This window comes from Micromonospora sp. WMMD956, from assembly GCF_029626125.1.
GTDB classification, from domain to species: Bacteria; Actinomycetota; Actinomycetes; order Mycobacteriales; family Micromonosporaceae; genus Micromonospora; species Micromonospora carbonacea.
This window is the reverse complement of sequence record NZ_JARUBI010000005.1, coordinates 5394109-5509451: the sequence shown is the minus strand read 5'-3', so window position 1 is coordinate 5509451 and position 115343 is coordinate 5394109. Positions and strand designations below refer to the sequence as shown.

Genomic DNA, 115343 nt, shown 5'->3' with positions numbered 1-115343 from the left:
GCGCCGGATCCCACCCCGTTCGACCGCGCGGTCGAACCCCACCCGTTCCAGTGCCGCGTCCACGATCTTGAGGACCGCTTTGGCGATGAGCCACCCCACCACGAGGATCACGATGAACGCGATCGCCCTCGGGACGAAGAGCAGCACCGACCTCCACATATCGGTCAGGGCCGTACCGATGTCTACCTGCCCGACCGCGAGGGTTTTCTGCATGGTGTCCCTCCTGTCGCATGGACTTCGGCGCGCGCATACCCGCCTCGGTGCGCCGCACGCCGCGCGACACGTACCGAATTTCCCGACATCGCCCCCCAGAGCGGGCCTGACCTGCGCTGACGGGCAGCGGCCGACCCGCCCCGCGCGGACGCCCGACGCCGGTCGGCCCCACGATCGGGCCGTCGGCGGGCGGGTCCGGCTAGGCTGCGGACATGCCAGGCACGGTCGGGCGAGTCCCCACGCCAGCTACGCCCGCCGCGGAGGCGTCCGCCCCCGACGCCGCGGGCGTCGTTCCCGGCCGGTCGCGGGCCGCCACGACGCTCGGCCCGCCCCAGCACTGGGACCCGGCGGTACGCGGCGCGGCCGAGCTGATCCTCGCCTCGCCGGTGCCGATGGCGCTGGCCCTCGGCGACGACCTCCTGCTGTTCTACAACGACGCGTACGCGACGCTCATCGGCGACCGCCACCCCGGCGCGGCGGGCCGGCCGGCCGGCGAGGTGTTCGCCGACGTGTGGGGCGAGCCGGGCGTCGGCGATGCGTTCGAACGCGCCTACCGGCAGGGCGAGTCGTCGCTGGAGCGGGAGGCGGTGCTCCCGTACGACCGGCAGCAGCCCGACGCCCGGGGCCAGGCGGTGTTCACGCGCGGCCACTCCCCGGTGCGCGACAGCGCGGGGCGGGTCGTCGGGGTGCTGACCGTGACCGCCGAGACCAGCCAGGCCACCGAGCAGTTGCAGAGCCTCAGCGACGTGGCCGCCGCGCTCGCCGGCACGCTCACCCTGGACGACGTGGCCCGGGTCGCCCTGCGCTACCTGCTCACCGCGTTCGACACCGACCGGGTCACCTTCGGCGTCGACGACGGGGCGGGGTGGCGCACGGTGCGGCGGGTCCGCGGCGAGCTGCTGGACGAGGCCGACGAGCGGCTGCCCCCGCTGTGGCGGCGCTCGCCCGCCGACTCCACCGGGCCGTTGATCGTCGCCGCGCGCAGCGGGGTCGCCCAGTTCGTCTCCGACGGGCAGCCGCTGCGGGACATCGCGGTGGACCGGCACGACCAGAAGGTGCGGGCGCTGGCCGCCCAGCCGCTGCGCACGTCGGCGCTGCGGGGCGGGCTGACCGTCGGCTACCACGCGGCGCGCGCCTGGTCGGCCGCCGAACGGGCCCTGCTGGCCGCCTCGGCCGAGCTGATCGGCCAGGCCGCCGAGCGCGCCCGCCGGTTCGAGACCCAGCACGGCACCGCCCAGCTGCTGCAACGCAGCATGCTGCCGGAGCACCTGCCGGCCCTGCCCCGGCTGCGGATCGCCGCCCGCTACGACGCCGGTGTCGACGGCAACGCCGCCGGTGGCGACTTCTACGACGCGTTCCTGCTGCCCAGCGGCGAGCTGGGGGTCGTCCTCGGCGACGTGGCGGGCCACGACGTGCAGGCGGCGGCCCGGATGGGTCAGGTCCGGGCGGCGCTGCGCGCGCTGGCCCTGACCGATCCCCGACCCGACGCCGTGCTCGCCGGGCTGGACCGCCTGGTGAGCAGCCTCGGTGCCGAGACCGGCAGCCAGGAGCTGTTCGTGACCGTGGTGTTCGGGGTGGTCGACGCGCAGCGGGAGCGGCTCACCCTGGCCAGCGCCGGGCACCCCGCGCCGCTGGTGCGCCGGGGCGCGCCCGGCGGGGAGCCCGTGGCCGAATACCTGGACGTGCCGCCCGGCGCACCGCTCGGGCTGGGCTGCGCCCCGCGCACCACCACCGTCCGCTTCGCCCCCGGCGACACCCTGCTGCTGTTCAGCGACGGCGTGGTGGAGCGGCGGCGGCAGAGCCTCGTCGCCGGGCTGGACAGCCTGGCCGCCGCCGTGGCGGAGGCGGCCAGCGGCGATCCCCGGGCGCTGTGCGCGGTGGCGACGGCGGCCGTCGCCGGTGCCACGGAGGACGACGTGGCGGTGCTGGCGGTGGAGCACGCGCTGATCCCCAGCCGCTCGGCGGGCATGGAGGTGCCGGCGGAGCCGACCGCGCCGAGCCGGGTGCGGCACTGGATGACCGCCCAGCTCACCGACTGGCAGGTGCCGGAGGCCGTGGTCGGCGCAGCGGTGCTGTGCACCAGCGAGCTGACCACCAACGCGCTGCTGCACGCGGGCACCGCCGCCCGCGTCGAGATCGACCTCAGCCCGGAGCGGCTGCTGGTGTCGGTGGCCGACTCGGGCACCCGGGGCACCGTGACGCGGGCCCACACCGACACGTTGAGCAGCCGGGGCCGGGGGCTCGGCCTGATCGAGCAGCTCAGCGACGCCTGGGGCACCGACCCGACGGTCCGGGGCTCGACGGTCTGGTTCGAGATCCTCATCCCGGCCGGGTGACGCGCCGCCCCGGCCGGATAGGGCGGCCGTGCCGCGACGCATCGATTCCGGCGAGCACGCTTACGGCGGCCGTGCACGGGGCAAGGTCCGTCACCACTCGCCCGCATCTCGCGGGCGGGCGGAAGGGTGGTGCCGTGGAGCCGGTAGACGTCTCGTTCGCGGTGGTGGGGCTGGGCGCCCTGCTCGCCGGGATCCTCCCCCGGGTGCTGGAGCGCCGGCCCCTGTCGATGCCGATCGCGTTCCTCGGCCTCGGCATGCTGATCTTCATCCTGCCGACCGGGCTGCCCGACCCGGACCCGCTGGAGCACTCCGAGATCGCCACCCACCTCACCGAGATCGGCGTGATCGTGGCGCTGATGGGCGCCGGGCTGAAGATCGACCGCCCGCTGAGCTGGGCCAGGTGGTCGTCCACCTGGCGGCTGTTGGCGATCGCGATGCCGCTGTCCATCGCGGCGGTGACGCTGCTGGGCTGGTGGTGGGCGGGGCTGGTGCCGGCCGCCGCGCTGCTGCTCGGCGCGGCGCTCGCCCCGACCGACCCGGTGCTCGCCTCCGACGTGCAGGTCGGCGAGCCGACCGACGTGGAGGACTCCGAGGACGAGGTGCGGTTCGCGCTGACCAGCGAGGCCGGTCTCAACGACGGCCTGGCCTTCCCCTTCGTGTACGCGGCCGTCGCGATCGCCACCGCCGGGCTCGCCCCGCGCGAGTGGTTCGTCGACTGGTTCACCGTCGACGTGCTCTACAAGCTGGCCGTCGGCGTCGGCGGGGGCCTGGCGGTCGGCTGGCTGCTCGGCAAGCTGTTCTTCCGGGCCCCGAGTCAGTTGCGGCTGGCCCGCCACGCCGAGGGGTTCCTGGCGCTGGCCGCGACGTTCCTGGCGTACGGGCTGGTGGAGGTCGTGGGCGGTTACGGCTTCCTGGCCGTGTTCGTGGCGGCCCGGGCGATCCGGGCGGCCGAGCGCACCCACGAGTTCCACTCGGTGCTGCACGACTTCGCCGAGCAGGTCGAGCGGCTGCTGACCGTCCTGTTGCTGCTGTTGTTCGGCGGCGCGGTGGTCGGCGGGCTGCTCGCCCCGCTGACCTGGCCGGCGGCGCTGGTCGGGCTGGCGCTGGTCTTCGTGGTCCGACCGCTGGTCGGCTGGCTGTCGTTGCGCGGCGCGCCGGGCCGGCCGGCGGAGCACTGGGTGATCGCCCTGTTCGGCATCCGGGGCGTCGGCTCGTTCTACTACCTGGCGTACGCGACGACGAAGGCCGACTTCCCGCAGGCGGAGCTGCTGTGGGCGACGGTCGGCCTGGTGGTGATCGTGTCGGTGGTGGTGCACGGGGTGGCCGCCACCCCGGTGATGCAGCTGCTCGACCGCGAGGGCGAACGCACCGGCTCCCCCGCCTCCCGCGATCTTGCACTTACGGCCCGGGAACAACGGACATAAGCCCCGTTCCAGGGGCCGCAACTGCAAGATCGCCGAGGGCGGGGGGTTGCGGGGTCAGGCCGTTAGGCGGGTTGCCAGGGCTCGGCCTAGGTCTCGGCCGGAGCGCCAGGCGCTCTGGATCCGGGGCTCGCCGAAGGCGTCGCCGGCCAGGCCGATGCCGTCGGCGTCTAGGTGGTACGTGCCGTCGCCGGCCCGGTCGACGGGCTTCGCGTACGTCCAGCGGTGCACGTGCACGTGCTCGGCTCTGTCGGGCAGGCCGAGCAGGTCGCGGACGGCCTCCTCGATGGCCCGCGCCGCCCCGGTGGGCTGGGCGAGGTGCCCGGCGGCGAACCCGGGCGTGGTGTGCGCGACGAGCACCGGGGCCCCGTCGCCGCGCCGGTCGCCGTCGTCGCAGACGAGGTTGAGCAGCGGGTGGTCGTTGACGAACGCGCCCCGGAAGTCCGGCCAGCACCGGGCCGGGAAGCGCAGCACCCCGCTGAGCGTCGGCGACCACCGCTGCGCCTGCACGGCGGCGGTGGCCGCCCCCAGCGCCGGGTCGAGCAGCAGCGCCGCCTGGGGGCCGGGCATGGCCAGCGCCACGGCGGCGCAGGGCTCCCCGTCGACCGTCGGCCCCGGCCCGACGCCGAGCACCAGCCGGTCGACGACGACGGGCAGGTCGGCGGCCAGGTGCTCGACCAGGGAGCGCAGCCCGCGCGGGGCGGCCCAGCGCATCGGGCCGGGCACCTCCCGCCGGCCGTCGGCCGAGTAGGCCACGAACGTGCCGGTCCATTCCCGGGCCAGCCCGGCGGCCGCCCAGCCGCGTACCACCTCGGCGAAGCCGGGATCGCTCACGGTGAAGTACGCCGCGCCGAGGTCCGCCGGCCGCCCGTCGAACCGCTTGCTGGCCATCCGGCCGCCCGGCACGCGGCCGCGCTCGCGGACCTGGACGGGGATCCCCGCCCGGTGCAGCTCGGCGGCGCAGGCCACCCCGGCGATGCCCGCCCCGACCACCACGACCCGCGTCCGGTCCGCTCCCATCCGATGATCGTAGGGGGTGGGGCCCCTCGGCGGGTCTGGCAAGCTCGTGGGGTGACCGACGACCTGGATCGGGCGCTCGCCGGGGTCGGGCCCCGGCTGCGGGCGCTGCGCCGGCAGCGCGGGACGACGCTGGCCGAGCTGTCCGCGGCGACCGGCATCTCGGTGAGCACCCTGTCCCGGCTGGAGTCCGGCGCCCGCCGGCCGGCCCTGGAGCAGTTGCTCCCCCTGGCGCGGGCGCACGGGGTGACCCTCGACGACCTGGTGGACGCCCCGCCGACCGGGGACCCGCGCATCCACCTGCGCCCCGTGACCCGGCACGGCATGATCATGCTGCCGCTGACCCGCCGGGCGGGCGGCATCCAGGCGTACAAGCTGGTGATCCCGGCGGGCAGCGTCCGCCGGGAGCCGGACCCGCAGACCCACGAGGGCTACGAGTGGCTGTACGTGCTCAACGGCCGGCTGCGGATGGTGCTCGGCGAGCGGGACCTGGTGCTCTCCCCCGGCGAGGCGGCCGAGTTCGACACCCGCCTGCCGCACTGGTTCGGGGCCGCCGACGCCGGGCCGGTGGAGTTCCTCAGCCTGTTCGGCAGCCAGGGCGAGCGGGCCCACCTGCGCGCCCGCCCGAAGGCGTGACCCCGAAACCGATCGAACAACGTCACAGGGTCTTCACATGCCGGCAATGGACGCGTACCTTGTCGAGAAAGCGTGGGAGCGCTTCCACGCATATTCATCGATCCGTGGAGGACGACGCCCATGAGAAGCAGACCGGCGCTCGCGGCCGTGGCCGCCGGCGCGACCGCACTCACCGCCGCCACCGTCGCCGTCGGCCTGCTCGGGGCCACCCCGGCCGCCGCCGCCGACTCCGCGTTCTACGTCGACCCGCAGGCCAGCGCCGCCCGCTGGGTCGCCGCCAACCCCGGCGACTCGCGCGCCGCCGTGATCCGGGACCGCATCGCCAGCGTGCCGCAGGGCCGCTGGTTCACCACCACCAACACCTCGACCGTACGCTCCGAGGTGGACCAGTACGTCGGGGCGGCCGCCGCGGCCGGGAAGATCCCGATCATGGTGGTCTACAACATCCCCAACCGCGACTGCAGCGGGGCCAGCACCGGCGGCGCGCCCAGCCACTCGGCCTACCGGCAGTGGGTCGACCAGGTCGCCGCCGGCCTGGCGGGGCGGCCCGCCACGATCGTGCTGGAGCCCGACGTCCTGCCGATCATGACGAACTGCCAGAACTCCAGCCAGCAGGCCGAGACGCGGGCGTCGATGGCGTACGCCGGCAAGAAGCTCAAGTCGGGCTCGTCCCAGGCCAAGGTCTACTTCGACGCGGGCAACTCGGCGTGGCTGGCCCCCGGCGAGATCGCGTCCCGGCTCAACGGGGCAGACATCGCCAACAGCGCCGACGGCATCTCGCTGAACGTGTCGAACTACCGCACCACGGCCGAGTCCGTGTCGTACGCCAAGCAGGTCATCGCCGCCACCGGCGTGTCCCGGCTGAAGGCCGTCATCGACACCAGCCGCAACGGCAACGGCCCGCTCGGCTCCGAGTGGTGCGACCCGCCGGGGCGGGCGATCGGCACGCCGAGCACCACCGCCACCGGCGACTCGGCGATCGCCGCGTTCCTGTGGGTGAAGCTGCCCGGCGAGGCGGACGGCTGCATCGCCGCCGCCGGCCAGTTCGTCCCGCAGCGGGCCTACGACCTGGCGATCGCCGCCGGCCCGCTGCCGACGACCACCCCGCCGACCACCGCCCCGCCCACGACCGCCCCGCCGACCACCGCGCCCCCGACCACCGCGCCCCCGACGACGAACCCACCGGCCGGCGGGTGCACGGTCACCTTCACCCCGAACACGTGGACCGGCGGGTTCACCGCCGAGCTGCGGATCACCAACGGCGGAAGCGCGCTCAACGCCTGGTCGCTCAGCTTCGGCTTCCCGGCCAGCGCCGGGGTGCGGCTGTCCAGCGGCTGGAACGGCGAGTGGAGCCAGAGCGGCGACACGCTGCTCGTCCGCAACGTGGCCTGGAACGGCAACCTGCCGGCCAACGGCACGGTGAGCGTCGGGTTCCAGGGCACCTTCTCCGGGTCCTCGCTGCCCGCCCCCAGCGGCTTCGCCCTCAACGGCTCCCGCTGCAACTGAGGAACAAGGAAGGGCCCCCTGTTAACGCCTCCGGTATAGCAGGGTCCCCTTCTCACCACCACCGGGCCCCGGCCGCCGCGCGAGAAACGCGGGGGCCGGGGCCCGGACCCGTCGGGCGGGCGGCGACGCCGCTCAGGCGCCCTGGCCCTGGTTCTGCATCAGCCCGCCGTCCATGAAGTACGTCGACCCGGTCACGTAGTCGGCGTCGTCGCTGGCCAGGAAGACGGCCAGCCGGCCGATCTCCTCGGGCTCGGCGGCCCGCTTCCACGGGATCGACTGCACCTGCTCCTCCAGGTAGGCCGGGTCGTCGATGGCCTTCTGGTTGAACGGGGTGAGCACCATCCCGGGCCCGATGTTGTTGACGTTGAGGTGCATCGGGGCGACCTCCAGCGCGAGGCTCTTGGCGAACTCCAGCAGCGCCCCCTTGCTGGTGTCGTAGTCCGAGCCGCCGGCGCGGGCCACCTCCTGGTGGATGGACGTGATGTTGATGATCTTTCCGTGGCCACCCTGGTCGCGGCGGTGCTGGACGAACCGCCGGGAGCAGAAGAACGCCCCGTAGACGTTGGTCCGGATCGCCCGGTCCCACGTCTCGGTGTCCAGGTCCGCCACGGGGATGCCGGAGGCGTCGACCCCGGCGTCGTTGATCAGCACGTCGAGGCTGCCGAACTCGGCGATGGCCGCGTCGAACATCGCCTCGACGTCCTGCTCGTCGGTGATGTCGCAGCGCATCACCACCGCCCGCCGGCCGGCCCGCTCCACCCGGTCCCGGGTGTGCTCGGCCCCCTGCCGGTCGTGCAGGTAGTGCACCACCACGTCGGCGCCCTCGCGGGCGAACTCGATGGCGCTGGCCTGCCCGATCCCCGAGTCCGAGCCGGTGATCAGGGCCGTCCTCCCGTCGAGCCGTCCGGTCATCAGCGTGCTCCCTCCGGTCGTGCCGTGCCCGTCGGCACGGTCTGGCGCGGGCGGTCCGCACCCGTTGCGCGTCGCCGCTCGTCGGCGTCGGCGTTGGCGTTGGCGTCGATGTCGGCGTCGGCGTTGGCGTTGGCGTCGATGTCGGTGTCGGTGTCGGCATCGGCGTCGGCGTCGGCGGGTCTCCGGGCGGCCGTCGCCTCCGTCAGCTGCCCGGCGGCGTTGATCAGCCCGATGTGCGAGAACGCCTGCGGGAAGTTGCCGAGCTGCTCCCCGGTGGCCTGGTCGATCTGCTCGGCGAACAGGCCCAGGTCGTTGACCCGGCCGGCGAGGGACTCGAACAGGCGCTCGGCCCGGTCCACCTCCCCGGCCATGGCCAGGCAGCCCACCAGCCAGAACGAGCAGATGACGAAGCCCGCCGGGTCGCCGTCCCAGCGGCGCAGGAGGCCGTCGTGGGACAGCCGCGCCTCGACGACGTCGATGGTGGCGCGCATCCGGGGGTCGTCGGCGGGCAGGAACCCCACCAGCGGCATGAGCAGCACCGAGGCGTCCAGGTCCGCCGATTCGAAAGCCCCGGTGTACGCGCCGACGCGCTCGTTCCAGCCCCGTCGCAGCACCGCCGCGCGGACGGCGTCCCGGGCGTCCGCCCAGCGGGCCACGTCGGCGGCGTCGCCGAGGCGGGACCCGAAGCGCACCGCCCGGTCCAGGGCGGCCCAGCACTGCACCTTCGACGACACGTAGTGCCGCTCGGCGTCCCGGGCCTCCCACATCCCGGAGTCGGGCAGGTGCCAGTCGGCGACGGCCCGGTCGGCCAGGCCACGCAGGAGCTGGCGCACCTCCGGGTCCATCGGGTCGAGGTAGTGGCGCATCAGCCACGCCGCGTCGATGATCTCCCCGAGCACGTCGGTCTGCCGCTGCCGCCACGCGTCGTTGCCGACGAAGACGGGCCGGCTCTCGGCGTACCCGGCGAGGTGGTCGAGCCGGTGCTCGGTGAGGTCCCGCTCTCCCTCGACGCCGTACATGATGGGCACCGGCTGGTTGCCGATGCGGCCCATCGCCCGCGCCACCCAGGCGAACTGCCGGTTGGCCTCGTCGGGGCAGGCCGCCAGCCACAGCGCCCGCAGGGTCAGGCTGAAGTCCCGCACCCAGACGAAGCGGTAGTCGTAGTTGCGGTCCCCGCCCAGCGCCTCCGGCAGCGAGGTGGTCGCCGCCGCGACGATCGCGCCGCTGGGCTGGTACGTCATGCCCTGCACCACCAGCGCGCTGCGCCGCACCAGCTCCGGCCAGCGGCCCTGGTAGGGGTGCAGCCCCGCCCAGGAACGCCAGCCGGCCGCCGTCTCGGCCACCGTCGCCGCCGCGTCCGGCGTCGCCGGCTCCCCGCCGTCGTACGCCGGGGCGTACCCCAGGGTGAAGCCGTAGGCCTCGCCGGCCCGGACGGTGAACGTGGCGGTGGCCTCGCTCTCGCCGCAGGTCAGCGGCACGTCGCCGCGCAGCCGCAGCCGGGCCGCCCCGGCCGTCGCGTCGAGCCCTCCGGGGTGCGCGACCAGATACGCGGCGACCCGCCCGTACTCGAAGCGGGGCCGGTAGGTCAGCCGCACCGGCACCGCACCGGAGACGCCCTCCACCAGCCGGGCGAGCACCCGGGGCGAGCGCCGGCCGATAGCGTGCCCGCGCGCGCCGGGCTCCAGCGCGAGCGCGTCCGTCACCGCCACCGACCCGTCGGCGGTGGTGAAGACGGTACGCAGCACGAGCGTGTCGTCCAGGTAGGAGCGTTCGCTGGTGAACCCGGCCTCGGGGCGGATCGACCAGTGGCCCGCGTCGTCGCCGAGCAGGCGGCCGAAGACCGACGGGGCGTCGAACCGCGCCGGGCACCACCAGTTGACCGAGCCGGCCCGGTCGACCAGGGCCGCGCTGCGGCCGTCGGCCAGGAAGCCGTGTTCGCTGATCCGTCCGCTGTCCACGCCGGTGCCTACCCGGCCGGGCCGAGCAGCATTCGCCACCGGCGGCCCCGGCCTGGCCGGCGCATTCGCCACCGGCGGCGACGTTACCGCCCGCCGGCCGGGGGAAGGCGGGTGGTCGACGAAGGAGGACACCATGACCAGACCCACGACCTCGACTGCGGCCTGGCAACCCGGAATGCCGGGCGCGAACAACCTCCCGTACGGCCCGGCGGGCCGACCCGCCGCACCCGGTGGCGACGGCCACGGCCCGCAGCTGGGGCCGCCCACGGTGACGATCGGGTCGTACCCGGACTATCCGTCCGCACAGCGGGTGGTGGACTACCTGGCCGACAACCGGTTCCCGGTGGAGCACACCGCGATCGTGGGGACGAACCTGACCCTCGTCGAGACGGTGCTCGGCCGGCTGACCACGGGCCGCGCGGCCCTGATCGGCGCGGGCACGGGCGCCTGGTTCGGCCTGTTCATCGGGCTGCTGTTCGGCATCTTCACCGCCGGTAGCTGGATCGCGGTGGTCCTGGTCGGGCTGGTGATCGGCGCGATCTGGGGGGCCGTGTTCGGCGCGGTGGCGCACGCGATGAGCGGGGGCCAGCGGGACTTCACCTCGGCGAGCGCGCTGCGCGCCGCCCAGTATGCGGTCACCGTCGACGCCGGCGTGGCCGACCAGGCCCGGCAACTGCTGGGCCGGATGCACATGACGCCGACGGGCGCGACCGCCCGTTGAGCGGCGACCCGACTGCCCACCGGCGGCCCCGGGGACTCCCCGGGGCCGCCCGGCGTGCCGGGAGCGGGCCGGCGTGCAGGGAGCGGGCCGCCGTGCCGGGAGCGGGCCGGGGGCCAGCGGCCCCGCCCGGCGAGCCGACGCCCGCCAGGCCGGTGTCCGGGGCGGGGCCGGCATCCGGCAGGCCGCCCCGACCATGATCGACTCCATGTCGGCGACATGGCGGTATCCGAGCGGCCCGGATACCGCCATGTCGCCGACATGACGCGCCCGCCCGAGGCGGGCAGAGGCCGGGGCGGGCAGAGGCCGGGGCGGGCCGGGTCAGCCGGCGCGCCTCGCCCGCTCGACGGAACCCGTCCGCTCGACGAAGCCGCGCCACGCGGCGGGCGCGAAGGTGAGCGTCGCGCCGGCCCGGTCCTTGCTGTCCCGCACCAGCACCACGCCGGGCAGGTTGTCGGCGACCTCGACGCAGTTTCCGCCGTTGCCGCTGCTGCGGGTGCTCGTGCGCCACCGCGCGCCGGTCAGGTCCATGCTTTCGCCATCTCCCCGAGTAGGTCAGCCGATTGCCAGTGGGAGAGCGCCTCGCCGCGCACGTTCTCCCAAACGGTCAGCAGGGCCGCGACGTCCTCCGGGTCGGTGACGAGCTGCCCGTCGAGCTGGGTGTCCACATAGCCCGCCGTCCGCAGCTCCGGCCCCACCGCGAGCACGAACGGACCGTTGAGCCCAGCGTACGCGCCGACCGTCGCCGGCACGACGTGCACGCGGACGTGCGGGGCCGCGCAGGCCGCCACCAGGGCCTCCAGTTGCCCGCGCATCGTCTCCGGGCCGCCGACGGGGCGGCGCAGCGCCCCCTCGTCGATGACCGCCGTGAGGCGGGGCGGGTCGTCGCGGCGCAGGATCTCCTGGCGGGCCAGCCGGTTGGCGAGGTGCTGCTCGACGTCACCCGGGGCGATCAGGCCCGCGCCGCCGAGCACCGCGCGGGCGTAGGCCTCCGTCTGGAGCAGGCCCGGCACCACCATCGACTCGTACGACCGCAGCGACACCGCCTCCCGCTCCAGCTCCTGCCACGGCCGGAACCACGCCATCGGGTAGCGACGTCTCGACGTGTCCGGCCAGATGTCCCGAATGGGCTGGCCGAGCGCCTCGGCCGCCGCCAGCCGGTGCCGCGCGTGGGGTATCCGGTCCTCGTTCAGCCACCGGGCGACGGTCTTGCGGTCGACGCCCAGCCGGGCGGCGAGCGACTCGATCGAGTGCCCGCTGTCGCGCAGGGCGAGGCGCAACGCATCGTTCATGGTCTCCCCCGTGGTCGTGTGGGATGTCTGGGCACCATAGCCAGCACGGGCTGTTCCTGTCCGCTTACACACGGCAAGTTGGGGTGTCGAAGGGCGCGGATCGACGGGACCGGGAGACGCCATGACACACCACACAGGACGCGAGCCGGGCCCGGTCGCGCCAGCCCGGCTCGACGCAGAGAGATCAGCCCGGCTCGACGCAGAGAGACCAGCCCGGCTCGACGCGAAAGAACCAGCCCGGCTCGACGCGGGAGAGGTCGTGTCCGCGGCACGCCCCGCCGACGTGCCGGTCGACCTGGAGCTGCACTGCGCGGGGCGGCCCGACTGGCGGTGCGCGCACGACGGCGAGCCGTTCCCCTGCCCGACCTGGCGGGGCCTGCCCCTGGACGACAGCCTGCGCGCCGTCCTGCTGGCGGCGTTCACGCTGTTCCTGCGCCCGGCGATCCGCGACCTGCGGGGCCAGCCCGACGGCCCGACCCCGCCGGAGATCGTGCGGCGCTTCCTGTGGTTCCTGCCGGTCACCGACGAGGAGGCGCGCGCCGTCGCGCTGCGCTACCGCTGATGGCGCGCCCGCGCCCCCACCTGCCGGTGCGCCCCGTCTGGCTGTGCGGGCGCTGCGGCGCGCCGTGGCCCTGCGGCGCGGCCCGGCTGTCGCTGCTGTCCGAATACCGGGGCGACCGCACCTCGCTGCTGGTCTACCTCGCGGTGCTGCGGGAGGAGGCGAGGGAACACCTGACCGCCCTGCACCCGGCCACCCCGCCCGGCGACCTGACCGACCGCTTCCTCACCTGGGCCCGCGCCCGCCGCTAACCCCGGCCCCGACCTCAGCCTCGGCCTCGGCCAGCCGGGCCACCTGACCACGACCGGCTCCGCCCACGCCGCCCCATGATCGACTCCATGTCGGCGACATGGCGGCATCCGGACCCCCGGGACACCCCCACCTGCCCGACATGATCAACCCACCCCCGACGGACTGGCCCTCGCGGGCCAGCCAGGGCGGGCCAGCCCGGGTGGGCCGGTCAGGGGTCGGTGGCCAGGCGGGCGTGCAGGTGCTCGTCGTGGCGGCGGCCGTCGCCGTAGCGGTGCGACTCGCGCAGGGTGCCCTCGAAGGGGTAGCCCGCCCGCTCGGCGACCCGGCAGGAGGCCGGGTTGGCCACGGCGTGGAACAGCTCGACGCGGTGCAGGCCGAGCATGGCGAAGCCCCAGGCGGTGAGCCGCCGGACGGCGGCGGTGGCCACGCCCCGCCCCCGGGCGGCGGGGGCGGTCCAGTAGCCGATGTTGGCATGGCCGCCCCCGATGCCGCTCAGCGACACCGAGCCGAGCAGTTCGGTGTCGCCGGGGTCGGCGACGGCGAGGGAGGCGTGGTCCCCGGCGGACCAGTCGGCGCGGCGGCGCACCCACTCGCGGGCCCGCGCCTCGTCCAGGTCGCCCTGCGGGTTCCAGGTCGCCACGGCCGGGTCGCGCAGGGCGGCCAGCACGGCGGGGGCGTCGGCCGCGCGCCAGGGGCGCAGCAGCACCCCGGGGGCGGCCAGGCGTACGTCGTCCATGCCCAGCAGTCTGTCAGCCGCCGCCGACGGCCCGCCCGGCGTTTCTCGTTCAAATCCGAAGCGAGGCACCGCGATGGCGGAAAGTAGCGCAGCTCACAGCCGGTTCGGAGCACTTGTCAAAATTTGAAAGAGTGCTACTGTTGCGGGCATGACGGAGAGCCTGGACAGCGCGCGGATGGCCTGCTGGCGGGCCTACATCGAGTCGAGCCAGCGGCTGTTCACCCAGCTTGAGGACGACCTGCGGGCCGACAGCGAGCTGAGCTTCGCCGACTACCACGTGCTGGTGCTGCTCTCCGAGGCGCCGGGGCAGCGGCTGCGCATGGGCGAGCTGGCCGGTCGACTGGTCTTCTCGCCCAGCCGGCTGACGTACCAGATCACCACCATGCAGAAGCGCGGCCTGGTGGCCCGGCAGTCGTGCGCCGAGGACGGGCGCGGCAGCGAGGCGGTGCTCACCGCCGCCGGGCTGCTGGCGCTGCGCGAGGCCGCGCCGCACCACCTGCGCTCCGTGCGCGCCCACCTGATGGACGACCTCGACGACGCCGAGGTCGCCTGCCTGACCCGGGTCTTCGAACGCCTCGGCCGGCGGCTGCGCCGCGACCGCGACGCCTCGTCCACCCCCAGCGAGTAAAGGAGTTCGAGATGCCCGCCATCACCGTCGACGACGTTCTCGTCCTGCCCCGCCTGCCCCGGCTCGACGAGTCCACCCGCTACCGCCCGGTCCGCAAGCTCACCACCGCGCCCAGCGGCTACGAGGGCGAGGGCTTCCCGGTCCGCCGGGCCTTCGCCGGGGTGCCGATGCACGAGCTGGACCCGTTCATCCACCTCGACCAGATGGGCGAGGTCGACTACGCCCCGGGCGAGCCGAAGGGCACCCCGTGGCACCCGCACCGCGGCTTCGAGACGGTGACCTACATGATCGACGGGATCATGGACCACCAGGACACGCTGGGCGGCGGCGGCACGATCACCGACGGCGACACCCAGTGGATGACGGCCGGCAGCGGCCTGCTGCACATCGAGGCCCCGCCGGAGCACCTGGTGGTCAGCGGCGGCCTGTTCCACGGCCTCCAGCTCTGGGTCAACCTGCCGAGGGCGGCGAAGATGAAGCCGCCGCGCTACCAGGACATCCGCGGCAAGGAGTCGGCGCTGCTCACCACGCCGGACGGCGGGGCGCTGATCCGGGTCATCGCCGGTGAGGTCGCCGGGCACCGGGGGCCGGGCTCGACGCACACCCCGATCACCATCGCCCACGTGACGGTGCAGCCCGGGGCCGAGCTGAGCCTGCCCTGGCGGGCCGACTTCAACGCCCTGGTCTACGTGCTCGCCGGGCGCGGCACGGTCGGCACCGAGCGCCGGCCGTTCCACACCGGGCAGCTCGCCGTCCACGGTCCGGGCGACGCGCTGCGGGTCACCGCCGACGCGACGCAGGACTCGAACGCCCCCGCCCTGGAGCTCTACATCATGGGCGGGCAGCCCATCCGGGAGCCCGTGGCGCATTACGGGCCGTTCGTGATGAACACCCGGGACGAGCTGATCCAGGCGTTCGAGGACTTCCAGGCCGGGCGGCTCGGGGTGGTCCCGGCCGAGCGGCTGCCGCACCCGGGCGGGCAGGGCGAGCGCCCCTGACGCGGGCCGTGCCGGGCGTCACCGGGGTTCGTCCCCGGTGACGCCCTTCGGCGTACCCGAAAACGGCTGCCGGTCAGGAGACCGCGAAGATCCCCGCCACCCCCAGCAGCACCATCACCAACACGGCGACGAGCGCCCCCCGCTCGCCCTCCACCGGCTGCTCGGGCTGCTCGGTCATGACATCGGTCGGCTCGGCGGGCATCGTGCGGCCTCCTCGGTGTGCGCTTCGCTCTCTCGGATGTGGCGCTGATCTCTCGGATGTGGCGCTCCGCGCGGATCGTCGGCCAGGTCACCGGGGGTGCCCGTCGGCGTGCGGACCCGGCGCGGGGGTCCTACGGTGAGGACGTTGTCGACCTCGGGAGCTGGAGCGTGCCGATGCGGGACTGGTTCCTCACCGCGGCCGAACGCGCCAACCCGGTCTCCCGGATACCCGTCTGGACGACCGGAAACCTCGCCGAGCCGCTGATTCACGGCTCGGCCTACTTTGACCGGCTGGTCAGCGAGGTGGAGGCGCTGCGGGCCGGCGACCATCTCTTCTTCACGGACTGGCGGGGCGACCCCGACGAGCTGATGCGCACGGGCGGCCCGACCGTCGCCCAGCTGTTCAGCCAGGCCGCGCAGCGCGGGGTGGTGGTCAAGGGCCTGCTGTGGCGCTCGCACCTCGACGCCCTGTCGTTCAGCGAGGCGGAGAACCGCAGCCTCAGCGAGGCGATCTGCGCGGCCGGCGGCGAGGTGCTGCTCGACCAGCGGGTCCGCCGGGGCGGCTCGCACCACCAGAAGCTCGTCGTGCTGCGCCACCCCGGCGCGCCGGAGCGCGACGTCGCCTTCGCCGGTGGGATCGACCTGTGCCACAGCCGCCGCGACGACGCCGACCACCACGGCGACCGGCAGGCCGTGCTGATGTCGCCCCGCTACGGCGACCACCCACCCTGGCACGACGTGCAGCTCGCGCTGCGCGGGCCGGTGGTCGGCGCGCTGGACACCACGTTCCGCGAGCGGTGGACCGACCCGATGCCGCTGGACTCGGAGAACCCGCTGGCCTACCTGCGGGACCGGCTGCGCGGGTCGGACCTGCGCCCGGACCCGCTGCCCGACCAGCCGGCCGACCCGCCGCCGTGCGGCCCGCACCGGATCCAGGTGCTGCGCACCTATCCGGCGGTACGCCCGCGCTACTCCTTCGCCCCCGACGGCGAGCGGACGGTGGCGCGCGGCTACACCAAGGCGGTACGCCGGGCCCGCCGCCTGATCTACCTGGAGGACCAGTACCTCTGGTCGACGGAGGTGGCCGACCTGTTCGCCCGGGCGCTGCGGGACAACCCGGAGCTGCACCTGGTGGCCGTGGTCCCCCGGCACCCCGACGTCGACGGCCGGTTCGCGCTGCCGCCGAACCTGGTGGGGCGGGAGCAGGCGCTGGCGTTGTGCGGGAAGGCCGCGCCCGACCGGGTGCACGTCTTCGACGTGGAGAACCACGCGGGCGACCCGGTCTACGTGCACGCCAAGGTGTGCGTGGTCGACGACGTGTGGGCCAGCGTCGGCAGCGACAACTTCAACCGCCGTTCCTGGACCCACGACAGCGAGCTGTCCTGCGCCGTGCTCGACGAGACCCGGGACGGGCGCGCCCCGGTGGACCCGGCCGGGTTGGGCGACGGGGCCCGCCGCTTCGCCCGGGACCTGCGGCTGCGGCTGTGGCGCGAGCACCTGGACCGCGACCCGGGCGGCGGCGAGGACGACGACCTGCTCGACCCGGCCTCGGCGGTGCGGGCGATCACCTCGGCGGCCGACGCGGTGCAGCGCTGGCACGACTCGGGGCGGGTGGGCCCGCGCCCGCCGGGCCGGCTGCGCCCGCACCGCCCCGAGCGGCTGCCGTGGTTCACCCGGGCCTGGGCGCTGCCCGCGTACCGGCTGATCTACGACCCGGACGGCAGGCCGCTGCGGGCGCGTCGCTCCGGCACCTGGTGAGCGGGCACGAGCTGGCCCGTCCCGCCCGGGTACGCGAAGGAGGCGCGCGGGGAGTAGAAGCCCTCGGTGATGGTCAGCGGGTTGGCGGGGCGCAGCGCGTGGACGGGGTGGCCGGGGTCGAGGAAGTCGACGGACTCCACCTCGAACGGCGTGACCGGTTCGGCCACGTACGGGTGGACGGCGCCGGCCAGCTCCCCGCCCCGGGCGGTGACGTAGCGGTGGTGGCCGCTGCGGACGACGTGGCCGGTGTGGCCGACGTGGACCCGGGTGCGGATCAGCGGGACGCCGTCGACCTCGGTCTGGGCCACCAGCGTGTCGCCGCGCCGTTCCAGCCAGGTGTGCCCGGCCCCGACGGGTGCGCCGCGCGCGGCGGCGTAGCCGCGCATCCGGGGGCTGGAGCACAGGTAGTGGGTCCACCAGCCGCCCGGGGCGGCCAGGCCGGCGACGCAGACGCCGAGGTAGGTCAGCGAGTAGGCGCCGAGGCCGGAGGTCTGGGTCTCGTCGTCGACAACGTACTGGTTCATGAAGACCTGGGGGTGCGCGTCGGCGCGCAGGCCGTCCGGCAGCAGGGCCACGGCCGCCTCCGGGGCCGCCGGCAGCCAGCAGAGGTAGACCATGCGGCTGTGCACGACGAGATGCGGGTCGGCGGGGTCGAGCACGGTGCCTCCGGGCGGGGGAAGGTTCCCCGCGACGCTACGGGCCGTCCCGCGCGCGGGACAACGACGGAAAGCCGACAGTGCGGACCCGTAACCGACCGGGAACCGGTAATCACGATCACAGATTCGTACGTCGCTGCCCCTTTTGGGGGGTTCGTTCCCGAACACACCTTAAGTACATCGTACTTTCGGCTAGATTTCTGGGAGCCGATCAGGCTAAGGTGAGTCCCGAACGGCCCATCTGAAGCTAAACCGAAGCGTCACGTCTTTTATCCGCGGACGAGGTGCAGGGAGGACCACCATGACCGCGCCAACGACCAGCGAGCAGACGACCACAGCGCCGGAGACCACGGCCAAGCTCGACCCGCGAGCGCTCACCGACAGCGCCGCCGACCTGCTCAACGCGATGGCGGCACTGCCCGCCAACCACCCGTCGCGCGCCGCGATGCGGGACCGGGCGATCGAGGCCTGGCTGCCCCTGGCCAACCACCTCGCCCACCGCTACAGCGGGCGGGGCGAGCCGACCGACGACCTCGCGCAGACCGCCGCCGTCGGCCTGATCAAGGCCATCGACAAGTTCGACCCGGCGCGCGGCGTCGACTTCGCCGGCTACGCCATCCCGACCATCATCGGCGAGCTCAAGCGGCACTTCCGCGACCGCACCTGGGACATCCGCGTCCCGCGCCGCCTCCAGGAGCTGCGCCTGGCGATCTCCGACGCCAACAGCTCGCTGCTCCAGACGCTGGGCCGCTCCCCCACGGTCGCCGACATCGCCGCCCACCTCAAGCTCACCGAGGAAGAGGTCCTGGAGGGCCTGGAGGGCGCCCGCGCCTACAACGCGGTGTCGCTGTCCACCCCGACCGGCGACGGCGACCGGGCCACCGAGCTGGGCGACATGCTCGGCGGCGAGGACAACGAGTTCGAGCTGGCCGAGCTGCGGGTCGCCCTCGGCCCGGCGCTCGCCACGCTCGACGAGCGCGAGCAGAAGATCCTCACGCTGCGCTTCTACGGCAACCTGACCCAGTCGCAGATCGCCGACCAGATCGGCGTCTCGCAGATGCACGTGTCCCGGCTGCTGGCCCGGGCGCTGACCAAGCTGCGGGGCCAGCTCGACGGCACCTACTAGGCCCGCCCGCACGGAAGACGAGGGGGCCCGGCGCGCGCGTGCGCCGGGCCCCCTCGCGTGTCGGCTCCGTCAGCCGGTCGTCGCCGGCTCCCGCCACATCGGGAAGAACGGGGTGCCGTCCGGCAGCCGGAAGACCTCCCGCGGCCGGTAGCCGTGCCGGGCGTACAGGTCCCGGCCCCGCTCGCTGCTCGCCTCCAGATAGCCGGGCACCCCGTTGGCGTCCAGCCAGGCATGGTGGTGGCGCAGCAGCGCCGACCCGATCCCCCGCCCCTGCCGGCCGGGCGCGACCGCGAGGAACGCCAGATGGTGGTGCCGGTCGTGCGGGTGGGTCGCGGCGAACAGGTCGTCGAGGTGGCGGAACCGCTCGACCCACTCGCCGCACGCGGCGGCCAGCCGGGCGTCGTAGTCCGCCGGCGGACCGACGTCGTCGCCGGTCTGCGGGAACCAGACCGCCACCCCCGCCCGGTCGGCTGTGGCGTGCACCTGGCCGTGCGCCATGGCGTGCGAGACCAGGATCTCGAAGTTGTCGGCCAGCACGGGCCGGCGTCGGGCGGCGTCCGGCACGAGCCAGTGGGTCGCCGGGAGCACCAGGAACGCCTCGGCGATCCGCTCGGCCACCAGCCGGGTCTCGGCCGGGCCGAGCCGCTCGACGGGTACGTCGCTCACCTGTGCGCCCCCGCGCCCGCGCGGGCCGGCTCGCCGTCGTAGCCCGGGGCGGCCACCAGGGTGGCGCTCTCCGCGCCCAGCCCGATCCGGGCGTAGACGTCGGGCCGGCTGTTGCGCAGCACCAGCGCCCAGAGCACACCGACCAGCGCGGCCACCGGGTACGCGGCCGGGACGGCCCAGCGCAGCGCGGAGTCGGGGGCGACGCCGAGCAGGATGGCGAAGTTGTCCACCGCCACCGTGATGATGGCGACCAGCGCCACGGCGGCCAGCCCCGGGGCGATCAGCCGCCGCCACAGGTTCTCCTGGGCCCGGGTGCGGGCGAAGTAGGCCATCACCGCGATCGACGTGGTGGCGATCAGCAGCAGCACGCCGAACCCGCCGCCGGAGCCGGCGTAGTAGAAGAGCTGGAGCACCGGGTCCCAGCCGTTGACCGCGTAGAGCACGATCACCAGCAGGCCGAGGACGCTCTGCGCGAGCGAGGCCACCCGGGGCGAGCCGGTGCGCGGCGAGGTCTGCCCGAACGCCGCCGGCAGCACCCGCTCCCGGCCGAGCGCGAACGCGTACCGGGCGGTGGTGTTGTGGAAGGAGATCATCGCGGCCAGCACCGAGGTCATGAACAGCGCCTGGCCGATGGTGACGGCGGTGTCGCCGAGGTGGGCCGCCGCCAGGTTGAAGATCAGCTCGACGCTCTGCTCGCCGGCCTGCCGCGAGATCCGGTCCGGGCCGACGGCGACGGTCATCGCCCACGACGACAGGGCGTAGAGCCCGGCGATGATCGCCACCGACAGGTAGGTGGCCAGCGGGACCGTGCGCTTCGGGTCCCGGCTCTCCTCGCTGAACACCACCGAGGACTCGAACCCGACGAAGCCGGTCATGGCCAGCACCAGCAGCGCGCCGGCCCCCGGGACGAGCAGGCTGTCGGGGGACAGCGCGGCGAGGCTCACCGAGCCGCCGGCCGGGTGGCCGAGCTGCCCGAGGTCGAACACGAGGATCACCGCGATCTCGGCGACCAGCAGCACCGCCAGGACCATGCCGTTGACGTCGACCCGCAGCAGGCCGAGCACGGCGACCAGGGCCCACGCGACCAGGGCCACCACCCACCAGGCCGGCGACGCGCCGAACAGCCGCTCCAGCACCGGCGTCGCCGCCGCGCCGACCGCGCCGTACAGGCCGACCTGGAGCGCGTTGTACGCCAGCAGGGCGACCCACGCCGCGCCGACGCCGGCCGGGCGGCCCAGCCCCCGCGAGACGTACGCGTAGAACGCGCCCGCGTTCTCCACCCGGCGGGCCATCGCCACGTATCCGACGGAGAAGAGGGCGAGCACCGCGCCGACCACCAGGAAGGCCAGCGGCATCCCGGTGACGCCGGTGACGGCGTAGCCGGTGGTGACCACGCCGGCCACCACGGTCAGCGGCGCGGCCGCCGACAGCACGAAGAAGATCACCGACGGGACGCCGAGGCGGCCACGGGCCAGGGCGTCGGAGACGTTGCTCGGTCGTTCGAATGTAGTCGTGGGGGGCATCGACTGCTCCGGTTCGAGGAGGGGGGTGAGGGGCCGGCGGCCGTCAGGGCATGCCGCGCAGCACGGCCGCGCCGACGGCGGCCTCGGTGTGCGCGACCAGCTCCTTCAGGGGCGGGGGCAACGCCGGGATGAGAACACTGAGCCGGTGGTGGGCACGGGGGCCGGCGCTCCACAGCACCTCGCGGGTGAGGCCGGCGGCGGAGACCAGGCCGAGCAGCAGGGCGTCCGGCACGGTCGGGGGCTCCGGCCGGTCGAGCAGGGCCCGCAGCCGGGTGGCCGGCCAGGCCACCGCGTTGAGGTCGATCGGGACGTAGCTGACGGTGGTGCGCAGCAGGCGGCGGTTCTCCTGCCGGCGCAGCACGCCGCTGCGGGCCAGCCGCTCCGCCACCGAGGTCGCCGCGCTCTGGCCGAGGAAGCTCAGCCAGGTGCGCACCGACTGGTGCTGGGACTCGCCGACCAACTGGTCCAGGACGGTGTGGGCCAGGGCGTCGGCGGGCGGGCGGCGGTCGACCACGGTCACGTTCCCGGCGGCGACGGTGAGCTGTCCGAACAGGACCAACTCGCCGAGCAGGGCCGCCGCCAGGCCGATGCCCGCCGCGCTGGGGTGCAGCTTGGGCTTGCCCCGGCTGTCGTTGTGGGCGATCAGATAGAACTCGTCGGCGGTGAGCACACGAGCCTCCCGAAACGGATTGTCCACAACTGATCGACGCCGGGTGAAAGGATGCACGTCAGCGGGTTGCAACGCAACTCCCACTTTCGACAGTTGCACTCCGTGTCCGAACGACCTGGGGATCTTGGCGTGACAGACTCGGAGGGTGACCGCCAGCCCGACCGTCCGCCGCCGTCGTATCGCCCGCGAGCTGCGCCACCTGCGTGAGCGCTCCGGGATGACCCTCGACGTCGCCGCCCGTCAACTCGACATGTCCAAGAGCAACCTCTCCCGCATCGAGAACGCCCAGATCGGCATCAAGCCCCGCGACGTCCGGGCCGCCCTGGCCCTCTACCAGGTCACCGGGGCCGACGCCGAGGCGCTGATCGAGATCGCCCGGGGCGCGCAGCAGCGCGGCTGGTGGCAGAACTACAGCGACGTGCTCCCCGAGTGGTTCGAGTTCTACGTCGGGCTGGAGGCCGAGGCGGCGTCGCTGCGCACGTACGAGGCCGAGGCCGTGCCCGGCCTGCTCCAGACCGAGGCGTACGCCCGCGCGATCTACCGGCTCACCGCCGGGGAGGAGCGCATCGAGCGCAAGGTCGCCGCCCGGCTGCGCCGGCAGGACGTGCTGCACCGGGAGAACCCCGTCGAGCTGTCGGTGGTGCTCAACGAGGCGGTGCTGCTGCGGCCGGTCGGCGAGCCGGCCGCGATGGCCGAGCAGCTGACCCACATCCACCACGTCGCACAACTACCGAACGTCACGGTGCAGGTACTTCCGTTCGCGGCCGGCGGGCACCCGGCGATGACCACCCCGTACGTCATCCTGGGCTTTTCCGACGACGCCGACGCATCCGTGGTTTACCTGGATAACCTCACGATGGGACTGGCTCTGGAGGAAGCCGATCATGTGCGCGGGTATAGCCTGTTGCACGAGAAGCTGTGCCGGATGGCGCTCAGTCCGGCGGATTCGTTGACCCGCCTGGAGGAGGCTTCTCGTAACTTTGCGTGACCGCATCGCGGCGCGCCAGCAGAAGACGAGGTATCGGGGATGACCGCGCTCGACCTGTCCCGGGCGGCCTGGCGGACCAGCAGCCGCAGCAGTGGCAACGGCAACTGCGTCGAGGTGGCCACAGCCGACGGTCGGGTCGCGGTCCGCGACTCCAAGGACCGGGAGGGCCCCGCGCTGGTGTTCGCCCCGGCGGCGTGGGGCGCGTTCGTCGGCGGCCTCGACGCCGTACGCCCCCGCTGACGCCCGGCGGGCCGGTGCGACAGTAGGACGGTGCTCGCCGACGTAACCCTCGACCTGCCGGTCCGACCCGCGCTGCCGGCGCTGCTCGACGCGCTGCGCGCGGCCGGCGGCGCGGTCCTGGTCGCGCCGCCCGGCACCGGGAAGACCACCCTGGCCCCGCTGGCCGTGGCCGGGGCGGTCGCCGGCCGGGTGGTGATCGCCCAGCCGCGCCGGGTGGCCGCCCGCGCGGCGGCGCACCGGATGGCCGCCCTGCTCGGCGAGCGGGTCGGCGACCGGGTCGGTTACGCGGTGCGCGGCGAGCGCCGGGTCAGCGCCGCCACCCGGGTCGAGGTGGTCACCACCGGCCTGCTGGTGCGCCGGCTGCACCGCGACCCGGAGCTGCCCGGCGTCGGCGCGGTGCTGCTCGACGAGTGCCACGAGCGGCAGCTCGACGCCGACCTGGCGCTGGCGTTCACCGCGCAGGCGCGCGAGGCGCTGCGCCCGGACCTGTGGCTGGTCGCCATGTCGGCGACCCCGGACGCGGACCGGTTCGCCGCGCTGCTCGGCGCGGCAGGCGCGCCGGCGGAGGTGGTGCGGGCGGAGGCGGCCCTGCACCCGGTGACCCGGGTCTGGGCCCCGCCGCCCCGCCCGGCCGCCGTGACCGCCTCCGGCCGCGTCGACCCGGCGCTGCTGGACCACGTGGCGGCCACCGTGCGCCGGGCGCTCGCCGAACGCGACGGCGACGTGCTGGTCTTCCTGCCGGGGGTCGGCGAGATCGCCGCCGTGACCGGGCGGCTGGCCGCCCTGCGGGGCACCGTCGACCTGCTGCCGCTGCACGGGCGGCTGCGGGCCGCCGAACAGGACGCCGCGCTGCGCCCCGCCGGCCGGCGGCGGGTGGTGCTGGCCACCGCCGTGGCGGAGAGCAGCCTGACCGTGCCCGGGGTGCGGGTCGTGGTCGACGCCGGGCTGGCCCGGGTGCCCCGGGTGGACCTGTCCCGGGGGCTGGGGGCGCTGGTCACCGTGCCGGTGTCCCGGGCGGCGGCGACGCAGCGGGCCGGGCGGGCCGGGCGGGAGGCGCCCGGACACGTGTACCGCTGCTGGTCGGCGGCGACCCACGACCGGCTCGCCGCCCAGCCCGAGCCGGAGATCGCCACCGCCGACCTCACCGGCTTCGCCCTGGAGCTGGCCGCCTGGGGCGACCCGGACGGCACCGGGCTGGCCCTGCCCGACCCGCCGCCGGCCGCCGCCATGACGGTCGCCCGGGACACCCTGACCACCCTCGGCGCGCTGGACGCGGCCGGCCGGATCACCGACCGGGGGCGCGTCATCGCCGCGGCCGGGGCGCACCCCCGGCTGGCCCGGGCGCTGCTGGACGGCGCGCCCGTGGTCGGCGCGGAACGGGCCGCCGAGGTCGTGGCGCTGCTCGCCGACGACACCGTGGCCGGGCCGGGCGACGACCTGGCCGCCGCGTGGCGGCGGCTGCGGGTCGGCGCGGATCCGGCGGCCACCGCCCGCTGGCGCGCCGAGACCCGCCGGCTGCGCGCCGCCCTGCCCGACGGGGCGACCACCCCGACGCCCCCGCTGCCCGACGAGCTGGCCGCCGGGCTGCTGGTCGGGTTGGCGTACCCGGAGCGGTTGGCCCGCCTCCGGCGGGCCGGCGGGTCGACGTACCTGATGGCCGGCGGGACCGCGGCGGAGCTGGCCCCGGGGTCGGCGCTGGCCGGCACGACGTGGCTGGCCGTCGCGGTGGCCGACCGGACCCCCGGCACGCCGACCGCCCGGGTGCGGCTGGCCGCCGGCCTGGACGAGGCGACGGCGCGGGAGGCCGGCGGGCCGCTGCTGCGCTCCGGGCGGGAGGTCGTCTGGTCCGGCGGGGACGTGGTGGCCCGGGACGTGGTCCGCCTCGGCGCGATCGAGCTGGTCGCCCGGCCGCTGGCCCACCCCGCGCCGGCGCTGGTGGCCGCCGCGCTGCGCGACGGGCTGCGCCGCGACGGCCTGGCGCTGCTGACCTGGTCGCCGGCCGCGCGGGCGCTGCGCGAGCGGATGGCGTTCTGCCGGCAGGCGCTCGGGCCGGACTGGCCGGACGTGACCGACGACGCGCTGCTGGCCGGCGTCGACGACTGGCTGGGCCCCGAGCTGGCGGCCGCCCGCCGCCGCGCCGACCTGGCCCGGGTGGACGTCGTCGCCGCGCTGCGCCGGCTGCTGCCCTGGTCGCTGGCGGCCCGGCTGGACGAGCTGGCCCCCGAGCGGATCGCCGTGCCCAGCGGCTCCCGGGTCCGGGTGGACTACGCCGACCCGGCCGCCCCGGTGCTCGCGGTGAAGCTCCAGGAGACGTTCGGCTGGGCCGACGCGCCCCGGGTCGCCGCCGGCCGGGTGCCGGTGCTGCTGCACCTGCTCTCCCCGGCCGGGCGGCCGGTGGCGGTCACCGCCGACCTCGCGTCGTTCTGGCGCACGGGCTATCCGCAGGTCCGCGCGGAGCTGCGCGGGCGCTACCCCCGCCACCCCTGGCCGGAGGACCCGACGACGGCCGAGCCGACCCGCCGGGCGGCCCCCCGCCGCCGCTGACCCCGGGCTGCCACCCGGGCGGCGGGCGGTCAGTCCTCGGCGACCACGTCGGCGATGACGACGGTGACGTTGTCGGGGCCGCCGGCGCGCAGCGCCAGGTCGATCAGCCGCCGGGCGCACTCGTCCCGGTCCGGGTGCCCGGCCAGCACCTCGGCGAGGGTGTCGAGACGCACCACGTTGGACAGGCCGTCGCTGCACAGCAGCCAGCGGTCGCCGGCCCGGGGCACCATGGTCGCGTACGCCGGGGAGACCTCCCCGCCCTGCAACGCCTGGGTGACCACGGCCCGGCGGGGGTGGCTCGCGGCCTGGTCGGGGGTGATCAGGCCCTGGTCGACGAGCATCTGCACGAAGGTGTCGTCGCGGGTGATCTGCTTGAGCACCCCCTCCCGGTAGAGGTAGGCGCGGGAGTCGCCGACGTGGGCCAGGGCGAGGCAGCTGCCGGTGCGGGCGAAGAGCAGGGCTGTCAGGGTGGTGCCCATGCCCTGCCGCTCGGGGTCCTCGCGCACGGCCTCGGCGATCCGCGCGGTGGCCTGCTCGATGCCGCTCTGTAGGGCGGCGACCAGGGCGTCCTCGGGTGTGGCCAGGTCCAGGGGTCCGACCGCGTCGATCGCGATGCGGCTGGCCAGGTCTCCGGCGGCCATCCCGCCCATGCCGTCGGCGACGGCGACGAGCCAGGTGCCGGAGTGCAGGGCGTCCTGGTTGCCGCTGCGGATCAGCCCGCGGTCGCTCGCCCCGACGGAACGCAGCTTCAGGGTCATGGCACGCAGCCTGCCAGTTGGAGGGCGCAGTTGTCTCTAGGAGATCGCGACGACGCCGCGTGGCGCGGCGAATCTCACGCGGCGGGACGGGTCGACCAATCTTATTCAGCCACCTCAATTGACACGGTCGACACCCGCTGGAAATATCAGGCGGATAGTGGGAGCGCTCCCAGCATCTGCGCAGCCCCGTCCCCCGGAAGGATCCCCCGTGACGCCATCCCGACGACGTCGACGCCACCTCGCGGCACTCGCCGCGGCGACCGCCCTGGCTCTCACCGGCACCACCGCCGGTGTGGCCCACGCCGAGGTCCCCCCGGACGCCCCCGAGCAGCTGAAGAACGGCGACTTCAGCGAGGGCGTCTCCCCCTGGTTCTCCTACGGCACCGGCCCGCTCGGGGTGACCGACGGCCGGCTCTGCGCCACCGTCGACGGCGGACTGGCCAACCCCTGGGACGCCGGCATCGGCCAGGACGCCGTGCCGCTGACCGCCGGCTCCGAGTACGAGCTCTCCTTCGACATCACCGCCACCCCCGGGGCGAACGTCAAGGCCGTGCTCCAGCTCGGGGCGGCCCCCTACACGCAGTACGCCAGCGTGGACGCCGCCGCCACCGGCACCAGCGCCCACTTCGCCAAGACGTTCACCGCGAGCGAGGACAACCCGAGCGCGCAGATCATCTTCCAGGTCGGCGGGGCCGCCGCCGAGCAGACCATCTGCCTCGACAACGTCTCGCTGCGCGGCGGCGAGCCGCCGGTGCCCTACGAGCCGGACACCGGGCCCCGGGTGCGGGTCAACCAGGTCGGCTACCTGCCCGGCGGCCCGAAGAACGCCACCGTGGTCACCGAGGCCACCACCCCGTTCGCCTGGCAGCTGCGCTCCGCCGCCGGCGCGGTGGTCGCCAGCGGGCAGAGCAGGCCGCGCGGGGTCGACGAGGCGTCCGGGCAGAACGTGCAGACCATCGACTTCTCGTCGTACCGCACCCCGGGCACCGGCTACACGCTCGTCGCCGACGGCGAGACCAGCCACCCGTTCGACATCTCCGGCACGCTCTACGACAAGCTGCGCAGCGACGCCCTCCAGTTCTTCTACATCCAGCGCAGCGGCATCGCCATCGACGGCGACCTGGTCGGCGACGAGTACGCCCGCGCCGCCGGCCACATCGGCGTCGCCCCCAACCAGGGCGACACCAGCGTGCCCTGCCAGCCGGGGGTCTGCGACTACTCCCTCGACGTGCGCGGCGGCTGGTACGACGCGGGCGACCACGGCAAGTACGTGGTCAACGGCGGCATCGCCACCTACCAGCTGCTGAACGCCTTCGAGCGGACCAAGACGGCGGCCACCGCCGACGCCGGCGCGGGGCTGGGCGACAGCACCCTGCGCGTGCCCGAGCGCGGCAACGCCGTGCCGGACATCCTCGACGAGGCCCGCTGGGAGCTGGAGTTCCTGCTGCGCATGCAGGTGCCGGCCGGCAAGCCGCTGGCCGGGATGGCCCACCACAAGATCCACGACAAGAACTGGACGGGCCTGCCGCTCGACCCGGCCGCCGACCCGCAGCCGCGCGAGCTGCACCCGCCGTCCACGGCCGCCACGCTCAACCTGGCCGCCGTCGCCGCCCAGTGCGCCCGCCTGTTCGCCCCGTACGACGCGGCGTTCGCCACCCGCTGCGGCACCGCCGCGAAGACCGCGTACGCGGCCGCCAAGGCGCACCCAGCGATCTACGCCAGCCCCACCGACGGCACCGGCGGCGGGGCGTACGACGACACCGACGTCAGCGACGAGTTCTACTGGGCCGCCGCCGAGCTGTTCCTGACCACCGGCGAGGCCGCGTACCTGACCGACCTGACCGCGTCGAAGCACCACACCGGCGCGGTCTTCGGCGACCAGGGCTTCGGCTGGCAGGGCGTCGCCGCGCTGGGCCGCCTCGACCTGGCCACCGTCCCCAGCGGCCTGCCGGCCGCCGAGCGCACCCGGGTCCGCGCCTCGGTGACCGCCGCCGCCGACCGCTACCTGGAGATCGCCGCCGGCCAGGCGTACGGTCTGCCGATGCCCGGCGACGCCAACAGCTACTTCTGGGGCGCCAACGGCAACATCACCAACAACGCGGTCGTGCTCGGCACCGCCTTCGACCTGACCCGCGACGCGAAGTACCGCGACGGGGCCGTGCAGGCGGCGGACTACCTGCTGGGCCGCAACGCGCTCAACATCTCGTACGTCACCGGGTGGGGCGAGCACACCGCGCGCAACCAGCACAGCCGGATGTACGCCAACCAGTTCGACCCGACCTCGCCCAACCCGCCCGCCGGCTCCCTCGCCGGTGGCGCGAACGCCGGCCTCCAGGACCCGTTCTCGTCGAACCTGCTCGCCGGCTGCAAGCCGATGTTCTGCTACGTCGACGACATCAACTCGTACTCGACGAACGAGATCGCGATCAACTGGAACTCGGCGCTGAGCTGGCTGGCCTCGTTCCTCGCCGACCAGGACGACGCGGCGGCCGTGCCGACGTCCACCTGCTCGGTGTCGTACGACAACTACGGCACCTGGCACGGCGGCACCGGGTTCACCGCCCAGGTGACCATCCGCAACACCGGCACCGCCGTCGTCAACGGCTGGACCGCGAAGTTCGCCTTCACCGGCGACCAGAAGGTGCGGGAGGCGTGGATGGCGAAGGTGACCCAGTCCGGGGCCACGGTGACGGCGAAGAACGAGTCGTACAACGCCCGGATCGACCCGGGCGGCGCGACGACCTTCGGCTTCAACGCCACCACGGGCGGCGGCGCGAACCCCGCGCCGGGCCTGGTCACGGTCAACGGCGCGCCCTGCACCCTGTCCTGACCCGACCTGCCGGAAAAGGGTGGCCTCCCGTTCTGGGGGGCCACCCTTTCGGCGTCCCTACCGGCGGCGATGCCCTCGGATCAGGGGGCCTCGTGCGCCCCGGCGGTGAGCCCGCCCGGGGCGGCCTCGCCGCCGACCCAGACGTACGTCTTCCCGGTCACCGTCGCGGCGGCGAGGCCGCCGGCGAAGAGCTGGTTGACCCGGGACGCCTCGGCGGCGCTGGGGGTCGCGTTGGTGCAGGACACCGGCGCGCTGCTGCCGGACATCAGGTCGGAGCAGAGGCCGGTGCGCTTGTCGGGCAGGCCGAGGATGTGGCCGATCTCGTGGGTGGCGATGCGGGTGCGGTGGTAGCCCTCGTTGACCGCCTCCCAGCCCATCCACACCCGGCCGTTGCCCAGCGAGGTGGTCTGCGCCCGGGGCCAGCCGTTGTCGACGTAGATGGTGATGTTGCCGGGGGTGGCGGGCAGCAGCCGGACGGTGCTGACGTTGCTGTTCCAGATCTGGGCGGCCTGGTCGAAGTTGGTGCGGAACTCGCCGGCCCGGCTCGCGTCGTAGTAGACGGTGCGGACGGCGGACGCGCTGGTGCCGGTGGCGGCCAGCACCCCGGCGGCGGCCAGGACGGTCGCGGCCAGGGCGCCGGCCGTACGCAGCAGGTGTCGTCGGATCACGCGCACTCCTCGGAGTTCCGGCGGCAGCGCCGCCACTCATCGATGTGCGCCGATCTTAGGTCGATCCGCCGCCGGTCGCCCGCATAGCGGTTGCGTCATACGAGCCGCGTCGACCGGGCCCCGCGCGCCCGTCGGGGCGACGGCTCAGCCGATCTCCTCGTCGACGAAGCACCAGCGCCACGCCTCCCCCGGCTGGATGGAGCGCATCACCGGGTGCCCGCTTTCCGCGAAGTGCTTCGTCGCGTGCTGGTACGGCGACGAGTCGCAGCAGCCCACGTGCCCACAGGCCAGGCAGGACCGCAGGTGCACCCAGTCGTCGTTGCCGACGGCCACGCAGTCCGGGCACTCCGTCGTGACGCGCGGCTCGGCCGTGCCCGCCTCCGTCAGGTGCTCGCAGCTCATGACTCCTCCTCCCGCCGCAGCAGCGACTCCTCCAGGTCCAGGTCGCGGTACGCCCGCACCAGCACCTCCTCCGGTATCCGGCCGGAGTCGCGGGCGGCCCGGAACACCTCGCGCTCCGCGTCGATCATCTCCTGCCGCAGCCGACCGTACGCCTGCGACGGGGTTTCCCGCTCGGTGCCGCCCAGCCGTTCCCACGCCACGTTGGTGCGCTCCTGCGACACCCGGCGCAGCCGCTCCACGACCGCCGTCGGCGCCGACTCGGCCAACTCGTCGAGCCGCTCCCGGGCGGCCCGGCTGGCCTGCTGCTGGACGCCCGCCGCCGAGAGCGCGTCCTGCACCGGGTCGTCCGGCGGCAGCTTCAGCCGGCGCGCCACCGCCGGCAGCGTCGCGCCCTGCCCGACCAGCGTCGCCACGATCACCGCGAAGGCCAGCCAGATGAACAGCTGCCGGGGATAGGGGCGGTCCTGCGCGAGGGTGAGCGGCAGGGCCAGCGCGGCGGCCAGGGTGACCACGCCGCGCATCCCGGCCCAGCCGATGACCACCGGGAACTTCGCCAACGGGGCCGGGTCCCGCTGCCGCACCCGGGGCACCAGGCGGGCCAGGTAGGTGGCCGGGAAGAGCCAGGCGAACCGGGTCAGGAAGACGGTGACCAGCACCGCGCCGGTGATCGCCGCGAGGAAGCCCAGCGGCTCGTCCAGATCCTGCACCACCTCGCGCAACTGGAGGCCGACCAGCAGGAAGACCAGCCCCTCCAGCAGGAACCGGACCAGCCGCCAGAACGCGCCGATCTGCAACCGGGAGGCCGCCGACATCAGCAGCGGCATCTTGTGCCCGATCCCGAGGCCGGTCACCACCACGGCGACCACCCCGGAGGCGTGGATCTCCTCGGCGGCGAAGACCACCGCGAACGGCACGATCAGCGACACCGCGTTGTCCAGCAGCGGGTCGGTGATCCGCTTGTGCAGGAACCCGAAGACCACCACCCCGAGCAGGCCCATCACGACGCCGCCGCCGGTGGCTACGAGGACCTCCCACGCCACGTCGCCGACCCCGACCGAGGTGCCGATCGTCGCCATCGTGGCCACCCGCAGCAGCACCAGCGCGGTGGCGTCGTTGATCAGGCTCTCGCCCTCCAGGATCGTCACCACCCGGCGGGGCAGGCCGATCCGGCGGGCCACGGCGGTGGCCGCGACCGCGTCCGGCGGGGCGACCACCGCGCCGAGGGCCAGGCAGACGGCGAACGGCACCGCCGGCAGCAGCAGGTGCACCACGAGGCCCACCGCGAACGCCGTGAAGATCACCAGCCCGACGGCGAGCAGCAGGATCGGCCGCAGGTTGAGCCGGAACGCCGGCACCGACGTCTCCAGCGCCGCCACGTAGAGCAGCGGCGGCAGGATGCCCACCAGCACCAGGTCCGGGTCCAGCCGGACCTGCGGGAAGCCGGGCACGAAGGACAACGCGAGGCCGACCACCACGAGCAGGATCGGCGCGAGCAGCCCGAGCTTGCGGGCCAGCGCCGCGCCGAGCGTCGCGATGGCGAGGAAGACGACGACCTCGAACAGGGGCTCCATGGGGTACGAGCCTAGGGCCCCACCCGGCCGGAGCGGATCACGCGGCCCGCAGTTTCGGCAGCACCTCCGCGCCGAACGTGTCGATGAACGCCCGCTGCTGCTGGCCGACGTGGTGCAGGGCGATCTGGTCGAAGCCCAGCCCCACGTACTCCTCGAGCCAGCCGACGTGCCGGCCGAGGTCGGCCGAGACGTTGACGGCCGCGGCGACCTTCGCCATCGGCACGTCGGCGGAGACGACGTCGAAGTGCTCGGCGGTCTCCAGGTCCCAGCAGACCGGCGGCGCGAAGACGTTGCTGCGCCACTGGTCGTACGCGATCGCCTCGGCCTCGGCCTGCTCGGGCGCCCAGCTCACGTGCACCTGGAGGTGCAGCGGGCCGCGGCCCCCGGCGTCGCGGTAGGCGTCGATCATCTCGCGCAGGTGGGCGGTGGGGGCGTTGACGGTGATCAGCCCGTCGGCCCACTGCGCGCACCAGCGGGCGGTGGCCACGCTGACGGCCGCGCCGATCAGGGCCGGCGGTTGCTCGGGGCGGGTCCACAGCTTCGCCCGGTCGACCGTGACGAGGCCGTCGTGGCTGACCTCCTCGCCGGCCAGCAGCGCCCGGATCACGTCGACGCACTCGCGCAGCCGCGCGGCGCGCACGTCCTTGCGGGGCCACGGGTCGCCGGTGATGTGCTCGTTGCTGGCCTCGCCGGTGCCCAGCGCCGCCCAGAACCGGCCCGGGTACATCGCGCCGAGGGTGCCGATGGCCTGGGCGACGATCGCCGGGTGGTAGCGCTGGCCCGGCGCGTTGACCACGCCGAAGGGCAGGTCGGTGGCCTGGAGCGCCGCGCCCAGCCAGGACCACGCGAACCCGGACTCGCCCTGCCGGGCGCTCCACGGGGAGAAGTGGTCCGAGGACATGGCGGCGTCGAAGCCGGCCCGTTCGGCGTGGATCACCGCCTCCAGCAGCCTGGCCGGGTGGATCTGCTCGTGGGACGCGTGGAAGCCGAACACCGTCATGGGCGCACCTCCTACCCAGCCGGCCGCCCGTCTACTCGGCGTGTGCCCCCGCGCCGGCCGTCGCCTCGCCCCGGCCCACCCAGACGGTCTTGGTGTTGCAGAACTCGCGCATGCCCAACGCGGACAGCTCGCGGCCGTAGCCGGAGTTCTTCACGCCGCCGAAGGGCAGCTCGGGGAAGGAGGTCGTCATCCCGTTGACGAAGACGTTGCCGGCGTCCAGGTCGGTGGCGAAGCGCTCCTGCTCCTGCGGGTCGGTGGTCCAGGCGTTCGCGCCGAGGCCGAAGGCGGTCCCGTTGGCCACCTCGACCGCCTCGGCGTACGACGACACCCGGAACAGCCCCGCGACCGGCCCGAACACCTCCTCGGACCAGATCCGCATCTCCGGCCGCAGGTCGGTGACCACCGTCGGTGGGTAGAACCAGCCCGGCCCGGTCGGCTTCTCCCCGCCGCAGAGCACCGTGGCGCCCCGCTCGACGGCGTCGCGGACCTGGGCGTCGATCTCGTCGCGGCCGCGTTCGCTGGCCAGCGGGCCGACGTCGGTGGCGGGGTCCATCGGGTCGCCGACCCGCAGCGCGGCCATGTTCGCCGCGAACCGCCGCGCGAACGCGTCGAAGACGTCGGTGTGCACGATGAACCGCTTGGCGGCGATGCAGGACTGCCCGTTGTTCTGGCAACGGGCGGTGGTGGCGACCTCGGCCGCCCGGTCCAGGTCGGCCGACGGCATCACCACGAACGGGTCGCTGCCGCCCAGCTCCAGCACCGTCTTCTTCAGCTCCCGGCCGGCGGTCTGGGCGATGGACCGGCCGGCGCCCTCGCTGCCGGTGAGGGTCGCGGCGCGCACCCGGGGGTCGCTCAGGATCCGGTCGACGGCGTCCGAGCCGACGAGCAGGGTGGTGAAGCAGCCCGGCGCGAAGCCGGCACGGTGGAACAGGTCCTCCAGGTACAGGGCGGTCTGCGGCACGTTCGAGGCGTGCTTGAGCAGGCCGGTGTTGCCGGCCATCAGGGCCGGCGCGGCGAACCGCATGACCTGCCAGAGCGGGAAGTTCCACGGCATCACCGCCAGCACCGGCCCGATCGGCTGGTAGCGCACGAAGGCGCGGGCGGCCTTGACGGCGCGGGCGTCGGCGGGCTCGTCGGCGAGCATCCGCTCGGCGTGGGCGGCGTAGAACCGGCACGCCGCGGCGCACTTGGTGACCTCGGCCTGCGCGGCGGCGTACGTCTTGCCCATCTCCGTGGTCATCAGCCGGGCGGTCTCGTCGCGCTCGGCGTCGAGCAGGTCGGCGGCGGCGGTCAGCCACCGGCCCCGCTGGGCGACGGTGGTCCGGCGCAGGTCGGCGAAGGCCCGGTCGGCCTGCGCGATGGCGGCGTCGACCTGCGCGTCCGACATCGGGTCGTACGACTTGAGCACCTGTCCGGTGGCGGGGTTGGTGGTGGCGATGGACATCTCGTACTCCTGTCACTCGAACAGCGAGTGCCGCGCGCCCGGGGACTCCCGGCGGCGCGCGGCACGGCGGCGCTGGATGACGACCAGGTCGACCGCGGCGACGACGGCGAAGACGACGCAGACGACGCCGAGCCACACCACGCCGGCCCACACCGCCAGCACGGCGAAGATCACCATGGTCACGAGCCCGAAGCCGGCGAGCACGAGGCGGAGGTTCAACGCGCTGTACGCGTGGCCGACGGTGCCGCGGGCGCGGCGGGGCTGCGATCTCGTCATCCCTGCGGGCTACCCCCGATCGGCCCGGTTAACCGGGCATCGGGTCACCGCCGCGCCAACTACCACACCCGGGGACGCCCGGGCGTCGAGTGCCGGAAAGCCGACAGCAGGCGACCGCCCGCGCCGGTGGCGCACGTAGGGTTGGCTGGCTGTCGCACTCCGCCGCGCGGCGGGAAAGCGGGACTGGGGAAGCGGGACTGGGGAAGATGCCTCGACGCTGGGTCGCCGCCGTCGCCTGCCTGTTGGCCCTGGTCGCGCTCGCCTGCGAGGGCGGCGGCGAGGCCGGCCCCCGTCCTTCGGGCGGGTCACCGGCCCCGGGCACGCCGGCCGTGATGGCCGCCCTCGGCGACTCGATCAGCACCGGCTTCGGCTCCTGCCTGATGCTCAGCTCGTGCGAGCGCAACTCCTGGTCCACCGGGGACGGGCTGCGGGTGGACAGCCACTACCAGCGGCTGCTCGACCGCAACTCCAAGCTGCGCGGCGCGGCGCACAACCACGCGAAGCCGGGCGCGCGGGCGGCGGCGCTGGCCGGGCAGGCCGAGGCGGCCGTCCGCGACCGCGCCGACTACGTGACGGTGCTGATCGGCGCGAACGACGCGTGCCGCGACGACGTCGCCGCGATGACCCCGGCGGCGACGTTCCGCAAGCAGGTGGACGAGGGCCTGCGGGTGCTGCGCACCGGCCGCCCCAAGGCCCGGGTGCTGGTGGTCAGCGTCCCCGACCTCTACCGGCTCTGGGAGGTCGGGCACACCGACTCCCGGGCGGTGCGGGCGTGGGGACACGGGGTGTGCCCCGCGCTGCTGGCGGACGCCACCTCGACCGCGCCCGCCGACGCGGCACGCCGGGCGAAGGTGCGGGACCGCATCGACGCGTACAACGCCCAGCTCAAGTCGGCCTGCCGGGCCTACGGCTCGCGGTGCCGCTACGACGGCGGGGCGGTGCACCGCGTCCGGTTCACCCTCGACCTGGTCAACGCGCTGGACTGGTTCCACCCCAACGTCGCCGGCCAGGACCGGCTGGCCGACGCGACCTGGGGCGCCGCCGGCTTCGACTGACCGGGCCGAGCCGGGCCCGCCGGCTTCGACTGACGGGGCCGCGCCGCCGGCCCCGACCGAGCAGGCCGGGCCGGGCGGCCCCGACCGCGTCGGCTCGGGCCGGCGGGGCTCGTCAGCGGGGCCGGGGGACTCCCCCGCCGGGGCCCATGCTGCGGTAGAGCTGCCGGGACCGCTCGGCCAGGTCCTTCGTCGCCGACGAGTTCGCCCAGGTGCCGAGAATGATCGCGGCCCCCGGGATCACCTTGGCGAAGATCCGCTTCGCCGCGCGGACCCCGGCCATCTGGGCCAGCCGGACGCCCAGCCGCAGCATCACCTTGCCGAGCGCGGCCTGCCCGCCCGAGCCGAAGAGGGCCCCGGCGCGCTCCCGCCCGGCGGCCACCCCCAGCGCCAGGCGGGCGGTCTCGGCGACCTTGTGCACCTTCTGCAACACCAGCAGGTCGGTGGCCCGGTCCGGGTGCGTCGGGTCGACCCCGTGCGCCGCCGCGATGTGCAGGACCATCCGCGCCTGCGTCCAGGCCAGCACCCCGACGTCGATCACCGCGCCGGGGAGCCCGGCCGCGCCGGAGACCGCCCCGGAGAGCCGGGCCCGGTTGACGAACCGGCGGACCGCCTGCTCGGCAAGTTCCTCCGTCGGTGCGCCGGGACGCTCCGCCCGCGCGCGGGCGGCCCACCGCGCCGCCTCGGGACCGAGGCGGCGCACCGCCTCCAGGGCCAGGTGTTCCGGCGCGTACTGCGGGTCCTCCCGCATGCGGTCCCAGAGCCGGGCCGGCGGCCCCTCCGGCGCGTCCTCGGCGGCGACCGCCGGGACCGGCAGCCCCGGCGCCTCCGCCGGCAACGCTGATGCCGCCTCCGGTGGCACCGGTGCCGGGACCGGCATGGGGACGGTGGGTTGGCCGTCGACGGGGGCGGAATCGGTCACGGAGGCTCCCGGGGTCGGAGACGGGCGGTGCGGAGGCGTCGGCGCGGTCAGCGCCGGCTGGACAGGCGGGAGGCGAGCTGCTTCAGCTTGCGCTGCGTCTCCGGCTTGGCCAGCTCACGGCGGCCCCGGTCGACGAGCTGCTGTCCCTGCGGCGACCGGAGGAACCGGGTGAGCCGCTGCACCAGTGCTGACATGTCGTCCTCCTGTCGGTCGTCCTCCTCCATGTGTACCCTGCCCCGGCAAGCGCGAATCGTCCACAGTGGCCGGTTTGGGGTCGGCGGGGCGGTTCCGCCCCGCCGGCACGGGCCGCCTGCGGGAGGGCTGCGGGGTCACATTCCGGCGGCCAGGAAGGCGTCCACCACCTCCGCGGCCCGCCACTCGTGCTGCGCGTAGAGGTCCGGGTACGCGGAGATCTGCACGGACTGGGCCGCGACCGTCAGCGGCAGGTCCTCCCAGCCGGGGATCTCGGCGAGGGCGGCGAGGAACTGCCGGGTGGCGAACGCGGGGTCCATGAGCTGCCCCACCTCGCCCCAGCCGCTGCTGGCGCGCTGCTGGAACAGCCCGACGGAGTCGTGGTCCCAGCCGATGCCCTCGTGCGGATACTCCTGTGACTCGGGCAGCACCCCGCTGGCGACGTTGTAGAGGTTGCTCTCCTGCATCGCGGTGGCCACCGCGATGACCAGCCCGCGCCGCGGAAAGCCCAGCTCCCGGCCGGTGCGCACGATCACCTTCGCGTTCGCCATCTGCGCCCTGGTCAGGCCGGCCACCGGCGCGGGGTCGGCGGGCCGCTTCGGCGCGGCCCGTTTCCGCGCCGCCGACGGCGAGACGCTGGCCGACGGCGAGGCAGTGGCCGACGGGGAGGGGCCGGCCGGCGACGAGGTCGTGGGCGTCGGGCTGCCGGGGGCCGCCGACGGGGCGAGCGCCGGGCCGGCCGCGCGGTCCAGCGACCGGGAGGCGGCCTCGGCGGCGGCGCGCCGGGCGAGCTCCGCGTCCGCGGCGAGGGGCGCGCCCCGCCCGGCGTCCGCCGGCTCGTCCCGGGCCTGGGCGAGGGCGGCGACGCCCAGGCAGCAGACCACTCCGGCGGCAACGGCCACCGCTGCCCGGCGGCCCCGGCGGGGCGGCCCGACGCGGTCGGGACCGCCGGCCGCCGGTCGGTCCGCCGAACCGTTCGGGTTCGGGAGGTTACGCAGCCACCCGGAGCGGGTACGGGTGAGGTCAGCGAGGGAAGTGAGGGAAGGCCGGAGGCGCCCGGGGCGCGCGTCGCCGGCACTGGTGGTGGGTGGCCGTTCGGATGAGGGGGAAACGTCCGAACGGCCCACCGCCGCGTCCGGGCCACGCTGGTCGTCGAGGATGCCGTCGTCACGCATTCGACGAGGCTAGGCAGGTCATTCCGGGATAACCCAGGCCCCTGGAGTGGCCCTCGCCACACCTACGGGTCCGCGATGCGGACACCCGGGCGACCGGCGTCACGGCCCGGCGCGGACCGGACGGGCCGGACGAACCTCCGGTACGCGCCGACGGGCGCACCGGGCGGCCGACAACTCCCCGACAAGCGGGCGACCCACCCCCGGCACGCCACCTCCGCCGATCGGCCGATCCGGGCCCACCCGTTCGGATCCCCGGCGAGGACCACCCGAGGACCGGGCCGTTGCCTGATTGTGATCATGGATGCGGCGCGGGACCGCCCGACGCAGGAATGCACGAGGATGGCGGGTACGTTGCCCGAACCGGGAGCCGTGCGCGCCACGGTCCCGTACGCGCCAGCCCAGGGAGGTCCGCACCGGTGCTCGACCCACACGAGCTCTTCGAGCTCTCCGACGATCTGCCCGAACTCGGACAGCCGGTCCTGATCCAGGCCCTCACCGGCTTCGTCGACGCCGGAAGCGCCACCCGGCTGGCCCGTGAGCAGCTGCTCTCCTCCCTCGACGCCCGCCCCGTCGCCAGCTTCGACGTCGACCAGCTCTACGACTACCGGTCCCGGCGTCCCGCGATGACCTTCGTCGAGGACCACTGGGAGGACTACGACGCCCCCAAGCTGGAGGTGCACCTGCTGCACGACGACGACGAGACGCCGTTCCTGCTGCTCAGCGGCCCCGAGCCGGACCTGCAGTGGGAGCGGTTCGTGGCCGCCGTCGGCGGGCTGGCCGCCCGGCTCGACGTCCGGCTCACCGTCGGGCTCAACTCGATTCCGATGGCGGTGCCGCACACCCGTCCGACCGGGGTGACCGCGCACGCCACCCGCCGCGAGCTGATCTCCGGGTACGAGCCGTGGCTGCAACGCGTCCAGGTCCCCGGCAGCGTGGGGCACCTGCTGGAGTTCCGCCTCGGCGAGCAGGGGCGCGACGCGCTCGGCTTCGCCGCCCACGTGCCGCACTACGTCGCTCAGGCCGAGTACCCGGCCGCCGCCGAGGTGCTGCTCGCGTCGGTGTCGCGCAGCACCGGCCTGCTGCTGCCCCGCGACGGGCTGCGCTCGGCCGCCGAGGTGGTGCGGGTGGAGATCGACCGGCAGGTCGCCCAGACGGAGGACGCCGCCGCCCTGGTCGCGGCCCTGGAGGAGCAGTACGACGCGTTCGCCCGGGGGCGGGGCGAGAAGAACCTGCTCGCCGCCGAGGGCGGCCCGCTGCCGACCGCCGACGAGCTGGGCGCGGAGCTGGAGCGGTTCCTGGCGGAACAGGGCCGACCGGGCGACACCCCGGGGAGCTGACCGGACGGCCGGGGCGGGGATGCGGCAGGCTGGAGGCATGCGCCTGGCGACCTGGAACGTGAACTCGGTGAAGGCCCGCCTGCCCCGGCTGCTCGACTGGCTGGCCGCCACCGGCCCCGACGTCGTCTGCCTCCAGGAGACGAAGTGCCCCGACGGGGCGTTCCCGGTGGCCGAGGTCGGCGAGCTGGGCTACACGGTGGCCAGCCACAGCGACGGCCGGTGGAACGGCGTGGCGATCCTGTCCCGGGTCGGGCTGGCCGACGTGACGGTCGGCTTCCCCGGCGAGCCGGGCTTCCCCGAGCCGGAGGCCCGGGCCGTCTCGGCCACCTGCGACGGGCTGCGGGTCTGGTCGGTGTACGTGCCCAACGGCCGCGCCCCGGACGACCCGCACTACACGTACAAGCTGGCCTGGTTCGCCGCCCTGCGCGACGCGCTGGAACAGGAGCTGACCGGCGGGCTGCCGCTGGCCGTCTGCGGCGACTTCAACGTCGCACCGACCGACGCCGACGTGTGGGATCCGGCCCTGTTCGCCACCTCCACCCACGTCACGCCGGCCGAACGGGATGCCCTCGCCGCCCTGCGCGACCTGGGGCTGGACGACGTGGTGCCGACCCCGATGAAGGGGCCGCACCCGTACACGTACTGGGACTACCGGGCCGGGATGTTCCACCAGGACAAGGGCATGCGCATCGACCTGGTCTACGCGTCCGCGCCGTTCGCCCGCGCGGTCCGCGCCGCCTACGTCGACCGGGAGGCCCGCAAGGGCAAGGGCCCCTCCGACCACGCCCCGATCGTGGTGGACGCCGACCTGGTCCCCGCCGTGGAGGCGTTCTGAGTAGGGTGGTGCCATGGCAGTCGTGAAGATCAACGCGATCGACGTCCCCGAGGGGGCGGGCGAGGAGCTGGAGCGGCGGTTCGCGGCGCGGGCCGGCGCGGTCGAGGGCTCCCCCGGCTTCCTCGGCTTCGAGCTGCTGCGCCCGGTCGGCGGCGAGACGCGCTACTTCGTCTACACCCGCTGGGAGTCGGAGGAGGCGTACCAGAACTGGGCGGCCGGGCCGGCGCGCGCCGCGCACGGCGGTGGCGCGGGCGGCGAGCAGCGACGCCCGGTCTCCACGGGCGCGACCCTGCTGGAGTTCGAGGTGGTCCAGCAGGTGCCGGCCGCCGGCTGACCCCCGGGCCGCCCCGTCACGGCACGGCCGACCGCCAGCCCGCGCGGTGCAGCCGTTCGGCGCCGTCGAGCAGCAGGTCGAGGGCGAACTCGAACTCGAACTGCTCGTCGCAGCCCTGGCCCACGGCCGCCAGGTCGCCCCCGGTGGCCGCGGTGGCGATGGCCAGGACGTGCGGGAAGCGGTCGGCGAACTCGCGGACCACCGCCTCCTGCTCCTCGGGGGTGGGAGTCCGCGGGGCGGCCGGCTCGGGGGCGTTGAACAACTCGGGGCTGAAGCCCCAGGCCCGGTTGCCCAGGGCGTGCATCACGTGGTGGGTGAGGTCGGCGGAGAAGCCGCCGGCGAGGAACGCCCCGGCCAGCGCATCGAGATGGCCGAGCACGGTCGGCGTCCGGTTGGTGCGCGACTCGATGGCCTGCCGCGCCCAGGGATGCCGGAGCACCATCCGCCGCGCCGCGAGGACCCGCTGCCGCACCGCGCTTTTCCAGTGCAGGCCCGGCTCCGGCGGCGCGATCCCGGCGATGACGGTGTCCACCATCCCGTCGAGCAGTTCCTCCTTGTCGGCGACGTGCTTGTAGAGCGCCATCGGCACCACACCGAGGTCCTGGGCGAGCCGCCGCATGCTCACCGCCGCGATCCCGGCCTCGTCGGCGAGCGAGACGGCCGCCCGGAGCACGCGTTCCCGGTTGAGCCGCGCCCGGGGGCCCGCGTCGAAGCCCGGCATGACAGGTCCTCCCCGGTCGCCCTTGACGGTGTACGTCGTACACCTTACCGTGAGCCGAAGGTGTACGACGTACACCTTTGGGGTCGAGGACGGGGAGGGCGCAGATGACCGCCGACACGGGATCCACCGCCGCGCCGTCGACGGCGGCCGGCTCGCCCCGGCGCAGGACGGCGCTGGTCGCGGGCGTGTTCTACCTGATCACCTTCCTCGCCTCGCTCCCCGCCGTGGCCCTCATCGCGCCCGTGCTCGACAACCCCGACTACATCGTGAGCGCCGGCAGCGACACCCGGGTGATCGCGGGCTGCCTGCTCGACATCGTCAACGCCGTCGCCTGCGTGGGCACGGCCGTCGCGCTGTTCCCCGTCGTCAGGCGGCAGCACGAGGCCGCCGCGCTCGGCTTCGTCACCGCCCGGGTCCTCGAAGCCGCGATCATCGTCGTCGGCGTCGCAAGCCTGCTGACGGTGGTGACGCTGCGCCAGGAGTCCGCCGCGGCGACCGGCGCGGACGCCCCCACCCTCGTCGCCGTCGGCGCGTCACTCGTCGCGGTCCGCGACTGGACGTTCCTGCTCGGGCCCGGCCTCGTGCCCGCCGCCAACGCGCTGCTGCTCGGCTACCTGATGTACCGGTCCGCCCTCGTGCCGCGGATCATCCCCCTGCTCGGGCTCGTCGGGGCGCCCCTGCTCGTCGCCTCCGCCGTGGCCACCATGTTCGGGGTCAACGAGCAGGCCTCCGCGCTCTCGGCGGTCCTCACCATCCCGGTCGCCGCGTGGGAGCTGTCGCTCGGGGTCTGGCTGGTCGTCAAGGGCTTCCGGCCGGCACCGATCCTCACCGCCCCCACCACCTGACCGGCACTGCCGGCCGGGGGGTATTCGCGTTGCCGGCCCGCCGGCCCGTGTCTACTGTGCGGTGATGCCCTCGCCGATGCTCACGGTGGCCCTCGACGCGCACGACCCCGTCCGCCTGGCACGGTTCTGGGCCGGCATGCTCGGCCGGGAGGTCGCCGAGGAGGCACGCGGCCCGCTGCTCCCCGGCGACGACACCCAGCCCGGCCTCCGCTTCGTCCCGAGCCGCACGCAGAAGACGGGGCCCAACCGCCTGCACCTGCACCTGACCAGCACCGACCAGGCCGACCAGCAGCGCCTGGTGACGACGGCGCTGGCGCTCGGCGGCGGTCACCTCGACGTCGGGCAGCGCCCCGAGGAGAAGCACACCGTGCTGGCCGACCCCGAGGGCAACGAGTTCTGCGTGATCGCGCCGGGCAACCGCTTCCTCGCCGGCTGCGGCCCGCTCGGCGAGCTGGCCTGCGACGGCACCCGCGAGGTCGGCCTGTTCTGGAGCCGGGCGCTGGACTGGCCGCTGGTGTGGGACCAGGACCAGGAGACCGCGGTCCAGTCACCGCGCGGCGGCACGAAGGTCGCGTGGGGCGGGCCGCCCGTCGCCCCGAAGACGGCGCGGAACCGGCAGCGCTTCGACCTCGCCCCGCCCGGAGGCGACCAGCGGGCCGAAGCCGACCGACTGATCGCCCTCGGCGCCACCCGCCTGGAGACGGGCCGGGACGGCGCGATCATGCTGGCCGACCCCGACGGCAACGAGTTCACCCTCACCCCACCCTGACCCGTCCCGCCCCTCCCCCGCGCCCCGCCCGGCCCAGCCCCGCTTCGGTGATCAGGCGGGGTCAGGAGTGGGGGTTGGGGGGTAGCAGGGAGGCGAAGGCGATGATGTTGTCGGCGTAGCCCGTCTGGCCGCCGACCCATGCGCCGCCGCAGGTGATCAGCCGCAGTTCCGGTGGGCCGTCGTCGCCGTAGACCCGGTCGGCGGGCAGGTCGTCCTTGCCGAAGTGTTCGACGGAGTCCACCGCGAAGACCGCCACGCCGCCGTCGGCGCGGGTCACCTCGATCCGGTCGCCGGCGCGCAGTTTGCCCAGGTCGTAGAAGACGGCCGGGCCGTCCCGGGTGTCCACGTGACCGACGATCACGGCCCGGCCGGGCTCGCCGGGGATCACGCTGCGGTCATACCAGCCGGTCTCGGCGGCGGCGCTCAGCGGCGGCACGGCGATCGACCCGTCGGCGGCCTGCCCGACCGGGCCGACCGGCGCGGACACCCGGATCGCCGGCACCCGGAGGCGCACCGGTCGGCCGGCGGTCGGCGGGCGCGCCTCGTCGGCCACCGCTGCCGCCCGGTCAGCCGGGCGGGTCGCCCACTCGAAGGGCCCCGCCGTGCGGCCGAGGCCGGCGCCGGTGGCGAAGACGCCGAGCAGCACCAGGGCCACGGCCGCCGGCACCGACCAGGGCCGGCGGCCGTCCGGCCGGGCGGACCGGGTGGAGACCGCGCCCGGGGCGGCACGCGCGGCCGTCCCGCTGCGGGCGGAGGCACGCACGGCCGCCACCGCCCGGACGGTACCTCCCGACGCCGCGCCCCGGACCGTGCCTGCCGACGCCACGCCCGGGGCGGTCCCCGCCGACGCCACCGCCCGGACGGTACGCGCCGACGCCGCGCCCGGGGTGGTGCGTGCCGACGCCGCGCCCGGGGTGGTGCGTGCCGACGCCACAGCCGGCCTCAGCGGCGGCTTCCGCCGCGGCGGGACCGCGGCCGACGGGCCGTGGCCACGCCGATCGTCACGCCGGCCACGGTCAACGCCACGCCGCCGGGCAGCAGCAGGCCGTCGGTGGCGCCCCGGGCGGTGCCACCGAAGCCCGTGTTCGGCCCCCGGCTCGGGTGGTGCGTGGGCGGGTACGTCGGGTGACCGGTCGGCTGGTACGTCGGCTTGTGGGTGGGCGCGGGCGAGGGCTGCTTCTTGACCACCTGGAGCATCGTGGTGGCGGTCTCGCCGCCCCGGCATTCGAGCTTGACCCGGTAGTTGCCCGGCCAGATGCGCTCGCGGACCATCGGAGTGCCGGTCAACAGGCCCCGCTGCGGGTGCACGGCGACCCGGCCGAAGGCGTCGGAGACGACGATCGCCGGCACCGAGTTGTCGTGACAGCTCGCCCGGATGCCCACGAGGTAGCCGGGCTGCACGGTGCTCGGGGTGACCTCGACGAAGACGAGCCAGCCGGGCTGTTCGCCACCGGGCGGGCCCGGCGGCGGCTCGGGTGCGGGGGCGGCCACGGCCGGTCCGGCGGCCCACGCGCCCGCCGCGAGCGGCCCGGCGAACGCGGCGACGGCGACGGCGAGCGCGGCACCGACCCGTGCGACCGGGCCCGTGACGGGTCCGGCACACCGGCACGTGGCTGCCCCCATGACCCCTCCCGGCGCGGTAGTGCGTCGCCGGGCAACGGCCCGCCCGGCCTGCCGTACGGGATGAATCTTCTCATCCCCGGTCGTACCTCACAGGCGATCCGGCGCGCTGGTCGCGTACGCTCGGACCGCTGTGACCTCCACCGAAGCGAACCCCGTCGTGACCGTGCCGCCGCACGCGTCGCGGATCCGCACCTTCCACCCCCGCCGGGGCCGGATGACCGGCCGCCAGGTCGACGCCCTCGACCGGCTCTGGTCGGCGTACGGCCTGACGGTCGACGACGGTCCCGCCGCCGCGCCCGTGGACCTGGCGGCGCTGTTCGGCCGCCGGGCCCCGATCGTGCTGGAGATCGGGTCGGGGATGGGGGACGCCACGGCCGCGATGGCCGCCGCCGACCCAGGCCGAGACTATCTGGCGGTCGAGGTGCACACGCCGGGAATCGCCAACCTGTTGGGGCTGGTGGAGCGCCTCGGGCTGGACAACGTGCGGGTAGCCCGGGGCGACGCGCTGGACCTGGTCCGGGCGCTGCCGGGCGGGTCGCTGGACGCGGTGCACGTCTTCTTCCCCGACCCGTGGCCCAAGTCGCGGCACCACAAGCGGCGGATCATCCAGCCGGCGCACGTGGCGCTGCTGCGCTCCCGGCTGACGCCCGGCGGGACGCTGCACTGCGCCACCGACTGGGCGGAGTACGCGGAGTCGATGCGCGAGACGCTGACCGCCGACGCGGGCCTGGTGGACGTGCACGGCGGGTACGCTCCGCGCCCGACGCACCGGCCGGTGACCAAGTTCGAGCGGCGCGCCCTGACGGCGGGCCGCCCGGTGTTCGACCTGGTCCACCGCCGCGCGTGAGGGTGCCGGCCGAGGCACGGCGCACGGCGCGCGTGCGGTGCAAGGAAGGGCCCCTTGTTAACGCATTCTGTTGTACAGGGGACCCCGGCTAACAGCCCGGTTGGCGCGGAGGGGCCTGCGACAGGCACGATGGACGGGCTATGACGCTCACCGCCGCGCTGCCGACAAGCGCCGACCCCGACACCCTCTTCGACGCGTTCGCCGGTTGGGCGAAGGAGCGCGGCCTCGACCTCTACCCCCACCAGGAGGAGGCGGTCATCGAGATCGTCTCCGGCGCGAACGTGATCATGAACACGCCGACCGGCTCGGGCAAGAGCCTGGTGGCGATCGCCGCGCACTTCGCCGCCCTGGCCGACGACCGGACGACCTTCTACACCGCCCCGATCAAGGCCCTGGTGTCGGAGAAGTTCTTCGCGCTGTGCGAGGTCTTCGGGGCCGACAACGTCGGCATGCTCACCGGCGACGCCAGCGTCAACGCCGACGCCCCGATCATCTGCTGCACCGCCGAGGTGCTGGCCAACCTCGCGCTGCGCGAGGGCGCGCGGGCCGACGTCGGCCAGGTGATCATGGACGAGTTCCACTTCTACGCCGAGCCGGACCGGGGCTGGGCGTGGCAGGTGCCGATCATCGAGCTGCCGCAGGCCCAGTTCGTGCTGATGTCGGCCACCCTCGGCGACACCAGCCGCTTCGTCGACGACCTGACCCGGCGCACCGGCCGGCCGACCGCCGTCGTGCGCTCGGCCGAGCGGCCGGTCCCGCTCCTCTTCTCGTACGCGATGACGCCGCTGCACGAGACCCTCGAGGAGCTGCTGGAGACCAAGCAGGCCCCGGTGTACGTCGTGCACTTCACCCAGGCCGCCGCCCTGGAGCGGGCCCAGGCGCTGATGAGCGTCAACGTCTGCACCCGGGCCGAGAAGGACCTGATCGCCGAGGCCATCGGCCGGTTCCGGTTCACCTCCGGCTTCGGCAAGACCCTGTCGCGGCTGGTGCGGCACGGCATCGGGGTGCACCACGCCGGCATGCTGCCGAAGTACCGCCGGCTCGTGGAGACCCTCGCCCAGGCCGGCCTGCTCAAGGTCATCTGCGGCACCGACACGCTCGGCGTCGGCATCAACGTGCCCATCCGCACGGTGCTGTTCACCGGCCTGAGCAAGTACGACGGGGTGCGTACCCGGCTGTTGAAGGCCCGCGAGTTCCACCAGATCGCCGGCCGGGCCGGGCGGGCCGGCTTCGACACCCTCGGCCGGGTCGTCGTGCAGGCCCCCGAGCACGTCATCGAGAACGAGAAGGCCCTCGCCAAGGCCGGCGACGACCCGAAGAAGCGGCGCAAGGTGGTGCGCAAGAAGCCGCCGGAGGGCTCGATCGGCTGGGGCCAGCCGACGTTCGACCGTCTGGTCGAGGCCGAGCCGGAGCCGCTGACGTCCAGCTTCCAGGTCAGCCACTCGATGCTGCTCAACGTCATCGGCCGCCCCGGCGACGCGTTCGCCGCGATGCGGCACCTGCTCACCGACAACCACGAGGACCGCGCCGCCCAGCGCCGGCACATCCGCCGGGCCATCGCCATCTACCGGGCGCTGCGGGCCGGCGGGGTGGTCGAGGAGCTGCCCGAGCCGGACGAGACCGGCCGCCGGGTGCGCCTCACCGTCGACCTCCAGCTCGACTTCGCGCTCAACCAGCCGCTGTCGCCCCTCGCGCTGGCCGCGATCGAGCTGCTCGACGCCGAGAGTCCGTCCTACGCCCTCGACGTGCTCAGCGTGATCGAGTCGATCCTCGACGACCCCCGCCAGGTGCTGTCCGCGCAGCAGTTCAAGGCCCGCGGCGAGGCGGTCGCCGCGATGAAGGCCGAGGGCATCGAGTACGAGGCCCGCCTCGAACTGCTCGACGAGGTGACCCACCCGAAGCCCCTGGCGGAGCTGCTGGACGCCGCGTACGAGATGTACCGGCGGGGGCACCCGTGGGTCGCCGACCACCAGCTCTCCCCCAAGTCCGTCGTGCGGGACATGTACGAGCGGGCGATGACCTTCACCGAGTACGTGCAGTTCTACTCCCTCACCCGCTCCGAGGGCCTCGTGCTGCGCTACCTCGCCGACGCGTACAAGACGCTGCGGCAGACCGTGCCCGAGGACGCCAAGACCGAGGAGCTGATCGACCTCATCGAGTGGCTGCACGAGCTGGTCCGCCAGGTCGACTCCAGCCTGATCGACGAGTGGGAGCGGCTGAAGAACCCGTCGGACGTCGCCGAGGCCGCCGAGGCGCACGCCGCCCTCGACGACCGGCCGCCGGCGGTCACCCGCAACGCGCGGGCGTTCCGGGTGCTGGTGCGCAACGCGCTGTTCCGCCGGGTGGAGCTGGCCGCCCTGCGCCGCTGGGACCTGCTGGGCGAGCTGGACGCCGCCGACGGCTGGGACGCCGACGCGTGGGCCGACGCGCTGGAGCCCTACTTCGAGGCGTACGACTCGATCGGCACCGGGCCGGACGCCCGGGGCCCGGCGCTGCTGATGATCGAGCAGGGCCGGGACCGGTGGACGGTCCGGCAGATCCTCGACGACCCCGACGGCGACCACGACTGGCGCATCAGCGCGGAGGTCGACCTGGCCGCCTCCGACGAGGTCGGCGCGGCCGTCGTCCGGATCACGGACGTCGGCCAGCTCTGACCGTGGGCATCCGGCGGGGCCGAGGGCACGGCTGGCACCGGGGCGACCGCCACGTGCACTCGGCGCGCTCGCACGGCGCGGAGCTGACGCCGGAGCAGGTGGCAATCCTGATGTCAGGCAACCGATCTGCGGCGGTGGCGTCTGTCGGGGACGGCCGGGTTCACAGGATGTGCTTGCGCCAGTCCCGGCCCGGTGCGCCGAAGAGCAGGCCGTTCTCGTCAAGCGCGTTGTAGATCGTCAGATGCCCCGCCGGGAAGGCGAAACCGAGAGCGACACTGCCGTCGGCAAGGGTTCCGCCGGTGTACTCGAGGAGCTCCACCTGGCGCAGCATCTGCCCCCGGAACTCGTCGAGTTGCTCGATCGGCTCGGCTCGCCAGGCGAGTGGGAAGTCGTCGGAGGTCGGCCAGGCGACAGACCGACCCGGGTCGATGCTGCTGAAGGTGACCGAGACGTCGTCGAACTTCTGATGGTTGACCTCGACCTGCTCATCGCCGAAGTCGAGCAGGACGGGACAGTCACAGAACCACTCGTCGGCGCGAAGGTCCCAGACCAGCCAGACGTGGCGCAGTGCGCGGCCGACGAGCCCGGAGAGACGACGACCGTGAGTGGCGACGATCGGGTTCGACCCCTGGAGCCAATCGGGCCGGTAGCCGCTGATCCCGAAGTCGAACGCGCGACCGCCCCGCCGTCCGCCGCCTTCTCGGCCACCACCCTCGTTCACCATTGCCGCCAGCATCGACGCGGAACGCCTGAGCACATTCGCGAGTCTTCCATGTGCCGCAGCATGCCGACCGGCGGCGCCCAGAGCGGGCCCGGGCGCCCGGCCCTGGCAGTCGGACGGCAGGGGGCAGCGGACGCAACAGATGCGCCCCTCATTTCCCTGGGCGATGTCAGACCCGTCGATTAGAATGTATGTACTAAACCAAGTCCTGACCTGGGAGGACTTCCGTGACCGCGCCCACCTCCAGCACCCTCCCGCCCTACGCCACCCTCCTCGGCTTCACCCGGTACGTCGACCGCACCGGGCCCACCAAGGCCAGCTTCGTCGGGGGCCTGCGCAAGCAGCGGGCCAGCAAGCACGGGTTCAACCCGCACGGTCAGTTCGTCAAGGCGCTCAAGGCCGACGTCGCGTTCCACACCGGCGGCACCCACCTGGCGCAGGTGGCCGACGCGGTCAAGCCGCGCTGGCAGCCGCTCTACCGGGCGCTCGTGCCGGGCGCGACGGCCTGGCTGCACTCCCTCGGCGAGCCGACCGGCGTCGACCTGGCGCAGACCCGCGACGCCCTGGCCATGCTCGGCGACCTCCCGGTGAAGATCAATCCGCACTTCGGCATCCGGCACGCCGCCGACGGCCGCGCCGAGGCCGTCCGCCTGCACTTCGACGAGGCCCCGCCCAGCGAGGAGGCGGCCCTGGCCACCCTGCACCTGATGGCCCGGCACATGGACGCGGTCCTGCCGCACGCCGCGCCCGTCCTGGTCGACGTGCGGCGGGGCGTGGCGCACCGGATGCCCGACGGCGTCAGGCCCGAGCAGGTCGAGCAGTGGCTGGCTGGCGAGGCGGCGGCCTTCCGCGCGATCTGGTCCACCGCCGCCTGACCCCACCCACCGCCGCCCGCCCTACCCGCGCCACCTCCCACCGCCCCACCGGGCGGTGGGAGGTGGCGCGATCGCGTACGGGGCCGAGCGGCACGTGACACGGCGACACGGCAACACGGCGACCCGGCAACACGGCGACCCGGCGACCCGGCACGGCGAGGCACGGCGAGGCACGGCGGCGGGCACTGTGCGGCGGCGGCGAGGCACGGCGGCGGGCACTGTGCGGCGGCGGCGCGAGCCGCATGATCACGCTCGATCCGGGAAACAGTGGCATCGATCGCGGCGGGAGGCCACTCGATCCCGCATCGAGCACGCTCTTGAGCGGCGTTCACCGGGGTTATCCACAGGGGACAGCGTGCCGTCCGCAGAACCGGCACGGTAAGGACATGCCCAAGAGCCCTCGACGACCTCCCCAACTGCGAGGTCGGATCTTCCGCGGTTCGGTGGCCCGAGCCCGGGGCCTGCTGACCCGCAACGATCTCCGCAGTTCCGCCTGGCGGCCGTTGTTCCGCGACGTCTATGCCGACGCCCGGATCGCGGTCACCCACCGGCACCGATGCCTTGCGGTGACCCGTTGGCTGGTCCCGCCCGGCACCGCGATCGCCGGCCGCTCCGCCGCAGCGCTGTACGGCGTGGGAAGCATCCCGCCCGACGAGCCGATCGACGTGCTGACGCCCAGCGGGCCGCCCGACACCACGCCGGACCCGCCGCCGGCGGTGCCACCCAACGCGCCGCCTGGCAGGAGGCCGAATCATCAGCGGCCCCCGGCACCCGACGAGCGGTTCCCGCCACCGTCGGCCCCCGTGCCGGCCCCGCCTGCAAGCGCACCGGCACCGGCGGTCCCGCTACAGGGTGGTCGGCGGCTGGGGCCCGTGGCGGGGCTGTGCGTACACCGGGGTCCGGTGCTTCCGGGAGACGTCGTCGACCGGGCGGGCATCCCGGTGACCAGTCCGGCGCGTACCTGCTGGGACGTCGCCTGCTGGCTGGACGTGGTGGAAGCGGTCGTCGTCATCGACGGCCTGCTGGCGCGACGGATCGTCGACGTCCCGACGCTACGCGAGTACGCCCTGGCGCGGGCAGGGCGCCGGGGCTGGCGGTCGTTGCTGCGCGCCGTCGACCTGGCCGACGCCGGCGCCGAGTCGCCACAGGAGTCCCGGACCCGGGTCCGGCTGGTGCTGGCCGGGCTGCCCCGGCCCCGTACCCAGTGGGTCGTCTCCGACGGTGGGCGGTTCGTGGCCCGGCTCGACCTGGCCTGGCCGGAGTTCCGGGTCGCCGTGGAGTACGACGGGCTCTGGCACGACGATCCCGAGCAGTTCCACCGGGACCGTCGCCGCCTGAATCGGCTGCTCGGCGGGGACTGGCTCGTCCTGCATGTGACGGCGCGACGCCTCCGCGAGGACTTCGACGGTTTCCTCGCCGAGGTACGCGCGGCCCTCCGCTCCCGCGGCCACCGGCCCCGGCTCCAGGTCTGAGAGTCCCGGAGATCGTGCTCGATCGGTGAAACAGTGGCATCCGGGCGGGCCGAGGCCACTGTTTCACCGATCGAGCACGATCTTGGAGCCGGGCCGGGCGGGGCCGAGCCGGGCGGGGCAGGCCGGGCGGGGCGGGCCGGGCGGGGCGGGGCGGGGCGGGGCAGGCCGGGCGGGGCGGGGCGGGCGGGGCGGGGCAGGCGGGGCGGGGCAGGCCGGGCGGGGCGGGGGCCGAGCGGCCAGCGTGGACCGCGGGGGTCAGGCCGCCGGGACGTACTTCTCCAGGTCGTCAATGATCTTGTTGGCGGCGCCGACGCCGATGCCCGTCATCCAGGTCTCGTCGGAGACCACGTGCGCCCGGCCCGCCTTGACCGCGGACAGCCCCTTCCACAGGGTGCCGCCGGTGACGGTGGCCTGCTCCGCGGCAGCCTTCTCGCCGTACGCGGTCACGAAGACGACGTCGGCGTCGACCTCGTTGACCCGCTCGGCGCTGACCAGGTCGAACCGCTTGTCCTCCTTGTCGGCGAGCTGCTGCCGCTCGGGGCGGCCGAGGCCGGTGTCGCCGACGACGATGCCGGAGAAGGAGTCCGGCCCGTACACCCGGATCGCGCCGGGGATGAAGCGCACGATGGAGACGGTGCGGTCGGCGGCGTCGCCGAGCTTCGCGCCGAAGTCCTTCGCCCGCTTCTCGTACGCGGCCAGCAGGTCCTTGGCCTGCTGCTCCTTGCCCAGGGCCTGACCGTCGAGGAGGAAGTTCTCCTTCCAGGTGATGCCCACCTTCTCGGTGAACACGGTCGGCGCGATGGCGGCCAGCTCGTCGTAGAACTTCTCCTGGCGGAACTTGCTGCCGAGGATCAGGTCGGGCTTGAGGGCGTTGATCGCCTCCAGGTCGGGCTCGGTGAGCACCCCGACCTCCTTGATGCCGGCCAGCTTCTCCTCGCCGAAGTAGGTGGGCCAGCTCCTCGCCTCGCCGGCGGTCGCCGCGCCGACGGGTGTGACCCCCAGCGAGAGCGCTGTGTCGATCTTGTCGGTGTCGAGGACGACGACCCGCTTCGGCTCGGCGGGCACCTTGGTGGTGCCCATGGCGTGCGTGACCTCCCGGGTCTGTCCGGTGGCGGTGCCGGCGACGGGGTCGCTCTCACCGCAGGCGGTGAGTCCGACGCCGAGGGCGACGGCCGCGGTGAGCACGGCGGCGAGACGACGCATGGTGGGGTTCCTTTCGAGTGGTTCAGCCGGCCGACGGGCCGGCGGGCGAGGCGGAGACAGCGGAAGAGGAGGAGGCCGGAGCGGAGACAGCGGAAGAGGAGGAGGCCGGAGCGGGGACGGCGGCCGGGGAGGGGGTGGTGAGGGCAGGCACGACCAGGGGCGCGCCGCTCACCGGGCACGGCACCACCACGCAGTCGAGCCCGAAGACGTCGCGGACCAGCGCCGCGGTGAGGATCTCCCGGGGCGGGCCGGCGGCGACCACCGCCCCGGCGCGCATGGCGACGAGGTGGTCGGCGTAACGGGCGGCCTGGTTGAGGTCGTGCAGCACCGCGACGACGGTGCGGCCCCGTTCGGCGCGCAGCCGGTGCAGCAGGTCCAGCACCTCGACCTGGTGGGCCAGGTCGAGGAAGGTCGTCGGCTCGTCCAGCAGCAGCGCCTCGGTGTCCTGGGCGAGGGTCATCGCGATCCAGACCCGCTGCCGCTGGCCGCCGGAGAGGGTGTCCACCGGGCGGTCGGCGAGGCCGGCCACGTCGGCGAGGGCCATCGCCTCGTCGACGGCGGCGCCGTCGGCCGCCGACCACTGCCGCCACCACCGCTGGTACGGCTGCCGGCCCCGGCCGACCAGGTCGGCGACCGTCACCCCCTCGGGCACCAGCGGGCTCTGCGGCAGCACCCCGAGCCGCCGGGCGACCTCCCGGGTCGGCAGGTCCCGGATGGCGGTGCCGTCGAGCAGCACGGTGCCCCGGCGCGGGGTCAGCAGCCGCGCCATGGTGCGCAGCAGGGTGGACTTGCCGCAGGCGTTCGGCCCGACGATGACGGTGAACGCCCCGGCGGGCAGCGTCACGTCGAGGCCGTCCAGGACGGTTCGCTCGTCGTAGCCGACGACCAGGTCGCGGGTGGAGAGCATCGCGGCTCCTCGGGAGGCGTCGGCGGGGCCCGGTGCGCCGGCGGGGGCGGGCGGGCCGGCGGTCGGGGCAGCAGGCGGGCCGGCGGTCGGGGCAGCAGGCGAGCCGGCGGTCGAGGCAGCAGGCAAGCCGGCAGACGGAGCGGCGGGCGGGGTAGCAGGCGAGCCGGCAGACGGAGCGGCGGGCGCGGGGGTCGTCACGACGCCCTCCGCCGGCCGCGCAGCAGCAGGAACATCAGGTACGGTCCGCCGATCGCGGCGGTCAGCACGCCCGCCGGAAGCTGGGTGGGCGCGAACAGCCGGCGGCCGGCGAGGTCGGCGAGGACCAGCAGCAGCGCCCCGAGCAGGGCGGAGCAGAGCAGCGGGGGCCGTTCGGCGCGGACCAGCCGGCGGGCCAGTTGCGGGGCGACGAGGGCGACGAAGTCGACGGCGCCGACCTGCGCGGTGACCATCGCGGCGGCGAGCACGCCGGTGCCGGCCAGGGTGACCCGGCGGGCCACGGGGCGCACCCCGATCCCCCGGGCCGTGTCGTCGTCCAGGGCGGTGCTGCCCAGCGCCCAGCCGGCCCAGAGCAGCACCGGCAGCAGCGCCAGCAGGGTCGCGGCGATCCACGCCGCCTCGGTCCAGCCCTTGCCGGCGAGGGTGCCGAGCAGCCAGATCTGGGCGCGCAGCCCGTCGATCGGGTCGGCGGTCAGCAGGACCACCTCGATGAGCGCCCGCAGCCCGAAGGCGACCGCCACCCCGGCGAGCACGAAGCGCTGGGCGGCCAGCCCGTGCCGGGCGCCGAGGGCGAACACCGCGACGGCGGCGGCCAGGCCGCCGAGCAGCGCCGCCGGGGCGACCAGCACGGCGGCGGCCCCGCTGGTGAGGGCCACCGTCGCGGCGAGCCCCGCGCCCTGGGTGATGCCGATGACGTCGGGGCTGGCCAGCGGGTTGCGGGCCACGCTCTGGATCAGCGTGCCGGCGACCCCGAACGCCGCGCCGGCCACCGCCGCGAGCACCAGCCGGGGCAGCCGCAGGTCGAGCACCACCAGGTCGTACGGGGTGCCCGCGCCGGCGAGCGCGCGCAGCACGTCGGGCGTGGCGACGTAGGGGGTGCCGAGGGAGAGGCTGAGCAGCCCGGCGGCGACGAGCAGCCCGGCCAGCGCGGCGGCGACCAGCACGGGGCGGCGGCGCACCGGCACCCGCAGCGGGCCGAGCCGCAGCAGCGAGCGGCCGGCGGGGGCGGCGGGCCGGACGGCGGGGCCGGGCCGGGCGGGGGCCACCGCGCTCACGCGGTCACCACCCGGGCTCGGCGCACCAGGAACGCCAGCAGGGGCGCGCCGACCAGCGCGGTGACCACCCCGGCGGGCACCTCGCCGGGCGGGGCGACGAGCCGGCCCGCGACGTCGGCGGCGAGCAGCAGGGCCGGCCCGAGCAGCGCGGCGACGGCCAGGGTCCACCGGTGGTCCGCGCCGACCAGGGCGCGGGCCAGGTGCGGCACGGCGAGGCCGACGAACGCGATCGGCCCGGCCGCCGCCACGGCCGCGCCGGTGAGCAGCACCCCGGCCGCGCCGCCGCCGAGGCGGACCAGCCCGACACGGTGGCCCAGGCCCCGGGCCACGTCGTCGCCGAGGGCGAGCGCGTCGAGGCCCCGGGCGACGAGGGCGGCCAGCACGAGCCCGGCGAGGACGAACGGCAGCACCTGCCCGGCGACCCCGACGCCCCGGCCGGTCAGCCCGCCGACGACCCAGAACCGGTACTCCTCGAAGGTGCGGGCGTCGATGCTGAGCAGCGCGTACACGAGGGCACCGAGACTGGCGTCGAGCGCCGCGCCGGTCAGCGCGAGGGTGACCGGCGACGCGCCGTCGCGGGCCCGGTTGGCGACGGCGAAGACGGCCAGGCCGGCGGCGAGCGCCCCGGCGATGCCGAACCAGACGTACCCGGCGAGGGTGCCGACGCCGAAGACGGCGATGGCGAGGACCACGCCGAACGACGCGCCCGCGCTGATGCCGAGGATGCGCGGCTCGGCGAGCGGGTTGCGGGTCAGCGCCTGGAAGAGCACCCCGGCCACGGCGAGCGCGAGCCCGACGAGCAGGCCGAGGGCGGTGCGGGGCAGCCGCAGCTCGCGGACGATGGTGGTGGCGTCGCCGCCGTCGGGGGCGACCAGGGCGTGCCAGACCGCGCCGGGGGCGAGCGGGCGGCTGCCGAGGGCGAAGCTGGCCAGCACGGCGAGGGCGAGCACGGCCGCCGCGCCGAGGGTGACGGCCGCCCGGCGGCCCAGGCCCCGGGTCGTCGGTGTGCCGGCCCGGATCGGCCGCGCGGCGACGGTGGTCACGAATCTCCCTCGACTTAGGTACGCCTTACCTTAAACCGAGGAGGGTGGGTGGCCCTAACCGGCGCTCGTCGATCCGGAGTCGTCGCCACCCCGCTGAGCAGGGCGGCCGTGCCGAGCGCCGCCGCGCGGGGGCGGTTCGTCCCGGCGGGGTCCCCGGGGGCGCGCGGATCTGGGATGGTCACCGTCGATCCGAAGACCCGGGTACGCCGCGACCGGAGGAGACCACTGCCGATGCCCCCGACACACCTTCTGGCCCAGCGGTTGTCGCGGGCGGGGATCCGCGACGTCGTCACCGTCGTCCCGGCCAGCGGTGGGCTCGCCGCCCTCGCCGGGACAGCCCACCGCGAGAACGGGCCGCCGGTCTTCGTCAAGACCTTCGCCGAAGCGCCGGACGGCGTCGGTGACGCCTTCGTCGCGGAGGCCGAGGGGCTGGCGGCCCTGCGGGAGCTCGGCGGGCAGGAGACCCCCGAGGTGATCGTGGCGAACCAGGAGGTGCTCGTGCTGTCGCTGCTGCGGCCGAGACCCCGCAGCGGGGCCTTCTGGGAGGAGTTCGCGCACGCGCTGGCCCACCTGCACACGGGCACCCTCCACCCCCGCTTCGGCTGGCACCGCGACAACTGGTTGGGGCGTCGCCCGCAGCTCAACACATGGGCCGACGACGGCTTCGCCTTCTTCGCGGAGCGCCGGTTGCTCCGCTGGCTCACCGAGCCCCGCGTCGAGGCGGCGCTCGGGCCCGCCGACCGGGCCGCGCTGGAACGGCTGTGTGACCGGCTCCCCGAGCTGCTGCCGGACCGGCCGGCCTGCCTGACGCACGGCGACCTGTGGGCCCAGAACGTCCTGGCCACCGCGGACGGGCGGGCGGCGCTGATCGACCCGGCGGTGTCGTACCTGTGGGCGGAGGTGGACCTGGCCCACCTCTGGAGCACGGCGCCGCCGCCGGAGGCGCGCCGGTTCTTCGCCGTCTACGCCGAGCTGACCGGTCTCGACGACGGCTGGCCGGCCCGCATGCCGATCATCCAGCTACGACAGCACCTGGCGGTGCTGGCCCAGTTCGACGACGACTGGGGCGCCGCCGAGACGATCCGCGCCACGCTGGCACCGTTCCGGGCGCGGGGCTGACCCGCCCCACCACGACCCGGCCCGCCACGCCACGCCGGTCCAGCCCGGCCCGGCCCGCAGGCGGCGACCGGTCAGCCTGCGGCCCCCACGCGCCGGGAGGAGCCGTCCCCGCCCTCGGCGGCCCCGGACGGCAGCACCTCGATCGGGCGCATCATCTCGTTGTCCTCGTGCTCCAACAGGTGGCAGTGCCACACGAAGCGTCCCGGCAGGTCGAAGCGGACCTTGATCCGGGTCAACTGCCCCGGGTACGCGACCACGGTGTCGTGGAAGCCGGCCTCCGCGGGGCCGGGCGGGGTGTGGCCGTCGTGCCCCCGCCCGAGCACCTGGAACTGCACCTGGTGCACGTGGATCGGGTGGGCGTCCTCGGTGCAGTTGCGCAACTCCCACTCCTCGGTCACGCCGAGGGCGGGCGTCTCGGTCACCGGCGCGTCCCAGCTCAGCGGCACCGGCCGGCCGCTCGCGGCGACGACGCCCAGCAGGGCCCGCACCGGGCCGGCCGAGGACTCCTGCTCGTTGAGGGAGAGCCGCCGGACGCCCCGGGCGGCCGGCAGCGGGGCGCACGCCGGCAGCGACAGCTCCCCGGGCGGGACGCTCCGGTCGACGCCGGCCCGGTCGTCCACCACGAACTTGAGCACCTGCCCGGTCGTCCGCGGGTCGGCCGGGGGGAAGTCCGTCCCCGGCGCGCCGCCGCAGAACGGCTCGTCGGGGCCCTCGTTGACCAGGTACAGCTCGGTGCCGGCCGGCACGTCGGTGAAGTCGACCACGAGGTCGGCCCGCTGGCCGTTGGCGAGCAGGATCCGGGGCGCGGCCACGGGCTCGGGCAGGAAACCGCCGTCGCTGCCGACCTGCCACAGCGGCAGCGCCGGCCGGGCCGGGCGGCGGGTCGGGTGGTCGGTGACCGACAGCATCAGGAACCGGGCGTTGCAGCCGTTGAGCAGCCGGAACCGGTAGCGCCGCCGCTGCACCCGCAGCACCGGCCAGGTCGCGCCGTTGACCACCATGGCGGCGCCGAAGAACTCGGGGTTCCAGATCGGCGACACGTCGGTCCCCGGCAGGTACGGGCCGGGGTAGTCGTCGAAGTCGGCCCGGCTGTCGGGATACCAGAGCGAGCCGTCGGGGCGGAAGGTGCGGTCCTGGATCAGCAGCGGCAGGTCGCACCCCGCCTCCCCGGGCAGCGAGCCGGGCAGCACCCCGGGCGGCAGGTCGTCGGGGCCGCCGCTGAGCCGGTAGAAGCCGGCCAGGCCGGCGTAGAGGTTCACCCGGGTCATGCCCAGGGTGTGATCGTGGTACCAGAGGGTCGTCGGGCGCTGGTCGTTGGCGTACTCCATGCCGGCCGTGCCGGGGGCGCAGCGGACGCCAGTCCGCTCGGCTGCCAGCTCCCGGAACTCGCCGTAGGCCGAGCCGCCGGCGGCGCACCCGGCGGGCAGGTCCCGGGCCGCGGGGAGGTACCACGCCTCGGGGTGGCCGTCGCTCTCCTGCCGGTTGTGCCCGCCGTGCACGTGCATGACGGTCGGGACGGGCCCCCGGTACGGGCCGGGGGTGCTGGTGAAGTGCGGCCGGTGGTCGCGGCCGTCGACGCCGCCGGTCGGGTTGGCCCAGTGCAGCGTCGGGTCGACCGGCAGCAGGTGCGGCAGGTAGCGGCCCCGCTCGTCGACGAGCTGGTTGCACCAGGTCACCCGGACCGGGCGGCCGACGGTGGCGGCGATGGTGGGGCCGGGATAGGTGAAGCTGCCCGGGTGGGCGGGCGAGCCGAAGCCCCAGACGGTCGTCGCCGGCAGCCCGGCCGGGAGGACCTGCTGGCGGAACTGGCGGACGGCGACCACGTACTCGTCGACGCCGCCGCCGGTGCGGGAGGTGGGCATGGTCGACGGCACGGGCAGCGGGGTGACGTACTTGGGCACGGCACGGGGGTCGATCAGGGCGGTCGTCGGGGCGGCGGTGGTGCGGCCGGCGGGCAGCAGCAGGGCGGCGCCGCCGGCGGCACCGGCGGCGATGAGTCGTCTACGGGTCACCATGCCGCGAGGCTAGAACGAGCATTGCTCACCAAAATGCCGAAACGTCGCCCTTACTCCTTTGAGGGGACGAAACGGTTTCTAACGGTCAGGCGGGACTACTCCTCGGGCAGCAGCTCGGCGACCGGCACGGCGCGCAGCGCGTCCGTCGGACCGACGATGACGCGGATCGACGGGAAGTAGTCCCGCAGCACCTGCTGGCACGGGCCGCAGGGGGTCAGGACGTCCCGACCCCGGTCGCCCACCGCCACGATGGTCTCCAGCTCCGTCTCCCCCTGGGTGGCGGCGGCCCCGACCACCACCACCTCGGCGCACGGCCCGCCGGTGACGTGGTGGACGTTCACGCCGCTGAAGACCCGACCGGCGGCGGTACGCGCGGCCGCGGCGACGGTGTGCCGGTCGCTGCGGCAGCGCAGCTTCGCCACGGCCGTGGCCGCCTGCACCAGCGCCCGGTCGGTGTCTCGCATGCTCATCCCAGGCCCCCGTGGTCGGCGTCGATCGGCGGCCAACTCTAGACGGCTGCCGCCCGGGCGGCAGCCCTGGCGACCGGTAACCCGGGGGCGGTCCCGCCCGCGGCTGCCTATCCTTGGCGACGACATGCAGAATCCAGCCGCTCCCGCCGCAGCCGCCGGGCCCACCGCCGGGCCCACCGCAGCCGCCGCTCCCGCCGCAGCCCCCGAGCCCACCGCCGGGCCCGCCGCGTCCCACGGCCTCCGCGAGCTGCACCGCCGCCTGCCCGCCCTGATGTTCCGCGACCAGCGCCGACTCCAGCGACGCCTCGACGGGGTGCGCCGGCTGCGCGACCCGCAGCGGCGCGAGGCCGCGCTCGCCGAGATCACCGCCGACGTCGCCCGCGCCGAGCAGCGGCTCGCCGACCGCCGGGCGGCGGTGCCCCCGATCAGGTACCCGGCGGGGCTGCCGGTCAGCGAGCGCTCCGACGACCTGGCCGCCGCGATCCGGGACCACCAGGTGGTGATCGTGGCCGGCGAGACCGGCTCCGGCAAGACCACCCAGCTCCCCAAGATCTGCCTGGAGCTGGGGCGCGGCGTCCACGGGCTGATCGGGCACACCCAGCCCCGGCGGCTGGCCGCCCGCACCGTCGCCGACCGCATCGCCGAGGAGCTCGGCACCGAGCTGGGCGACGTGGTCGGCTACAAGGTCCGGTTCACCGACCAGGTGAGCGACCGCACCCTGGTCAAGCTGATGACCGACGGCATCCTGCTCGCCGAGCTGCAGACCGACCGGATGCTGCGCCAGTACGACACGCTGATCATCGACGAGGCGCACGAGCGCAGCCTCAACATCGACTTCATCCTCGGCTACCTGCGCCAGCTCCTCCCCCGCCGCCCCGACCTCAAGGTGGTCATCACCTCCGCGACCATCGAGACCGACCGGTTCGCCAGGCACTTCGCCGACGCCGAGGGCCGCCCCGCCCCGGTCGTCGAGGTGTCCGGGCGCACCTACCCGGTCGAGGTGCGCTACCGGCCGCTGGTCGAGGTCAGCGAGAGCGAGGACGACTCCGGCGACGACGAGGAGAACGTCCGCGACCAGATCCAGGCCATCGGCGACGCCGTCGAGGAGCTGGCCGCCGAGGGGCCGGGCGACATCCTGGTCTTCCTCTCCGGCGAACGCGAGATCCGGGACACCGCCGACGCGCTGGGCAAGCTCGTGCAGTCCAGACGGTCGCTGCTGGGCACCGAGATCCTGCCCCTGTACGCCCGGCTGTCGGCCGCCGAGCAGCACCGGGTGTTCGCCCCGCACACCGCGCGGCGGGTGGTGCTCGCCACCAACGTCGCGGAGACCTCGCTGACCGTGCCCGGCATCAAGTACGTGGTGGACCCGGGCACCGCCCGGATCTCCCGCTACTCCAGCCGGCTCAAGGTGCAGCGGCTGCCCATCGAACCGGTGTCGCAGGCGTCGGCCAACCAGCGCAAGGGCCGCTGCGGGCGCACCTCGGACGGCATCTGCATCCGCCTCTACGACGAGTCCGACTTCGACTCCCGCCCCGAGTTCACCGACCCGGAGATCCTGCGCACCAACCTGGCCTCGGTCATCCTCCAGATGACCTCGATCGGGCTGGGCGACGTGGCGGCGTTCCCGTTCATCGACCCACCGGACAAGCGCAACATCGCCGACGGCGTCAACCTGCTGCACGAGCTGGGCGCGCTCGACCCGACCGAGACCGACCCGGCGAAGCGGCTCACCCCGCTGGGCGGGCGGCTGGCGCAGCTCCCGGTCGACCCCAGGCTCGCCCGGATGGTGATCGAGGGCGAGCGCAACGGCTGCGCCACCGAGGTCGTCGTCATCGCCGCCGCGCTGTCCATCCAGGACCCGCGCGAGCGGCCGGCGGAGAAACAGGCCCAGGCCGACCAGGCGCACGCGAGGTTCGCCGACAGGGAGTCGGACTTCGTCGCGTACCTGAACCTGTGGCGGCACCTGCGCGAGCAGCAGCGGGAGCTGTCCTCCAGCGCGTTCCGCCGGATGTGCCGGGCCGAGTACCTCAACTACCTGCGGGTACGCGAGTGGCAGGACATCGTCAGCCAGGTGCGCCAGGTGCTGCGTACGGCGGAGAAGGGCGACGGCCGGCGCGGGGCCGGCGCGGACCTGCCGGAGGAGATCGACACCCCGAAGGTGCACCAGTCGCTGCTGCCGGGCCTGCTGTCGCACATCGGGCTGAAGGACCCGCAGAAGCACGAGTACCTCGGGGCGCGCGGGGCGAAGTTCGCCCTGTTCCCCGGCTCGGCGCTGTTCAAGAAGCCGCCGCGCTGGGTGATGGCCGCCGAGCTGGTGGAGACCTCCCGGCTGTGGGGGCGGGTCGCCGGCCGCATCGAGCCGGAGTGGGTCGAGCCGCTGGCGCAGCACCTGGTCAAGCGCAGCTACAGCGAGCCGCACTGGGAGAAGAAGCAGGCGGCGGTGCTGGCCTACGAGAAGGTCACCCTGTACGGCGTCCCGCTGGTCACCGCCAGGAAGGTCAACTTCGGGCGGGTCGACCCGGCGCTGTCGCGCGAGCTGTTCGTCCGGCACGCCCTGGTGGAGGGCGACTGGACCACCCACCACCAGTTCTGGCGGGACAACCAGAAGCTGCTCGCCGAGATCGAGGAGCTGGAGAACCGGGCCCGGCGGCGGGACATCCTGGTCGACGACGAGACGATCTTCGCCTTCTACGACGCGCGGATCCCGGCCGACGTGGTCTCCGGCCGGCACTTCGACGCCTGGTGGAAGAAGGAACGGCGACAGCGGCCCGACCTGCTCACCTTCACCCGGGAGCTGCTGGTCAACGCCGGCCGGGGCGGGCTCGACGAGGCCGACTACCCCGACGAGTGGCGCGCCGACGGGGTCACCCTGCCGCTGACGTACACGTTCGACCCGGGCACCCCCACCGACGGCGTGACGGTGGACATCCCGCTGCCGCTGCTCAACCAGGTGCCGGCGGAGAGCTTCGACTGGCAGGTCCCCGGGCTGCGCGAGGAGCTGGTGATCGCCCTGATCCGGTCGCTGCCCAAGGCGATCCGGCGCAACTTCGTCCCCGTCCCCGACTACGCGCGGGCCGCGCTCGCGGCGATCACCCCCGGGCAGGAGCCGCTGCTGGACGCGCTGACCCGGCAGTTGCGCCGGATGACCGGGGTCACCGTGCCCCGCGACGCCTGGGAGCCGGGGAAGCTCCCCGCCCACCTGCGGGTCAGCTTCCGGGTGCTCGACGAGGAGAACAGGCCGGTCGCCGAGGGCAAGGACCTGCCGGCGCTGCAACGCCAGCTCCGCCAGGAGGTACGGCAGGTGGTGGCCGCCGCCGCACCGGACGTCGCCCGCACGGGCCTCACGCAGTGGGACATCGGCGACCTTCCGCGCACCATCGAGCAGGTGCGCGCCGGATACGCGGTGACCGCGTACCCGGCGCTGGTCGACGAGGGGCCCACCGTCGGGGTGAAGGTCTTCGACTCCGAGGCCGAGCAGGCCGCCGCGCACTGGGCGGGCACCCGGCGGCTGCTGCGGCTGACCGTGCCGTCGCCGGCGAAGTTCCTCCAGGGGCGGCTGTCCAACGAGGCGAAGCTGGCGCTGAGCCGCAACCCGCACGGCGGGGTGCAGGAGCTGATCGCCGACGCGTCCGGGGCGGCGATCGACAAGCTGATCACCGACGCGGGCGGCCCGGCCTGGGACGCCGCCGGCTTCGCCGCCCTGCGGGACCGGGTCCGCGCCGACCTGGTGGACACCGTCGTCGACGTGATGGGCCGGGTACGGCAGGTGCTCGCCGCCGGGTACGCCGTCGAGCAGCGGCTCGGCAAGACCCAGAACCTCGCCGTGGTGGCCGCCCTGGCCGACATCCGGGCCCAGCTCTCGGGGCTGGTGCACAAGGGGTTCGTCACCGAGACCGGCTACGCCCGCCTGCCCGACCTGCTGCGCTACCTCACGGCGATCGAGCGGCGGCTCGACCGGCTGCCGGGCAACCCGCAGCGGGACCGCCAGCAGCAGGACCGGGTGGCGGCGGTGCAGAAGGAGTACGCCGACCTGCTCGCCGCGCTGCCGCCGGGCCGGCGCGGGTCGGCGGCGGTCCGGCAGATCCGCTGGATGATCGAGGAGCTGCGGGTGAACGTGTTCGCCCAGGCCCTCGGCACCCCGTACCCGGTGTCGGAGCAGCGGATCTACCGGGCCATGGACGATGCCGAGGGCCGCTGAGCCGGGTCAGTGCACGGGGGCGGGCACGGCCCGGCCGGTCGGCAGCCCCCGCACCGAGTTGCTCAGCGCGCCGGGGCGGGCCTCCGGGTAGGCGTGCGCCCACCAGGCCCGGTTCGCCCGGTACCAGTGGAAGACCTCGGCCAGCCCGTCGGCGAACCGGATCTGCGGCGCGAAGCCCAGCTCCTCGGAGATCTTCGTGTAGTCCAGGGAGTACCGCTGGTCCTGCACCTTGCGGTCGGCGACGTGCCGCACCCGGTCCCAGCCGGCCCCGGCCAGCAGCAGGATCTGCTCGGCCAGGGCCCGGTTGGTCAGCTCGACGTCGCCGCCGATGTTGTAGACCTCGCCGGCGCGGCCCTTGGCCAGCACCAGCGCGATCGCGCGGCAGTGGTCGTCGACGTGCAGCCACTCGCGTACCGCGCCGCCGTCGCCGTGCAGGGTGATGTCCCCGCCGGTGAGCAGGCTGGTCACGAAGCGCGGGATGACCTTCTCCACGTGCTGGTACGGGCCGTAGTTGTTGGCGCAGCGGGTGATCGACACGTCGACGTCGTAGGTGCGCCAGTAGGAGCGCACGACGCAGTCGCTGGCCGCCTTGGACGCCGCGTACGGGGAGTTGGGCTCCAGCAGGCAGCGCTCGGTCCACGATCCCTCGGTGATCGACCCGTACACCTCGTCGGTCGAGACGTGCACGATCCGCCCGACGGCGGCGCGGGCGCAGGCGGCCAGCAGGTGGTGCGAGCCCATGACGTTGGTCTCGAAGAACGGCGCGGGGTCGTCGATCGAGCGGTCGACGTGCGACTCGGCGGCGAAGTGCACCACCGCGTCGTGCCCGGGGACCAGGTCGGCCAGGAGCGGACGGTCGCAGATGTCGCCGCGCACGAACGTGAGGCGCGGGTGGTGGGCGGGCAGGTTGGTGCGGTCACTGGCATAGGTCAGCTTGTCGAGCACCGTGACGTGGCAGTCCTCGAACCCCACGTACCGCCCGCCCAGCAGGCTCCGGGCGAAGTGCGACCCGATGAAGCCGGCGCCGCCGGTAACCAGGATCCTCATGTGGTGGCCTCCCTGCCACGCGAGCCCGCGCTTGGACCTTTCTTCGGCAGGCCGACGGGCGTCATGCCTGCGCAGGGATTCACCATAGGCGACGAAGCAGGCGCAAAGGCCCCGATATGTGGCCTCCAGGTCATATTCGCTCTGAATTCGGGGCAAGATGCCCGGTGGTCAGCGGAGCTCCACCCCGGGCGGCAGGTCGTCCCGACCGGCCGCCTCCCGCACGTACTCCACCAGGATGCGGCGCAGCTCGCGGCCGGCGTGGGTGGGCACCACGTCGCGGCGTCGGGCCACGGCGATGGTCCGCCGGACGCCGGGCGGGGCCAGCCGGGTGACCCGCACGCCGGGCCGGCGGGCCACCACCATGCCGGGCACCAGCGCCACCCCGAGCCCCGCCTCGACGAAGCTGAGCACGGCGTCCATCTCGCCGCCGTCGACCGACAGGGTGGGCTCGAAGCCGGCCTCCCGGCACGCCTGGAGGGTGGCGTCGCGCAGGTCGTAGCCCTCCCGGAACATGACCAGGGGCTGACCGCGCAGGTCGGTGACGCGCAGCTCGCCGGCGGCCGAGACGCCGGGCACCTCGGCCAGCGAGGCCACCACCAGGCTCTCCCGCAGGATCTCCTCGGCGTGCAGCCCCGGATCCGCGCCCTGCGCCGGCATGATGATCAGCGCGAGGTCGAGGCCGCCGCGCAGCAGGTCGCGGACGAGGTCCTGCGAGCCGCCCTCCTCCACGCGCAGGTCGACGGCGGGGTGGGCGTCGCGGAACCGGCGCAGCACGGGCGGGGCGAGCGAGGTGGCGAGGCTCGGGGTGGCGCCGAGGCGGACCCGGCCGCGCCGCAGCCCGACCAGCTCCTGCACCTCCCGGGTGGCGGTGTCGACGTCGGCGAGGATGCGCCGGGCCAGTGGGAGCAGCACCTCGCCGGCGGCGGTGAGGGCGATCCGGCCCCGCACCCGCTCGAACAGCGGGGCCCCGAGGGCGGCCTCCAGGGCGTGAATTTGCTTACTCAACGAGGGCTGGGTGATGCCGACGAGGTCGGCGGCTTGCGTGAAATGTCGTAGTTCCGCGACGGCGACGAAGTAGCGGAGCTGGTGCAGCTGCATCGGCATAGCCTATGGCTATCGAGACTGCGAGTTCGATGCATTGGACGACTGATTCCAGGTCTCCTAGCGTCGGTCAGGTGGTACTCACGAAATCCCGGTCGCCCATCCGGTCCAACGTCGGCCTGAAGGCCGTCATGGCGGTGACGGGCATCCTGCTGGTGCTGTTCCTCGTCGCGCACATGCTCGGCAACCTGAAGATCTTCACGGGCGAGACCGCGTTCGACCACTACGCGCACTGGTTGCGGGAGATCGGCACCCCGCTGCTGCCGTCGACCTGGTTCCTGTGGATCCAGCGCACCGCGCTGCTGGCGGCCGTGCTGGCCCACATCGGGGCCGCCACGGTGCTCGCGGTGCGCGCCCGCGCGGCCCGCCCGGTCCGGTACGCGCACCGCAAGAAGGTCAACGGCAGCTACGCGGCCCGCACGATGCGCTGGGGCGGCGTGATCATCCTGCTCTTCGTGATCTACCACATCCTGGACCTGACCACCGGCCACCTCAACCCCGAGGGCGTCCCGGGCCGCCCGTACGGCAACGTGGTCGCCGACTTCGCGCCGGAGCGGTGGTACGTCACCCTCTTCTACACGCTGGCGGTCGTGGCGCTCGGGTTCCACCTGCGCCACGGCGCGTTCAGCGCGTTCCGCAGCCTCGGCCAGCAGACCCCCGCCGGGGAGCGCCGGGCGCGCGCCGCCGCGCTGGGCTTCGCCGTCGTGCTCTGCGCCGGCTACCTCGTGGTCCCCTTCGCCGTACTCACCGGATTGGTGGCCTGACCATGGACCTGTTCACCGAGGGCGACCCGATCGCCGACGCCCGGGCCCCGCAGGGTCCGATCGAGACCCGCTGGGAGCGCCGCCGCTTCGAGGCCAAGCTGGTCAACCCGGCCAACCGGCGCAAGCTGACGGTGATCGTGGTCGGCACCGGCCTGGCCGGCGGCTCGGCCGCCGCCACGCTGGCCGAGCAGGGCTACCGGGTCCGGTCGTACTGCTACCAGGACAGCCCGCGCCGGGCCCACTCGATCGCCGCGCAGGGCGGCATCAACGCCGCCAAGAACTACCGCAACGACGGCGACTCGGTGCACCGGCTGTTCTACGACACCGTCAAGGGCGGCGACTTCCGCTCCCGCGAGTCCAACGTGCACCGGCTGGCCGAGGTCTCGGTCAACATCATCGACCAGTGCGTCGCCCAGGGCGTGCCGTTCGCCCGCGAGTACGGCGGCCTGCTCGACACCCGCTCCTTCGGCGGCGCGCAGGTGCAGCGCACCTTCTACGCCCGGGGGCAGACGGGCCAGCAGCTCCTGCTCGGGGCGTACCAGGCCCTGGAGCGGCAGATCGGGCTGGGCAACGTGGAGATGAACGCCCGGCACGAGATGCTGGAGCTGATCGTCGTCGACGGCCGGGCCCGGGGCATCGTCGTGCGGGACCTGGTCACCGGCGAGATCACCAGCGAGTTCGCCGACGCGGTGGTGCTGGCCTCCGGCGGCTACGGCAACGTCTTCTACCTCTCCACCAACGCCAAGGGCTGCAACGTCACCGCCACCTGGCGGGCGCACCGCAGGGGCGCGTACTTCGCCAACCCCTGCTACACGCAGATCCACCCGACCTGCATCCCCGTCTCCGGCGACCACCAGTCGAAGCTGACGCTGATGAGCGAGTCGCTGCGCAACGACGGCCGGGTGTGGGTGCCGAAGGCCAAGGGCGACGACCGCGCCCCGAAGGACATCCCTGAGGAAGAGCGGGACTACTACCTCGAACGGATCTACCCGTCCTTCGGCAACCTGGTGCCCCGCGACATCGCCTCCCGGGCGGCGAAGAACGTCTGCGACGCCGGGCGCGGCGTGGGCCCCGGCGGGCTCGGCGTCTACCTCGACTTCGCCGACGCCATCGACCGCCTCGGCCGCAAGGCCATCGAGGCCAAGTACGGCAACCTCTTCGAGATGTACGAGCGGATCACCGGCGAGGACCCGTACGAGGTGCCGATGCGGATCTACCCCGCCGTGCACTACACGATGGGCGGCCTCTGGGTCGACTACGACCTCCAGTCGACCATCCCCGGCCTGTTCGTGATCGGCGAGGCGAACTTCTCCGACCACGGCGCGAACCGGCTCGGCGCGTCCGCGCTGATGCAGGGCCTCGCCGACGGCTACTTCGTGCTGCCCAACACGATCGCCAACTACCTGGCGGCCGGGCCGTTCGAGCGGGTCGACGCCAGCCACCCGGAGGCGGTGGCGGCGCGGCGCGACGTCGAGGACCGGATCCGGCGGCTGCTCGCCGTCGACGGCGACCGGACGGTCGACTCGTTCCACCGCGAGCTGGGCCAGATCATGTGGGAGCACTGCGGCATGGAGCGCAGCGAGGCCGGTCTGCGCAAGGCCATCGACGAGATCCGGGCGCTGCGCGGGGAGTTCTGGAAGCGGGTCCGCGTCCCCGGCGACGGCGACGGGCTCAACCAGTCGCTGGAGAAGGCCGGCCGGGTGGCCGACTTCTTCGAGCTGGCCGAGCTGATGTGCGTCGACGCCCTGCACCGCGAGGAGTCCTGCGGCGGCCACTTCCGGGCCGAGCACCAGACCCCCGACGGCGAGGCGCAGCGCGACGACGACCGGTTCGCCTACGTGGCGGCCTGGGAGTACACCGGCGGCGACGAGCCGGCCGTGCTGCACAAGGAAGACCTCAAGTTCGAGTACGTGCACCCGACGCAGCGGAGCTACAAGTGAACCTGACCCTGCGCATCTGGCGCCAGTCCGGCCCCGCCGACAAGGGCCGGATGGTGACCTACCAGGTCGACGACGTCTCCCCCGACATGTCGTTCCTGGAGATGCTCGACGTGCTCAACGAGCGGCTGATCCTCTCCGGCGAGGAGCCGGTGGCGTTCGACCACGACTGCCGCGAGGGCATCTGCGGCATGTGCGGCCTGATGATCAACGGTGACGCGCACGGTCCGCAGCGCGGCACCACCGCCTGCCAGCTGCACATGCGACAGTTCTCCGACGGTGACACGATCGACATCGAGCCGTGGCGGGCGCGGGCCTTCCCGGTGATCAAGGATCTGGTGGTCAACCGGAGCGCCTTCGACAAGATCATCGCCGCCGGCGGGTACATCACCGCGCCGACCGGCAGCGCCCCCGAGGCCCACTCCGTGCCGGTCCCCAAGGCCGACGCCGACGCCGCGTTCTCCTCGGCCGCCTGCATCGGCTGCGGCGCCTGCGTGGCGGCCTGCCCGAACGGTTCCGGCATGCTGTTCACCGCCGCCAAGGTCACCCAGCTCTCGCTGCTGCCGCAGGGTCAGCCGGAGCGGTACACCCGGGTCCTCGGCATGGTCGACGCGCACGACGAGGCGGGCTTCGGCGGCTGCACCAACACCGGCGAGTGCACCGCGGTCTGCCCGAAGGGGATCCCGCTGAACACCATCGGCCGGCTCAACCGCGACTACCTGGCGGCCACCGCCAAGCGCGGCGGCACGCCCGGCTCCTGACCCCGGCCTCCGACCCGAGCCCCTGGCCCGAGCCCCGACTCCAGCCCGGGGTCCCGCCCCGGGTCCCGCCATCCGACGCGCCGGCCGCCGTGCCCCTCCGGGCCGGCGGCCGGCTCCGTGCCCGGCGGCCGCAGCCGCTGGGAGGACCACCCGTCGCGGGCACTAGGGAGCTGAGTCAGATACGACATCGCACCCACAGCCCCCAGCCCTTTCGGCGCGACGCGCGGAGTGCCTGACGCGGACTGGGTGCCGGGGGCGGCGCATCCGCCGCCGACTACCGGCGCGCGGATGCGCGGGGTGCCGGGTGGTGGCGCGCGGGCTGCCGGGTGGTGGCGCGCTGGCGCGCCGCGGGTCGGCCACGGCAGCCGTGAGTCAGCTACGACATCAGCTCCCTAGGCACGGTCGGCGGCTCCTGCCCCTCGGCGTCCCCCGCCCCGGGCCAGCCCGTCCCCCGGTCGTCCCGTCCCTCGACGTGCCCGGGTCCCGCGCGGGCACACGGCCGCGGCGGGCCGCCGCCCGCCCGCGCGGTTCAAGCACCGGCAGCCGGGTAGCAGTCCGGGGGACGGCACGCCGACGAGGGGACACACGGGCATGAAGGCACTGACCTGGCAGGGCAGGCGGGACGTTCGGGTCGAGGACGTGCCCGACCCGCGCATCGAGGAGCCGACGGACGCGATCGTCCGGATCACCTCCACCGCGATCTGCGGATCGGACCTGCACCTGTACGAGGTGCTCGGGCCGTACCTGAAGCCCGGTGACGTCCTCGGCCACGAGCCGATGGGCATCGTCGAGGAGGTCGGGCCCGGGGTGACCCGGCTCAGGCCGGGCGACCGGGTCGTGGTCCCGTTCAACATCGCCTGCGGATCGTGCTGGATGTGCGACCGGCAGCTCTACGCCCAGTGTGAGACCACCCAGGTCACGGCCGAGGGCAAGGGCGCGGCGCTGTTCGGCTACACCTCGCTGTACGGGTCGGTGCCCGGCGGGCAGGCCGAGTACCTGCGGGTGCCGCACGCCCAGTTCGGCCCGATCAAGGTCCCGCAGACCGGCCCGGACGAGCGGTGGCTGTACCTGTCCGACATCCTGCCGACCGCCTGGCAGGCGGTGCGGTACGCCGACACCCCGCCCGGCGGCACGCTCGCCGTGTTCGGGCTCGGCCCGGTCGGGCAGTTCTGCGCCCGGATCGGCCGGCACCTCGGCGCGGGCCGGGTGATCGGCCTGGACCTGGTGCCGGAGCGCCTGGAGATGGCCCGCCGGCACGGCGTCGAGGCGCTCGACGTCAGCCAGCTCGACGACGTGCCGGGCGCGCTGATCGACCTGGTCGACGGGCGCGGCCCCGACGCCGTGATCGACGCGGTCGGCATGGAGGCCCACGGCTCCACGTCGGGGAAGCTCGCCCAGACCGCCGCCGGCCTGCTGCCGGACCGGCTGGCCGACGCGATGATCGACCGGGCCGGCGTGGACCGGCTGACCGTGCTCAAGGCCGCCCTCAAGGCGGTCCGCCGGGGCGGCACCGTCTCGATCTCCGGCGTGTACGGCGGCGAGGTCGACCCGCTGCCGCTGATGGAGATGTTCGACCGGGGCGTCCAACTGCGGATGGGGCAGTGCCACGTGCGCCGGTGGACCGACGAGATCGTCCCGCTGCTCGCCGGGGACGACGACCCGCTGGGCGTGGCGGACCTGCGGACTCACCGGATGCCGCTGGCGCGCGCGCCGCAGGCGTACGAGATGTTCCAGAAGAAGGAGGACGGCTGCGTCAAGGTCGTGCTCGCGCCGTGAGTCGTCGATCACGATGAGCGACCGCCGGGCACACGGAAAGCGACGACTTCGCCTAGGGTGGCGGGACGGACGATCCGTTACCACCCACGGGGAGACACGAGTGACGATCAGAGTGAACCGCAGGGCCGCGCTGGGCATCGGCACGGTGGCCACCGCCGGCACGGTGCTCGGCGCCGCCGCGCCCGCCTCCGCCGCCGCCCGGCCCCGGGCGGCGGCCACCCCGGCCGAGGCTGCCGCCCAGGTCGCCGCGGGCTACGCGCAGGAGACCGCGCGGGCCGGGGGCAACTGGCAGGCGTACGTGAGCGTCGCCAACGGCTCCGCCGCGCCGCTGGTGGCCGTCGCCGACGAGGCGGACCGGCGGATCGAGGCGTACAGCGTCAACAAGATCGCCGTGGCCGTGGCGGTGCTGGACAAGGTCGACCGGGGGCTGCTCACGCTCGCCCAGCGGGTCGACGTGACCGCGTCCATCGTGATCCCCGGCGGCGACGGCATCTTCAGCCTCGACGGCGCGTACCCGAGCAGCGTCACCCTGGGGCACGCCCTGGCGGCCCTGCTGACGGTCTCCGACGACACCGCCGTGCGGCTCTGCGGCCTGGTCTGCCCGGCCGCCGAGCTGAACCAGATCCTCGTCGCGAAGGGCTTCCCGAACACGCAGGTGCAGCCGGTGGCCAACCCGAACCGGTTCTACCTCGGCACGAGCACCCCACGGGAGACGCACGACCTGCTGCGGAAGCTGGTGGGCGGCACGCTGCTGTCGGCGTCCTCGACGGCGTTCCTGCTCGGCCTGCTGCGCTCCCCCATCGCGTTCACCGACGGGGTGCGGCGTGAGATGTCCTCGACCGAGCGGGCGCAGGTCGCCACCAAGGCGGGCTGGTTCGACACGGCCCGGCACGAGGCCGGGATCGTCTTCGACGCCGCCGGCGCGCCGGTGCTGACGTACGCGCTGTTCGCCGACGGGCAGGCCGGTGCGGGCGACTTCGGCGCGACCCACCCGGCGGTGCAGGCCCGGGCCCGGCTGGGCCGCGTCTTCCTGACCGCCGTCGCGGGGCTGGCCGGCGTCGGCCCGGCCCACCGGGCCGCCGTCCAGCGGCCGAGCAACGGCGGCTGATCCACGCCACGCGGCCAGCGGGCCGCACCCGCGCGCCCGGCTGCGCGGCGCGCGGGTGCGGTGGCGGACTACGGTGTACTGCGGGACACCGGCGGAGGGGGCGGGGCACCATGGAGGCACCAGCGGAACAGGCCGCCCAGCGGGCGTTGGCGCGCCGGCTGCGCGGCGCGGCCGGGCTCGCCGCACTGGCGGGTCTGGCCTGGGTGGCCCGCGACGTGCCGGCCGCCCTGGGCGGGCGGCTCAGCGGGGCCCGCGCCGAGCGGGCCGCCCGCTCCCCGCAGTTCCGCGACGGCGCCTTCCGCAACCGGGCGAGCACCCGCACCATGGCCGGCTCGCCCGACCGCAACCTGGTCCGCGAGCTGATCTTCGGCAAGCAGAAGCGCCGGCCGACCGCCGCCGTGCCGCTGGTGCGCCCGGCCGACCCGCCGGCCGCCGCCACCGACCGCGAGCTGGGCGTCGTCTGGTATGGCCATGCCTCCGCGCTGATCGAGATCGAGGGTCACCGGGTGCTGGTCGACCCGGTGTGGAGCGACCGGTGCTCGCCGTCGGCGCTGCTCGGGCCGCGCCGGCTGCACGAGCCCCCGGTGGGCCTGCACGAACTGCCCACCGTGGACGCGGTCGTGATCTCCCACGACCACTACGACCACCTCGACATGGCCACCGTGCGGGCGCTGACCGCCGGCCAGTCCGCGCCGTTCGTGGTGCCCCTGGGCGTCGGGGCGCACCTGGAGCGGTGGGGCGTGCCGGAGGACCGGATCGTCGAGCTGGACTGGGCGGAGAGCCACCGGGTCGGCGGGCTGACCATCACGGCGACCGCCGCCCAGCACTTCTCCGGCCGGGGGTTGCGCCGCGACGGCACGCTGTGGAGTTCGTGGGTGGTGGCCGGGGCCCACCGCCGGGTCTTCTACACCGGCGACTCCGGCTACTTCGACGGCTACGCCGAGATCGGCGCGGAGCACGGCCCGTTCGACGTGACGCTGATCCAGATCGGCGCGTACGACCGGGCGTGGCCGAGCATCCACATGTTCCCCGAGGAGGCCGTCGCCGCCCACCTCGACCTGCGCGGCGGGCTGCTCCTGCCGGTGCACTGGGCGACGTTCAACCTGGCCCTGCACGACTGGTCGGAGCCGGTGGACCGGCTGTGGGCGGAGGCGAAGGCCCGCGACGTGCGGTTGGCGGTGCCCCGGCCCGGCGAGCGGGTGGTCGTCGACGACCCGCCGGCGGTCGACGGCTGGTGGCAGTCGATCGCCTGAGGCGACCGCCGCCCGCCCGGCCCGCCGCACGGCTCGTAACCCGGGCCGTCTCCCCTCGTTGGACCAGACCTAGTCGCCGTTATCGGCACCCGTCGCGAACGGGCGTCGCCCGACCGGGCACCGCCGTCCGCCGAGGAGACGACAAGGACACGGTCGTGGGCAACCTTCGCATCGCCATCCTGCTGCGCACGGCCGAGGGCTGCCTCTGGACGCTTCCGCAGATCGACGAGCTGCGGCGGCGCGGCCACGAGGTGATCGTGATCCTCCCCGCAGGTCCGGGCGCGCTGCGGGAGCGGCTGCGGGAGCGCGGCGTCGAGACGGTCGACTCCCCGTTCGACTTCCGGTTCCGCCCCACGCCGGGGGCGGTGCGGGGGCTGTGGCGACTGCGCCGGTTGCTGCGCGCGCTCCGGCCCGACGTCCTGAACTACCACCTGTACGCGGCGGCCCTGGCCGCCCGGGCAGCGGCGTTCCGGCTCCCGCTGCGCCGGGTGCACATGGTCGCCGGGCCGCTCTACCTGGAGTCGCCGGTGGTCCGGCCCGTGGAGCGCCTGCTGTGGCGGCTGGACGACCTCATCATCTGCTGCACGCAGCACATCTCGACGCACTACCGGGCCCTCGGCTGCCCGGCCGAGCGGCGGCCGGTGGCCCAGTACGGGGTCGACCTGGGCCACTTCGACCCCGCCCGGGTGGGGTCGACCGGCACCGCCGACCCGGCCCACGCCACGGCCCGCGCCACGGCCCGCGCCTCGGTCCGGGCGGAGCTCGGCCTCGACGACGACGTCTTCGTCGCGCTCATGGTGGCCAACACGTACACGCCGAAACGGATCGCGTTCCGCGGCCGGAACATCAAGGGCCACGACGTCCTGCTGGCGGCGTGGCGCGACTTCCACGCCGCACACCCACGGTCCCGGCTGCTGATGGCGGGGGTGGGCTTCACCGAGGCCGGCGAGGCGCACCGCCGGCGGCTGATGGACAGGTTCGCCGACGACCGGAGCGTCGTGTGGTTGGGCCGCCTGCCCGACCTGCGCCCCTACTTCCTGGCCGCCGACGTCAACGTGACGCCGTCGCTGTCGGAGGGCAGCAACGGGGTGGTGCGCGAGGCGTCCGCCATGGGCCGTCCCAGCATCGTCAGCGACGCCGGTGGGCTGCCCGAGGCGGTGGACGGCAGCTTCGCCTGGATCGTTCCGCGCGGCGACGCGGCGGCCCTGGGTGAGGCGCTTGCGACCGCCCACCGCGCCTTCGTCGCCGGGGAACTCGACGGCATGGGTCGCCGCGCGCGGGAGCACGCGTTGCGGGCCTTCGACCGCACGGCGGCGGCGGAGGCGGTGGCCGACATGGTGACGGGGCGTCCTGCCGCGGACCGGGCCGCCGACCTGCCGGTTCCGTAACGTCCACGCGCGATCTCGGTTAACTGGGTGTAAGCGCCACGGATCACCACGTACCTGTCGCCCGGAGGCCCTGATGGTGGACCAGTACTGCGGAGGCCGACCTGCCACCCGGCGGATCCACCTCTCCCCGCCCGACGTCGGTCCCGCCGAGGAGGCCCTCGTCGTCGCGGCGATGCGGTCGGGTTGGGTGGCGCCGGCCGGTCCCGACCTGGACGCCTTCGAGCGCGAGCTGGCCGAGCGGGTGGGCTGCGGGCACGCGGTGGGGGTCAGCAGCGGGACGGCCGCGCTGCATCTCGCCCTGCTCGCGGTCGGCGCGGGGCCCGGCACCGCCGTGGTGGTGCCGACGCTGACGTTCGTGGCGACGGCCAACGCGGTCACGTACACCGGGGCGGAGCCGGTCTTCGTCGACTGCGACCCGGCGACCGGGAACCTGGACGTCGACCTGCTGCCCGACCTGCTCGACGACCTGCGCCGCCGGGGCCGGCGGATCGCCGCCGTGGTGGCGGTGGACATCAACGGCTCCTGTGCGGACTACGCCCGCCTGCTGCCGGTCTGCGCGGCGGCGGGCGTGCCGGTGGTCGAGGACTCGGCCCAGGCCCTCGGCTCCACGTACCAGGGGCGGCAGGCCGGGAGCTTCGGGCGGGTGGGCATCTTCTCGTTCAACGGCAACAAGATCATGACGACGTCGAGCGGCGGGATGCTGGTCTCCGAGGACGCCGGGCTGATCGCCCGCGCCCGGCGGCTCTCGACGCAGGCCCGGGAGCCGGTCGCGCACTACGAGCACTGCGACGTCGGCTACAACTACCGGCTGAGCAACGTGCTCGCGGCGCTCGGCCGGGCCCAGTTGCGCCGCCTCGACGGGATGATCGAACGGCGGCGCGCGATGCGGGAGCACTACGCGAAGGTCTTCGCCCCGGTCCCGGGCACGCGCATCCTCGGCGACGGGGACACCGGCTCGAACTGCTGGCTGACCTCGGTCGTGGTGGATCCGGCGACGGCCGGCTGGCGGGCCCGCGACCTCGGCGAGCACCTGGCGGCACACGACATCGAGACCCGGCCCATGTTCAAGCCGATGCACCGGCAGCCGGCCCACCTCGACCGGTGCGCGGTGGTGACCGGGGCGGCGGACCGGCTCTTCGCCGACGGCATCTCGTTGCCGAGCGGGTCCACGCTTCCCGGCGTCGACGCCGACCGCGTGCTCGGGCTGGTCGAGGAGTTCCTCGGTCGGCACCGGTGACCGCGCCCGGCCGCCCGGGCGGGCGGCAGCCTGGGGGCAGGTGGGCGACGTCCCACCCCAGGCCCGGCCGGACCCGGTCAGGGCGTGCCGGTCACCGCGCCAGCGCCGGGTCGCACAGGGCCAGTTCGGCCCGGACCTGCGGGAGGGTGAGCAGCAGCTCCATGATCTCCGGCACGTCCAGCCGCCGGGCGGTGGCGGAGCTGAGCTCGGGCAGCGCCGGCAGCCCGATCCGGCCCTCGGTCACGTAGGACGCGTAGCTGAGCCGCCTGGCGTCGACCGGCAGCCGGTAGAAGTCGCCGAAGTCCTCGGCGCGGGCCAGCTCCTCGCGGCTGGCCATCGTCTCGAACTGCTTCTCGCCGTGGCGGACGCCGATCACGTCGTACTTCGGGGGCACGTCGAAGAGCTGGCACAGGGCGACGACGAGGTCCCCCACCGTGCAGGCGCCGGCCTTGCGGACGAAGATGTCGCCGGCCCGGGCGTGCTGGAACGCGTGCTCGACCAGCTCCACGGAGTCGGCCAGCGACATCATGAACCGCGTCATGTCGGGATCGGTGACGGTGGGCACGACCCCGGCCTTGATCTGCTCGATGAAGATCGGGATCACGGAGCCCCGCGAGTACATGACGTTGCCGTAACGGACGCAGGAGACGACCGTCGCGCCGCCCGAGCCGCCCCGGGCGTGGGCCTGCGCCAGCTTCTCCATCATTCCCTTGCTCATGCCCATCGCGCTGACCGGGTGGACCGCCTTGTCGGTGCTCAGCATCACCACGGAGCCGACCCCGTGCCGGTCCGCCGCCTCGATCACGTTCGCGCTGCCCACGACGTTGGTCCGGAACGCCTCCAGCGGGAAGAACTCGCAGGAGGGGACCTGCTTGAGCGCCGCGGCGTGGAAGACGAAGTCGACGCCCCGGGTGGCGCGCAGGACGCTGTCGAGGTCCCGGATGTCGCCGAGGTGGTAGGAGACCCGGTCGTCGGCGAGGGTCCGCCGCATGACGTCCTGCTTGGCCTCGTCCCGGCTGAGGACGCGCACCTCCGCGACATCGCGGTCCAGCAGCCGCCGCACCATCGTCTGACCGAACGAGCCGGTCCCTCCGGTGATCAGCACACGGCGACCAACAGTCGAGCAAGTCATCCAAGTTCTCCTATTTCTTGGAGCGGCGCCGGCCTTCCTGGCTCCGCGCAGCAGCCACTGCGGACGGTCACGGGCCGCCGAGCTGCACGGCATCCGGTTCAACGAAGGGTCAGAGTACAGGGAAACGCCAGAAAGGTGCATATTGTCCGCTTCCTCGCCGCCGGTCGACCGCGCGCGGTCCGGCCACCCGCCCCGGGGACCGGCCGTGGCCAACGGGGTGGTCCGGTCGTTCAACCGGGGTGGAGCCCGTTCGCCGCCCGCAGGGACGCCTCCGCCGCCGTCCAGCCCGCCCGCCGCCCGGAGAGAACCGCCATGAGCCCACCCAGCACGTCGCACCGGCTACGCGTGGCGGTGCTGCTCAAGACGAACACCGGCGGCAGGTGGATCCTGCCGCAGGTGGACGAGCTGCGCGGGCGCGGACACGACGTCGTGGTGATCCTGCCCGCCGGGGACGGGCGGCTCACCGGGGAGCTGCGGCGACGGGGCGTACGCGTCGCCGAGTCGCCGTTCGACTTCCGGGTCGGGCCCGGCCTCCCCGCCGGCCTGCTCGGCCTGCGTCGGTTGATCCGCCGGCTGGCCCCGGACGTGCTCCACTACCACCTGCTCGCCTCCGCCTTCGCCGCCCGGGCCGCCACCGTGGGCCTGCCCCTGCGCCGCGTGCACATGGTGGCCGGCCCGGCCTACCTGGAGTCCCGCGTCATCCGCCTCGTCGAGCGGCTGCTGTGGCGGCTCGACGACGCCATCGTCTGCGGCTGCCGGCACGCGTCGAACCGGTACGGGGCGCTGGGCTGCCCGCCCCACCGCCGCCCGGTGGCCACCTACGGGGTGAACACCGAGCGGTTCCGGCCGGACTGGGCGGCCGCCCCGCGCCCCGGTGACGCGCCGCCCGGCGGACCCGACGGCCACCCGGCCCTCGCGGACCGGGGCGGCCCGGGTGGCCCGGCGCACGCCGAGGCGCGGGCCAAGGCGCGGGCCGAGCTCGGCGTCGCCGACGACGTCTTCCTGGCCGTCATGGTCGCCTACGTCTATCCGCCGAAGCGGCTGGTCAACCGGGGACGGGGGATCAAGGGGCACGACGTGCTCCTGCCCGCGTGGCGACGGTTCCGCGCGGCCCACCCGAAGGCGCACCTGTTGATCATCGGCGACGGTTGGGGCGACGCGGGCGAGACCTACCGCCGCCGGCTGCTCGACCGGTTCGGCGTCGCCGGGGACCCCGGGATCACCTGGCTCACCGGCGTCGACGACGTACGCCCCTGGTACGCGGCGGCCGACGTGAGCGTCAGCCCCTCCCTCGGCGAGAGCCACGGCGCGGCGGTGGAGGCCGGGGCGATGGCCGTGCCGAGCATCGTCAGCGATGCCGGTGGCCTGCCCGAGACGGTCGACGAGCACAGCGGGTGGATCGTCCCGGCCGACGACGTGCCGGCCCTGGCCGACGCGCTCCGCCTCGCGTACCGGGACTTCGCGGCCGGGCGGCTGCCCGCACGCGGCCGGGCGGCCCGCAGCCTGATGGTGCGGCGGTTCGACAACCGGCGCTCGGCCGCCGACGTCGCCGACGTCCTCGAATCCGTCGCGGCCACCGGCGGACGCTAGCCGCTCCGGCGCGCGGCCGCCGGCCTGCGGGCCGCCGGGCCGGGCGGGGCGGCCGCCGGCCGGCCCTGGTCAGCGCACGACCGCGGCGTCAGAGCACGAAGGCGTCGGTCCAGAGCGCGCCGGAGCGGCCCGACAGCGCGTCGAGCATCGCGACCGCCTGGCCGTCGCTGAGCTGCGCGACGAAGTCGACGATGGCCCGCCCCCGGGCCCGGCCGATCCGGTCCGGCGTACGCGGGTGCAGCTCCGCCTCGGCCAGCTCGACCAGGTCGTGCAGCCGGCGCGGCAGCCGCGACTCCTCCTCCGGGTCGAGCAGCCACTCCCACAGCGCCTCGACGAGGGTGCCGAGCAGCCGCGCCTGTCCCCGCTGGTGCAGGGCCAGGTCGGGGCGGGCCAGCACGAACCGGTGGTGGACGAACTTGAGCACCTGCACCTCGTGCCACTGGGCCGGGGCGAGCAGCACGTGCCCGGAGCGCACCGACGGGGTCCCGGTCACGGTGATGGCGTCGACGAACCGGGTGGTCCACCGGGCGGAGAACCGGGCGACGTACTGCTCCGCCTCGATCGAGCCGTCGAACGGCAGCGCGAGCAGCCCCTCGACCAGCTCCTGCCGGACGTGCTCGACGGCCGCGGCGAACGCCTCGTCGTCGGCGATCCAGCCGTCCTTGCGGTGCAGCTGCCGGCGCAGCCGCTCGATGGCCGCACCGGGCCGGCGGCCCACGCCGTCCAGCGCGGGGTCGGTGACCGCCCGCAGGTGGTCGCCCTCCCGCTGCCAGGCCATCAGCTCGGCGGCCACGGCGCCCTGCTGGAGCACACCGACCCGGTAGAAGTCCTCGACGTCGTGGATGGCGTACGCGATGTCGTCGGCGGTGTCCATGACCGACGCCTCCACCGTCTGCTGCCAGTCGGCGATCCGCCCGACGAACGGCTCCCGGGCCTGGCGCAGGTCGGCCAGCTCCGTGCGGTACGCGCCGAACTTCGCCGACCCGCTGTCCGGGTCGTCGGCGGGCACGGCGGCGCCCCGGGGCGGCGGGTCGAGGTGCCGGGGGTGCGGGTCCGGGTGGTCCAGCCGGGTCCACGGGTATTTCAGCAGGGCCGCCCGGACCGCCGCCGTCAGGTCGAGGCCGGTGGTCGCCGCGCCGCGGATCTCGGTGCTGGTGACGATCCGGTACGACTGCGCGTTGCCCTCGAAGCCGTCGGCGAGGCCCAGCCGCTGCCGGGCCAGCCGGTCGAGCACCCGCTCCCCGAGGTGCCCGAACGGCGGGTGCCCGAGGTCGTGGGCGAGGGCGGCGGCCTCGACCACGTCGGGGTCGCAGCCGCCGAGGGAGGCCAGCAGGTCGCGCCAGCGCTCGTCGGCGGTGAGCCGCTCGGCGATGGCGCGGGCGACCTGGGCCACCTTGAGGCTGTGGGTGAGCCGGTTGTGCACCAGCAGGCCGGAGCCGCCCGGGCTGATCACCTGGGTGACCCCGCCGAGGCGGGCGAAGAAGGGCGAGGCCACGATCCGGTCCCGGTCGGCCCGGAACGGGCTGGCGGCGAGGTCGCCGAGGGCCCGGGCGCTGCCGCCGAAGAGCCGCCGCGCCCGCGGGTCAGCGGGATGTTCCATGATCGCCACGCTAGCGCAGCCGGTGCCGCCGCACGCCGGCTCGGCCCCCGGCGGGGGTGCCGCGCGGCGTCGGGGGCGGGCGGCACAATGCAGGGCGGAACCCACACGAAGGCGGATGAAGATCGTGACCCAGTCTGTGCACCAGCGGATCGCCGACGAGCTCGGCGTCGCCGAACGTCAGGTCCGGGCGGCCGTGGAGCTGCTCGACGGCGGCGCCACCGTGCCGTTCATCGCCCGCTACCGCAAGGAGGCCACCGGCCTGCTCGACGACGCCCAGCTGCGCACCCTGGAGGAGCGGCTGCGCTACCTGCGCGAGCTGGACGAGCGCCGCGCCGCGGTGCTGGAGTCCATCCGTGGCCAGGGCAAGCTCGACGAGGCCCTCGAAGCGCAGATCATGGCGGCCGACTCGAAGTCCCGGCTGGAGGACATCTACCTGCCGTTCAAGCCGAAGCGGCGCACCCGGGCGCAGATCGCCCGCGAGGCCGGGCTGGAGCCCCTCGCCGACGCGCTGCTGGCCGACCCGGGCCAGGATCCGCGGGAGCGGGCCGCCGGCTTCGTCGACGCCGACAAGGGGGTGGCCGACGCCGCCGCCGCGCTGGACGGCGCGCGGGCCATCCTGGTGGAGCGTTTCGCCGAGGACGCCGACCTGATCGGCACTCTGCGCGAGCAGATGTGGTCGCGGGGCCGGCTGGTCTCGCGGGTACGCGACGGCCAGGAGGCCGCCGGCGCGAAGTTCTCCGACTACTTCGACTTCGCCGAGCCGTACGCGAAGCTGCCCTCGCACCGGATCCTGGCGATGTTCCGGGGCGAGAAGGAGGGCGTGCTCGACCTGACGATGGACCCGGAGGCCGAGGGCGACTCCGACGCGCCGGTCACCGGCCCGACGCGCTACGAGGCGGCGATCGCCGGCCGGTTCGGGGTCAGCGACTCCGGGCGGCCCGGCGACAGGTGGCTGACCGACACGGTGCGCTGGGCCTGGCGCACCCGCATCCTCATCCACCTCGGTGCGGACCTGCGGATGCGGCTGTGGCAGGCGGCCGAGGAGGAGGCCGTGCGGGTCTTCGCCACCAACCTGCGCGACCTGCTGCTCGCCGCGCCGGCCGGCACCCGGCCGACGATGGGCCTCGACCCGGGCCTGCGCACCGGGGTCAAGGTGGCGGTGGTCGACGCCACCGGCAAGGTGGTCGCCACCGACACGATCTACCCGCACGAGCCGCGCCGGCAGTGGGACACCTCGATCGACACCCTGGCGCGGCTGGCCGGGGCGCACGGCGTGGAGCTGGTCGCCATCGGCAACGGCACCGCCAGCCGGGAGACCGACAAGCTCGCCGGCGAGCTGATCAAGCGGCACCCGGAGCTGAAGCTGACCAAGGTGGTCGTCTCCGAGGCCGGTGCTTCGGTCTACTCGGCGTCGGCGTACGCCTCGCAGGAGCTGCCGGGGCTGGACGTGTCGCTGCGCGGCGCGGTCTCCATCGCCCGCCGGTTGCAGGACCCGCTCGCCGAGCTGGTCAAGATCGACCCCCGCTCGATCGGCGTGGGCCAATACCAGCACGACCTGTCCGAGGTGAAGCTCTCCCGCTCCCTCGACGCGGTGGTGGAGGACTGCGTGAACGCCGTCGGCGTCGACGTCAACACCGCCTCCGCGCCGCTGCTCACCCGGGTCTCCGGCATCGGGGCGGGGCTGGCGGAGAACATCGTGCTGCACCGCGACGCCAACGGCCCGTTCCGGTCCCGGGCCGAGCTGAAGAAGGTGTCCCGGCTCGGCCCGAAGGCGTTCGAGCAGTGCGCGGGCTTCCTGCGCATCCCCGGCGGCGCCGACCCGCTCGACTCCTCCAGCGTGCACCCGGAGTCCTACCCGGTGGTGCGGCGGATCCTGGCCCGCACGGGGCAGGACCTGCGCTCCCTGATCGGGCAGAGCGCCATCCTGCGCGGGCTGCGGGCCACCGACTTCGTCGACGACACGTTCGGCCTGCCCACCGTCACCGACATCCTGGCGGAGCTGGAGAAGCCCGGCCGGGACCCGCGGCCGGAGTTCCGCACCGCCACGTTCGTCGAGGGCGTGGAGAAGATCTCCGACCTGACCCCCGGCATGATCCTGGAGGGCGTGGTCACCAACGTGGCGGCGTTCGGCGCGTTCGTCGACGTCGGCGTGCACCAGGACGGCCTGGTGCACGTCTCGGCGATGTCCCGCACGTTCGTCAAGGACCCGCGCGACGTGGTGAAGTCCGGCGACGTGGTCCGGGTGAAGGTGCTCGACGTCGACGTGCCGCGCAAGCGGATCTCGCTGACGCTGCGGCTCGACGACGAGATGCCCGCCGCCGGCCAGGGCGGCGGTGGCCAGGGCGGCGGTGGCCAGGGCGGGCAACGCGGCGGCCAGGGCGGCGGGCAACGCGGGGCCCAGGGTGGACAACGCGGCGGTGGCCAGGGCGGCGAGCGGGGCGGCTCGCGCGGGGGCCAGGGCGGTTCGCGCGGCGAGCGGGGCGGCTCGCGCGGCGGGCAGCCGCAGCGGCAGGGGCGCGGGGGCGGGGCGGCCCCGGCGCCGGCCAACGACGCCATGGCGGACGCGCTGCGCCGCGCCGGCCTGGCCTGAGGCCCCGGCGTCGCCGCCGCGCCGAAACCGGCGAACGGTTCGGCGCGGCGGCGACGCCCGGGTGACGCCCGACTCCCGAGGCCCGGCGGCGACGCCCGGGACCGGGCCGACGACGCGGGCGCGCGGCGGCGCGCGTACCGTCGGCAGCGTGGGTGAGGACGACGGCCTTCCGTGGCGGGAGCGGCAGCGCCACGCGGTGCGGGCGCACGCGGCGGCCGAGGCCCGGCAGCGCGCCGCGGAGCAGGCGGAGGCCGCGGAGCTGGTGGCCGGTTTCGCCGCCGAGGCGCTGCGGCGCGGGCTGCGCAGCGAGCCGCTGCGGGCGGTCGGCTACGACGGGCGCGGCCACTACCGCACCCGGCTCACCGGCTGGTACGTGGACCGGGCCCGCACCCGCGCCGTGGACACCGAGGGCCGCTTCTATCTGCTCTCCGTGCCCCCCGGCCTGCGGGCGCGGCTGTTCGGGGCGCAGCCGGAGCCCACCCCGCCGCCGCTGGTGGTCGGGCGCGGCGGCCGCGACGGCGAGTCGGTGCCCCTGGCGACCCTGCTCAGCCTGCGTCTGGAGGCGGGCGACGACTGGCGGTGAGCCGCGCCGCCCGGCCGGACCGCTGCCGGGGCACGCTGCCTGCGGACCGCCGCTGCACCCAGCGCCACCAGCAGAGCTGCACGACCAGGGTGAGCAGGCCGGCCAGCACGATGGCGGTCAGGTTGATCACGAGCTGGAGGGCGGAGCCGGCCGCCTCCCGCCACACCCCGTAGGCGGCGGCGACGGCGACGTTCGCGGCGGCCGGCACGGTGGTGACCGAGATCAGCACGCCGACGAGCGAGCCGGACTTCTTCGAGGTCAGTGAGAGCATCCCGGCCACGCCGGCCAGCAGGCCGACCACCCAGGACAGCGCGTCGGGCCGCCAGATGAAGTCGGTCAGCGGCCGGTCGGCCAGCAGCATGCCCCGGTCCACCAGGCCGGCGGCGGTCAGCGTCCAGGTGCTCAGCACGGTGGCCAGCACGGCGGCCAGGAAGCCCACCACGAGGGCCTGCACCGAACGGCCGACGACGGCGGGCCGGCGGCGCAGCAGCGCCACGCAGAGGGCGGCGAGCGGACCGAACTCGGGGCCGACCACCATCGCGCCGACGATCAGGATCGGCTGGTCGAGCAGCACACCGATGCCGGCGATCATGGTGGCCACCACGATCAGCACCAGGAACGTGGCGGAGAGCTCGGTCTGCTCGCCGGTCTTGGCGGCGATCTCGTCCCAGACGACCGCGTCCGTGCCGCTGCCCGGCGCCTCCTCGGCGGCCCGGTCCGCGGCGGCGGACAGCGTCAGCTCCACGTCGTCGGCGGCGATGCCCCCGCGCGCCTCGACGCCGAGCCGGCGCAGGTCGTGCAGGACGACGTCGGCCCGTTCGCGGACCACGTCGCAGAGGACGAGATCGCCCGCAGGCCGGCGGGCCGCGCCGGGCAGGACGACCAGGTGGGTCACGCCCGGGTCCGCGCCGAGCAGGTCCACCACGGCCGACGACTGGTCCGGCGGCGCGATCACCCGCAGATGCAGCACAGCTCGCTCCCCAGGAGATGGGCCGGGCCCCACGCCCGCGCAGACCATACCCGGCCCGGGGGCCGCGCGCCGCCGGCCGGGGCCGTAACGCGGCACGCGGCCCCGGGGTTAGTGGGACGAGGACCACGAGCGGGCGGGGGATCCGCGTCGGTCCGACCGGAGACGAAGGGGTCGACGTTGGCCAACCCAGCGCCGGGCGGCCGGTGGTCCGGCCTGTCGAGGGTGAGCTGGTTCCTCGCCGGCCTGGCCATGACCTCGCTCGCGCAGTGGACCATCGTCACGGTGCTCGCCCGGGCCGGCAGCCCTGGCCTGGTCGGCCAGTACGCCCTCGGTCTCGCGGTCGGCGCGCCGGTGGTCCTGGTCTGCGGGCTCGGGCTCCAGCCGGTCCTGGTCACCGACGTGGCCGGTCGGTTCACCTTCCACGAGTACCTGCGGCTGCGGCTGGCCGGGATGGCGGTGGCGCTGTTCGCGATCGGCGTCGTCGCGTACGCGATGGGTTCGGGGGGTGGGCCCGTCGTCCTGCTCGTCGGCGTGGCGAAGGCGCTCGACGCGGTGGGCGAGATCTACTTCGGCATCCTGCAACGCCGCCGCGCGATGCGTACCGTCGGGTTGTCGATGGCCCTCAACGCCGCGCTCTCGGTCGTCGTCACCACGGTCCTGCTCCTGGCGACGGGCAGTGTCGCCGTCGCGGCCCTCGGCTCGGTCGCCGGCTCGGCGCTCGGCTCCGTCGGCTACCCCCGGTGGGTGGTCCGCCCGGACCTGCGGGGGGCCGCCGGGGCGGGCGGGTGGGCGGCGCTGCGCCGGCAGCGCCGGCTGGTCGTCACCGCCCTGCCCGTCGGCTTCGCCTACAGCCTCACCTCGTTCACCGGCAACGTGCCGATGTACGTCGTGCAACACGAGCTGGGCGCGCAGGCGCTGGGGGTGTTCGCCGCGCTGAGCTACGCGACGATGGGGGCGAACCTCCTCTACGCCGCGATGTACCAGGTGCTCCTGCACCGGATGGCCGAGCTGGCCGGCGCGGGGCGGCTCCGGGCGCTGCGCGGCCTGGTCGTCCGGCTCGTGCTGGGCTCGCTGTTGTTCGGGCTGGTGGGGGCGCTGGTCGCCAGGCTGGCCGGCGAGGTGGTGCTGGGGCTGCTCTACGGGCGCGACTACTCCCGGCACTGGCCGGTGCTGGTGGTCCTCGCGCTGGGCATCGGCGCGAGCGGCGCGCTGTACTTCGTCAACGCCGCGTTGCTGGCGCTGCACCGCTTCCAGCACCACCTGACGGCGACCCTGCCCACGCTCGGGCTCGTCGCGGCGGCGAGCCTGCTGCTGGTCCCCCGGCACGGGCTGATCGGCGCGGCGTCGGCCGCCGTCCTGGCGCTGGTGGTGGAGGCCGTCACGAAGACGCTGCTGCTGCTGCGGCACGCGCTGGCCCGGGCGGTTGGTGGGCCCGCCACGCCGCCGCCGGGCGACGGGGAGCCGCGGGACCGGCCATCCGCGGGACCGGTGCCGCCGGAACGAAGTACCGTACCGAAAGTCACCACATAACCGCGTACCTGACATCTTGGACAGTGAGCTATCGATGACCTGCCTCGCCATCGTCACGGAGTACCGATTCGTCCGCACTCCCGACGGACGGCTGTGGGTCGGGGTCGGCCCGGAGTACGACATCTGGACCCGCTACCTCGCGGCCTTCGACCGGGTCCGGGTCGTCGCCCGGGTGCAGGACGTCCAGGAACGGCCGCCGGGGGTCGCCCGGGTCGACGGGCCGGGCGTCGAGGTCTGGCCGCTGCCGTACTACGTGGGGGCGGGCGGGTTCCTCGCCCACGCGACGCGGATCCGGCGCTCGGCGCTGGCGGGCACCGAGGACGCCGACGTCGTCATGCTCCGGGTGCCCTCCCCCATCGCCAACACCATCAGCGGCCACTTCGACCGCCGCCGGCGGCCCTACTGCCTGGAGGTCGTCGGCGACCCCGACGCCGTGCTGTCGCGCGGGGTCGTCGACCACCCGCTGCGTCCCCTCCTGCGCCGCTGGGCCACCGCCGCGATGCGGCGGCAGTGCCGGCTGGCCGCGGCGGCCGTGTACGAGACCGGGCGCACCCTCCAGGCGCGGTACCCGGCGCGGGACGGGTCCCCCAGCGAGGGCATCTCCTCCGTCGAACTGCCACCCGCCGCCTTCGCGGCCGCCCCCCGGACGCACGACGCCCCGCCGGGGCGGGCGGTCCTGGTCTCGGTCGGCACGCTCGACCAGTTGTACAAGGGCGTCGACATCCTCATCGAGGCGCTGGCCCTCCTCGGCGACGGGGCGGCGCACCGGCTCGTGCACGTCGGCCGGGGGCGCTACCTGCCCAGGCTGCGCCGGCTCGCCGAGGAGCGGGGCGTCGCCGACCGGGTCGAGTTCGCCGGCTGGCTGCCCACCCCCGACGACCTCCGGCGGCGGCTCGACCAGGCCGACCTGTTCGTCATGCCGTCGCGCACCGAGGGGCTGCCCCGGGCCCTGATCGAGGCCATGGCCCGGGGCCTGCCCGCGATCGGCTCGGCCGTCGGCGGGATCCCCGAGCTGCTGCCGCCCGACTGCCTGGTGCCGCCGGGCGACCCCGTCGCGCTGGCGGCGGCCCTGCGCGGGATGCTGTCCGACCCGTGCCGGCTGAGCCGGGCGTCGGCGCGCAACCTCGCCGCCGCCCGCGCGTTCGGGGCGGACGTGCTGGCCGCCCGGCGCACCGCCTTCTACCGCTCCCTGCGCCACCTCGGGGCCGCCCCCGCCGCGCGGGTGGGCGTGTCCGCCGAGGGCTGAGGGACGCAGGGAGCGCGGCCGGGGCGACCACTTTGGCCATTGGTCACTTTTATTGTGATCAAAACTGATAAAAGTGGAATGTCGCATGCAATCTCCACGGGAGTCCACCATGAACGCTCGCCGACCCGCAGTCCGGCCTCGTGCCACGTCCCCGAGTGAGCCGACGTGACGGGCCGGATCGCGCTGTTCCAGCCCGACGTGGGCCCCCTCGAGGAGTCGTTCCTGCTGCGCGCCTTCCGCTCCGGCTGGCCGGGGCCGGCCGGCCCCGAGACGGAGGCGTTCGAGGCCGAGATCGCCGGGCGGGCGGGGGTCCGGCACGCCGTCGGGGTCAGCTCGGGGACGGCCGCGCTGCACCTGGCGCTGCTCGCCTGCGGCGCGGGCCCCGGCACCGTCGTCGTGGTGCCGACGCTCACCTTCGCCGCGACGGCCAACGCGGCCGTCTACACCGGGGCCCGACCCGTCTTCGTCGACAGCGACCCCGCCACCGGCAACGTCGACCCCGACCTGCTGGCCGACCTGCTCGACCGCCTGGCCGCCGCCGACGAGCGGGTCGCCGCCGTGATGGCGGTCGACCTCAACGGCACCTGCGCGGACTACTCGCGGCTGCGCCCGGTCTGCCGGGCGGCCGGGGTGCCCCTGGTGGAGGACGCCGCCCAGGCCCTCGGGTCGACCCACGAGGGCCAGCCGGCCGGGTCCTTCGGCTCGCTCGGCACCTTCTCCTTCAGCTGGAACAAGGTCATCACCACCTCGGCGGGCGGGATGGTGGTGACGGACGACGCGGCGCTCGCGGCCCGCTGCCGGCACCTGTCGACCCAGGCCCGCGAGCCGGTGACGCACTACGAGCACCGGGACGTCGGCTACAACTACCGGCTGAGCAACCTGCTCGCCGCCGTCGGCCGGGCGCAGCTCCGCCGGCTGGACGAGATGATCGAGCGCCGCCGCCGGCTCCGCGAGCGGTACGCGAAGCTGTTCGCCGCCGTCCCCGGCACCCGGATCGTCGGCGACGGCGACCCCGGCGCGAACTGCTGGCTGACGTCGGTGGCGGTGGACCCCGAGGTGGCCGGCTGGGGGGCGGGACAGCTGGGCCGCCACCTGGCCCGGCGGGGCGTCGAGACGCGGCCGATGTGGAAGCCGATGCACCGCCAACCCGTCTTCGCCAGCCAGGACGCCGTGGTCACCGGCGTCGCCGACCGGCTCTTCGCGCGCAGCGTCTCGCTGCCCAGCGGATCGAGCCTGACCGACGCCGACGCCGAGCGCCTCTTCGCGGCGCTCGACGAGTTCCTGGAGGAACGGGGATGAGCCGGGATCGCTACGAACGGATCAAACGCGTCCTCGACGTGACCGTGGCGGCGCTGGTGCTCGTCCTGGCCGCCCCGGTGATGGCGGCGACCGCCCTGGCCATCGCCCTGACCATGGGTCGGCCGGTGCTGTTCCGCCAGTCCCGCCCCGGGCTGCACGGCGAGCTGTTCGAGCTGGTCAAGTTCCGGTCCATGCGGGCCGAGGGCGACCCGCTGTCGCCCCTGCACGACGCCAGGCGGATGACCCCGCTGGGCCGTTGGCTGCGGGCCACCAGCCTGGACGAGCTGCCCTCGCTGTGGAACGTGCTGCGGGGCGACATGAGCCTCGTCGGGCCGCGTCCCCTGCTGCCGCAGTACGTGCCGCGCTACACCGCCGAGCAGTTCCGCCGCCACGAGGTCCGCCCGGGCGTCACCGGCCTGCAACAGGTACGCGGCCGCAACGCCCTCGCCTGGGAGGAGCGCTTCGTGCTCGACGTCTGGTACGTCGAGCACCGCAGCCTCCTGCTGGACCTGCGCATCCTTGCCTGGACGGTGGTCACCGTGCTGCGCCGCGACGGCATCACGGCGCCCGGCAGCGCGACCGCCCACGAGTACCGGGGCGTCCCGGTGCCCGACCGCGAGCGGGAGCCGGTCCGATGAGCCCGGAGCTGGTGATCGTCGGGTGCGGCGGCCACGGCCGGGAGCTCCTCGGCATCGTCCGGGCGGTCAACGACGCGGCGGCCGGCGGCCCGGTCTGGCAGGTGCGGGGGTTCGTCGACGACGACCCGACGGAGGAGAATCGCAAGCGGGTGCAGCGGCTCGGCGTGCCGTGGCTGGGCCCGGTGTCGTCCCTGGCCGACGCCGGGGGCGCGCACGTGGTGGTCGGCGTCGGCGACCCCCGGGCGCGCGGGCGGATCGCCCGCCGGGTCGACGCGTACGGGCTGCCGGCGGCGGTGCTGGTCCACCCGGACGCCACCCTCGGCGCGGACGCCCGCGTCGGCGAGGGGACGGTGCTGTTCGCCGGCGCCCGGGTGACCACCAACGTGACGCTGGGCCGGCACGTGCACCTGAACCAGAACGCGGCGGTCGGGCACGACTGCGTGTTCGGCGACCACGTGTCGGTCAACCCGCTCGCCGCCGTCTCCGGCGGCTGCCGGCTCGACCCGGAGGTGCTGATCGGTGCGGGCGCGGTGGTCCTCCAGGGGCTCCGGGTGGGCGCGGGCGCGACCGTCGGCGCGGCGGCCTGCGTGGTACGCGACGTGCCGCCCGGCGTGGTGGTGAAGGGGGTGCCGGCGCGGTGAGGGTCGTCGTCACCACCGAGTACCGCTACGCCGTCACGCCCGACGGCCGGGTCTGGACGTCGCACACGCACGGCTACGACATCTGGCGGCGCTACCTCTCGGCCTTCGACGAGGTGCGCGTGGTGGCCCGGGTCGCCCCGCAGCCCCGGGTGCCGGAGACGGCGCTGCGGGTCGACGGCCCCGGGGTCACGGTGCACCCGGTGCCGCACTACGTCGGGCCGCAGCAGTACCTGCGCCAGCGGGTGCCGATCGGCCGCGCCATGGCGACCGCCGCCGGGCGCGACGACGCGGTGATCCTGCGGGTGCCCTCCGCGCTGGGCTCCCTGCTGGCCGGCGTCCGCCGCCGGCACGGCCTGCCGTACGCCCTGGAGGTCGTGGGCGACCCCTACGACGTGCTCGCGCCCGGGGTGGTCCGGCATCCGCTGCGTCCCCTGCTGCGCCAGCGCTTCGCGACCCGGCTGCGTCGCGAGTGCGGCTCGGCGGTCGCCGTCTCCTACGTGACGGCGGACTACCTCCAGGCCCGCTACCCGGCGGCCCCCCACGCGCCGACGGTCAACGTGTCGAGCATCGACCTGCCGCCCGAGGCGTTCGCCGCCGCCCCGCGGGCCGCCCGGGCCGCCGACAGCGGCGCACGCACGCTCATCTCGATCGGGACGCTCGACCAGCTCTACAAGGGCGTCGACACGCTCGTCGAGGCGGTGGCCCGGCTGGCGGCGCGCGGGGTCGACGTCCGGCTCGTCCACGCCGGCGCCGGCCGGTTCGCCGGGCGCCTGGCGGCCCTGGCCGAGGCGCGGGGCGTCGCCGACCGGGTGACGTTCGCCGGCTGGGTGGCCCCCGGCGCGCCGCTGCACGCCCTCCTCGACGCGGCCGACCTGGCGGTCATGCCGTCGCGGACCGAGGGGCTGCCGCGCGCGCTGATCGAGGCCATGGCCCGCGCGCTGCCGGCGATCGGCACCGCCGTCGGCGGCATCCCGGAGCTGCTCGCGCCCGAGGACCTGGTGGGCCCCGACGACCCCGGGGCGCTGGCGGAGGCGATCGCCCGGATGCTGGCCGACCCGGACCGGATGGCGCTCGCCTCGGCCCGCAACCTCGCCCACGCCCGGCGCTACTCCCGCGACTGCCTGGAGCCCCGGCGGCACGCCTTCTACCGGTCGGTGCGCGAGGCCACGGCCCGGCGCTGAGCGGCCGCTCACGCCGGGGAGCGTCCGCTCGGGGCGCGGCCCGGCGCGCCGACGTCACCGTCCCCCGCCATTGCCACGGCCGCCACCCGTGGCAATGGCGGGAGCCGACCCGCGCTCCCGCCACCGCCGTGCGCTGTGCCCCCCGTCACCGGCCGTTGGCGTCCACCGTCCCGGCGCGCCAGGCGCGGTACCAGTCGAAGGTCCGCCGCACCCCGTCCTCGAGCGGCACCACCGGCTCGAAGCCGGTCAGCCGGCGCAGCGTCGCCAGGTCGGGGCAGCGGCGGTGCACCGAGCCGGGCGGCGCGGGCATCGGTTGCAGGACCGGGGCCGCGTCGGCGACGCGCAGCACCAGCTTGGCCAGGTCGCCGATGTTGGTCTGCTCGGCGTCGTTGCCGACGTGCACGATCTCGCCGGCCGCGGCCGGGCAGCGCATCAGCCGCAGCACCGCCTCGACCGCGTCGTCGACGTGGCAGAACGCGCGGTACTGGTCGGCGCCCCACACCCGGAACGGGTCCTCCCCGTCGAGGGCACGCAGCGACATCTCCGGGATGACGTGGTCCGTGCCCATCCTCGGCCCGTAGACGTTGTGGAAGCGCCCGACCGTGGCGGCGCAGCGTCGGGCGCGGGCGGCGTGCACGAAGGCGGCCTCGCCGAGCAGCTTGCTGATCGCGTACGAGAACCGGGGCGACGTGACGTCGGTGATCATGACGGGGACGTCCTCGGCCGTCGGCACCGGCACGACGCGGGCGTCGACGCCGCCGGCGTACACCTCGCTGGTGGAGCTGAAGAAGACCCGGTCGCCGGGCTCGACCCAGTCCAGCAGGTGCAGCGCCGTCAGGGTGTTGACCCGGATCACCCGCGTCGGATCGGCCTCGACGTTGCGCACCCCGACCACGGCGGCGAGCAGGTAGATCTCGTCGCAGCCGCGTGGCAGCGCCGCCCAGGCCTGCGGCCGGGTCAGGTCCGCCGAGACGACCTCGACGGCCGGGTCGTCACGCAGCGCGCCGAGGCGCTCGTCGTCGCGGCCCCGGGAGAAGTCGTCGACGACGACCACGCGGTGACCGTCGGCGAGCAGCCGCTCGGTCAGGTGCAGGCCGATGAAGCCCGCGCCGCCGAGGACGAGTGCCCGCCTCACGCCGGCACCCGGCCGGTGGGGGCGGCGGCGCGTGGGGCGGGCAGGTAGCCGATGCCGGCGTACCGCGCCCCGGCGGCGGTCACGGCCGCCTCGTCGAGGATCCGCCACGAGTCGTAGACGACGCCCGCCCCGCCGGCCGCGAGCAGCCCGCCGACCTCCAGCGCCCGGTAGTCGGGGTGGTCGTTGACCACGAGCACCGCGTCGCTGTCGCAGAACGCCTTGTCCAGGCTGGTCGGCTCGCCGCCGTAGGCCCGGATGACCTGGTCGGGCACCATCGGGTCGTGCCCGGCCACGACCAGCCCGGCCGCCCGGAAGACCGGCATCATCGCGGCGATCGGCGTGCCGCGCATGTCGTCGGTGGGAGGCCACCCCTTGTACGCCCAGCCCAGCACGGCCAGCCGGGCGCCGGCGGTGTCGCCGCGCCGCTGCCGGATCAGCTCCACGACGGTCTCGGCGACGTGCACCGGCAGGCGCTCGTTGAGCCGCCGGGCCGCCCCGACCAGGAACGCGCCGTCGTCGCCGGCGCTGGCCACCATCAGGTACGGGTCCTTCGACAGGCAACCGCCGCCGACGTACCCGGGCCGGCTCAGGTCCGGCCGGGGGTAGTCGAGGTTGGCGGCCCGGATCACCTCCAGCGGGTCGAGGCCGTGCCGCTCGGCGATCAGCGCCACCTCGTTGCCGAACGAGTAGATCAGGTCGGTGTGGCAGTTGTTGGAGAGCTTGACCAGCTCGGCGGCCTCCAGGCTGGACACCGGCACGGTCTGTTGGGCGAGCCCGCCGAACAGCTCCAGCCCGGCGTGCAGGCTCTCGTCGTCCACGCCGCCGACGACCTGGGGCAGCTCGACCAGTTCCCGCAGCGCCTGCCCCTGGATGGTCCGCTCCGGGGCCATCACCAGCAGCGCCCGCCCCCACGCCGCGGTCAGCGCCGGCAGCACCACCCGGCGGCTCGTCCCGACCGGAACGGTGCTGCGGACGATCACCAGGGTCTGCGGGCCGCACCAGCGGGCCACCTGTTCGGCCGCCGCCGCGAGGTTGGACAGGTCGGGCCGCCGGGACACCTCGTCCACCGGCGTGGAGACGCTGAGCACCACCGCGTCGAGGTCCGCCGGCAGCTCGTCGTCGACGAACACCGAACGGCCCGCGTGCGTGGCGAACACGTCGGCGATGCCCGGCTCGAAGATGTGCGGGCGGCCGCCGCGCAGCGCCGCCCGCACCGCCGGGTTCGCGTCCACCCCGTGCACCTCGAACCCCTTGCGCGCCAGCGCGGCGGCCAGCGTCAGCCCGACGTAGCCGAGGCCGACGATCCCAATCCTGCGATACACGTTGTCCTCTTCCCCTCGTTTGTCGTGCTCGGTGCACCGGCGCGCCCGCGCGGGCGGGCCGGTCAGGCGCCCATCGCGGCCCAGCTCGCCTTGACCGACTCGGCGAGCTCGTAGGAGGGCGTCCAGCCCAGGTCGCGCGCGGCCCGGGAGATGTCGCCGCACATCCAGTCGACCGCCGCCGAGCGGCCCGGCGGCGGCTGGTCCTCGCGTACCGCGCCGGTGAAGCCGGCCGCCTCCGCCATCAGCCGGACCGCCTCCCGCACCGGCACGGCCCGGCCGCTGGCGACGTTGTAGACCCGCTGCGGCAGCCAGGGGGCCCGGACGGCGGCGGCCACGGCGGCGGCCACGTCCCGGACGTCGACGAAGTCCCGGTGGGCCGAGAGGGGACCGACGGTGATCGGGTCGCCCGGCGTCGCGCGGCGCAGCAGCGTCGCGACCCGGCCGAGCACGGTGTCGGCGGACAGGCCGGGGCCGATCGGGTTGAACACCCGCAGCGTGACACCGTCGACCCGGCCCGCGGCGGCGGCCAGCTCGACCAGCCGGGTGGCGGTCAGGTGGGTCAGGCCGTACTCGCTCACCGGGCGCGCGTCGTCGCTCTCGGCGGCGGCGTGCCCGTACGGCACCGGCCCGTACTCCCCGGCGGAGCCGATGCGCACCAGCCGCGCGCCGGGGGCCCCGGCCGCGACGGCCTCGACGAGTTTCGCGGTCACCGACACGTTCGCCGCGACGAGCTCGTCGGCCCGCCCGTCGAGCCGGCCGGTGCAGGCCACCACCGCGTCGGGCCGGGCGGCGCGCAGCAGCGCGCCCAGTTCGTCGACGTCGCAGGCGACGAGGTCGACGTCGCGCCGGCCGGGGCAGACCAGCGCCGCGTGCGGGCGCAGGGCGGCGCGGACGTGCCCGCCGATGAAGCCGGAGCCGCCGAGGACCAGAACCGTGGTCACACCGGCTCCGGGGTACGCGGGGACAGCAGGATCGGCCGGAGCCGTTCGAACGCCCGGTTGGCCTCGTCGTAGTCCTCGGGCCGGCCGATGTCGAGCCAGTAGCCGTCGAACTGGTAGCTCGCCGGCGGTTCGCCGCGTTCGAGCAGGTCCAGCACGAGTTGGTCGAAGCCGAACGCGAGCCCGGCCGGGTACGCGGCGATGGTCCGCGTGGAGAGGCCGTAGACGCCCATGCTGACGTGGTAGTCGAGGACGGGCTTCTCGCTGAACTCGACCACCCGGCCGTCCTCGACCGACAGCACGCCAAAGTCGATCTTCACGGTGCGGTGGAAGGTCGCCACGGTCAGCGGGGCGCCGGAGGCGGCGTGGGTGCGCAGCAGGTCGCCGTAGTCCAGGTCGGTGAGCACGTCCCCGTTCATCACCAGGAAGTGCTCGGGCAACCGGTCGCGGATGCCGAACAGCGGCCCGATCGTCGACAGGGGGACGCTCTCCTCCACGTACCGCACGCGCAGCCCGAACCGGGAGCCGTCGCCGACGAACGCGCGGATCAGCGAGCCGAGGTGGTTGATCGCCAGGGTGACGTCGGTGAAGCCGCAGCTCGCGAGCTGGTGCAGGACTATCTCCAGGATGGCGTGGCTGTCCCCGATCGGCACCAGCGGTTTCGGCAGGGAGGTCGTGTACGGCTTGAGCCGCGTCCCCTTGCCACCGGCCATGATCACTACATGCATCTCGTCATCCGATCCGTCCGTCGCTGCCGGCGTCCCGGCTGCCGTCAGGCGCGGGTCGGGTGTCGCCGGGCGGTACGCCCCCGTAACACCCAGGGCAACGACCGACCCGCGCCCGAGAAACGCCCATAACAGAGCATTAGCCGCCTTTATCTCGGTACCACTCCCGGCCACCCGGACGGATCCATTCGGGTGGCCATCCCGTAGCACTGAGTAACGTTCCCGGCCCGGGCCTGGTTAGGAGGGTGTCGACGCCACCGGCGCACCCATGCCGCCGCACGAGGAGGATCCGATGACGACCCTGGCTGGTCCCGCCGCACGACCCGTCGGCGCGCTCCGCGCGACCGGGCCGGTGACCACGGGGAAGCCGGTGGACGACAACGTCCTGGCCGCGATCCTCGTGACGTCGCTGAGCATCGCGCTGATGGTGTGCCTACCGGACCTGCGCCACTGGTTCATGGCGCCCACGACCCTCACCGGCGTCCTCATCGGCGCCGAGGCGCTGCGGTGGTTCCGCCGGGACGTCGACGTGTTCGACCCACGGGCCTGCGCGGGCCTGATCGGGCTCCAGTTCCTCTACCTCGCGCCGATCCTGAACGTGGCCCTCGACGAGTGGGTGACGGGGGTCTACGACCAGCCCGTCTGGCGCGAAGCGCTCGGGATGCTCGGCATCCTCAACGCGGTCGGCACGGCCCTCTACCGGGTGGTGCTCGCCCTCCCCCGCCGGCCCCGCCGCCGGCACCGCCGGCCGCCCGCGATGCACCTGCCCACCTTCTACGCGGCGGGCCTGGCGCTCGCCGTGGTCAGCATCGCCGCGATGGCCTACGAGATCGCCATCTTCGGCGGCATCGACGGCTTCGTCGCCACGATGGCCGACCAGGCCAACCGGGTCAACGACATGAGGGGGCTCGGCCCGCTCATCGTGCTCTCCGAGGCGTTCCCGTACGTCGTCTTCACCCTCGCGCTCGTGCGGTGGCGCAAGACGCTCGCCCGGAACACCGTCCTGCTCGTCCTGCTCGTGCTCGCGCTGACCGTGACCCAGTTCTTCATCGGCGGGCTCAAGGGCAGCCGCAGCAGCACGCTCTGGCCCCTGCTGCTCGCCCTCGTCCTGGTCAACGTCACCGTCCGGCGGGTGCCCCGCAAGGTCGTCGTCGGGGTGGCGGTGCTCGCCTTCGCCTTCATCTACCTGTACGCCTTCTACAAGCTGGGCGGCACTAAGGCCATCGACGAGATCCGGCGGGCCGGGTCGGTCCAGGGCGCCGTGTCGGACACGGGGCGGGACATGCCCATGCTGCTCACCGCCGACCTGGGCCGGGCCGACATCCAGAGCGTCATCCTGCACCGCTACCTCGACGGCCAGTTCGAGCCGGTGCTCGGGGCGACGTACGCCAACGCCTGGTTCATGTTCCTGCCCGACGCCCTCTTCCCCGACGTGCCGACCAGCAAGGTCGACGTGGGCGCGCAGATCCTCTACAACCCGCTCTACCCGAAGGGCGAGGGCAGCTCAAGCAAGATCTACGGCACGGCCGGCGAGGGCATCATCAACTTCGGCCTGGTCGGCGGCGTGCTCTCCTTCGTGGCCTTCGGCCTCGCCGTCCGCGCCGTCCAGGGGTACTACACGGCGGCCGTGGCCGCGCCGGGCCTGACGCCGAAGCTCGTCGCGCCCGTGGTGTGGGTCCTCGTCACCACCCAGAGCTCCGACCTGGACAACATCCTGTTCTGCCTCGTCAAGTACTCCATGCCGACGCTCCTGCTGGTCTGGCTGGCCTGCCGGCTCGGCCGCCGGCACCGCACCCGCGTACGCCCGCTGTCCGCGGTGCCCTGACCCGCGCCGGTCCCCTGCGGCGCGGGACCGCCCCGACCCACCCATCGCCGACCAAGGAGTGCCCATGGCCCTCGCGGACCCGACCGCGCCCCACCCGGCCCAGCGCCGTCCGGCGGAGTCGACGCCGGCCGTGCGGGTCCTGCACGTGGTCGGGTGCCTCGACCGGGGCGGCATCGAGACGGCGTCGCTGGACGTCTGCCGCGTCGTGCCGCCCGGCCAGGCGCAGCAGACCTTCGTCACCGTCAACGGCGGCACGGGATCGCTGGCGCCGGCCTACCGGGACGCCGGCGCCACCGTCGTGCAGTGTCCGATCCGGCCCGGCCACCTGTTCCCCCTGCGGCTGTGGCGCTGCCTGCGCGCCGCCCGTCCCGACGTGGTCGTCTCCCACATCAGCCTGTTCAGCGCGGCGGTGCTCGCCGCCGCCCGGGTCGCCCGGGTGCCGGTGCGGATCGCCCGGATGTGGAGCGAGGGCGACGGCAAGCCGGCCACGCTGCGGCGTCGGCTCCTGCGCGGGCTGTGCCGGGTCGTGCTGGCCCACACGGCGACCGACGTGCTGGGGGTGACGGCCGCGGCCGTCGACTTCGCCGGTCCCCGGCCGCACGACCGCCGGTACCGGGTGCTGCCCAACGGCGTGGACACCACCAGGACCGCCGGCTGGGACCGCGCCACCGCCCGGCGGCGCTGGGACCTGCCCGGCGACGTGCCGGTGCTCGGCTTCCTCGGCCGGGCCCACCCGGTGAAGAACCGCCCCTTCCTCGTCGAGGTGCACCGCGCCGCGCGGGAGCACCGCCCCGACGCCCGGCTGCTGGTCGCCGGCCCGCTGGGCGTCGACGACCTGACCGCCGCGCACCCGGGCGTCGACCGCGACCCGCACGTCGTGCTCGCCGGCGAGGTCGAGGAGGTCGGCCCGGTGCTGCGCGCCGCCGACGTGCTGCTGCTGCCCTCCCTGCGGGAGGGCCTGCCCGGCGTGGTGCTCGAAGCGCTCGCCGTCGGCGTCCCGGTCGTCGCGGCCGACCTGCCGTCCCTGCGGGAGCTGTCCGGCCTCGTCGCGGGGCTGACCCTGGTGCCGCTGAGCGCCGGGCCGCAGGTCTGGGCGCGGGTCGCGCTGGAACAGGCCGGCGCGGACGACGCCCGGCGCGCCGAGATCGCCCGCGTGCTGCGCGGGTCACCGCTCACCCTGGACCACGTCGCGCGGCAGTGGCGTCGGCTGTGGGGCGTCGACCCGGCCCCGTGACTCGGCCGCGCCCGCCCCTGCCGGCGGGCGGGCGTCACGACGCGGGCTGGCACCGGGGCCGGATGCCGGCCCAGTCGTGGTGGCGGCGCACGGTCGACAGGATGAAGTCGACCACCCGGCGGGACGTGTCCGGCACCCGGTAGTCCGCCGGGCACGGCACGCCGTGCGCGGCCACCTGGTCGACGGTGAGGGCGACCGCCTCGACGACGCCCGCCGGGTCGAGCCCGGTCATGATGATGCCCCCGGCGTCCAGCGCCTCCGGGCGTTCGATCGACTCGCGCAGCGTCACGGCCGGGAAGCCGAGGATGGCGGACTCCTCGCTGATCGTGCCGCTGTCGGACAGGGTGCACCGCGCCCGGGTCTGCAGGCGCACGTAGTCGAGGAACCCGAACGGCTCGTGGAAGTCGACGCCGTCGAGCGTCACGTCGGCGGCGGGGATCGCCTCCAGCCGCTTGCGGGTGCGCGGGTGGGTGGAGACGAGCACCGGCAGCCGCCAGGTGTCCCGCACGGCCGCCAGGCAGTCCAGCAGCCGCCGCAGCCGCGCCGGGTCGTCGACGTTCTCCTCGCGGTGGGCGCTGACCACGAAGTACCCCCCGGGTTCGAGGCCCAGCCGGTCGAGCACCGTGGACGCCTCCACGGCGGCGCGGTGGTGCTCCAGCACCTCCCGCATGGGCGACCCGGTGTGCAGGATCCGGCGCGGGTGCAGCCCCTCGGCGAGCAGGTTGCGCCGGGCGTGCTCGGTGTAGACCAGGTTGAAGTCGGCGACGTGGTCGACCATCCGCCGGTTGGTCTCCTCGGGCACGTTGAGGTCGAAGCAGCGGTTGCCGGCCTCCATGTGGTAGACGGGCACCCGCATCCGCCGGGCCATCAGCGCCGCGATGCAGCTGTTCGTGTCGCCCAGCACCAGCAGGGCGTCCGGGCGGTGCTCCTCGATCGCCGCCTCCACGCCCACCAGCACCCCGCCGAGCACCCGGCCGAGGGACGCCGTGTCCACCCGCAGGAACCGGTCGGGGCGGCGCAGCCGCAGGTCGCTGAAGAACACGTCGGACAGCGCCGGGTCCCAGTTCTGCCCGGTGTGCACGAGGACGTGGTCCACCGTCCGGTCCAGCAGGTCGATCACCCGGGACAGCCGGATGATCTCCGGCCGGGTGCCGACCACCGTCATCACCCTGGTCAAAGGGTCCACCTCCGTCGTTCGCGCCCCGGGACCCGCCGTCGACCGCGCCCTACGCGGCGGCCACGGGCTCCGGGTAGGTGTCCGGCCGCGCCGGGTCGAACAGGTCGTTCGTCCAGAAGAGGGTGAGCAGGTCCCCGTCGCCGGTGTTGGTGATGTCGTGCGCCCACATCGTCGGCATGTCCACCACGACCGGCTCCGCCCCGTCGACCGGAAACCGGACCAGCCCCCGGCCGCCGACCCGACGGAGCCGGATCTCGGCGCGTCCGCGCAGCACGACGAAGCGCTCCACCTTGGCCAGGTGGAAGTGCTCCCCCCGGGTCACGCCGGGGCGGGTCGCCGAGCAGAACGCCTGCCCCGCGCCGTGGCTGCGGACGGCCTCCACCAGTTCGCCCCGGTGGTCGGCGCGGCGGACCAGCGGGATCGGGTAGCCCGCCGGGAACAGGTGCGAGCGGTAGGTGTTGAACAACCGCACGTCGTGCCGGTCGGTCAGCGGTGGGAGGTCCCCGCCGCGGTAGGTCGCCGCGAACCCGGCCAGCCGGTCGGCGAGGGCGTGCACGCCGATGCGCAGCGCCGGCATCGCGGCGTCCCAGGGCCCGGCCGGTGGGGCGTCGAGCAGCGCGGCGGCGGCGTCGGTGACGTGCACGAGGCGCAGCTCGCGGTCGTCGCGCAGCTCGGGCTCCCCGCCGTCGGCCAGGACCCGGCAGAACGTCGCCGTCACCGAGTTGTAGAACGGCCGTCCGTGCTCGCCGTACAGGTGCGGCAGGCGGTGGTCGACGAGGTGGCAGCCGGCGGCGGCCCCGGCCAGGATGGTCGCCGCCGCCGCCTTCGAGTCGCCGTAGGCGGTGCCGTTGCCGGCCTGGACCGTGTTCGCGTACACCAGGGTCTTCGGCGGCTGCGCGCAGCGGCGCAGGCCGCGCGCGAGGGCCTCGGCGACGGCGACGTTGCCGGCCGCCACCTCGGCCGGCTCGCCGCGGTTGACCCCGGCCAGGTGCAGCACCCGGTCGACGCCGCGCAGCCGGTCGGCCAGCACGGCCGCGTCCGCCAGGTCGGCCCGGCCGATCAGGACGGGATCGGGCCAGCCGAGCGCGCGCAGCAGCACCCGGGTGTGCCAGCCGAGGAAGCCCTCCGCGCCGGTGAGGGCGACCTTCACGGGGTCAGCACCGGCTCGCGCAGGGCCAGCTCCGCGCGGATCTCGGGCAGCGTGCGCAGCAGCGCCACGATCTCCGGTACGGTGAGCCGCCGCGCGTTGGCGGAGGTGAAGTCCTCGGCCGGACGGCCGCCGAGGGTCCCCTCGGTCACGTACGCCGCGTAGTTGAGGTCGCGGGCGTCGACCGGCACCCGGTAGAAGTCGCCGAAGTCCTCGGCCCGCGCCAGCTCCTCCCGGCTGGCCAGCGTCTCGTGCTGCTTCTCGCCGTGCCGCACCCCGATCACGTCGTACTTGGCCGGCACGTCGAAGAGCTGGCACAGGGCGACGACCAGGTCGCCGATGGCGCAGGCGGCGGCCTTGCGGACGAAGACGTCGCCGGGCCGCGCGTGCGCGAAGGCGTGCTCGACCAGCTCGACCGAGTCGGCCAGCGACATCAGGAAGCGGGTCATCGCGGGGTTGGTCACCGTGGGCATCGCGCCCGAGCGGATCTGCTCGACGAACAGCGGGATCACCGAGCCCCGGGAGCACATGACGTTGCCGTACCGGACGCAGGACACGACGGTGCCGCCCGAGCCGCGCCGGGCGTGCGCCTGGGCGACCTTCTCCATCAACGCCTTGGTCAGGCCCATGGCGTTGATCGGTTGGACGGCCTTGTCGGTGCTGAGCACCACCACCGAGCGGACCCCGTTGCGGGTGGCCGCCTCGATGAGGTTCGCGCTGCCCAGCACGTTGGTGCGGACGGCCTCCAGCGGGAAGAACTCGCACGACGGCACCTGCTTGAGGGCGGCGGCGTGGAAGACGAAGTCCACCCCCCGGCTGGCGCGCTGCACGCTGTCGTAGTCGCGCACGTCGCCGATGTGGTAACTCACCCGGGCGTCGCCGAGGGCGCGGCGCATCTCGTCCTGCTTGGCCTCGTCCCGGCTGAGCACCCGGACCTCACCCACACCGCGGTCGAGCAGCCGCCGGGTCATCGTCCGGCCGAACGAGCCGGTCCCCCCGGTGATCAGCACCCGACGCCCCGCTGTCGTTGGGTTCATCAGCGTTTCCTCGTCCTCACCCCTGGTTCGGCCTGTCGGTCGTCGCCGGGACCAACGACCCGGGGACGCCACCAGTCACGCATTAACCGCAAAAGGTGCATATCGCCACGTCAGGGTCGGACCGAGTCCAGGAAGTCGGCCAGCGCCCGCGCGTGGACCCGGAAGTCGAACGACTCCAGGGCCCGCCGGCGGGCGGCCTTGCGCATGAGGCACCGGTCCTCCGCGCTCAGCCGCAGCGCCCGGCGCAGGGTCGCCGCGAGGGCGTCGACCGAATGGTCGGGGCAGACCAGCCCCTCCACCCCGTCGGTCAGGTGCTCCCCCAGGTCGCTGGTCAGGTTGGCGATGACCGGCGTGCCGTTGGCCAGGCTCTCGCCGAACTTCGTGGGGAACCCGGCCCGGTTGAAGCGCGTCGGCGGGCGCAGCAGCACGCTGAAGTCCGCCCGCCGGACCTCCGCCCACACCTCCTGCTGCGGCAGCCGGCCCAGCACCCGCACCCCGGCCGGCACCGGCCCGCCCCCGAGCAGCTCGCGGACCCGCTCGACGGCCGGGCCGACGACGCGCAGCTCGACCCGGTCCCCGGTCCCGTCCACCCGTTCCACCGCCCGCACGATGGTGGCGACGAGGTCCTTGCGGCCCGGATCCCCCGCGTAGACGAGCCGGAGGGGGCCGTCCCCGTCGGGCCGCTGGTCGGCGAGGAGACCCAGGGCGCGGGCGTCCAGCGTCGGCGGCACCCGCAGCACCGGCAGGCCGTGCCCCCGGAAGTGGTCGTCGAGGTAGGAGCTGACCGCGATCACGCCGGCGCAGCGCGGGTAGTGGTAACGGAACGCCAGCAGCGCGCTGAGGTACGGCGGGGCGAACCGGCCGCCCCGGAGCTGCTCGGGGCTGTAGCGGTCCACCACGTCGGCGATCACCGGCACCCCGTTGCGCCGGCACCAGGCCCGCAGGCGCGCCGCATAGGGGGCGTCGCCGTTGTAGAGCACCACGTGGCTCGGCCGCGTCGGCCGGCTGTCCAGCCAGCGCACCGTCCGCGCCCCCCAGCTCCACCACGCCCGCGCCGCCTTGTCGAGCTTGCCCGCCCCGGCCGGCGGGATCTCGCCCAACCCGAGGTAGGACACCGAGCCCGGCCCCACCGCGTCGGGCAGCGGGGTCAGCCCGGGGCCGTGCTCGCCGCAGGCGACGACGACGTGCCGCCCCGCCGCCGCCAGCGAGCAGGCGATGCCGTGCACCCGCCGGGAGCTCGCCTGTCCCCAGGGGAAGCGGAAGGGGCCGACGATCGCCACCCAGCCCGCCCCGCCGTCCGTCCGCGTCATGGTCCCGGCCTCCGTTCCCGGCGGGCCCCGACGGCGTCGCCGTCCTGCTCAACTGCGGGCCCGGCGGACGGACTCGCCGGACCGGGCCCGGCGTAGCGGGCGAGCGTGCGCCGGTAGCCGTACAGCCCCGCGGGCAGCACGGTCAGCGCGTAGACGGCGGTGCCGACGAACGGGACGGCCGCCAGCCCGTACGCCTCGACGGCGTGCCACTTGGCCACCGCGGCGACGCCGACGTAGACGACCAGCCCGACCACCTGCGGACGGACCACCCCGGCGGCGTTCTGCACCATCATCAGGGCCGAGAACGAGCCGATCAGCAGGAACCACAACGCGAGGCCGCCGAGCAGCCACCGGTTCCCGTCGAGCGGCACCGGCAGCCAGGCGGCGAACAGCCGGTCGCCCGCCAGCACCAGCCCCACCGCCGGCGGCACGGTGGCGAGCACGGAGAGCACGACCATCCGCCGGACCGTCCGGCGGACCCAGGCCAGGTCGCCACGGGCCAGGGCGTCGCCGTTGGCCGACCACAGCGGCAGGTTGAGCACCGTCACGAGCGCGCCGAGCAGCAGCGCCAGCCGGGCCGGCACCGCGTACGCGGTGACGCTCTCCGGGCCGAGGGTGTGCGTGATGATCAGGTTGTCCATGTTGGTCGACAGCCCGGTCAGGACGGTCACCAGGAAGAACATCCCGCCGAGGCGGAGCAGCGCGGCCCCGAGCCTGCGGTCGACCGCGCCGATGCCCGGCCGCAGCGCGGGCATCCGCCGGCCGTAGACCCACGCGCTGTTGGCCAGGTTGGCCAGCAGCGGCCCCGCCGACGCGGCGGCGACGACCGCGACGGCCGGCAGCCCCAGCCGCGCCACGAGCAGCACCAGCGGGACCGTCGCCAGCGCGCCCGCCCCCTGCCACAGGTTGCTCTCGCCCACCTGCTGGTAGGCGTACTGCACGCGGACCACCAGGGCCAGCGGGATGTTCACCAGGAACGAGGTGAGGCAGATCAGGACCACGGCGCGGGTCTCCCCCGGGTCCACCACCCCCGCCACGTTGAACAGCGACGTCCACGGCACCAGCCAGGCCAGCGACCACAGCAGGACGCCCAGCGTCACGGCCACGGCGGTGAGCACGGCATAGGCGGTGGAGACGTACCCGCGCGCCCTGGCCGTGTCGCCGCTGGCGTAGCAGGGCGCGAGCTTGGTCATCAGCCCGGCCCCGAGGCCCAGGTCGGCGAAGGCCGCCATGCCGGTCAGCGCGAGGACCGCCATCCACAGCCCGTAGCGCTCCGTGCCCAGCCGCGACAGGCAGACCGGGATCAGGAGCACCGGCGCGAGCAGGCCGACGCCCCGGGCGACGCCGGCGGTCAGGACGCCGGTGGCCAGCCGGCGGCTGCGCCCGGCACCGGCGGGCGGCGCGGCGGCCGACGCCCGCGCGACGGCCTCCGGCGGCGCGTCCGGGGCGGCGGTCCCCAGCGTCGAGCGGGGCTGCGGCACGGTCAGCGACCGGCGGGCACGCGACCGGCCATCCAGCCGACGGTGGCCGCCAGCCCCGCCCGCAACGGGTGCGGGCGCACGGCGGGGAACAGCTCGCGCAGCCGCCCGCAGTCCGCCTGGGAGTCGCGCACGTCGCCCGTGCGTGGCGGCCCGTGCACGGTCTCCAGCCGCCGGCCGAGCACCGTTTCCAGCTCGGCGACGAGGTCGAGCAGGGAGATCCGGGCGCCGAACGCGAGGTTCACCGTGTCCGGGACGTGCACCCGGCGCAGGATCGCGTCCACCAGCACGTCGGTGACGCTGCCGACGTAGGTGAAGTCGCGGGTCTGGAGGCCGTCGCCGAAGATCTCCAGCGGCCGGCCGTCCAGCGCGGCCGAGACGAACCGCGGCACCACCGCCGCGTACGCGTGGTCGGCGGCCTGCCGCGGCCCGAAGACGTTGAAGAAGCGGAACGGCAGCACCGGCAGCCCGTAGCAGGAGGCGTACGCGTTGGCGTACGCCTCCGTCGCGAGCTTCGACACCGCGTACGGGCTCATCGGCATCGGGCGCAGGGTCTCCCGCCTCGGCAGCACCGGGTTCGCCCCGTACACCGACGACGAGGACGCCAGGATCGTCTGCCCGACGCCGTGCCGCCGCGCCGCCTCCAGCACCGTCAGCGTGCCGGTGGCGTTGGCGTGGTGGCTGCGCAGCGGGTCGGCGATGGACCGGGGGACCGACCCGAGGGCGCCCAGGTGCACCACGCTCGCCGCGCCGGCGACGGCCTCGTCGAGCAGGTCGGGGTCCATGACGGAGCCCACCAGCAGGCGCACCGGGAGGTCCGCCAGGTTGTCCAGCGAGCCCGTGGAGAGGTCGTCGACCACCACGACCTCGCCGACCGCGTCGACCCGCATCAGCTCCCGGACCAGGTTGGCGCCGATGAAGCCCGCTCCCCCGGTCACCACCACCCTCACGACCGGGCCCCCGTCACGACCATCGCGCGCATGGCGCTCCTTCCCCGCGACCCGGGCCCTCGACGGCCCGGGTTCCGCTAGGGGTAACGGAGCACGCCCGCCCGGGTTATCCGGGCGGGCCGGTCGCGCTCCGGCTCACGCCTGCCCGAGCACCGCCGAGACCAGCTCCTTGGCCTCCTCCTGGATCCGGGCCAGGTGCTCCGGCCCCTGGAAGGACTCCGCGTAGATCTTGTAGACGTCCTCCGTGCCCGAGGGGCGGGCGGCGAACCAGCCCGACTCCGTCGTCACCTTCAGCCCGCCGAGCGCCGCGCCGTTGCCCGGCGCGGCGGTCAGCGTCGCCGTGATCGGCTCGCCGGCCAGCTCCGTCGCCGTCACCTGCTCCGGGGAGAGCTTCGCCAGCACCGCCTTCTGCCGCCGGTCGGCCGGCGCGTCGATGCGGGCGTACGCGGGGGCGCCGAAGCGCCCGGCCAGCTCCGCCCAGTGCTCGCTGGGCGTCTTGCCCGTCGTCGCGATGATCTCGGCGGCGAGCAGGCAGAGCAGGATGCCGTCCTTGTCGGTGGTCCAGGTGCTGCCGTCGCGGCGCAGGAACGACGCCCCGGCGCTCTCCTCGCCGCCGAAGCCGACCGACCCGTCGAGCAGGCCCGGGACGAACCACTTGAACCCCACCGGCACCTCCAGCAGCGGCCGGCCCAGGTCGGCGGCGACCCGGTCGATCATCGACGACGACACGAGGGTCTTGCCGACCGCCGCGTCGGGGCCCCAGTCCGGCCGGGTGCGGAACAGGTGCCCGATAGCCACGGCGAGGTAGTGGTTGGGGTTGAGCAGGCCCCCGTCGGGGGTGACGATGCCGTGCCGGTCGGCGTCGGCGTCGTTGCCGGTGGAGACCTGGTAGTCGGTGCGGGCGGCGATCAGCGACGCCATCGCGTTCGGCGAGGAGCAGTCCATCCGGATCTTGCCGTCGCCGTCGAGGGTCATGAACCGCCACGTCGGGTCGACCGTCGGGTTGATCACCGTGAGGTCGAGCCGGTGCCGCTGCGCGATCTCCCCCCAGTACGCGACGCTGGCCCCGCCGAGCGGGTCCGCGCCGATGCGCACCCCGGCGGCCCGGACGGCGTCGAGGTCGAGCGCGGCGGGCAGGTCGTCGACGTAGTGGGCGAGGAAGTCGTACGTGCCGGTGGTGTCGGCGGCGCGGGCCCGTGCGTACGGGATCCGGGCCACCTCCTTGAGCCCGGCGGCGAGGATCGCGTTCGCGCGGTCCTGGATCCACCGGGTCACCTCGGAGTCGGCGGGCCCGCCGTGGGTCGGGTTGTACTTGAACCCGCCGTCGTCGGGCGGGTTGTGCGACGGGGTGATCACGATGCCGTCGGCGAGCCCTGAGGTGCGGCCCCGGTTGTGGGTTCCGATCGCGTGCGACACCGCCGGGGTGGGGGTGTAGCCGTCGCGGCTGTCGAGCAGCACGGTGACCCCGTTGGCGGCGAGCACCTCCAGCGCGTCGACCGCCGCCGGGGCCGACAGGGCGTGGGTGTCCCGGCCCAGGAAGAGGGGCCCGTCGATGCCCTGCTGGCGGCGGTAGTCGCACAGCGCCTGAGTGACGGCGAGGATGTGGTCGGAGTTGAACGCGTTGCGCAGGCTCGACCCCCGGTGGCCGGAGGTGCCGAAGGAGACCTGCTGCGCCGGGTCGTCCGGGTCGGGATGCTCGGCGTAGTAGGCGGTGACCAGGCGGGGCACGTCGACCAGGTCGGTGGGCTCGGCGGGCTGACCGGCGCGGGGGTGGGCCACTGCTGCAACCTCCAGGGACGCTACGGACGATGGGTCTTCCCGGCACGGGCCGGGCTCACACGCGACAGGACAAGTGTGGGTGGTTCAGGGCTCGACCCGCTGCCCCTTGCCGATCACCACGATGCCGTTGTCGGAGACCGTGTAGCGCTGCCGGTCCTTCTCCAGGTCGACGCCGATCTCGGCGCCCTCGGGAACGATCACGTTCTTGTCGAGGATGGCCCGGCGGACCACGGCGTGCCGGCCGATGTCGACGCCCTCCATCAGCACCGAGCCGTCGACGTGCGCCCAGGAGTGCACCTTGACCTTCGGCGAGACGATCGAGTTCTCCACCAGGCTGCCGGAGACCACCGCGCCGGGCGAGACCATCGAGCCGACGGCCCGGCCGACCCGCTCGCCCCACTGGTGGACGAACTTCGCCGGCGGGTAGGGCGGCTGCTCGGTGTAGATGGGCCACTCGAAGTTGTAGAGGTTGAACACCGGGTGCACGTTGATCAGGTCCATGTGGGCGTCGTAGAACGAGTCGAGCGTCCCCACGTCCCGCCAGTAGCCGCGGTCGCGGTCGGTGCTGCCCGGCACCTCGTTGTCGCGGAAGTCGTAGACGTTGGCCTCGCCGCGCTCGACCAGCATCGGGATGATGCTGCCGCCCATGTCGTGCTTGCTGGTCTTGTCCTCCGCGTCCTGCTCGACGGCTTCCAGGAGCGCCTTCGTGGTGAAGACGTAGTTGCCCATCGAGGCGTAGATCTGGTCGGGGGCGTCGGGCAGGCCGACGGCGTCGGTGGGCTTCTCGCGGAACGACCGGATCCGCCGGCCGTCGGGGCCGACCTCGATCACGCCGAACTGGTCGGCCATCGACAGCGGCTGCCGGATGCCGGCGACGGTCACCCCCGCCCCGGAGGCGATGTGGTCGTTGACCATCTGCCGGGGGTCCATCCGGTAGATGTGGTCGGCGCCGAAGACGATCACGTAGTCGGGCTGCTCGTCGTGGATCAGGTTGAAGCTCTGGTAGATCGCGTCGGCGGAGCCGGCGAACCACCAGGGGCCGCGGCGCTGCTGCGCCGGCACCGGCGTGACGTAGTTGCCGAGCAGCGTCGACATCCGCCAGGTCATCGTGATGTGCCGGTCCAGCGAGTGGGACTTGTACTGGGTCAGCACGACGATCTTGATGAAGCCGGCGTTGGCGAGATTGGACAGGACGAAGTCGACCATGCGGTACATCCCGCCGAACGGGACGGCGGGCTTCGCCCGGTCCGCGGTGAGCGGCATCAGGCGCTTGCCCTCTCCACCGGCCAGGACGATCGCGAGCACCTTGTCAGCCATGCCCAGACGCTAACCATCCGCGTGCGACTTCACCACTCGTACGGACGGACTTCTGCACTAGGGTGCGGGGCATGACCGCCGCCACCCCCGCCACCGGAGCACTCCGCGTCGATCTGCTCACCCGCGAGTACCCGCCGGAGGTGTACGGCGGGGCCGGCGTGCACGTCGAGTACCTGGCCCGCGAGCTGCGCCGGCTGGCCGACGTGCGGGTGCACTGCTTCGGCGCGCCGCGCGCCGAGCCGGGCGTCACCGCGTACGCCGAGCCGGCCGCCCTCGCCGGCGCGAACGCCGCGCTGCGCACCATGGGCGTCGACCTGGAGATGGCCGCCGCGTGCGCCGGCGCCGACGTGGTGCACAGCCACACCTGGTACGCCAACCTGGCCGGGCACACGGCGAAGCTGCTGCACGGGGTGCCGCACGTGGTCACCGCGCACAGCCTGGAACCGTTGCGGCCGTGGAAGGCCGAGCAGCTCGGCGGCGGCTACGCGCTGTCCTCCTGGTGCGAGCGCACCGCGTACGAGGCGGCCGACGCGATCATCGCGGTGAGCGCGGGCATGCGCGCCGACGTGCTGGCGGCGTACCCGGCGGTGGACCCCGACCGGGTGAAGGTGGTCTACAACGGCATCGACACCGCCCAGTACGCCCCGGACCCCGGCACCGACGTGGTGGACCGGCTCGGCATCGACCCGGCCCGCCCCAGCGTCGTCTACGTCGGGCGGATCACCAAGCAGAAGGGGCTGCCGTACCTGCTGCGGGCCGCCCGGGAGCTGCCGGAGGACACGCAGCTCGTGCTGCTCGCCGGGGCACCCGACACGGCGGAGATCGCCGCCGAGGTGGAGGGCCTCGTGGCCGAGCTGCGGGCGAAGCGCTCCGGGGTGGTCTGGGTCGCGGAGATGCTGCCCAAGCACGAGGTCATCCAGGTGCTCACCCACGCCACGGTCTTCGTCTGCCCGTCGGTCTACGAGCCGATGGGCATCGTCAACCTGGAGGCGATGGCCTGCGAGACGGCGGTGGTGGCCACCGCCACCGGCGGCATCCCCGAGGTCGTCGCCGACGGCGAGACGGGGCTGCTGGTCCCCATCGAGCAGGCCGCCGACGGCTCGGGCACGCCGCTGGACCCGCAGCGCTTCGTGGCCGACCTGGCGGCGGCGGTCAACCGGGTGCTGGCCGACCCGGCGAAGGCCGCCACGCTGGGCAGGGCCGGGCGGGTCCGGGCGGTCGAGCACTTCTCCTGGGACGCGATCGCCGCCCGCACCGTCGAGGTCTACCGCGCGGTCGGCGCGTAAGGAAGGGCCCCCTGTTAACGCTTCCAGTAGAGAAGGGTTCCCCTCTCACCAGCCACAGCGGGGGCGTGGCCCGCTGGCGTGGCGGGCGGGTCAGGTGACGCCGAGGGCGGCGGCGAGGCGGGTCAGGGCGGCCGGGGCCGCCGCCGACCGCGCCACGACGCCGACGAGTTCCCGGGCCGCCGGGCGCTCGTGCACCTCGCCCCGGGCGGTGCGCTCCGCGTCCAGCACCGCCCGGCCGGCGCGCAGCCCGTCGCCGGCCGCCGCGTGCAGGCGGGCCACGTCCAGCAGGTACGCGGCCCGGTGCTCGGGCGGCAGCCACCGCCACCCGTCGTCGGCGATCAGCTTCTCGTGGCGTACCGTCGCCGCCGTGACCTGGCCGAGCGCGGCCCCGGCCACCACCCGGGCGGCCACGACCGCCGCCCGCCCGAAGCCCGCGCCGCCGAAGCCACCACCGTCTGCGCCGCCGGGAACAGCGGACCGGGTGGCCTCCCCGGCCCGGCCGAGCAGCTCGTCGGCGGCCCGCTCGTCGCCCCGGCCGGCGGCGGCCAGGGCGGCCTGGATCAGCAGCGTCCCGCGCACGGCCGGGCCGGCGGCGGGCGCGGCACCGGACAGGCAGGGCCCGATGCGGTGGGCGGCCACGACCGCCGCCTCCACCGCCGCCCGCAGCCGGCCGCCCGCCCGCAGGGCCTGACACAGCGGTACGGTCGCGGCGGCGGCCAGCCACGGGTCGGCGGCGGCCGTGGCGACGGCCAGCCCCCGGTCGGCGGCCAGCCACGCCAGCTCCCCCTGGCCGACCTTCACGAGCACCAGCGCGACCAGCCCGTACCCGGACACCAGCAGACCGTCGGCAGCCCGGCCCGCATCGGCGGCGCGCGCCTCGCGGGCGGCGTCGAGCAGGCCGGGCAGCAGGGCGAGCAACTCCGGGTACCGGGCGTGCCGGTAGCTCTGCTCCGCATGCCCCAGCCGGGCCCGCACCTGCGCCACGTCGGGCGGCCGGGCGGGGACCGGCACGTGGTACCGGGCCAGGGCGGCCCGGATCCCCTCCACGCCCCGCGCCACGCCCGTCGCAGCCCGGTCCGCCGGAGCGGCCCGATCCGTTAGCAGCATCCCCAGGTCGATCCGGAGCGCCTCGGCGACCTCCCGCAGGCTGGACACCCGCTCCAGCCGGCGCACCCCACGCTCGACCTTGTCCACCCAGCTCTTCGACTTGCCGAGGCGGTCGGCGAACTGCTGCTGCGTCATGTTGCGCCGCACCCGCCAGTGGGCCACCCGGCGGCCGACCGGCAGCTCGTTCACCGCCGGGCCGTCCCGCTCACCCGAGGACCCCGAGGACCAACAGCACGAGTACGACCACCGCGATCGTCGCGCCGTAGGCGTACTGCCGCAGGCGGAGCGGCGCGCGGGTGGGCCGGGGCGGACCGGGCACCCGGTCCCCGTCGGGTTGCGGAGGTCGGCCGCCGGGCATCGGGTGCGCCACCGGCAGCGGCCCGTCGTGCGGGCGCTCACGCATCTGCGCCTCCTTCGGGGGTTGCGGTTGGGGTTCGTGCGAGTGAGGGCACTCCGTTTGCTGACGAGAGAACCCCCTGCCACCGCCAACTTAGGACCCTAAGAAGCAACAGTCAACACAGGGTTCAGAGTGTGTCGCGCTTAGTGAGAGGCTGAACAGGCTGACGAGAGGTGGTTCACATGCCCCGCAAGCCTGTCTATGAGCAGGTCATCGATGACGTCACCGCGTCGATCCGAGGCGGCACGCTCAAGCCCGGCGACAAGCTACCAACAATCGCGGAGCTGGCTCGGCAGTACAACTCGTCTGACAACCCGATCAAACGGGCCCTCTGGATCCTCGACGAGCGGGGCTGGATCGAGGTTCACCAGGGCAAGGGGTCGTTTGTGGCGCAGAGTCCCCCGGCCTAGGGCAACATGCGGGAGCGGGTGAATCTTGGAAGATTTCGGCCCCCCGAGGGGCCTGCTTCTTCCAAGATCGCCTGGTGGTGGCGGCGCAGAGTCCGCCGGCCCAGCTAGGGGACTATCGCGTACAGGCGGTCGGTGGGGTCGACCACGGCGTTGAGCCGCGCGCCGACCTTGAGGCTGGGATGCTCCTTGCACTGCGAGGCGGTCGCGAACGGCTCGAACCCGGGCCCGCTGATCAGCAGGCTCACCTCGATGCCGCTCTCCTCGCCGAGCGAGGCGGGCCGCACGGCGGTGATCTCGGCGGTCGCGGCGACGCCGACCGTCTCCAGGCGGCGCTGGTCCCGTCGGGCGCGGTCGTGCTGCCGGGCTTCGCGCCGGGCCAGTCCGAGGCACGACAGGGTGACCCCGACTCCGGCCGCTCCCATGACCCATCGGTTGACGGTGGGCTCGTCGGTGGCGAGGAAGGCGGCGGCGTACACCAGGACCGGGCCGATCGCCAGCAGCCCGAGCCCCAGGACGCCCAGGAGCAGCCGCCAGAATCCGCTGGCGGGCGGATTCGCCTGGCGCGGACCGGGGGCATCGTCGCCGATCAGGGTGAGAGCGCTCCGGCCCGGCACGAATCCCCCTGGCACCACTGGCATGCCGTCACCCTAACGGGGTCACCGCACGCCGGGCTGACGCACCGACGACACCTGCCCGCACCGCAACGGCGGCACGGCGGGTGCCGTGCCGCCAGGCCGTGACCATGCGTGACGCCCGCTCGGCCCGACCACCCGCCGGTGAACCCCTTTGCTCTGCACCCACATACGCATCAGCTCACGCACCGCAACCGGCCACCGCGCGGCCCGCCGTCCACGGCCCCACAGTTCCCCTGGTAGGCCGGGTGTTGCGCCCGTGGGTGCAGAGCAAAGGGGACGCGGCATTCACTGCGAGGCCAAGCGGCCGTGACGGTGAGTGGCACCAGTCGGCCCTCCCCGCCCTCGTGCCGCACGCATCACGCAACGCAACCAGCACCAGCACCAGGTCGAGCCAGCAGGCACGAACCCGGCCTCAGCACTCCGCAAGGTCTTGATCGCGCACCGTGATTCCGCGTAGCGTCTGGCATCGATGGATACGAACGGGTCCGCGCAGGTGCTGGACATCCTCGACAAGGTCGCGCCGGCCGAGTTCGTCCCGGCCAGCCCGCACAACTTCGTCGTACGACCGGGCGGTTCGGTGCCGGCGGAGAGTCTGCTCGGCGACCCCGACGTCAGCCTGCACTGCCTCGACGACGAGCACCGCCTCGCATACTTCGTGCAGACCCCGCCGGGGGTCGACCTGGCGGGCGGGCCGTTCCTTTACCTCGACCAGTACCGGGCCGCGCGGCGGCTGGTCACGGTCCCCTACGAGACCCTGCACCGGCTCGCCGACGGCCTGCCCGACCCGGCCCGGCTCATCCTGGTCTACTCCGTCGGGCGCTGCGGGTCGACGCTGCTCAGCAGGGCGTTGGGCGAGGTGGCCGGGGTGCGCAGCTACTCCGAGCCCGACGTCTTCACCGAGATCACGCTGCTGCGGCACGAGGACCCGGGCCGCGACGCGGAGTACGCGCGGCTGATCCGCAGTTGCGTCCGCGTCCTCGCCGACACCGGACGCGATGCCCGGAGCGACACCGGCGGCCTGGGCGGGGGCACCGGAACGTTGGCGGTCAAGTTCCGGGCCGGCGGCATCCAGCTCGGCGACCTGTTCCACGAGGTGTTCCCCGACGCCCGGGGCGTGTTCCTGCACCGCGACGCGCGGCCGTGGCTGGAGTCGATGCACCAGGGCTTCACGCCGCACCTGCCCGACCCGGGGGCGCAACTGGCGTTCCTGAAGCACGTGCTGGCCCAGGCACCGCTGATCATGCCCTTCGTCGCCCGGCACGAGCGGCAGCCGACGCCGACGGAGGCGTACGTGTTGACCTGGTTGTCGGTGCTGGACCGCTACCGCGCGCTGCGCCGCGCCGGGGTGCCGCTGCTGCCGGTGGCCTACGAGACCCTCGACGCCGACCCGAAGGCGACCCTCGCCGCCGTGCTCGACCACTGCGGCCTGCCGGCCGACGGCGTGGACGCGGCGTACGCGACCTTCTCGGCCGACTCCCAGGAGGGCACCGTGCTGTCCCGGGCGAGCCGCCGCAGCAACCCGGCGGCGGCCCTGGCCGCGGAGGACTACGCGCAGGCGCGGGCGGTCCTCGCGGAGCACCCGGTCGTCGACGCCGACGATCCGCTCGTGCGTGGGTTGATCGAGCCGTAACGGGATCCGGGGACAGCTTGCCCGCGCGCGAGACGATCTCGCACAGGTAGGTTGACAGGGTGACTGGACGGTTCCCGATCGAAGACGTCTCCCCCGCCGTCTCCTGCGGTCGCTACCCGGCCAAGGCGGTGGTCGGCGAGGCGGTGCCGGTGTCGGCCCGCGCCTACCGGGAGGGGCACGACGCGCTGGGCTGCAACGTGGTCTGGCTCGGCCCCGACGGGCGGGCCCGGCCGTTCACCCGGATGCGCCCCGGCGAGCCCGGCCACGATCGGTGGCACGCCACCATCCGCCCCGACGCCGTCGGCGAGTGGACCTTCGCCGTCGAGGCGTTCCAGGACCCGTACCTGACCTGGCAGAACGCGGTGACCAAGAAGATCGCCGCTGGGCAGGGCGCGGCGGAGCTGGCCAACGACCTGGCCGAGGGCGTACGCGTGCTGACCGCCGCCCTGGCCGTGGTGCCGGCGGGCGACGTCGCACGGGTCAAGGCGGCGGTGGCCGCGCTGGACGACGACGGCCGGGAGCTGCCCGCCCGCGTCGCCCCGGCCCTCGACCTGGCCGACCTGCTCTGGGCGCACCCGGTGCGCGAGCTGGTCACCACCGGCGACGAATACCGGCTGTGGGTGGACCGCCCCCGGGCGCTCTTCTCCGCCTGGTACGAGTTCTTCCCCCGCTCCGAGGGCGCGATCCCGGCGACCGTCGACGCCCCGGCCCGCTCCGGCACGTTCGCCACCGCGATGGACCGGCTGCCCGGGGTCGCGGCGATGGGCTTCGACGTGCTCTACCTTCCGCCGATCCACCCGATCGGCCGGGTCAACCGCAAGGGCCGCAACAACGCGCTCACCGCCGGGCCCGACGACGTGGGCTCACCGTGGGCGATCGGCGCGGCCGAGGGCGGCCACGACGCCATCCACCCCGACCTGGGCACGCCGGAGGACTTCCGCGACTTCGTCGCCGCCGCCGCCGAACAAGGGCTGGAGGTGGCGCTGGACCTGGCGTTGCAGTGCGCGCCGGACCACCCGTGGGTGACCGAGCACCCCGAGTGGTTCACCACCCGGGCCGACGGCAGCATCGCCTACGCGGAGAACCCGCCGAAGAAGTACCAGGACATCTACCCGCTGAACTTCGACAACGACCCCGAGGGCATCCGGGCGGAGATCCTGCGGGTGGTGCTGCACTGGGTCGGCGAGGGCATCCGGATCTTCCGGGTGGACAACCCGCACACCAAGCCGTTCGACTTCTGGCACTGGCTGATCGCCGAGGTGAAGAAGGTCGACCCCGACGTGCTGTTCCTCGCCGAGGCGTTCACCCGGCCGGCGATCATGAACGGGCTCGGCAAGATCGGCTTCACGCAGTCGTACACCTATTTCACCTGGCGCACGACGGCCGCGCAGATGCGGGAGTACTGCGAGGAGCTGGTCGCCTCCGCCGACCACATGCGGCCCAACTTCTGGCCCAACACCCCCGACATCCTGCACGAGTCGTTGCAGCACGGCGGCCCGCCGATGTTCAAGATCCGGGCGGTGCTGGCGGCGCTGCTCTCCCCCTCCTGGGGCATGTACGCCGGCTACGAGCTGTTCGAGCACGTGGCCCGCCCCGGCGCGGAGGAATACCTCGACAACGAGAAGTACGAGCTGCGCCCCCGCGACTGGGCCGGCGCGCAGGCACAGGGGCGGTCACTGGCCCCGTTCATCGCCACCCTCAACCGGGTCCGGCGCGACAACCCGGCCCTGCACCGGCTGCGCAACCTCGTCTTCCACGACATCGACAACCCGGCGCTGCTGTGCTGGTCCAAGCGCTGCCCCGACACCGGCAACCTCGTGCTCGTGGTCTGCTCGTTCGACTCGCAGACCGTGCAGTGGGGCAACACCACCCTGGACATGCCGGCTCTGGGCCTCGACTGGGGCGACCGGTTCACCGTCCACGACGAGCTGACCGGCGCGGTCTACGACTGGGGGCAGCGCAACGCCGTGCGGCTCGACCCGTACCTCCAGCCCGCGCACGTGTTCACCGTGCGCCGGCCCGCCCCCGC

Annotated in this window: 100 protein-coding genes and 2 pseudogenes (2 of these 102 only partly in view); 50 read left to right on the top strand and 52 right to left on the bottom strand. The window is 74.6% G+C overall.

Features of this window, described 5'->3' with window-relative positions:
• Positions 1–213, bottom strand: partial view of a hypothetical protein gene (locus O7628_RS24130; RefSeq protein ID WP_278133902.1) — the 5' end (the start) only. 663 nt of this gene lie to the left of the window's left edge; 213 of the gene's 876 nt are visible here — the first part of the coding sequence; its start codon is at positions 211–213; the stop codon falls past the left edge of the window.
• 212 nt (positions 214–425) lie between these two features.
• On the opposite strand from O7628_RS24130, the gene O7628_RS24125 reads away from it, so the two are divergent.
• Positions 426–2549: a SpoIIE family protein phosphatase gene (locus tag O7628_RS24125; protein ID WP_278133900.1), complete on the top strand. Its 2124-nt coding sequence runs from the start codon at positions 426–428 to the stop codon at positions 2547–2549.
• 134 nt (positions 2550–2683) lie between these two features.
• Positions 2684–3973 carry a cation:proton antiporter gene (locus O7628_RS24120; protein WP_278133898.1) on the top strand — a complete coding sequence of 430 codons (1290 nt, stop codon included), beginning with the start codon at positions 2684–2686 and terminating at the stop codon, positions 3971–3973.
• A gap of 54 nt (positions 3974–4027) precedes the next feature.
• On the opposite strand, the gene O7628_RS24115 is transcribed toward O7628_RS24120, so the two are convergent.
• Positions 4028–4990, bottom strand: coding sequence for an FAD-dependent oxidoreductase (locus O7628_RS24115; RefSeq protein ID WP_278133895.1), 963 nt, complete (start codon positions 4988–4990; stop codon positions 4028–4030).
• A gap of 51 nt (positions 4991–5041) precedes the next feature.
• Here O7628_RS24115 and O7628_RS24110 point away from each other — a divergent pair, with 51 nt between their 5' ends.
• On the top strand, positions 5042–5623 hold the full coding sequence (locus O7628_RS24110; RefSeq protein WP_278133893.1) for an XRE family transcriptional regulator: 582 nt from the start codon (positions 5042–5044) through the stop codon (positions 5621–5623).
• Positions 5624–5743: 120 nt separating this feature from the next.
• Positions 5744–7129: a glycoside hydrolase family 6 protein gene (locus O7628_RS24105; protein ID WP_278133891.1), complete on the top strand. Its 1386-nt coding sequence runs from the start codon at positions 5744–5746 to the stop codon at positions 7127–7129.
• A 132-nt stretch (positions 7130–7261) separates the two neighbouring features.
• On the opposite strand, the gene O7628_RS24100 is transcribed toward O7628_RS24105, so the two are convergent.
• Both O7628_RS24100 and O7628_RS24095 read right to left on the bottom strand, forming a co-directional pair.
• On the bottom strand, positions 7262–8041 hold the full coding sequence (locus tag O7628_RS24100; RefSeq protein WP_074475926.1) for a glucose 1-dehydrogenase: 780 nt from the start codon (positions 8039–8041) through the stop codon (positions 7262–7264).
• Between the two features lie 191 nt (positions 8042–8232).
• Positions 8233–9999, bottom strand: a pseudogene (locus O7628_RS24095) (glycoside hydrolase family 15 protein); the annotation flags it as partial.
• Positions 10000–10132: 133 nt separating this feature from the next.
• On the opposite strand from O7628_RS24095, the gene O7628_RS24090 reads away from it, so the two are divergent.
• Positions 10133–10720, top strand: a complete 588-nt coding sequence (locus O7628_RS24090) for a general stress protein (protein WP_278133886.1) — start codon at positions 10133–10135, stop codon at positions 10718–10720.
• A 318-nt stretch (positions 10721–11038) separates the two neighbouring features.
• Here O7628_RS24090 and O7628_RS24085 read toward each other — a convergent pair whose 3' ends face one another.
• Together O7628_RS24085 and O7628_RS24080 are read right to left on the bottom strand one after the other, a co-directional pair.
• On the bottom strand, positions 11039–11248 hold the full coding sequence (locus O7628_RS24085) for a DUF397 domain-containing protein (protein ID WP_278133884.1): 210 nt from the start codon (positions 11246–11248) through the stop codon (positions 11039–11041).
• Positions 11239–12009 carry a helix-turn-helix transcriptional regulator gene (locus O7628_RS24080; protein ID WP_278133882.1) on the bottom strand — a complete coding sequence of 257 codons (771 nt, stop codon included), beginning with the start codon at positions 12007–12009 and terminating at the stop codon, positions 11239–11241. The genes O7628_RS24085 and O7628_RS24080 overlap by 10 nt, the downstream gene beginning before the upstream one ends.
• A 259-nt stretch (positions 12010–12268) precedes the next feature.
• Here O7628_RS24080 and O7628_RS24075 point away from each other — a divergent pair, with 259 nt between their 5' ends.
• Positions 12269–12571, top strand: a complete 303-nt coding sequence (locus O7628_RS24075) for a hypothetical protein (RefSeq protein WP_278133880.1) — start codon at positions 12269–12271, stop codon at positions 12569–12571.
• Complete coding sequence (locus tag O7628_RS24070) at positions 12571–12819, top strand: flavin reductase (protein WP_278133878.1); 249 nt, start codon at positions 12571–12573, stop codon at positions 12817–12819. The genes O7628_RS24075 and O7628_RS24070 overlap by 1 nt, the downstream gene beginning before the upstream one ends.
• 209 nt (positions 12820–13028) lie before the next feature.
• Here the strand turns inward: O7628_RS24070 and O7628_RS24065 are convergent, their stop codons facing one another.
• On the bottom strand, positions 13029–13556 hold the full coding sequence (locus O7628_RS24065; protein WP_278133876.1) for a GNAT family protein: 528 nt from the start codon (positions 13554–13556) through the stop codon (positions 13029–13031).
• Positions 13557–13704: 148 nt separating this feature from the next.
• Between O7628_RS24065 and O7628_RS24060 the strand changes: the two genes are divergently transcribed.
• Positions 13705–14184, top strand: a complete 480-nt coding sequence (locus O7628_RS24060; protein WP_178064226.1) for a MarR family transcriptional regulator — start codon at positions 13705–13707, stop codon at positions 14182–14184.
• Positions 14185–14195: 11 nt separating this feature from the next.
• Entirely contained in the window at positions 14196–15182 is a 987-nt protein-coding gene (locus O7628_RS24055) for a pirin family protein (protein ID WP_278133873.1), read from the top strand.
• A gap of 73 nt (positions 15183–15255) precedes the next feature.
• On the opposite strand, the gene O7628_RS24050 is transcribed toward O7628_RS24055, so the two are convergent.
• Entirely contained in the window at positions 15256–15384 is a 129-nt protein-coding gene (locus tag O7628_RS24050) for a hypothetical protein (RefSeq protein ID WP_256095649.1), read from the bottom strand.
• Positions 15385–15551: 167 nt separating this feature from the next.
• On the opposite strand from O7628_RS24050, the gene O7628_RS24045 reads away from it, so the two are divergent.
• Complete coding sequence (locus O7628_RS24045) at positions 15552–17141, top strand: phospholipase D-like domain-containing protein (protein WP_278133871.1); 1590 nt, start codon at positions 15552–15554, stop codon at positions 17139–17141.
• Here O7628_RS24045 and O7628_RS24040 read toward each other — a convergent pair.
• Positions 17090–17800 (bottom strand): hypothetical protein, encoded by a 711-nt coding sequence (locus tag O7628_RS24040; protein ID WP_278133868.1) that lies wholly within the window; start codon positions 17798–17800, stop codon positions 17090–17092. The two genes, O7628_RS24045 and O7628_RS24040, sit on opposite strands and share 52 nt — an antisense overlap.
• A gap of 298 nt (positions 17801–18098) precedes the next feature.
• On the opposite strand from O7628_RS24040, the gene O7628_RS24035 reads away from it, so the two are divergent.
• The gene (locus O7628_RS24035; RefSeq protein WP_074475916.1) at positions 18099–18923 is read left to right on the top strand and encodes a SigB/SigF/SigG family RNA polymerase sigma factor; all 825 of its coding nucleotides are present in this window, start codon (positions 18099–18101) and stop codon (positions 18921–18923) included.
• A 69-nt stretch (positions 18924–18992) separates the two neighbouring features.
• On the opposite strand, the gene O7628_RS24030 is transcribed toward O7628_RS24035, so the two are convergent.
• Genes O7628_RS24030 through O7628_RS24020 form a run of 3 tightly spaced genes read right to left on the bottom strand, consistent with a single transcriptional unit; the run spans position 18993 to position 21782 of the window.
• Entirely contained in the window at positions 18993–19589 is a 597-nt protein-coding gene (locus O7628_RS24030; RefSeq protein ID WP_278133866.1) for a GNAT family N-acetyltransferase, read from the bottom strand.
• Positions 19586–21112, bottom strand: coding sequence for an APC family permease (locus O7628_RS24025; RefSeq protein WP_278133864.1), 1527 nt, complete (start codon positions 21110–21112; stop codon positions 19586–19588). The genes O7628_RS24030 and O7628_RS24025 overlap by 4 nt, the downstream gene beginning before the upstream one ends.
• A 43-nt stretch (positions 21113–21155) precedes the next feature.
• Entirely contained in the window at positions 21156–21782 is a 627-nt protein-coding gene (locus tag O7628_RS24020; protein ID WP_256095641.1) for a GPP34 family phosphoprotein, read from the bottom strand.
• 145 nt (positions 21783–21927) lie between these two features.
• Here O7628_RS24020 and O7628_RS24015 point away from each other — a divergent pair, with 145 nt between their 5' ends.
• Genes O7628_RS24015 through hrpB form a run of 3 tightly spaced genes read left to right on the top strand, consistent with a single transcriptional unit; the run spans position 21928 to position 25554 of the window.
• Positions 21928–22770, top strand: coding sequence for a helix-turn-helix transcriptional regulator (locus O7628_RS24015; RefSeq protein ID WP_074475912.1), 843 nt, complete (start codon positions 21928–21930; stop codon positions 22768–22770).
• Positions 22771–22809: 39 nt separating this feature from the next.
• Positions 22810–23010 carry a DUF397 domain-containing protein gene (locus O7628_RS24010; RefSeq protein WP_278133861.1) on the top strand — a complete coding sequence of 67 codons (201 nt, stop codon included), beginning with the start codon at positions 22810–22812 and terminating at the stop codon, positions 23008–23010.
• A gap of 30 nt (positions 23011–23040) precedes the next feature.
• The gene (hrpB, locus tag O7628_RS24005; protein WP_278133860.1) at positions 23041–25554 is read left to right on the top strand and encodes an ATP-dependent helicase HrpB; all 2514 of its coding nucleotides are present in this window, start codon (positions 23041–23043) and stop codon (positions 25552–25554) included.
• Between the two features lie 29 nt (positions 25555–25583).
• On the opposite strand, the gene O7628_RS24000 is transcribed toward hrpB, so the two are convergent.
• A complete protein-coding gene (locus O7628_RS24000; RefSeq protein ID WP_074475909.1) occupies positions 25584–26312 on the bottom strand; it encodes a protein phosphatase 2C domain-containing protein in 729 nt (242 codons plus the stop codon).
• Between the two features lie 208 nt (positions 26313–26520).
• Here O7628_RS24000 and O7628_RS23995 point away from each other — a divergent pair, with 208 nt between their 5' ends.
• Positions 26521–29142, top strand: coding sequence for a glycoside hydrolase family 9 protein (locus O7628_RS23995; RefSeq protein WP_278133858.1), 2622 nt, complete (start codon positions 26521–26523; stop codon positions 29140–29142).
• Positions 29143–29321: 179 nt separating this feature from the next.
• Here O7628_RS23995 and O7628_RS23990 read toward each other — a convergent pair.
• The 6 genes and pseudogenes from O7628_RS23990 to O7628_RS23965 all read right to left on the bottom strand — a co-directional run.
• Positions 29322–29810: pseudogene (locus O7628_RS23990) on the bottom strand (snapalysin family zinc-dependent metalloprotease); the annotation flags it as partial.
• A 144-nt stretch (positions 29811–29954) separates the two neighbouring features.
• Positions 29955–30212, bottom strand: a complete 258-nt coding sequence (locus O7628_RS23985) for a UBP-type zinc finger domain-containing protein (protein ID WP_278133854.1) — start codon at positions 30210–30212, stop codon at positions 29955–29957.
• On the bottom strand, positions 30209–31783 hold the full coding sequence (locus tag O7628_RS23980) for a Na+/H+ antiporter (RefSeq protein WP_278133852.1): 1575 nt from the start codon (positions 31781–31783) through the stop codon (positions 30209–30211). The genes O7628_RS23985 and O7628_RS23980 overlap by 4 nt, the downstream gene beginning before the upstream one ends.
• A gap of 37 nt (positions 31784–31820) precedes the next feature.
• On the bottom strand, positions 31821–32783 hold the full coding sequence (locus O7628_RS23975) for a TIGR03885 family FMN-dependent LLM class oxidoreductase (RefSeq protein WP_278133850.1): 963 nt from the start codon (positions 32781–32783) through the stop codon (positions 31821–31823).
• Positions 32784–32814: 31 nt separating this feature from the next.
• A complete protein-coding gene (locus O7628_RS23970) occupies positions 32815–34227 on the bottom strand; it encodes an NADP-dependent succinic semialdehyde dehydrogenase (RefSeq protein WP_278133848.1) in 1413 nt (470 codons plus the stop codon).
• A 12-nt stretch (positions 34228–34239) separates the two neighbouring features.
• Positions 34240–34503, bottom strand: a complete 264-nt coding sequence (locus tag O7628_RS23965; RefSeq protein ID WP_074475900.1) for a DUF6343 family protein — start codon at positions 34501–34503, stop codon at positions 34240–34242.
• 206 nt (positions 34504–34709) lie between these two features.
• On the opposite strand from O7628_RS23965, the gene O7628_RS23960 reads away from it, so the two are divergent.
• Positions 34710–35558, top strand: a complete 849-nt coding sequence (locus O7628_RS23960) for a GDSL-type esterase/lipase family protein (RefSeq protein ID WP_278133846.1) — start codon at positions 34710–34712, stop codon at positions 35556–35558.
• 112 nt (positions 35559–35670) lie between these two features.
• Here O7628_RS23960 and O7628_RS23955 read toward each other — a convergent pair whose 3' ends face one another.
• The 3 genes from O7628_RS23955 to O7628_RS23945 form a co-directional block, all read right to left on the bottom strand.
• On the bottom strand, positions 35671–36477 hold the full coding sequence (locus O7628_RS23955; protein ID WP_246384548.1) for an EcsC family protein: 807 nt from the start codon (positions 36475–36477) through the stop codon (positions 35671–35673).
• 47 nt (positions 36478–36524) lie between these two features.
• Positions 36525–36671: a hypothetical protein gene (locus tag O7628_RS23950; protein ID WP_176734219.1), complete on the bottom strand. Its 147-nt coding sequence runs from the start codon at positions 36669–36671 to the stop codon at positions 36525–36527.
• Between the two features lie 135 nt (positions 36672–36806).
• Entirely contained in the window at positions 36807–37571 is a 765-nt protein-coding gene (locus O7628_RS23945) for a peptidase M23 (RefSeq protein WP_278133844.1), read from the bottom strand.
• 689 nt (positions 37572–38260) lie between these two features.
• Here O7628_RS23945 and O7628_RS23940 point away from each other — a divergent pair.
• The 3 genes from O7628_RS23940 to O7628_RS23930 are packed head-to-tail and all read left to right on the top strand — an operon-like array spanning position 38261 to position 40350.
• Positions 38261–39181 (top strand): PAC2 family protein, encoded by a 921-nt coding sequence (locus O7628_RS23940; RefSeq protein WP_278133843.1) that lies wholly within the window; start codon positions 38261–38263, stop codon positions 39179–39181.
• 37 nt (positions 39182–39218) lie between these two features.
• A complete protein-coding gene (locus O7628_RS23935; RefSeq protein WP_278133842.1) occupies positions 39219–40016 on the top strand; it encodes an exodeoxyribonuclease III in 798 nt (265 codons plus the stop codon).
• A gap of 13 nt (positions 40017–40029) precedes the next feature.
• Positions 40030–40350, top strand: a complete 321-nt coding sequence (locus O7628_RS23930) for an antibiotic biosynthesis monooxygenase (RefSeq protein WP_278133840.1) — start codon at positions 40030–40032, stop codon at positions 40348–40350.
• A 16-nt stretch (positions 40351–40366) separates the two neighbouring features.
• Here the strand turns inward: O7628_RS23930 and O7628_RS23925 are convergent, their stop codons facing one another.
• Positions 40367–41071, bottom strand: coding sequence for a TetR family transcriptional regulator (locus O7628_RS23925; protein ID WP_278133838.1), 705 nt, complete (start codon positions 41069–41071; stop codon positions 40367–40369).
• A gap of 104 nt (positions 41072–41175) precedes the next feature.
• Between O7628_RS23925 and O7628_RS23920 the strand changes: the two genes are divergently transcribed.
• Positions 41176–41916, top strand: a complete 741-nt coding sequence (locus tag O7628_RS23920) for a DUF4386 domain-containing protein (protein ID WP_278133836.1) — start codon at positions 41176–41178, stop codon at positions 41914–41916.
• Between the two features lie 64 nt (positions 41917–41980).
• Positions 41981–42685, top strand: a complete 705-nt coding sequence (locus O7628_RS23915; protein WP_278133834.1) for a VOC family protein — start codon at positions 41981–41983, stop codon at positions 42683–42685.
• A 61-nt stretch (positions 42686–42746) separates the two neighbouring features.
• On the opposite strand, the gene O7628_RS23910 is transcribed toward O7628_RS23915, so the two are convergent.
• Both O7628_RS23910 and O7628_RS23905 read right to left on the bottom strand, forming a co-directional pair.
• Positions 42747–43352 carry a class F sortase gene (locus tag O7628_RS23910; protein WP_278136394.1) on the bottom strand — a complete coding sequence of 202 codons (606 nt, stop codon included), beginning with the start codon at positions 43350–43352 and terminating at the stop codon, positions 42747–42749.
• A 275-nt stretch (positions 43353–43627) separates the two neighbouring features.
• Positions 43628–44308 (bottom strand): hypothetical protein, encoded by a 681-nt coding sequence (locus tag O7628_RS23905; protein ID WP_278133832.1) that lies wholly within the window; start codon positions 44306–44308, stop codon positions 43628–43630.
• A gap of 130 nt (positions 44309–44438) precedes the next feature.
• On the opposite strand from O7628_RS23905, the gene trmB reads away from it, so the two are divergent.
• On the top strand, positions 44439–45155 hold the full coding sequence (gene trmB / locus O7628_RS23900) for a tRNA (guanosine(46)-N7)-methyltransferase TrmB (protein WP_278133831.1): 717 nt from the start codon (positions 44439–44441) through the stop codon (positions 45153–45155).
• A gap of 140 nt (positions 45156–45295) precedes the next feature.
• Complete coding sequence (locus O7628_RS23895; RefSeq protein WP_278133829.1) at positions 45296–47809, top strand: DEAD/DEAH box helicase; 2514 nt, start codon at positions 45296–45298, stop codon at positions 47807–47809.
• A 160-nt stretch (positions 47810–47969) separates the two neighbouring features.
• Here O7628_RS23895 and O7628_RS23890 read toward each other — a convergent pair whose 3' ends face one another.
• A complete protein-coding gene (locus tag O7628_RS23890; RefSeq protein ID WP_278133827.1) occupies positions 47970–48566 on the bottom strand; it encodes a hypothetical protein in 597 nt (198 codons plus the stop codon).
• 191 nt (positions 48567–48757) lie between these two features.
• Between O7628_RS23890 and O7628_RS23885 the strand changes: the two genes are divergently transcribed.
• The gene (locus O7628_RS23885) at positions 48758–49405 is read left to right on the top strand and encodes a hypothetical protein (protein ID WP_278133825.1); all 648 of its coding nucleotides are present in this window, start codon (positions 48758–48760) and stop codon (positions 49403–49405) included.
• Positions 49406–50307: 902 nt separating this feature from the next.
• A complete protein-coding gene (locus O7628_RS23880; protein ID WP_278133822.1) occupies positions 50308–50877 on the top strand; it encodes a hypothetical protein in 570 nt (189 codons plus the stop codon).
• Between the two features lie 255 nt (positions 50878–51132).
• On the opposite strand, the gene O7628_RS23875 is transcribed toward O7628_RS23880, so the two are convergent.
• From O7628_RS23875 to O7628_RS23860, 4 genes are all read right to left on the bottom strand, one after another.
• Entirely contained in the window at positions 51133–52080 is a 948-nt protein-coding gene (locus O7628_RS23875) for an iron-siderophore ABC transporter substrate-binding protein (protein ID WP_278133820.1), read from the bottom strand.
• A gap of 22 nt (positions 52081–52102) precedes the next feature.
• Positions 52103–52987, bottom strand: coding sequence for an ABC transporter ATP-binding protein (locus O7628_RS23870; RefSeq protein WP_278133818.1), 885 nt, complete (start codon positions 52985–52987; stop codon positions 52103–52105).
• Positions 52988–53181: 194 nt separating this feature from the next.
• Positions 53182–54258: an iron ABC transporter permease gene (locus O7628_RS23865; protein ID WP_278133816.1), complete on the bottom strand. Its 1077-nt coding sequence runs from the start codon at positions 54256–54258 to the stop codon at positions 53182–53184.
• On the bottom strand, positions 54255–55301 hold the full coding sequence (locus tag O7628_RS23860; protein WP_278133814.1) for an iron ABC transporter permease: 1047 nt from the start codon (positions 55299–55301) through the stop codon (positions 54255–54257). The genes O7628_RS23865 and O7628_RS23860 overlap by 4 nt, the downstream gene beginning before the upstream one ends.
• 231 nt (positions 55302–55532) lie before the next feature.
• On the opposite strand from O7628_RS23860, the gene O7628_RS23855 reads away from it, so the two are divergent.
• On the top strand, positions 55533–56420 hold the full coding sequence (locus O7628_RS23855; RefSeq protein WP_278133812.1) for a fructosamine kinase family protein: 888 nt from the start codon (positions 55533–55535) through the stop codon (positions 56418–56420).
• 71 nt (positions 56421–56491) lie between these two features.
• Here O7628_RS23855 and O7628_RS23850 read toward each other — a convergent pair whose 3' ends face one another.
• Both O7628_RS23850 and O7628_RS23845 read right to left on the bottom strand, forming a co-directional pair.
• Positions 56492–58435, bottom strand: a complete 1944-nt coding sequence (locus O7628_RS23850; RefSeq protein ID WP_278133810.1) for a multicopper oxidase domain-containing protein — start codon at positions 58433–58435, stop codon at positions 56492–56494.
• A gap of 95 nt (positions 58436–58530) precedes the next feature.
• Positions 58531–58905 (bottom strand): cytidine deaminase, encoded by a 375-nt coding sequence (locus O7628_RS23845; RefSeq protein ID WP_278133808.1) that lies wholly within the window; start codon positions 58903–58905, stop codon positions 58531–58533.
• Between the two features lie 124 nt (positions 58906–59029).
• Between O7628_RS23845 and hrpA the strand changes: the two genes are divergently transcribed.
• On the top strand, positions 59030–63103 hold the full coding sequence (gene hrpA / locus O7628_RS23840) for an ATP-dependent RNA helicase HrpA (protein WP_278133806.1): 4074 nt from the start codon (positions 59030–59032) through the stop codon (positions 63101–63103).
• A 6-nt stretch (positions 63104–63109) separates the two neighbouring features.
• On the opposite strand, the gene rfbB is transcribed toward hrpA, so the two are convergent.
• Together rfbB and O7628_RS23830 are read right to left on the bottom strand one after the other, a co-directional pair.
• Positions 63110–64150 (bottom strand): dTDP-glucose 4,6-dehydratase, encoded by a 1041-nt coding sequence (gene rfbB / locus O7628_RS23835; protein WP_278133803.1) that lies wholly within the window; start codon positions 64148–64150, stop codon positions 63110–63112.
• A gap of 168 nt (positions 64151–64318) precedes the next feature.
• Positions 64319–65254: a LysR family transcriptional regulator gene (locus tag O7628_RS23830; RefSeq protein WP_278133801.1), complete on the bottom strand. Its 936-nt coding sequence runs from the start codon at positions 65252–65254 to the stop codon at positions 64319–64321.
• A 71-nt stretch (positions 65255–65325) separates the two neighbouring features.
• On the opposite strand from O7628_RS23830, the gene O7628_RS23825 reads away from it, so the two are divergent.
• The 8 genes from O7628_RS23825 to O7628_RS23790 all read left to right on the top strand — a co-directional run bounded on the left by O7628_RS23825 (position 65326) and on the right by O7628_RS23790 (position 75475).
• Positions 65326–66015: a succinate dehydrogenase cytochrome b subunit gene (locus O7628_RS23825; protein WP_255378727.1), complete on the top strand. Its 690-nt coding sequence runs from the start codon at positions 65326–65328 to the stop codon at positions 66013–66015.
• Positions 66016–66017: 2 nt separating this feature from the next.
• Positions 66018–67955, top strand: a complete 1938-nt coding sequence (locus O7628_RS23820; protein WP_278133798.1) for a fumarate reductase/succinate dehydrogenase flavoprotein subunit — start codon at positions 66018–66020, stop codon at positions 67953–67955.
• The gene (locus O7628_RS23815; protein WP_074475876.1) at positions 67952–68713 is read left to right on the top strand and encodes a succinate dehydrogenase/fumarate reductase iron-sulfur subunit; all 762 of its coding nucleotides are present in this window, start codon (positions 67952–67954) and stop codon (positions 68711–68713) included. Before O7628_RS23820 ends, O7628_RS23815 begins: the two co-directional genes overlap by 4 nt.
• Before the next feature lie 591 nt (positions 68714–69304).
• Positions 69305–70489, top strand: coding sequence for a zinc-dependent alcohol dehydrogenase (locus tag O7628_RS23810; protein WP_074475874.1), 1185 nt, complete (start codon positions 69305–69307; stop codon positions 70487–70489).
• Positions 70490–70589: 100 nt separating this feature from the next.
• Complete coding sequence (locus O7628_RS23805; protein ID WP_278133795.1) at positions 70590–71597, top strand: serine hydrolase; 1008 nt, start codon at positions 70590–70592, stop codon at positions 71595–71597.
• A gap of 110 nt (positions 71598–71707) precedes the next feature.
• Positions 71708–72850 carry an MBL fold metallo-hydrolase gene (locus tag O7628_RS23800; RefSeq protein ID WP_278133792.1) on the top strand — a complete coding sequence of 381 codons (1143 nt, stop codon included), beginning with the start codon at positions 71708–71710 and terminating at the stop codon, positions 72848–72850.
• Positions 72851–73005: 155 nt separating this feature from the next.
• Positions 73006–74238: a glycosyltransferase family 4 protein gene (locus tag O7628_RS23795; protein WP_278133790.1), complete on the top strand. Its 1233-nt coding sequence runs from the start codon at positions 73006–73008 to the stop codon at positions 74236–74238.
• Between the two features lie 73 nt (positions 74239–74311).
• Entirely contained in the window at positions 74312–75475 is a 1164-nt protein-coding gene (locus tag O7628_RS23790) for an aminotransferase class I/II-fold pyridoxal phosphate-dependent enzyme (protein ID WP_278133788.1), read from the top strand.
• 91 nt (positions 75476–75566) lie between these two features.
• Here O7628_RS23790 and O7628_RS23785 read toward each other — a convergent pair whose 3' ends face one another.
• Positions 75567–76580 carry a polysaccharide biosynthesis protein gene (locus O7628_RS23785; protein WP_278133786.1) on the bottom strand — a complete coding sequence of 338 codons (1014 nt, stop codon included), beginning with the start codon at positions 76578–76580 and terminating at the stop codon, positions 75567–75569.
• A 339-nt stretch (positions 76581–76919) separates the two neighbouring features.
• On the opposite strand from O7628_RS23785, the gene O7628_RS23780 reads away from it, so the two are divergent.
• Entirely contained in the window at positions 76920–78197 is a 1278-nt protein-coding gene (locus tag O7628_RS23780; protein ID WP_278133784.1) for a glycosyltransferase family 4 protein, read from the top strand.
• Between the two features lie 88 nt (positions 78198–78285).
• Here O7628_RS23780 and dgt read toward each other — a convergent pair whose 3' ends face one another.
• The gene (gene dgt, locus O7628_RS23775) at positions 78286–79797 is read right to left on the bottom strand and encodes a dGTP triphosphohydrolase (RefSeq protein WP_278133783.1); all 1512 of its coding nucleotides are present in this window, start codon (positions 79795–79797) and stop codon (positions 78286–78288) included.
• 115 nt (positions 79798–79912) lie between these two features.
• On the opposite strand from dgt, the gene O7628_RS23770 reads away from it, so the two are divergent.
• Both O7628_RS23770 and O7628_RS23765 read left to right on the top strand, forming a co-directional pair.
• Entirely contained in the window at positions 79913–82387 is a 2475-nt protein-coding gene (locus tag O7628_RS23770) for a Tex family protein (protein WP_278133781.1), read from the top strand.
• A 148-nt stretch (positions 82388–82535) separates the two neighbouring features.
• Positions 82536–82970 carry a hypothetical protein gene (locus tag O7628_RS23765; RefSeq protein ID WP_278133779.1) on the top strand — a complete coding sequence of 145 codons (435 nt, stop codon included), beginning with the start codon at positions 82536–82538 and terminating at the stop codon, positions 82968–82970.
• On the opposite strand, the gene O7628_RS23760 is transcribed toward O7628_RS23765, so the two are convergent.
• A complete protein-coding gene (locus O7628_RS23760; protein ID WP_278133777.1) occupies positions 82933–83940 on the bottom strand; it encodes a DUF389 domain-containing protein in 1008 nt (335 codons plus the stop codon). The two genes, O7628_RS23765 and O7628_RS23760, sit on opposite strands and share 38 nt — an antisense overlap.
• Before the next feature lie 177 nt (positions 83941–84117).
• Here O7628_RS23760 and O7628_RS23755 point away from each other — a divergent pair, with 177 nt between their 5' ends.
• The 6 genes from O7628_RS23755 to O7628_RS23730 all read left to right on the top strand — a co-directional run bounded on the left by O7628_RS23755 (position 84118) and on the right by O7628_RS23730 (position 90475).
• A complete protein-coding gene (locus O7628_RS23755) occupies positions 84118–85470 on the top strand; it encodes a hypothetical protein (RefSeq protein WP_278133776.1) in 1353 nt (450 codons plus the stop codon).
• A 34-nt stretch (positions 85471–85504) separates the two neighbouring features.
• The gene (locus O7628_RS23750; protein ID WP_278133774.1) at positions 85505–86716 is read left to right on the top strand and encodes a glycosyltransferase; all 1212 of its coding nucleotides are present in this window, start codon (positions 85505–85507) and stop codon (positions 86714–86716) included.
• Positions 86717–86881: 165 nt separating this feature from the next.
• On the top strand, positions 86882–88015 hold the full coding sequence (locus tag O7628_RS23745; protein ID WP_278133772.1) for a DegT/DnrJ/EryC1/StrS family aminotransferase: 1134 nt from the start codon (positions 86882–86884) through the stop codon (positions 88013–88015).
• On the top strand, positions 88012–88653 hold the full coding sequence (locus O7628_RS23740) for a sugar transferase (RefSeq protein WP_074475862.1): 642 nt from the start codon (positions 88012–88014) through the stop codon (positions 88651–88653). The genes O7628_RS23745 and O7628_RS23740 overlap by 4 nt, the downstream gene beginning before the upstream one ends.
• Positions 88650–89294, top strand: a complete 645-nt coding sequence (locus tag O7628_RS23735; RefSeq protein WP_278133771.1) for a NeuD/PglB/VioB family sugar acetyltransferase — start codon at positions 88650–88652, stop codon at positions 89292–89294. The genes O7628_RS23740 and O7628_RS23735 overlap by 4 nt, the downstream gene beginning before the upstream one ends.
• Positions 89291–90475, top strand: a complete 1185-nt coding sequence (locus O7628_RS23730; protein ID WP_278133770.1) for a glycosyltransferase — start codon at positions 89291–89293, stop codon at positions 90473–90475. Before O7628_RS23735 ends, O7628_RS23730 begins: the two co-directional genes overlap by 4 nt.
• Before the next feature lie 145 nt (positions 90476–90620).
• Here the strand turns inward: O7628_RS23730 and O7628_RS23725 are convergent, their stop codons facing one another.
• From O7628_RS23725 to O7628_RS23710, 4 genes are all read right to left on the bottom strand, one after another.
• Complete coding sequence (locus tag O7628_RS23725; protein WP_278133769.1) at positions 90621–91610, bottom strand: NAD-dependent epimerase/dehydratase family protein; 990 nt, start codon at positions 91608–91610, stop codon at positions 90621–90623.
• A complete protein-coding gene (locus tag O7628_RS23720; RefSeq protein WP_278133767.1) occupies positions 91607–92932 on the bottom strand; it encodes a nucleotide sugar dehydrogenase in 1326 nt (441 codons plus the stop codon). The genes O7628_RS23725 and O7628_RS23720 overlap by 4 nt, the downstream gene beginning before the upstream one ends.
• 62 nt (positions 92933–92994) lie before the next feature.
• Positions 92995–93873, bottom strand: a complete 879-nt coding sequence (locus O7628_RS23715) for an NAD(P)-dependent oxidoreductase (protein ID WP_278133765.1) — start codon at positions 93871–93873, stop codon at positions 92995–92997.
• Entirely contained in the window at positions 93870–94598 is a 729-nt protein-coding gene (locus O7628_RS23710) for a sugar phosphate nucleotidyltransferase (RefSeq protein ID WP_074475856.1), read from the bottom strand. Before O7628_RS23710 ends, O7628_RS23715 begins: the two co-directional genes overlap by 4 nt.
• A gap of 289 nt (positions 94599–94887) precedes the next feature.
• On the opposite strand from O7628_RS23710, the gene O7628_RS23705 reads away from it, so the two are divergent.
• Together O7628_RS23705 and O7628_RS23700 are read left to right on the top strand one after the other, a co-directional pair.
• Positions 94888–96420 (top strand): hypothetical protein, encoded by a 1533-nt coding sequence (locus O7628_RS23705; protein ID WP_278133762.1) that lies wholly within the window; start codon positions 94888–94890, stop codon positions 96418–96420.
• 64 nt (positions 96421–96484) lie between these two features.
• A complete protein-coding gene (locus O7628_RS23700) occupies positions 96485–97654 on the top strand; it encodes a glycosyltransferase (protein WP_278133761.1) in 1170 nt (389 codons plus the stop codon).
• A gap of 34 nt (positions 97655–97688) precedes the next feature.
• Here the strand turns inward: O7628_RS23700 and wecB are convergent, their stop codons facing one another.
• The 8 genes from wecB to glgC all read right to left on the bottom strand — a co-directional run bounded on the left by wecB (position 97689) and on the right by glgC (position 107849).
• Positions 97689–98822: a UDP-N-acetylglucosamine 2-epimerase (non-hydrolyzing) gene (gene wecB, locus O7628_RS23695; protein WP_278136393.1), complete on the bottom strand. Its 1134-nt coding sequence runs from the start codon at positions 98820–98822 to the stop codon at positions 97689–97691.
• Positions 98823–98880: 58 nt separating this feature from the next.
• Positions 98881–99981, bottom strand: coding sequence for an NAD-dependent epimerase/dehydratase family protein (locus O7628_RS23690; RefSeq protein ID WP_278133759.1), 1101 nt, complete (start codon positions 99979–99981; stop codon positions 98881–98883).
• Positions 99978–101015, bottom strand: coding sequence for a polysaccharide biosynthesis protein (locus O7628_RS23685; protein WP_278133758.1), 1038 nt, complete (start codon positions 101013–101015; stop codon positions 99978–99980). Before O7628_RS23685 ends, O7628_RS23690 begins: the two co-directional genes overlap by 4 nt.
• A 110-nt stretch (positions 101016–101125) precedes the next feature.
• A complete protein-coding gene (locus O7628_RS23680; protein ID WP_278133756.1) occupies positions 101126–102325 on the bottom strand; it encodes a glycosyltransferase in 1200 nt (399 codons plus the stop codon).
• The gene (locus tag O7628_RS23675; protein ID WP_278133754.1) at positions 102322–103806 is read right to left on the bottom strand and encodes an oligosaccharide flippase family protein; all 1485 of its coding nucleotides are present in this window, start codon (positions 103804–103806) and stop codon (positions 102322–102324) included. The genes O7628_RS23680 and O7628_RS23675 overlap by 4 nt, the downstream gene beginning before the upstream one ends.
• Before the next feature lie 2 nt (positions 103807–103808).
• Positions 103809–104741, bottom strand: a complete 933-nt coding sequence (locus O7628_RS23670) for an NAD-dependent epimerase/dehydratase family protein (RefSeq protein ID WP_278133752.1) — start codon at positions 104739–104741, stop codon at positions 103809–103811.
• Positions 104742–104888: 147 nt separating this feature from the next.
• Positions 104889–106532 carry a phosphoglucomutase (alpha-D-glucose-1,6-bisphosphate-dependent) gene (gene pgm, locus O7628_RS23665; protein ID WP_278133750.1) on the bottom strand — a complete coding sequence of 548 codons (1644 nt, stop codon included), beginning with the start codon at positions 106530–106532 and terminating at the stop codon, positions 104889–104891.
• An 84-nt stretch (positions 106533–106616) separates the two neighbouring features.
• On the bottom strand, positions 106617–107849 hold the full coding sequence (glgC, locus tag O7628_RS23660; protein WP_074475846.1) for a glucose-1-phosphate adenylyltransferase: 1233 nt from the start codon (positions 107847–107849) through the stop codon (positions 106617–106619).
• A gap of 71 nt (positions 107850–107920) precedes the next feature.
• On the opposite strand from glgC, the gene glgA reads away from it, so the two are divergent.
• A complete protein-coding gene (gene glgA / locus O7628_RS23655; RefSeq protein WP_278133748.1) occupies positions 107921–109135 on the top strand; it encodes a glycogen synthase in 1215 nt (404 codons plus the stop codon).
• A gap of 90 nt (positions 109136–109225) precedes the next feature.
• Here glgA and O7628_RS23650 read toward each other — a convergent pair whose 3' ends face one another.
• Both O7628_RS23650 and O7628_RS23645 read right to left on the bottom strand, forming a co-directional pair.
• Positions 109226–110431, bottom strand: a complete 1206-nt coding sequence (locus tag O7628_RS23650; RefSeq protein WP_278133746.1) for a helix-turn-helix domain-containing protein — start codon at positions 110429–110431, stop codon at positions 109226–109228.
• A 16-nt stretch (positions 110432–110447) separates the two neighbouring features.
• Entirely contained in the window at positions 110448–110645 is a 198-nt protein-coding gene (locus tag O7628_RS23645; RefSeq protein ID WP_278133744.1) for a hypothetical protein, read from the bottom strand.
• Positions 110646–110821: 176 nt separating this feature from the next.
• Between O7628_RS23645 and O7628_RS23640 the strand changes: the two genes are divergently transcribed.
• Positions 110822–111049, top strand: a complete 228-nt coding sequence (locus O7628_RS23640) for a winged helix-turn-helix domain-containing protein (protein WP_278133742.1) — start codon at positions 110822–110824, stop codon at positions 111047–111049.
• Between the two features lie 104 nt (positions 111050–111153).
• Here the strand turns inward: O7628_RS23640 and O7628_RS23635 are convergent, their stop codons facing one another.
• Positions 111154–111687, bottom strand: a complete 534-nt coding sequence (locus O7628_RS23635; protein WP_278133740.1) for a hypothetical protein — start codon at positions 111685–111687, stop codon at positions 111154–111156.
• 466 nt (positions 111688–112153) lie between these two features.
• On the opposite strand from O7628_RS23635, the gene O7628_RS23630 reads away from it, so the two are divergent.
• Positions 112154–113314, top strand: coding sequence for a sulfotransferase (locus tag O7628_RS23630; protein ID WP_278133738.1), 1161 nt, complete (start codon positions 112154–112156; stop codon positions 113312–113314).
• Between the two features lie 59 nt (positions 113315–113373).
• Positions 113374–115343 carry the 5' portion of an alpha-1,4-glucan--maltose-1-phosphate maltosyltransferase gene (locus tag O7628_RS23625; RefSeq protein ID WP_278133737.1) on the top strand. Its footprint extends 70 nt past the window's final position, so only the first 1970 of its 2040 coding nucleotides appear in the window; its start codon is at positions 113374–113376; its stop codon lies off the right edge, out of view.

Coding starts and splice junctions, on each gene's coding strand:
- O7628_RS23930 (WP_278133840.1), top strand. CDS start 40,030: ATGGCAGTCGTGAAGATCAACGCGATCGACGTCCCCGAGGGGGCGGGC.
- O7628_RS24000 (WP_074475909.1), bottom strand. CDS start 26,312: ATGACCCTGAAGCTGCGTTCCGTCGGGGCGAGCGACCGCGGGCTGATC.
- O7628_RS23985 (WP_278133854.1), bottom strand. CDS start 30,212: ATGAGCTGCGAGCACCTGACGGAGGCGGGCACGGCCGAGCCGCGCGTC.
- O7628_RS23700 (WP_278133761.1), top strand. CDS start 96,485: ATGGCCCTCGCGGACCCGACCGCGCCCCACCCGGCCCAGCGCCGTCCG.
- O7628_RS23790 (WP_278133788.1), top strand. CDS start 74,312: ATGGTGGACCAGTACTGCGGAGGCCGACCTGCCACCCGGCGGATCCAC.
- O7628_RS23980 (WP_278133852.1), bottom strand. CDS start 31,783: ATGGAGCCCCTGTTCGAGGTCGTCGTCTTCCTCGCCATCGCGACGCTC.
- O7628_RS23820 (WP_278133798.1), top strand. CDS start 66,018: ATGGACCTGTTCACCGAGGGCGACCCGATCGCCGACGCCCGGGCCCCG.
- O7628_RS23705 (WP_278133762.1), top strand. CDS start 94,888: ATGACGACCCTGGCTGGTCCCGCCGCACGACCCGTCGGCGCGCTCCGC.
- O7628_RS24055 (WP_278133873.1), top strand. CDS start 14,196: ATGCCCGCCATCACCGTCGACGACGTTCTCGTCCTGCCCCGCCTGCCC.
- O7628_RS24115 (WP_278133895.1), bottom strand. CDS start 4,990: ATGGGAGCGGACCGGACGCGGGTCGTGGTGGTCGGGGCGGGCATCGCC.
- O7628_RS23960 (WP_278133846.1), top strand. CDS start 34,710: ATGCCTCGACGCTGGGTCGCCGCCGTCGCCTGCCTGTTGGCCCTGGTC.
- O7628_RS23965 (WP_074475900.1), bottom strand. CDS start 34,503: ATGACGAGATCGCAGCCCCGCCGCGCCCGCGGCACCGTCGGCCACGCG.
- O7628_RS23875 (WP_278133820.1), bottom strand. CDS start 52,080: ATGCGTCGTCTCGCCGCCGTGCTCACCGCGGCCGTCGCCCTCGGCGTC.
- O7628_RS23935 (WP_278133842.1), top strand. CDS start 39,219: ATGCGCCTGGCGACCTGGAACGTGAACTCGGTGAAGGCCCGCCTGCCC.
- O7628_RS23905 (WP_278133832.1), bottom strand. CDS start 44,308: ATGGGGGCAGCCACGTGCCGGTGTGCCGGACCCGTCACGGGCCCGGTC.
- O7628_RS24080 (WP_278133882.1), bottom strand. CDS start 12,009: ATGAACGATGCGTTGCGCCTCGCCCTGCGCGACAGCGGGCACTCGATC.
- O7628_RS23855 (WP_278133812.1), top strand. CDS start 55,533: ATGCCCCCGACACACCTTCTGGCCCAGCGGTTGTCGCGGGCGGGGATC.
- O7628_RS24085 (WP_278133884.1), bottom strand. CDS start 11,248: ATGGACCTGACCGGCGCGCGGTGGCGCACGAGCACCCGCAGCAGCGGC.
- O7628_RS23970 (WP_278133848.1), bottom strand. CDS start 34,227: ATGTCCATCGCCACCACCAACCCCGCCACCGGACAGGTGCTCAAGTCG.
- O7628_RS24010 (WP_278133861.1), top strand. CDS start 22,810: ATGACCGCGCTCGACCTGTCCCGGGCGGCCTGGCGGACCAGCAGCCGC.
- O7628_RS23895 (WP_278133829.1), top strand. CDS start 45,296: ATGACGCTCACCGCCGCGCTGCCGACAAGCGCCGACCCCGACACCCTC.
- O7628_RS23800 (WP_278133792.1), top strand. CDS start 71,708: ATGGAGGCACCAGCGGAACAGGCCGCCCAGCGGGCGTTGGCGCGCCGG.
- O7628_RS23645 (WP_278133744.1), bottom strand. CDS start 110,645: ATGCGTGAGCGCCCGCACGACGGGCCGCTGCCGGTGGCGCACCCGATG.
- O7628_RS23925 (WP_278133838.1), bottom strand. CDS start 41,071: ATGCCGGGCTTCGACGCGGGCCCCCGGGCGCGGCTCAACCGGGAACGC.
- O7628_RS23740 (WP_074475862.1), top strand. CDS start 88,012: ATGAGCCGGGATCGCTACGAACGGATCAAACGCGTCCTCGACGTGACC.
- O7628_RS23915 (WP_278133834.1), top strand. CDS start 41,981: ATGCCCTCGCCGATGCTCACGGTGGCCCTCGACGCGCACGACCCCGTC.
- O7628_RS23640 (WP_278133742.1), top strand. CDS start 110,822: ATGCCCCGCAAGCCTGTCTATGAGCAGGTCATCGATGACGTCACCGCG.
- O7628_RS24105 (WP_278133891.1), top strand. CDS start 5,744: ATGAGAAGCAGACCGGCGCTCGCGGCCGTGGCCGCCGGCGCGACCGCA.
- glgA (WP_278133748.1), top strand. CDS start 107,921: ATGACCGCCGCCACCCCCGCCACCGGAGCACTCCGCGTCGATCTGCTC.
- O7628_RS24035 (WP_074475916.1), top strand. CDS start 18,099: ATGACCGCGCCAACGACCAGCGAGCAGACGACCACAGCGCCGGAGACC.
- O7628_RS24060 (WP_178064226.1), top strand. CDS start 13,705: ATGACGGAGAGCCTGGACAGCGCGCGGATGGCCTGCTGGCGGGCCTAC.
- O7628_RS23870 (WP_278133818.1), bottom strand. CDS start 52,987: ATGCTCTCCACCCGCGACCTGGTCGTCGGCTACGACGAGCGAACCGTC.
- O7628_RS23830 (WP_278133801.1), bottom strand. CDS start 65,254: ATGCCGATGCAGCTGCACCAGCTCCGCTACTTCGTCGCCGTCGCGGAA.
- O7628_RS23920 (WP_278133836.1), top strand. CDS start 41,176: ATGACCGCCGACACGGGATCCACCGCCGCGCCGTCGACGGCGGCCGGC.
- O7628_RS24065 (WP_278133876.1), bottom strand. CDS start 13,556: ATGGACGACGTACGCCTGGCCGCCCCCGGGGTGCTGCTGCGCCCCTGG.
- O7628_RS23735 (WP_278133771.1), top strand. CDS start 88,650: ATGAGCCCGGAGCTGGTGATCGTCGGGTGCGGCGGCCACGGCCGGGAG.
- O7628_RS23975 (WP_278133850.1), bottom strand. CDS start 32,783: ATGACGGTGTTCGGCTTCCACGCGTCCCACGAGCAGATCCACCCGGCC.
- rfbB (WP_278133803.1), bottom strand. CDS start 64,150: ATGAGGATCCTGGTTACCGGCGGCGCCGGCTTCATCGGGTCGCACTTC.
- hrpA (WP_278133806.1), top strand. CDS start 59,030: ATGCAGAATCCAGCCGCTCCCGCCGCAGCCGCCGGGCCCACCGCCGGG.
- dgt (WP_278133783.1), bottom strand. CDS start 79,797: ATGGAACATCCCGCTGACCCGCGGGCGCGGCGGCTCTTCGGCGGCAGC.
- O7628_RS23630 (WP_278133738.1), top strand. CDS start 112,154: ATGGATACGAACGGGTCCGCGCAGGTGCTGGACATCCTCGACAAGGTC.
- O7628_RS23710 (WP_074475856.1), bottom strand. CDS start 94,598: ATGCATGTAGTGATCATGGCCGGTGGCAAGGGGACGCGGCTCAAGCCG.
- O7628_RS24070 (WP_278133878.1), top strand. CDS start 12,571: ATGGCGCGCCCGCGCCCCCACCTGCCGGTGCGCCCCGTCTGGCTGTGC.
- O7628_RS24050 (WP_256095649.1), bottom strand. CDS start 15,384: ATGCCCGCCGAGCCGACCGATGTCATGACCGAGCAGCCCGAGCAGCCG.
- O7628_RS23680 (WP_278133756.1), bottom strand. CDS start 102,325: ATGACGCGGACGGACGGCGGGGCGGGCTGGGTGGCGATCGTCGGCCCC.
- O7628_RS24125 (WP_278133900.1), top strand. CDS start 426: ATGCCAGGCACGGTCGGGCGAGTCCCCACGCCAGCTACGCCCGCCGCG.
- O7628_RS23950 (WP_176734219.1), bottom strand. CDS start 36,671: ATGTCAGCACTGGTGCAGCGGCTCACCCGGTTCCTCCGGTCGCCGCAG.
- O7628_RS23810 (WP_074475874.1), top strand. CDS start 69,305: ATGAAGGCACTGACCTGGCAGGGCAGGCGGGACGTTCGGGTCGAGGAC.
- O7628_RS23750 (WP_278133774.1), top strand. CDS start 85,505: ATGACCTGCCTCGCCATCGTCACGGAGTACCGATTCGTCCGCACTCCC.
- O7628_RS23780 (WP_278133784.1), top strand. CDS start 76,920: ATGAGCCCACCCAGCACGTCGCACCGGCTACGCGTGGCGGTGCTGCTC.
- O7628_RS23850 (WP_278133810.1), bottom strand. CDS start 58,435: ATGGTGACCCGTAGACGACTCATCGCCGCCGGTGCCGCCGGCGGCGCC.
- O7628_RS23685 (WP_278133758.1), bottom strand. CDS start 101,015: ATGAACCCAACGACAGCGGGGCGTCGGGTGCTGATCACCGGGGGGACC.
- O7628_RS24100 (WP_074475926.1), bottom strand. CDS start 8,041: ATGACCGGACGGCTCGACGGGAGGACGGCCCTGATCACCGGCTCGGAC.
- O7628_RS23845 (WP_278133808.1), bottom strand. CDS start 58,905: ATGAGCATGCGAGACACCGACCGGGCGCTGGTGCAGGCGGCCACGGCC.
- O7628_RS24090 (WP_278133886.1), top strand. CDS start 10,133: ATGACCAGACCCACGACCTCGACTGCGGCCTGGCAACCCGGAATGCCG.
- O7628_RS23635 (WP_278133740.1), bottom strand. CDS start 111,687: ATGCCAGTGGTGCCAGGGGGATTCGTGCCGGGCCGGAGCGCTCTCACC.
- O7628_RS24025 (WP_278133864.1), bottom strand. CDS start 21,112: ATGCCCCCCACGACTACATTCGAACGACCGAGCAACGTCTCCGACGCC.
- O7628_RS23770 (WP_278133781.1), top strand. CDS start 79,913: ATGAAGATCGTGACCCAGTCTGTGCACCAGCGGATCGCCGACGAGCTC.
- glgC (WP_074475846.1), bottom strand. CDS start 107,849: ATGGCTGACAAGGTGCTCGCGATCGTCCTGGCCGGTGGAGAGGGCAAG.